Source organism: Nocardioides sp. NPDC127514 (assembly GCF_040302125.1).
Classification (GTDB): domain Bacteria; phylum Actinomycetota; class Actinomycetes; order Propionibacteriales; family Nocardioidaceae; genus Nocardioides.
Genome location: NZ_JBEORF010000022.1, coordinates 1 through 114,605 on the forward strand (window position 1 = coordinate 1; position 114,605 = coordinate 114,605).

General features: G+C 69.9%; 105 protein-coding genes, 1 tRNA gene and 1 pseudogene (1 of these 107 running past the window's edge). 75 read left to right on the forward strand and 32 right to left on the reverse strand.

Features of this window, described 5'->3' with window-relative positions; all coding sequences use genetic code 11:
• Positions 1–119: 119 nt before the first annotated feature.
• The 4 genes from ABTX24_RS17945 to pknB form a co-directional block, all read right to left on the reverse strand.
• Positions 120–587, reverse strand: coding sequence for a GNAT family N-acetyltransferase (locus ABTX24_RS17945; protein WP_350841450.1), 468 nt, complete (start codon positions 585–587; stop codon positions 120–122).
• An 8-nt stretch (positions 588–595) separates the two neighbouring features.
• Positions 596–1,540, reverse strand: coding sequence for a hypothetical protein (locus tag ABTX24_RS17950; protein ID WP_350841452.1), 945 nt, complete (start codon positions 1,538–1,540; stop codon positions 596–598).
• Positions 1,541–1,733: 193 nt separating this feature from the next.
• Entirely contained in the window at positions 1,734–2,633 is a 900-nt protein-coding gene (locus tag ABTX24_RS17955; RefSeq protein WP_350841454.1) for a deoxyribonuclease IV, read from the reverse strand.
• 2 nt (positions 2,634–2,635) lie between these two features.
• Positions 2,636–4,759: a Stk1 family PASTA domain-containing Ser/Thr kinase gene (gene pknB / locus ABTX24_RS17960; protein WP_160024353.1), complete on the reverse strand. Its 2,124-nt coding sequence runs from the start codon at positions 4,757–4,759 to the stop codon at positions 2,636–2,638.
• 113 nt (positions 4,760–4,872) lie between these two features.
• On the opposite strand from pknB, the gene ABTX24_RS17965 reads away from it, so the two are divergent.
• The 3 genes from ABTX24_RS17965 to ABTX24_RS17975 all read left to right on the forward strand — a co-directional run bounded on the left by ABTX24_RS17965 (position 4,873) and on the right by ABTX24_RS17975 (position 6,194).
• Positions 4,873–5,244, forward strand: coding sequence for an Rv2175c family DNA-binding protein (locus ABTX24_RS17965; RefSeq protein WP_350841455.1), 372 nt, complete (start codon positions 4,873–4,875; stop codon positions 5,242–5,244).
• A 35-nt stretch (positions 5,245–5,279) separates the two neighbouring features.
• Positions 5,280–5,684 (forward strand): guanyl-specific ribonuclease, encoded by a 405-nt coding sequence (locus ABTX24_RS17970; protein WP_201451061.1) that lies wholly within the window; start codon positions 5,280–5,282, stop codon positions 5,682–5,684.
• An 87-nt stretch (positions 5,685–5,771) separates the two neighbouring features.
• Complete coding sequence (locus tag ABTX24_RS17975; protein WP_350841457.1) at positions 5,772–6,194, forward strand: barstar family protein; 423 nt, start codon at positions 5,772–5,774, stop codon at positions 6,192–6,194.
• Here the strand turns inward: ABTX24_RS17975 and ABTX24_RS17980 are convergent, their stop codons facing one another.
• A complete protein-coding gene (locus ABTX24_RS17980; protein WP_350841459.1) occupies positions 6,195–7,757 on the reverse strand; it encodes a molybdopterin-dependent oxidoreductase in 1,563 nt (520 codons plus the stop codon).
• Positions 7,758–7,858: 101 nt separating this feature from the next.
• Here ABTX24_RS17980 and sigK point away from each other — a divergent pair, with 101 nt between their 5' ends.
• Together sigK and ABTX24_RS17990 are read left to right on the forward strand one after the other, a co-directional pair.
• Positions 7,859–8,461 (forward strand): ECF RNA polymerase sigma factor SigK, encoded by a 603-nt coding sequence (sigK, locus tag ABTX24_RS17985; protein WP_350841461.1) that lies wholly within the window; start codon positions 7,859–7,861, stop codon positions 8,459–8,461.
• The gene (locus tag ABTX24_RS17990) at positions 8,451–9,128 is read left to right on the forward strand and encodes an anti-sigma factor (RefSeq protein WP_350841463.1); all 678 of its coding nucleotides are present in this window, start codon (positions 8,451–8,453) and stop codon (positions 9,126–9,128) included. The genes sigK and ABTX24_RS17990 overlap by 11 nt, the downstream gene beginning before the upstream one ends.
• Positions 9,129–9,134: 6 nt before the next feature.
• Here the strand turns inward: ABTX24_RS17990 and ABTX24_RS17995 are convergent, their stop codons facing one another.
• Complete coding sequence (locus tag ABTX24_RS17995; RefSeq protein WP_350841465.1) at positions 9,135–10,220, reverse strand: polyprenyl synthetase family protein; 1,086 nt, start codon at positions 10,218–10,220, stop codon at positions 9,135–9,137.
• A 34-nt stretch (positions 10,221–10,254) separates the two neighbouring features.
• On the opposite strand from ABTX24_RS17995, the gene metF reads away from it, so the two are divergent.
• The gene (gene metF, locus ABTX24_RS18000) at positions 10,255–11,145 is read left to right on the forward strand and encodes a methylenetetrahydrofolate reductase [NAD(P)H] (RefSeq protein WP_160024347.1); all 891 of its coding nucleotides are present in this window, start codon (positions 10,255–10,257) and stop codon (positions 11,143–11,145) included.
• 7 nt (positions 11,146–11,152) lie between these two features.
• On the opposite strand, the gene ABTX24_RS18005 is transcribed toward metF, so the two are convergent.
• Positions 11,153–12,478, reverse strand: a complete 1,326-nt coding sequence (locus ABTX24_RS18005) for a phytoene desaturase family protein (protein WP_350841467.1) — start codon at positions 12,476–12,478, stop codon at positions 11,153–11,155.
• Positions 12,475–13,110, reverse strand: coding sequence for a DUF4126 domain-containing protein (locus tag ABTX24_RS18010; RefSeq protein WP_160024344.1), 636 nt, complete (start codon positions 13,108–13,110; stop codon positions 12,475–12,477). The genes ABTX24_RS18005 and ABTX24_RS18010 overlap by 4 nt, the downstream gene beginning before the upstream one ends.
• A 244-nt stretch (positions 13,111–13,354) precedes the next feature.
• Between ABTX24_RS18010 and ABTX24_RS18015 the strand changes: the two genes are divergently transcribed.
• The 5 genes from ABTX24_RS18015 to ABTX24_RS18035 all read left to right on the forward strand — a co-directional run bounded on the left by ABTX24_RS18015 (position 13,355) and on the right by ABTX24_RS18035 (position 17,075).
• Positions 13,355–13,948 carry a hypothetical protein gene (locus ABTX24_RS18015; protein ID WP_350718828.1) on the forward strand — a complete coding sequence of 198 codons (594 nt, stop codon included), beginning with the start codon at positions 13,355–13,357 and terminating at the stop codon, positions 13,946–13,948.
• Between the two features lie 170 nt (positions 13,949–14,118).
• Positions 14,119–14,580 carry an SAV_6107 family HEPN domain-containing protein gene (locus ABTX24_RS18020; RefSeq protein WP_350718826.1) on the forward strand — a complete coding sequence of 154 codons (462 nt, stop codon included), beginning with the start codon at positions 14,119–14,121 and terminating at the stop codon, positions 14,578–14,580.
• A gap of 49 nt (positions 14,581–14,629) precedes the next feature.
• Positions 14,630–15,355, forward strand: coding sequence for a methyltransferase domain-containing protein (locus tag ABTX24_RS18025; RefSeq protein WP_350841469.1), 726 nt, complete (start codon positions 14,630–14,632; stop codon positions 15,353–15,355).
• A gap of 21 nt (positions 15,356–15,376) precedes the next feature.
• Complete coding sequence (gene dinB, locus ABTX24_RS18030; RefSeq protein WP_350841471.1) at positions 15,377–16,561, forward strand: DNA polymerase IV; 1,185 nt, start codon at positions 15,377–15,379, stop codon at positions 16,559–16,561.
• Between the two features lie 145 nt (positions 16,562–16,706).
• A complete protein-coding gene (locus tag ABTX24_RS18035; protein WP_160024339.1) occupies positions 16,707–17,075 on the forward strand; it encodes an SCO2097 family morphological protein in 369 nt (122 codons plus the stop codon).
• 26 nt (positions 17,076–17,101) lie between these two features.
• Here the strand turns inward: ABTX24_RS18035 and ABTX24_RS18040 are convergent, their stop codons facing one another.
• The 3 genes from ABTX24_RS18040 to ABTX24_RS18050 are packed head-to-tail and all read right to left on the reverse strand — an operon-like array spanning position 17,102 to position 21,689.
• Positions 17,102–19,390: a transglutaminase TgpA family protein gene (locus tag ABTX24_RS18040; protein ID WP_350841473.1), complete on the reverse strand. Its 2,289-nt coding sequence runs from the start codon at positions 19,388–19,390 to the stop codon at positions 17,102–17,104.
• A complete protein-coding gene (locus tag ABTX24_RS18045) occupies positions 19,390–20,682 on the reverse strand; it encodes a DUF58 domain-containing protein (RefSeq protein WP_160024337.1) in 1,293 nt (430 codons plus the stop codon). Before ABTX24_RS18045 ends, ABTX24_RS18040 begins: the two co-directional genes overlap by 1 nt.
• Positions 20,683–20,711: 29 nt before the next feature.
• Positions 20,712–21,689 (reverse strand): AAA family ATPase, encoded by a 978-nt coding sequence (locus ABTX24_RS18050; RefSeq protein WP_350718818.1) that lies wholly within the window; start codon positions 21,687–21,689, stop codon positions 20,712–20,714.
• Positions 21,690–21,943: 254 nt separating this feature from the next.
• Here ABTX24_RS18050 and mraZ point away from each other — a divergent pair, with 254 nt between their 5' ends.
• From mraZ to ABTX24_RS18160, 22 genes are all read left to right on the forward strand, one after another.
• Positions 21,944–22,366: a division/cell wall cluster transcriptional repressor MraZ gene (gene mraZ / locus ABTX24_RS18055; protein ID WP_008363047.1), complete on the forward strand. Its 423-nt coding sequence runs from the start codon at positions 21,944–21,946 to the stop codon at positions 22,364–22,366.
• 248 nt (positions 22,367–22,614) lie between these two features.
• Positions 22,615–23,613 (forward strand): 16S rRNA (cytosine(1402)-N(4))-methyltransferase RsmH, encoded by a 999-nt coding sequence (gene rsmH, locus ABTX24_RS18060; RefSeq protein ID WP_160024336.1) that lies wholly within the window; start codon positions 22,615–22,617, stop codon positions 23,611–23,613.
• On the forward strand, positions 23,610–24,203 hold the full coding sequence (ftsL, locus tag ABTX24_RS18065) for a cell division protein FtsL (RefSeq protein WP_350841475.1): 594 nt from the start codon (positions 23,610–23,612) through the stop codon (positions 24,201–24,203). The genes rsmH and ftsL overlap by 4 nt, the downstream gene beginning before the upstream one ends.
• A 12-nt stretch (positions 24,204–24,215) precedes the next feature.
• A complete protein-coding gene (locus ABTX24_RS18070) occupies positions 24,216–26,039 on the forward strand; it encodes a peptidoglycan D,D-transpeptidase FtsI family protein (protein ID WP_350841477.1) in 1,824 nt (607 codons plus the stop codon).
• 154 nt (positions 26,040–26,193) lie between these two features.
• Entirely contained in the window at positions 26,194–26,628 is a 435-nt protein-coding gene (locus ABTX24_RS18075) for a MarR family winged helix-turn-helix transcriptional regulator (protein ID WP_160024333.1), read from the forward strand.
• Between the two features lie 56 nt (positions 26,629–26,684).
• Positions 26,685–28,400, forward strand: a complete 1,716-nt coding sequence (locus ABTX24_RS18080; protein ID WP_350841479.1) for an MFS transporter — start codon at positions 26,685–26,687, stop codon at positions 28,398–28,400.
• Positions 28,401–28,460: 60 nt separating this feature from the next.
• Positions 28,461–30,035, forward strand: a complete 1,575-nt coding sequence (locus ABTX24_RS18085) for a UDP-N-acetylmuramoyl-L-alanyl-D-glutamate--2,6-diaminopimelate ligase (protein ID WP_350841481.1) — start codon at positions 28,461–28,463, stop codon at positions 30,033–30,035.
• A 126-nt stretch (positions 30,036–30,161) separates the two neighbouring features.
• The gene (gene mraY / locus ABTX24_RS18090; RefSeq protein WP_160024331.1) at positions 30,162–31,280 is read left to right on the forward strand and encodes a phospho-N-acetylmuramoyl-pentapeptide-transferase; all 1,119 of its coding nucleotides are present in this window, start codon (positions 30,162–30,164) and stop codon (positions 31,278–31,280) included.
• Positions 31,280–32,728 (forward strand): UDP-N-acetylmuramoyl-L-alanine--D-glutamate ligase, encoded by a 1,449-nt coding sequence (gene murD / locus ABTX24_RS18095; protein ID WP_350841483.1) that lies wholly within the window; start codon positions 31,280–31,282, stop codon positions 32,726–32,728. The genes mraY and murD overlap by 1 nt, the downstream gene beginning before the upstream one ends.
• A gap of 193 nt (positions 32,729–32,921) precedes the next feature.
• Entirely contained in the window at positions 32,922–34,214 is a 1,293-nt protein-coding gene (gene ftsW / locus ABTX24_RS18100; protein WP_160024329.1) for a putative lipid II flippase FtsW, read from the forward strand.
• 13 nt (positions 34,215–34,227) lie between these two features.
• Entirely contained in the window at positions 34,228–35,307 is a 1,080-nt protein-coding gene (gene murG / locus ABTX24_RS18105) for an undecaprenyldiphospho-muramoylpentapeptide beta-N-acetylglucosaminyltransferase (protein WP_350841486.1), read from the forward strand.
• The gene (murC, locus tag ABTX24_RS18110; RefSeq protein ID WP_350841488.1) at positions 35,304–36,722 is read left to right on the forward strand and encodes a UDP-N-acetylmuramate--L-alanine ligase; all 1,419 of its coding nucleotides are present in this window, start codon (positions 35,304–35,306) and stop codon (positions 36,720–36,722) included. The genes murG and murC overlap by 4 nt, the downstream gene beginning before the upstream one ends.
• A 17-nt stretch (positions 36,723–36,739) precedes the next feature.
• On the forward strand, positions 36,740–37,654 hold the full coding sequence (locus tag ABTX24_RS18115; protein ID WP_350841490.1) for a cell division protein FtsQ/DivIB: 915 nt from the start codon (positions 36,740–36,742) through the stop codon (positions 37,652–37,654).
• 199 nt (positions 37,655–37,853) lie between these two features.
• Complete coding sequence (gene ftsZ / locus ABTX24_RS18120) at positions 37,854–39,089, forward strand: cell division protein FtsZ (protein WP_350841492.1); 1,236 nt, start codon at positions 37,854–37,856, stop codon at positions 39,087–39,089.
• A 9-nt stretch (positions 39,090–39,098) separates the two neighbouring features.
• Complete coding sequence (gene pgeF / locus ABTX24_RS18125) at positions 39,099–39,809, forward strand: peptidoglycan editing factor PgeF (protein WP_350841494.1); 711 nt, start codon at positions 39,099–39,101, stop codon at positions 39,807–39,809.
• Positions 39,809–40,513, forward strand: a complete 705-nt coding sequence (locus ABTX24_RS18130; RefSeq protein ID WP_350841496.1) for a YggS family pyridoxal phosphate-dependent enzyme — start codon at positions 39,809–39,811, stop codon at positions 40,511–40,513. Before pgeF ends, ABTX24_RS18130 begins: the two co-directional genes overlap by 1 nt.
• A 36-nt stretch (positions 40,514–40,549) precedes the next feature.
• On the forward strand, positions 40,550–41,035 hold the full coding sequence (locus tag ABTX24_RS18135; protein ID WP_160024322.1) for a cell division protein SepF: 486 nt from the start codon (positions 40,550–40,552) through the stop codon (positions 41,033–41,035).
• Positions 41,036–41,187: 152 nt separating this feature from the next.
• Positions 41,188–41,955 carry a DivIVA domain-containing protein gene (locus tag ABTX24_RS18140; protein WP_229788310.1) on the forward strand — a complete coding sequence of 256 codons (768 nt, stop codon included), beginning with the start codon at positions 41,188–41,190 and terminating at the stop codon, positions 41,953–41,955.
• Between the two features lie 471 nt (positions 41,956–42,426).
• On the forward strand, positions 42,427–42,855 hold the full coding sequence (locus tag ABTX24_RS18145) for a TraR/DksA family transcriptional regulator (RefSeq protein ID WP_160024321.1): 429 nt from the start codon (positions 42,427–42,429) through the stop codon (positions 42,853–42,855).
• A 29-nt stretch (positions 42,856–42,884) separates the two neighbouring features.
• A complete protein-coding gene (lspA, locus tag ABTX24_RS18150; protein ID WP_350841498.1) occupies positions 42,885–43,424 on the forward strand; it encodes a signal peptidase II in 540 nt (179 codons plus the stop codon).
• Positions 43,421–44,362 carry an RluA family pseudouridine synthase gene (locus tag ABTX24_RS18155; RefSeq protein ID WP_160024319.1) on the forward strand — a complete coding sequence of 314 codons (942 nt, stop codon included), beginning with the start codon at positions 43,421–43,423 and terminating at the stop codon, positions 44,360–44,362. Before lspA ends, ABTX24_RS18155 begins: the two co-directional genes overlap by 4 nt.
• Positions 44,340–44,807, forward strand: a complete 468-nt coding sequence (locus ABTX24_RS18160) for a GNAT family N-acetyltransferase (RefSeq protein WP_350841500.1) — start codon at positions 44,340–44,342, stop codon at positions 44,805–44,807. The genes ABTX24_RS18155 and ABTX24_RS18160 overlap by 23 nt, the downstream gene beginning before the upstream one ends.
• Positions 44,808–44,866: 59 nt before the next feature.
• Here ABTX24_RS18160 and ABTX24_RS18165 read toward each other — a convergent pair whose 3' ends face one another.
• Together ABTX24_RS18165 and mmuM are read right to left on the reverse strand one after the other, a co-directional pair.
• Entirely contained in the window at positions 44,867–45,280 is a 414-nt protein-coding gene (locus tag ABTX24_RS18165; RefSeq protein ID WP_350841502.1) for a hypothetical protein, read from the reverse strand.
• A gap of 85 nt (positions 45,281–45,365) precedes the next feature.
• Positions 45,366–46,247, reverse strand: a complete 882-nt coding sequence (mmuM, locus tag ABTX24_RS18170; RefSeq protein ID WP_350841504.1) for a homocysteine S-methyltransferase — start codon at positions 46,245–46,247, stop codon at positions 45,366–45,368.
• A gap of 143 nt (positions 46,248–46,390) precedes the next feature.
• On the opposite strand from mmuM, the gene dnaE reads away from it, so the two are divergent.
• The 3 genes from dnaE to ABTX24_RS18185 all read left to right on the forward strand — a co-directional run bounded on the left by dnaE (position 46,391) and on the right by ABTX24_RS18185 (position 52,198).
• Entirely contained in the window at positions 46,391–49,975 is a 3,585-nt protein-coding gene (gene dnaE, locus ABTX24_RS18175) for a DNA polymerase III subunit alpha (protein WP_350841506.1), read from the forward strand.
• Positions 49,960–50,589, forward strand: coding sequence for a hypothetical protein (locus ABTX24_RS18180; RefSeq protein ID WP_350841508.1), 630 nt, complete (start codon positions 49,960–49,962; stop codon positions 50,587–50,589). The genes dnaE and ABTX24_RS18180 overlap by 16 nt, the downstream gene beginning before the upstream one ends.
• An 88-nt stretch (positions 50,590–50,677) precedes the next feature.
• The gene (locus ABTX24_RS18185; protein WP_350841510.1) at positions 50,678–52,198 is read left to right on the forward strand and encodes a hypothetical protein; all 1,521 of its coding nucleotides are present in this window, start codon (positions 50,678–50,680) and stop codon (positions 52,196–52,198) included.
• A gap of 102 nt (positions 52,199–52,300) precedes the next feature.
• On the opposite strand, the gene ybaK is transcribed toward ABTX24_RS18185, so the two are convergent.
• The 3 genes from ybaK to ABTX24_RS18200 all read right to left on the reverse strand — a co-directional run bounded on the left by ybaK (position 52,301) and on the right by ABTX24_RS18200 (position 54,306).
• A complete protein-coding gene (gene ybaK, locus ABTX24_RS18190) occupies positions 52,301–52,813 on the reverse strand; it encodes a Cys-tRNA(Pro) deacylase (protein ID WP_160024312.1) in 513 nt (170 codons plus the stop codon).
• Positions 52,813–53,475 (reverse strand): LON peptidase substrate-binding domain-containing protein, encoded by a 663-nt coding sequence (locus tag ABTX24_RS18195; RefSeq protein ID WP_160024311.1) that lies wholly within the window; start codon positions 53,473–53,475, stop codon positions 52,813–52,815. The genes ybaK and ABTX24_RS18195 overlap by 1 nt, the downstream gene beginning before the upstream one ends.
• A 75-nt stretch (positions 53,476–53,550) precedes the next feature.
• Entirely contained in the window at positions 53,551–54,306 is a 756-nt protein-coding gene (locus ABTX24_RS18200) for a hypothetical protein (protein WP_350718782.1), read from the reverse strand.
• A 139-nt stretch (positions 54,307–54,445) separates the two neighbouring features.
• Between ABTX24_RS18200 and hisD the strand changes: the two genes are divergently transcribed.
• The 11 genes from hisD to hisF all read left to right on the forward strand — a co-directional run bounded on the left by hisD (position 54,446) and on the right by hisF (position 62,430).
• Complete coding sequence (gene hisD, locus ABTX24_RS18205; protein WP_350841512.1) at positions 54,446–55,753, forward strand: histidinol dehydrogenase; 1,308 nt, start codon at positions 54,446–54,448, stop codon at positions 55,751–55,753.
• The gene (locus ABTX24_RS18210) at positions 55,753–56,847 is read left to right on the forward strand and encodes a histidinol-phosphate transaminase (protein ID WP_350841514.1); all 1,095 of its coding nucleotides are present in this window, start codon (positions 55,753–55,755) and stop codon (positions 56,845–56,847) included. The genes hisD and ABTX24_RS18210 overlap by 1 nt, the downstream gene beginning before the upstream one ends.
• The gene (gene hisB / locus ABTX24_RS18215; protein WP_160024307.1) at positions 56,844–57,458 is read left to right on the forward strand and encodes an imidazoleglycerol-phosphate dehydratase HisB; all 615 of its coding nucleotides are present in this window, start codon (positions 56,844–56,846) and stop codon (positions 57,456–57,458) included. The genes ABTX24_RS18210 and hisB overlap by 4 nt, the downstream gene beginning before the upstream one ends.
• Before the next feature lie 79 nt (positions 57,459–57,537).
• Positions 57,538–58,182 (forward strand): imidazole glycerol phosphate synthase subunit HisH, encoded by a 645-nt coding sequence (gene hisH, locus ABTX24_RS18220; protein WP_160024306.1) that lies wholly within the window; start codon positions 57,538–57,540, stop codon positions 58,180–58,182.
• Positions 58,183–58,515 (forward strand): hypothetical protein, encoded by a 333-nt coding sequence (locus ABTX24_RS18225; protein WP_160024305.1) that lies wholly within the window; start codon positions 58,183–58,185, stop codon positions 58,513–58,515.
• 9 nt (positions 58,516–58,524) lie between these two features.
• Positions 58,525–58,956, forward strand: a complete 432-nt coding sequence (locus ABTX24_RS18230; RefSeq protein WP_160024304.1) for a DUF1801 domain-containing protein — start codon at positions 58,525–58,527, stop codon at positions 58,954–58,956.
• Positions 58,953–59,462 carry a DinB family protein gene (locus ABTX24_RS18235; protein WP_350841517.1) on the forward strand — a complete coding sequence of 170 codons (510 nt, stop codon included), beginning with the start codon at positions 58,953–58,955 and terminating at the stop codon, positions 59,460–59,462. Before ABTX24_RS18230 ends, ABTX24_RS18235 begins: the two co-directional genes overlap by 4 nt.
• 48 nt (positions 59,463–59,510) lie before the next feature.
• Positions 59,511–59,981 carry an SRPBCC family protein gene (locus ABTX24_RS18240; protein ID WP_350841518.1) on the forward strand — a complete coding sequence of 157 codons (471 nt, stop codon included), beginning with the start codon at positions 59,511–59,513 and terminating at the stop codon, positions 59,979–59,981.
• A gap of 64 nt (positions 59,982–60,045) precedes the next feature.
• Positions 60,046–60,765 (forward strand): VOC family protein, encoded by a 720-nt coding sequence (locus tag ABTX24_RS18245; RefSeq protein WP_350841520.1) that lies wholly within the window; start codon positions 60,046–60,048, stop codon positions 60,763–60,765.
• A 157-nt stretch (positions 60,766–60,922) separates the two neighbouring features.
• Positions 60,923–61,672, forward strand: coding sequence for a bifunctional 1-(5-phosphoribosyl)-5-((5-phosphoribosylamino)methylideneamino)imidazole-4-carboxamide isomerase/phosphoribosylanthranilate isomerase PriA (priA, locus tag ABTX24_RS18250; RefSeq protein WP_350841522.1), 750 nt, complete (start codon positions 60,923–60,925; stop codon positions 61,670–61,672).
• Positions 61,669–62,430 carry an imidazole glycerol phosphate synthase subunit HisF gene (gene hisF / locus ABTX24_RS18255; RefSeq protein WP_350841524.1) on the forward strand — a complete coding sequence of 254 codons (762 nt, stop codon included), beginning with the start codon at positions 61,669–61,671 and terminating at the stop codon, positions 62,428–62,430. Before priA ends, hisF begins: the two co-directional genes overlap by 4 nt.
• Positions 62,431–62,657: 227 nt before the next feature.
• Here hisF and ABTX24_RS18260 read toward each other — a convergent pair whose 3' ends face one another.
• From ABTX24_RS18260 to ABTX24_RS18270, 3 genes are all read right to left on the reverse strand, one after another.
• Positions 62,658–64,085 carry a YncE family protein gene (locus tag ABTX24_RS18260; protein WP_350841526.1) on the reverse strand — a complete coding sequence of 476 codons (1,428 nt, stop codon included), beginning with the start codon at positions 64,083–64,085 and terminating at the stop codon, positions 62,658–62,660.
• A 126-nt stretch (positions 64,086–64,211) separates the two neighbouring features.
• A complete protein-coding gene (locus tag ABTX24_RS18265; RefSeq protein WP_160024297.1) occupies positions 64,212–64,967 on the reverse strand; it encodes an SCO4651 family lipoprotein in 756 nt (251 codons plus the stop codon).
• A gap of 118 nt (positions 64,968–65,085) precedes the next feature.
• Positions 65,086–65,709, reverse strand: a complete 624-nt coding sequence (locus ABTX24_RS18270) for a TIGR03085 family metal-binding protein (RefSeq protein WP_160024296.1) — start codon at positions 65,707–65,709, stop codon at positions 65,086–65,088.
• Between the two features lie 88 nt (positions 65,710–65,797).
• Here ABTX24_RS18270 and ABTX24_RS18275 point away from each other — a divergent pair, with 88 nt between their 5' ends.
• The gene (locus tag ABTX24_RS18275) at positions 65,798–67,582 is read left to right on the forward strand and encodes an ABC transporter ATP-binding protein (RefSeq protein WP_160024295.1); all 1,785 of its coding nucleotides are present in this window, start codon (positions 65,798–65,800) and stop codon (positions 67,580–67,582) included.
• Entirely contained in the window at positions 67,579–69,396 is a 1,818-nt protein-coding gene (locus ABTX24_RS18280) for an ABC transporter ATP-binding protein (RefSeq protein ID WP_350841528.1), read from the forward strand. The genes ABTX24_RS18275 and ABTX24_RS18280 overlap by 4 nt, the downstream gene beginning before the upstream one ends.
• On the opposite strand, the gene ABTX24_RS18285 is transcribed toward ABTX24_RS18280, so the two are convergent.
• Together ABTX24_RS18285 and ABTX24_RS18290 are read right to left on the reverse strand one after the other, a co-directional pair.
• Entirely contained in the window at positions 69,397–69,813 is a 417-nt protein-coding gene (locus ABTX24_RS18285; protein ID WP_350841530.1) for a DUF2752 domain-containing protein, read from the reverse strand.
• On the reverse strand, positions 69,810–70,067 hold the full coding sequence (locus ABTX24_RS18290; RefSeq protein ID WP_350661348.1) for a CD225/dispanin family protein: 258 nt from the start codon (positions 70,065–70,067) through the stop codon (positions 69,810–69,812). Before ABTX24_RS18290 ends, ABTX24_RS18285 begins: the two co-directional genes overlap by 4 nt.
• 173 nt (positions 70,068–70,240) lie before the next feature.
• Here ABTX24_RS18290 and hisI point away from each other — a divergent pair, with 173 nt between their 5' ends.
• From hisI to ABTX24_RS18305, 3 genes are all read left to right on the forward strand, one after another.
• Complete coding sequence (gene hisI / locus ABTX24_RS18295; protein ID WP_160024291.1) at positions 70,241–70,594, forward strand: phosphoribosyl-AMP cyclohydrolase; 354 nt, start codon at positions 70,241–70,243, stop codon at positions 70,592–70,594.
• Positions 70,591–71,142 (forward strand): Trp biosynthesis-associated membrane protein, encoded by a 552-nt coding sequence (locus ABTX24_RS18300; protein ID WP_350841531.1) that lies wholly within the window; start codon positions 70,591–70,593, stop codon positions 71,140–71,142. Before hisI ends, ABTX24_RS18300 begins: the two co-directional genes overlap by 4 nt.
• 74 nt (positions 71,143–71,216) lie before the next feature.
• A complete protein-coding gene (locus ABTX24_RS18305) occupies positions 71,217–71,417 on the forward strand; it encodes an HGxxPAAW family protein (protein ID WP_160024289.1) in 201 nt (66 codons plus the stop codon).
• An 80-nt stretch (positions 71,418–71,497) separates the two neighbouring features.
• On the opposite strand, the gene ABTX24_RS18310 is transcribed toward ABTX24_RS18305, so the two are convergent.
• Complete coding sequence (locus tag ABTX24_RS18310) at positions 71,498–71,830, reverse strand: DUF4190 domain-containing protein (RefSeq protein ID WP_160024288.1); 333 nt, start codon at positions 71,828–71,830, stop codon at positions 71,498–71,500.
• Between the two features lie 149 nt (positions 71,831–71,979).
• Between ABTX24_RS18310 and trpC the strand changes: the two genes are divergently transcribed.
• The 8 genes from trpC (at position 71,980) to pyk (ending at position 84,472) form a co-directional block, all read left to right on the forward strand.
• Positions 71,980–72,762, forward strand: a complete 783-nt coding sequence (trpC, locus tag ABTX24_RS18315) for an indole-3-glycerol phosphate synthase TrpC (RefSeq protein ID WP_160024287.1) — start codon at positions 71,980–71,982, stop codon at positions 72,760–72,762.
• 8 nt (positions 72,763–72,770) lie between these two features.
• Complete coding sequence (gene trpB, locus ABTX24_RS18320) at positions 72,771–74,015, forward strand: tryptophan synthase subunit beta (RefSeq protein ID WP_160024286.1); 1,245 nt, start codon at positions 72,771–72,773, stop codon at positions 74,013–74,015.
• Positions 74,012–74,809 (forward strand): tryptophan synthase subunit alpha, encoded by a 798-nt coding sequence (gene trpA / locus ABTX24_RS18325; protein WP_350841534.1) that lies wholly within the window; start codon positions 74,012–74,014, stop codon positions 74,807–74,809. The genes trpB and trpA overlap by 4 nt, the downstream gene beginning before the upstream one ends.
• Positions 74,806–75,414 (forward strand): SCO family protein, encoded by a 609-nt coding sequence (locus ABTX24_RS18330; protein ID WP_350841536.1) that lies wholly within the window; start codon positions 74,806–74,808, stop codon positions 75,412–75,414. Before trpA ends, ABTX24_RS18330 begins: the two co-directional genes overlap by 4 nt.
• Before the next feature lie 28 nt (positions 75,415–75,442).
• The gene (gene lgt, locus ABTX24_RS18335; protein ID WP_350841538.1) at positions 75,443–76,393 is read left to right on the forward strand and encodes a prolipoprotein diacylglyceryl transferase; all 951 of its coding nucleotides are present in this window, start codon (positions 75,443–75,445) and stop codon (positions 76,391–76,393) included.
• A gap of 355 nt (positions 76,394–76,748) precedes the next feature.
• The gene (gltB, locus tag ABTX24_RS18340) at positions 76,749–81,227 is read left to right on the forward strand and encodes a glutamate synthase large subunit (RefSeq protein WP_457164823.1); all 4,479 of its coding nucleotides are present in this window, start codon (positions 76,749–76,751) and stop codon (positions 81,225–81,227) included.
• The gene (locus tag ABTX24_RS18345) at positions 81,220–82,686 is read left to right on the forward strand and encodes a glutamate synthase subunit beta (RefSeq protein ID WP_160024281.1); all 1,467 of its coding nucleotides are present in this window, start codon (positions 81,220–81,222) and stop codon (positions 82,684–82,686) included. The genes gltB and ABTX24_RS18345 overlap by 8 nt, the downstream gene beginning before the upstream one ends.
• A gap of 316 nt (positions 82,687–83,002) precedes the next feature.
• Positions 83,003–84,472: a pyruvate kinase gene (gene pyk, locus ABTX24_RS18350; protein WP_350841540.1), complete on the forward strand. Its 1,470-nt coding sequence runs from the start codon at positions 83,003–83,005 to the stop codon at positions 84,470–84,472.
• Here the strand turns inward: pyk and ABTX24_RS18355 are convergent.
• The gene (locus ABTX24_RS18355; protein WP_350841542.1) at positions 84,469–85,248 is read right to left on the reverse strand and encodes a transcriptional regulator; all 780 of its coding nucleotides are present in this window, start codon (positions 85,246–85,248) and stop codon (positions 84,469–84,471) included. The two genes, pyk and ABTX24_RS18355, sit on opposite strands and share 4 nt — an antisense overlap.
• Positions 85,249–85,280: 32 nt before the next feature.
• Positions 85,281–85,366 (reverse strand) — tRNA-Leu (locus ABTX24_RS18360).
• A gap of 72 nt (positions 85,367–85,438) precedes the next feature.
• Between ABTX24_RS18360 and ABTX24_RS18365 the strand changes: the two genes are divergently transcribed.
• From ABTX24_RS18365 to ABTX24_RS18385, 5 genes are all read left to right on the forward strand, one after another.
• On the forward strand, positions 85,439–86,068 hold the full coding sequence (locus ABTX24_RS18365) for an ANTAR domain-containing response regulator (protein ID WP_160024278.1): 630 nt from the start codon (positions 85,439–85,441) through the stop codon (positions 86,066–86,068).
• Between the two features lie 167 nt (positions 86,069–86,235).
• The gene (locus ABTX24_RS18370) at positions 86,236–87,576 is read left to right on the forward strand and encodes an ABC transporter permease subunit (RefSeq protein ID WP_160024277.1); all 1,341 of its coding nucleotides are present in this window, start codon (positions 86,236–86,238) and stop codon (positions 87,574–87,576) included.
• Positions 87,577–87,584: 8 nt separating this feature from the next.
• Positions 87,585–88,577, forward strand: a complete 993-nt coding sequence (locus tag ABTX24_RS18375; protein ID WP_160024276.1) for a branched-chain amino acid ABC transporter permease — start codon at positions 87,585–87,587, stop codon at positions 88,575–88,577.
• A gap of 1 nt (position 88,578) precedes the next feature.
• Complete coding sequence (locus ABTX24_RS18380; protein WP_350718195.1) at positions 88,579–89,529, forward strand: ABC transporter ATP-binding protein; 951 nt, start codon at positions 88,579–88,581, stop codon at positions 89,527–89,529.
• Complete coding sequence (locus ABTX24_RS18385; protein ID WP_160024274.1) at positions 89,526–90,305, forward strand: ABC transporter ATP-binding protein; 780 nt, start codon at positions 89,526–89,528, stop codon at positions 90,303–90,305. Before ABTX24_RS18380 ends, ABTX24_RS18385 begins: the two co-directional genes overlap by 4 nt.
• A gap of 143 nt (positions 90,306–90,448) precedes the next feature.
• On the opposite strand, the gene ABTX24_RS18390 is transcribed toward ABTX24_RS18385, so the two are convergent.
• Complete coding sequence (locus tag ABTX24_RS18390; RefSeq protein WP_350841544.1) at positions 90,449–91,021, reverse strand: GNAT family N-acetyltransferase; 573 nt, start codon at positions 91,019–91,021, stop codon at positions 90,449–90,451.
• A 327-nt stretch (positions 91,022–91,348) separates the two neighbouring features.
• On the opposite strand from ABTX24_RS18390, the gene ABTX24_RS18395 reads away from it, so the two are divergent.
• Positions 91,349–92,593, forward strand: coding sequence for an ABC transporter substrate-binding protein (locus ABTX24_RS18395; protein ID WP_350718194.1), 1,245 nt, complete (start codon positions 91,349–91,351; stop codon positions 92,591–92,593).
• Positions 92,594–92,649: 56 nt separating this feature from the next.
• Here ABTX24_RS18395 and ABTX24_RS18400 read toward each other — a convergent pair whose 3' ends face one another.
• On the reverse strand, positions 92,650–93,120 hold the full coding sequence (locus ABTX24_RS18400; protein ID WP_350841546.1) for a hotdog fold thioesterase: 471 nt from the start codon (positions 93,118–93,120) through the stop codon (positions 92,650–92,652).
• A gap of 102 nt (positions 93,121–93,222) precedes the next feature.
• On the opposite strand from ABTX24_RS18400, the gene polA reads away from it, so the two are divergent.
• Complete coding sequence (gene polA, locus ABTX24_RS18405) at positions 93,223–95,910, forward strand: DNA polymerase I (RefSeq protein WP_350841548.1); 2,688 nt, start codon at positions 93,223–93,225, stop codon at positions 95,908–95,910.
• A 301-nt stretch (positions 95,911–96,211) separates the two neighbouring features.
• Here the strand turns inward: polA and ABTX24_RS18410 are convergent, their stop codons facing one another.
• The gene (locus ABTX24_RS18410) at positions 96,212–97,453 is read right to left on the reverse strand and encodes a lipopolysaccharide biosynthesis protein (protein WP_350841578.1); all 1,242 of its coding nucleotides are present in this window, start codon (positions 97,451–97,453) and stop codon (positions 96,212–96,214) included.
• 179 nt (positions 97,454–97,632) lie between these two features.
• On the opposite strand from ABTX24_RS18410, the gene ABTX24_RS18415 reads away from it, so the two are divergent.
• Together ABTX24_RS18415 and ABTX24_RS18420 are read left to right on the forward strand one after the other, a co-directional pair.
• On the forward strand, positions 97,633–99,318 hold the full coding sequence (locus tag ABTX24_RS18415; protein ID WP_350841550.1) for an MmpA family trehalose lipid delivery protein: 1,686 nt from the start codon (positions 97,633–97,635) through the stop codon (positions 99,316–99,318).
• 20 nt (positions 99,319–99,338) lie between these two features.
• Entirely contained in the window at positions 99,339–99,494 is a 156-nt protein-coding gene (locus ABTX24_RS18420; RefSeq protein WP_160024268.1) for a hypothetical protein, read from the forward strand.
• A 73-nt stretch (positions 99,495–99,567) separates the two neighbouring features.
• Here the strand turns inward: ABTX24_RS18420 and ABTX24_RS18425 are convergent, their stop codons facing one another.
• Entirely contained in the window at positions 99,568–100,686 is a 1,119-nt protein-coding gene (locus tag ABTX24_RS18425) for a glycosyltransferase family 4 protein (protein ID WP_350841552.1), read from the reverse strand.
• Between the two features lie 173 nt (positions 100,687–100,859).
• Here ABTX24_RS18425 and ABTX24_RS18430 point away from each other — a divergent pair, with 173 nt between their 5' ends.
• Positions 100,860–101,657 (forward strand): class I SAM-dependent methyltransferase, encoded by a 798-nt coding sequence (locus tag ABTX24_RS18430; RefSeq protein WP_350841554.1) that lies wholly within the window; start codon positions 100,860–100,862, stop codon positions 101,655–101,657.
• A complete protein-coding gene (locus ABTX24_RS18435; protein WP_350841556.1) occupies positions 101,624–105,853 on the forward strand; it encodes an alpha-(1->3)-arabinofuranosyltransferase domain-containing protein in 4,230 nt (1,409 codons plus the stop codon). The genes ABTX24_RS18430 and ABTX24_RS18435 overlap by 34 nt, the downstream gene beginning before the upstream one ends.
• Before the next feature lie 11 nt (positions 105,854–105,864).
• Here the strand turns inward: ABTX24_RS18435 and ABTX24_RS18440 are convergent.
• Together ABTX24_RS18440 and ABTX24_RS18445 are read right to left on the reverse strand one after the other, a co-directional pair.
• Positions 105,865–106,908, reverse strand: a pseudogene (locus tag ABTX24_RS18440) (acyltransferase family protein); the annotation flags it as partial.
• A complete protein-coding gene (locus ABTX24_RS18445; RefSeq protein WP_350841557.1) occupies positions 106,908–108,830 on the reverse strand; it encodes a hypothetical protein in 1,923 nt (640 codons plus the stop codon). The gene ABTX24_RS18445 and the pseudogene ABTX24_RS18440, both read right to left, overlap by 1 nt.
• Positions 108,831–108,940: 110 nt before the next feature.
• Between ABTX24_RS18445 and pgfA the strand changes: the two genes are divergently transcribed.
• Complete coding sequence (pgfA, locus tag ABTX24_RS18450; protein ID WP_350841559.1) at positions 108,941–109,903, forward strand: cell envelope lipid trafficking protein PgfA; 963 nt, start codon at positions 108,941–108,943, stop codon at positions 109,901–109,903.
• Between the two features lie 82 nt (positions 109,904–109,985).
• Here pgfA and ABTX24_RS18455 read toward each other — a convergent pair whose 3' ends face one another.
• A complete protein-coding gene (locus ABTX24_RS18455) occupies positions 109,986–110,873 on the reverse strand; it encodes a class I SAM-dependent methyltransferase (RefSeq protein WP_350841561.1) in 888 nt (295 codons plus the stop codon).
• A 252-nt stretch (positions 110,874–111,125) separates the two neighbouring features.
• On the opposite strand from ABTX24_RS18455, the gene rpsA reads away from it, so the two are divergent.
• Complete coding sequence (gene rpsA / locus ABTX24_RS18460; protein WP_008361841.1) at positions 111,126–112,607, forward strand: 30S ribosomal protein S1; 1,482 nt, start codon at positions 111,126–111,128, stop codon at positions 112,605–112,607.
• A gap of 143 nt (positions 112,608–112,750) precedes the next feature.
• On the opposite strand, the gene ABTX24_RS18465 is transcribed toward rpsA, so the two are convergent.
• Positions 112,751–112,912 carry a hypothetical protein gene (locus ABTX24_RS18465; RefSeq protein WP_160024262.1) on the reverse strand — a complete coding sequence of 54 codons (162 nt, stop codon included), beginning with the start codon at positions 112,910–112,912 and terminating at the stop codon, positions 112,751–112,753.
• 89 nt (positions 112,913–113,001) lie between these two features.
• Between ABTX24_RS18465 and ABTX24_RS18470 the strand changes: the two genes are divergently transcribed.
• On the forward strand, positions 113,002–113,979 hold the full coding sequence (locus tag ABTX24_RS18470; protein WP_160024261.1) for a helix-turn-helix domain-containing protein: 978 nt from the start codon (positions 113,002–113,004) through the stop codon (positions 113,977–113,979).
• Positions 113,980–114,020: 41 nt separating this feature from the next.
• Positions 114,021–114,605, forward strand: partial view of a dephospho-CoA kinase gene (gene coaE / locus ABTX24_RS18475; protein WP_350841563.1) — the 5' portion only. Its footprint extends 3 nt past the window's final position; only the first 585 of its 588 coding nucleotides appear in the window; the start codon lies at positions 114,021–114,023; its stop codon lies off the right edge, out of view.

Below are 114,605 nucleotides of genomic sequence, written 5' to 3' on the forward strand. Positions count from 1 at the left end.
CCCGTACCTCGGGGTGCACTACCCCCGTCGGGCAGGAATACCCGGTTAACCGGGTATTCCTGCACTTCTCGGGCATTGCAACACCTGAGAAGTGCAGGTTTCACCGGTGAACCGGGTATTCATTCCCGCGCCCAGGCGAGCTGCATGATCTCGTCGCCGTCGTGGAGGATGCTGCAGTTGTTGGTGTCGGTGAAGCCGGTGCGCTCGTAGAGGCGCTGGGCGCGCCGGTTGTCGGTGCGGGTCCAGACGCTGAGGCCCTCCCAACCGCGTGACTGGAGGTCGCGGATCATCTCGGTGCCGACGTGGGAGCCCCAGACGGCAGGATCGACGAAGACCATCGAGATGTGGCCGTAGCCGGGGAGTGGTACGCCGTCGACGAGATAGGTCTCGGCCACCAGCATCCCCGCCGGGCGGGTGCCGTAGTGGGCGAGCAGCGCCAGCTCGGCGGAGTCCAGCTTCTCGCGGACGCGGCGGATCCTGGCCTCGGTGGCGGTGCGGCGGCGGGCGGCGTTGGCCGCCCGCCAGACGTCGAGCGCAAGGGCGCGCTGCTCGTCGCTGCTGATCTCGGCGACGATGATCCTCGGCATCTAGGCGGCTACAGAGTCATCAGCCAGATGCCGAGCACGAGCATCACGATCATGAAGATCGCGCCCACCCACAGCAGCACGATCCAGGTCGAGGGGTTGTCCTCGGGCTCGGCGGCCATCAGCGAGGAGACGTACTCCTGCTGGACGCCGTAGTCGCCGAAGTCCTGCTCGATCGGTTCCGGCTCGGCGACGTAGCCGTAGCCGGTCTGCCACTCGCCGGCCTCCTCGCCGGCGTAGGCATCTTCCGCGTAGCCGGTCGCGTAGGCGGGCTCGGTTTCGTAGACCTCGGCCGCGGTCTCCTGTTCCTCAGGCGGGGCCCAGTGGCGGACCTGACCGTTGCGCGACTCCTGGACGAGCATCCCGGAGGGCTGGACGAAGGGCTGGTACGCCGCCTCGACCGTGACCTCGGAGACCGGCTCGGGCTCGGGGACGGGCTCGGGTCCGGGAAGCGGACCAGGCTCCGGGGTCGGGTCGGGGACGGGCTCCGGATCGGGGACGGGCTCGGGCTCCGGGACCGGCGTCGGCTCCGGGAAGGGCGAGGGATCCGGGATCGGCGACGGCTCGGGCTCGGGGATCACGGCCTGCTCCGCGACGGCCGGCTCGTGTCCCGGCGGGGGAGTGGCCGGCGGCGGGGCGGTCGGCGGGGCGTACGCCGGGCGGACCGCGGTGGTCCCGTCGGGCTCGTCGTCGGTGTCGAGCTTCTCCTCGACGGACGGCGCCTGGCGCCTCGAGGTGCGCTCGGTGGGCTCGTCGTTGGAGGCCGAGGATGCCGGTCCCGGCACGTTGTCGTCGCCGTAGGCGCTGATCCGAGGCAGGCTGAGGGAGGTCTGCGCCGCGTCGGGCTCGTCCTCGACGGCCTCCGGGGCGGTCGACTGGACGGGTTTCCGGATCACGGTCGTCTCGTTGGGCTCGTCGAGCTCATCGGGCTCGGGCTTCGCTTCAGCAGCGGACACGGGCGGCGTCCTTTCCTCTACATCGGTGGAGTCAGCCTCGGCTGCTCGGTCGGGATCCGTGGCGACCGCGAGTCCACACATCGGGCACGCCGGCTCGTCGGACAGCCGGTGTCCACACTGTGCGCAGCTGGTCATGCCACCCCCATGGCGTCGAAGATCACTCCCGTGCGTTCCCAAGCCTAGGTCACCCGCCTTAACCTTGGGCCGATGCCCGCAGATCGCGGAGCAGGGGGATATCGGGGTTGTCCGCGTCGCGAGAACCGGGAGTCTCCAGGATGAAGGGGACTCCGTCGGTCGCCGGATGCGCGAAGAGCTCCTCGAAGGCCTTCGTGCCGATGTGGCCGCGGCCGATCTGCTCGTGGCGGTCGAGGTGCTTGCCGCGTACGTCCTTGGAGTCGTTGGCGTGGATCAGCCGGAGCCGCCCGGGGCCGCCGATCTCGACGATCCGGTCGACGCACGCGGTCGCGCCACCGGGCTCGTCCAGCGGGGCGCCGGCGGCGAAGACATGGCAGGTGTCCAGGCAGATCCCGGCCTTGGGGTGGAAGTCGACGGCCGCCAGGTAGGCCGGCAGGTCCTCGACGCCCGCGCACAGCGAGCGTCCCTGGCCGGCGGTCGGCTCCAGCAGCAGCCAGGGCGCGTCCTCGGCGGCGATCTCGTCGAGCACCGGCAGCAGCGCCTCGCGTACCTGCTTCATCGCGACGGCGTGCTTCTCGGTCGCATCCCCGTCGGGGGAGACGAAGGAGCCGGTGTGGATGACGACCCCTTCGGCGCCGATGTCGGCGGCGCGGCGGAGGTTGTGGGCGACCAGGGCGGCCGACTTCTCGTAGGTGGCTGGGGTCGGCGAGCCCAGGTTGACCAGGTAGGGGGCGTGGACGAAGGCACGCATACCGCGCCGTTCGATCTCTGCCCGGAACGCCTTGTCCTCGGCGGGCTTCCCGGCCGAGAGCGCCCAGCCGCGTGGGTTGCCGACGAAGATCTGCAGGGTCTCGCCGCCGACCGCGTCGGTGTTGGCGAGGGCCCCGGCGACGAGACCCTTGCCGACCTGTACGTGGGTGCCGATCGGGTTGCGAAGAGAGGTCCGAGAAGAGGTCAAGGTCAGTTCAGCCAGATCGTGATCTCGGAGCCGTAGGGCGCCTCGCCACCGGCGGGCTCCTGCCGGGTCACGAAGTTGAGGCCGAGCGCGAAGTCGTCCTTCTCCTCCTTGACCTTGAAACCGGCGGCCTCGAGGGTCTGCTTCGCGGTGTCCTTGCTGCTGCCGACGACGTTGGGGACGGCGACGGCGTCGGGGCCCTTGGCGACCACGAGGGTCACGGTCTCGCCCTTGGGGAGGGTGCCGGAGTTGGGGCTCTGGCTGAGCACGGTGCCGGGCTGGATCTCCTGGTTCTCCTCCTCCTGGATCTCGACCTTCAGACCGTCGGCCTCCAGCGACTTCTTGGCGCGCTCGGCGCTACGACCGGTCCAGTCGACGATGTCGACGGGTGCCGGGCCCTTGCTGATCACGAGCACGATCGCCTTGCCGGGTCGCACCAGGGTGCCGGCGCGCGGCTGGGAGTTGATGACGTAGCCCTCGGGGACGTTGTCGTTGAACTTCTCGATCGGGTCGCCGATGCCGAGGCCCTTGTCGCGGATCTCGTCCTGAGCGTCGTCGGCGAGCATGCCCTTGAGCTTGGGCACGGAGTATTCCTCGACGCCCTTGCTCACGCTGATCTCGACCGTCGATCCGGGCAGCGCCTTGTCGTCGCGGCCGGGGTCGGAGTCGATCACCACGCCCTCCTCGACGGTGTCGGAGAACTCGGTGTTGGCCGAGACCTCGAAGCCGGCGTCCTGCAGCTGCGTGGTCGCCGCCGCCTTGCTCAGACCGGCCACCGAGGGCACCCGCTCGTAGCGGCCGTCGATGAACCACCACAGGCCGCCCGCCACCAGCGCGACGGCCACCACGGCGGCGCCGATCGCGATCGGGCCCTTCCAGGTCGCCGGCATGCTCCAGCGCTGCTTCGGCTGCGTGGGGGTCGGGGCGATGCGTACGTTCTCCTCGGGCTCGCTCAGCGAGAGGCGGGCACCCGCGGGGAGCCCGACGCCCGGAGGCGGTCCCGGCGGACCCGGGGGACGACCCGGCGGCGGACCGGACGGCCCTGACGCTCCCAGGCCGAGAGCGGGCAGGACGGCGGTCGTCTCGGCGGCGGACTCTTCGCGAGCCCGGGCCGGGGAGTCGGTGCCACCAGCGCCCTGGGCGCCCTGATCGGGTGCGCCGGGCCGGGGGAGCGCCAGGTCGGCGGTGAGGTCGGGGTCGTCGAAGATGCCCGCGGACAGGGTGGCCATGACCCGGTTGACCATGCGCAGCAGCACCCCGGCGTCGGCCGGTCGCAGCTCGGGATCACGGGCGGTCGCCCGGGCGACTAGGGCGTCGACGTACCGCGGGATGCCGGGGGCGGCCTTCGAAGGCGGCGGGACGTCCTCGTGGACGTGCTTGTAGGCGATCTCGACCGGCGAGGGGCCGCTGTGCGGCTTGCGGCCGGTGAGCAGCTCGTAGAGCACGACGCCGGCGGCGTAGACATCGGAGCGTGGCCCGGACCTGGACTCGGTGACCAGCTCGGGCGCGAGATAGGAGACGGTGCCCACCAGGTTTCCGGTGGTGGCGTCGTTGGAGTTGTTGTTCATCACCCGGGCCAGACCGAAGTCGGCCACCTTGACCCGCTGCGAGATCGAGGCGGCACCGGTGGTGATGAGCACGTTCTCGGGCTTGATGTCGCGGTGCACGATCCCGATCGCGTGAGCCGCGGTCATCGCGCTCAGGATCGGCTCGATGTAGGCCAGCGCCTTCGCCGCACCCAGGGGAGCCTGTGAGGCGATGGTGTCGCGCAGGGTGTGTCCCTCGATGTACTCCATCGCGAGGAAGGCGACGCCGTCGTCCTCGTCCTGGTCGTAGACGGCGACCACGTTGGGGTGGGAGAGCTTCGCGGCAGACCTGCCCTCGCGTACGAACCGCTCGGCGAAGTTGCCCTCCTCGTCGAGGTCCTGGTGCATGACCTTGACGGCGACGATGCGGTCCAGCCGCATGTCGTGGGCCACGTAGACCGTCGCCATGCCGCCCTTCGCGACCTTCTCGACGATCCGGTAACGCATCCCCAAGACCTTGCCCAGAAGGGGGTCGGATGCGGTAGCCGAGCCTCCGCCGTGGCGCCCGATGACGTCGTCACGGGGGTCCGCCTCACTAGCCACGCGATCCTCCTGTCTCCGGTCGGAGAAGTATTCCGGACCGGGCAATGGTACGGACCAGCGGGTCCCACTCACGACTTTCCGGACCGGCTACCCGGGCCGGTAATGTGATTGTTATGAGTGAGTTGCGGTTGGCGGAGCAGGACCTGGGTGCCCTGGTTGACGAGTGGATCGACTGGGCTACGGCCGCGTCGCTGCTCGGAGTGACCGTGGGGAAGGTGCGCACCATGATCCGCGAGCACGAGCTCGCCGCGGCAGTGCCTCCGGGGATGAAGGGCCAGCACATCCCGGCCCTGTTCATCCAGGACGGTCTGCCGGTCAAGGGTCTGAGCGGGCTGCTGCACGTGCTCCACGACGGACGCTACGACGACCGCGAGATCATCGCCTGGCTCTTCCTCGACGACGACCTTCCCGGCCGCCCGATCGACGCGCTTCGGGAGAACCGCGGGTCGGAGGTCAAGCGCCGGGCCCAGGCCATGGCACTCTAGACGACCAACCGTTCCGTACGTCTCGGAGGAACCTCGTGAGGTCGAAGTCCGCCCTGATCGGCCTGCTGCTCGCCATCCTGATGGCGCTGGTCGCCGGTTGCGGCGGTGACTCCGGGGCGGACGGTGGCGCGAGAACAGGCACCGACCCCGAGAGCGGGCTCGCCTGGATCGCGGAGTCGGACCTGCCGCCCGAGGGCGTGGAGACGCTCGAGCTGATCGACGCCGGCGGCCCGTTCCCCTACCCGGGCAAGGACGGCAGCACCTTCGGCAACCGCGAGGGGATCCTGCCCGAGGAGGCGTCGGGCTACTACGCCGAATACACCGTGCCGACGCCTGGCTCCGATGACCGGGGCGCGCGGCGTATCGTCACAGGCGAGGGTGGGGAGTTCTACTTCACCGAGGACCACTACGAGTCGTTCTCACGGATCGACCGGGGGTGATGGGCACATGAGTGAGCGACAGCGAGCGACCATTGGCCTCAGGCCGCCGCGTCCGTATTCTTGCGCTTGCGCTACGGAGGTGGCGGCATGAGTGGACTGGCAGGACTACTGGCAGGGAAGGTCGATCCCGGCGTCTATCGCTGGCACACCGAGCTGGCCGCGGCCGACCTCTCCGAGTCGGTGACCGGCGCCGGCTGGTCGCTGGCGCAGATCGCAGACGTTGCCGAGACCAAGGACGAGGTGCTCGGTGCCATCGGCACCGCGCTGGGCTTCCCGGCCCACTTCGGCCGCAACCTCGACGCGCTCTGGGACTCGCTGCGTGACCTCTCCGCGCCCACGGTGCTGCTGTGGGAGACGTGGGGGTGCGCTGCGTACGCGGATCGTGCCGGCTTCGACAAGATCGTCCGGGTGCTCCAGGACCGGTCGGCGGAGATCTCCGAGGACCGTCCGGCGTTCACCGTGCTGCTGCGCGGGGACGGTCCGGAGACGGATCTGACCGACCTGGGCTGATCACCCGACGTTGACCGTACGAGTGGGGTAGCCCGTGGCTCCGTCGGGAGCGGGCGGTGCCTCGTCGGCGGTCTGCGGAGTGCCGGTGCGGTCGTAGGCCCGCGCCTGGATCTGGTGCTCGCCCTCGGTCGCGTCCCAGCGGTAGGTCCACTGGCGCCAGGTGTCGATGCTGTCCTCGGCGGCGAGCGTGGCGGGCTGCCAGGGGCCGTCGTCGATGCGTACCTCGACCTTGCTCACACCCCGGTGCTGCGCCCAGGCGACACCTGCGATGGTGCGTTCGCCGGGCATGACGTCGTCGCCGGGCAGGTCGATGCGGCACTCGGTCTTGATCGGGCCCTCGGCGGACCAGCCGCGGTCGGTCCAGTAGGCGCGGAAGTCGGCGAAGCGGGTCACCTCGAGGTCGGTGAGCCACTTGGTCGCCGAGACGTAGCCGTAGAGGCCGGGGACGACCATGCGGACCGGGAAGCCGTGGTCCCGGGTCAGCGGCTCGCCGTCCTGGGCGATCGCGAGCAGGGAGTCGCGGCCGTCGGTGAGCGCCTCGAGCGGGGTGCCGATGGTGATGCCGTCGGCACCGGTGGACTTCACCGCGTCCGCGTCGGGAGAGACGCCGGCGCGCTTGAGGACGTCGCGGATGCGTACGCCGGTCCAGGTCGCGTTGCCGATCAGGTCGCCGCCCACCTCGTTGGAGACGCAGCAGATCGTCACGCGGCGCTCGTAGAGCGGCATCGCGAGCAGGTCCTCGTAGGTCAGCTCGACCGGCTCGTCGACCAGGCCGTGGATCTTGAGCCGGTAGTCGGAGATGTCGACGCGTGGGGTGAGCAGGGCGATGTCGATGCGGTAGAAGTCGTCGACGGGGGTCAGGTGGGGCGTGAGCCCGTCGATCCGGAGCTCCGCGCCCGCCGGGAGGGGCGCGGCGGGAGAGACGGCCGCGGGGATCGCAACCCTCGTCGCGGGGAGCCGGCGTGCGGTGACCACCTTGGCGCCGACGCCGCCGGCCGCACCCACCGCGGTCACCGCCGCGGCGGCGACCAGGAACCTGCGACGGTCGAAGCCGTCGGGCGCCTCGGCCTCGGTAGTCGGGCTCTTGGCGTCGCGTAGGGGCCGGGTGAGGAGGATCAGTGCGGTGACCCCGACCGCGAGGCCGATCACGATCGCGACGATCCCGGTCGTCCCGTTGCCGGCCCGGTCCGCCAGGAGGGCGGCGATGTCGATGGCCCCGAGGAGTATCAGCATGCCCGCGCCGAGGGCGGGGCGGCGTACGGCCAGAGCGCCGGCGACCCCGAGCAGGGCCAGCGTGACGATCCCGACGCAGGCGAGCAGGATCGGCTTGTCGGCGGTGCCGAAGGTGGCGACCGCCGCCTCCTTGAGCCAGCGCGGGGTGAGGTCGATGACCCGGTCGCCGAGCGCGAGCAGGGGCGAGGCGCCGCCGGCCAGGGCGGCGATGAGCTCGGCGACGCCGAGACCGAGTACGCCGGCGGCGATGCCCGCGAGGGGGCCGTAGGGAAGACGCGGTGCCGAAGCGGAGCTCGAGGTCTTCTGCTCGGCGAGGTTGCCGGATGTCATGCTGTGGGTTCGTGGCCGATCGATGGGCGGATGGGACCAATCCTCCCACTCTTCGGCTGCGAACCCGGGATGAGATCTGTGATGTGTCGGAAGGGGTGGGCATGCGGCGAGCGCTGCGGGTCGTGGGCGACGAGTCGTTGCCCGGCCCCGATGACGACCTGGACCCGGCGGCGGTGCTCGCCGCGGTCGCCGGTGGCGACCTCGATGCCTTCGGCCGGCTCTACGACGAGCTGGCTCCGCTGGTCTTCGGCGTCGCCCGGCGGGTCGTGCGCGACCCCTCGCGGGCGGAGGAGGTGACCCAGGAGGTGTTCACCGAGCTGTGGCGCCAGGCCGCCCGGTTCGACCCGTCGCGCGGCTCCGTCCGGACCTGGGTGCTGACGATCGCGCACCGTCGCGCGGTCGACACCGTGCGCTCCACGCAGGCCTCGCGGGCGCGGGAGGAGCACGTCGCCCGGCGCGAGCCGGTGGACGTCGCCGGCCCGGAGGAGGCTGTGGTCACGGCGTCGGAGCACGAAGGCGTACGCCGCTGCCTGGACTCCCTCACGCCGCTGCAGTCCCAGGCCGTGCGGCTGGCCTACTACCAGGGCTTCACCTATCCCGAGGTCGCCGAGCTGCTCGGCCGGCCGCTGCCGACGGTGAAGTCGCGGATGCGCGACGGGCTGATCCGTCTCAGGGACTGCCTGGAGGTGCGCGATGGCGCCTGACGTACACGGTCTGGTCGGGGCCTACCTCCTCCACGCGCTGGAGCCCGGTGAGCGAGCAGAGGTCGAGGCGCATCTGGCTGCCTGCCCCGACTGCCGCGAGGAGGTCGACTCGCTGCGGTCGGCGACCGCGTCGCTCGCCGATGAGGTCGCCGAGACTCCGCCGGCGTCGCTGCGCGCGAGCGTGATGCGTACGGCCTCGGAGACTCCGCAGCTCCCGCCCGTGGTCGCCGCGGGCCGCGCTCGTCGTCGCTGGTTCGCGGGCGCGATCGCCGCGGTCGCGGCCCTGGTCATCGGTGTCGGCGTGACGGTCGGCGTCGTCTTACGAGATGACGACCCGCCCGCGATGACCGCCGCCCAGGTGATCGCGGCCCCGGACGCGCGGATGCACAAGGAGGAGACCTCCGACGGCGAGCTGATGGTTGCGATGTCCCACGAGATGCACATGGTCGCCGTCGACACCGCCCACCTCTCGCGCCCGGAAGGGATGACCTACCAGGTCTGGTGGCACACCGACGCCGGGATGGAGTCCGCCGGCGTCCTCGACGAGGAGATGGCCGTCGCCGTACCGGTCGAGGATGGCGACCTGATGGTCACCATGGAACCCGAGGGCGGCTCCGACCAGCCCTCGGAGAAGGTCCTCTTCCAGATGCCTGCCGAGCGTCTCTGACGCCGGTCAGACCGTGCGCTGGGTGGCGGCGGTGGCGAGGGCGCGGAGGACTTCGGCGGCGCCGGCGTCGAGGACCCCTGACGACTTGGCGTCGTCGAGGGCGGTGAGTCCCTGGTCGGCGAGCTCGGTGATGGTCTTCTCGACCTGCTGCTCGGCGCCGGAGGAGGCGATGATCGTACGCAGCGCCGCGACCTGGTCCGCGGTGAGCGGCTGACCGAGGGAGCGGTCGAGGAGGTCGGCGTCGGCGGGCGGTGACGCCTTCAGGGCGAGCGCGACCAGGACGGTGCGCTTGCCCTCGACGAGGTCGTCGCCGGCCGGCTTGCCGGTGACCGAAGGGTCGCCGAAGACGCCGAGGAGGTCGTCGCGGAGCTGGAAGGCCTCGCCGACGGGGAGGCCGTAGGCCGACAGCGCCTCGATCTGCTCCGGGGAGGCTCCGGCCAGGGCGGCGCCGACGTGGAGGGGGCGCTCGACGGAGTACTTGGCCGCCTTGTAGCGCACCACCTTCATCGCCGCCTCGACGTCGGCCGCGCCGCGGGCCTGGACGGTGATGTCGAGGAACTGCCCGGCGATCACCTCGCTGCGGGTGTGGTCGAACACCGAGAGCGCCGGGGAGGTCTCGGAGCCCCCGAACCCAGAGGTACGCAGGAGCTCGTCCGACCAGGTCAGCAGCAGGTCGCCGAGGAGCACGGCCGCGGCGTCGCCATAGGCACGGGACCGGCCCGGCCAGCCCGCGGCGGAGTGGTCGGCCTCGAACGCGCGGTGCGCGGACGGCGCTCCGCGCCGGGTGTCGGAGTCGTCGATGACGTCGTCGTGCACGAGCGCAGAGGCCTGGAGCAGCTCGAGCGCGGCGGCCGCCCGGACGAGCGACTCCTCCTCGGCCCGCGAGGGGGAGGGGTGGACCGCATGGAAGCCCCAATAGCAGAACGCGGCCCGTAGCCGCTTGCCGCCGGACATCGACTCGCGAGCCCGGCGCAGCAGCGGTTCGACCTCGTCACCGAGCGGAGCCAGCCGCTTGGACTGCGTCTCGAGAAAGGTGTCCAGTGCCCCCTGGACGCGACGGCGGAATTCATCGGCGTCCCACGTTTCATTCACTCTCCGAGCCTAGGGCACTCACTACGATGGCCCGATGGTGACTGGACGTGGACGCTCCCTGGCGGAGCTGATCAACCAAGGCGAGCGCTCGTTCTCCTTCGAGTTCTTCCCGCCGAAGGACGAGGCCGGCGAGGAGCAGCTGTGGAACGCCGTGCGCGCATTGGAGCCCTACCGCCCCACCTTCGTGAGCGTCACCTACGGCGCCGGCGGCTCGACCCGGGACAAGACGGTCGCCATCACCGGCCGGATCGCCGCGGAGACCGAGCTGCTCCCGGTCGCCCACCTGACCTGCGTCGGCCACACCCGCGACGAGGTCGCGGCGATCCTGGACGCCTACGCGGCGAAGGGAGTCGCGCACGTGATGGCACTGCGCGGCGACCCCGCCGAGGGGCCGCGCGCCGAGTGGACCCCGACCCCGGGCGGCCTCGACTACGCGGTCGACGTGGTGAAGCTGGCCCGCGAGCGCGGTGACTTCCGCATCGGCGTCGCCGCCTTCCCGGAGGGCCACCCGAGTGCCGAGTCGCTCGAGGCCGACGCCGACGTACTGGTCGCCAAGGCGAGGGCCGGAGCGGAGTTCGCGGTCACCCAGATGTTCTTCCGTGCCTCCGACTACTTCGGCCTCGTCGACCGGGTCCGTGCCCGCGGCGTCGACATCCCGATCCTGCCCGGGATCATGCCGATCCTGAACCTGGCCGCCATCCGTCGCCAGAGCGAGCTGATCGGCGCCGAGGTCCCCGAGGAGATCGTCGAGCGCCTCAGCGCCGCCGGCCCCGAGCCCGCCGACATCCGTGCCGAGGGCATCGCCGTGGCCGCCGAGCTCTGCCAGGAACTCCTCGACGGAGGTGCCCCGGGGCTGCACTTCTACACCCTGAACCGCTCCAAGGCGACGCTGGAGATCTTCGCCAAGCTCAACGTGACGGTCTAGCCTGCGCTCACCTCTCGGCAGGCCCGATCGACTGCGCGACCAGCGCGGACGAGAGACCGGCGTACGGCAGCCCGGAGCCGGGGGTGGCGTGGGCGCCGGCGGCGTAGACGTTGGGGAGCGGGGTGCGCGGCCCGAGGCGCTGGAACACCGTGCCGCGTCCCGCCCACTTCACGCCCAGCGGTGACCCGCGCCAGCGGCGTACGAGCTCGGCGGCGCCCAGGTCGACACGGTGCACGACGTGCTCCCGCAGATCGATCTTGTGGCGCGCCAGCGCCAGCAGGACGTCCTCCATCAGCTTGCCGTGGGAGTGGATCGTCCAGGCGTGCTGCCCCTCGGGGGCGAGCCCGCGGGTGCGTACGACCAGGGTGGGCTCGCCGTGGAGCACCAGCTCGTCGGGAAGGTCGACGAGGTGCTCGGGCAGCGAGGAGAGCCCGAGGTGGAACGTCATCGGCGGGATCGCCGGCAACGTACGTTCCACCAGCGGCCGCAGGGCCGGCACCGAGCGCGGGTCGAAGGCGACCACGACCGCTCCGTCGGCGCCGAGATCGATCTCCCCGGCGGTGGTGCTGACCGCGACCGCCCGTCCGTCGCGTACGACGATGTCCTCCACGCGGGTCGCGGTCTGCACCGAGACCCGGCGGGTGGCCATCCGGGCGGCGAGCACCTCGGCCACGACCCCCATCCCGCCCTCGACCCGCCAGGCGCCGAAGCGCTGCTCGAGATAGGCGGTGAGCCCCGCCCAGGCAGGTACGTCACGCAGCTCCTGCCCAGCCGCGACGAACGGGTGCGCCGCGACCAGCCGGAGCCGCTCGTCCTTGAACGTCTTGCGCAGCCGCTTGTGGAGGGTCTCGCGCGACCGGAACCGCTCCGCGACGGCCGAGGGCAGCGCCGTGGGCTCCCACGGCACCTCGAAGTAGTGCTGGCGCAGCACCTCCCAGTCGTCGTTGAACCGGGCGACGTAGTCGGTCCACTGCCGGCCCATGCCCGGGCCCAGCTCGTCGAAGGCCGTCAGCTGGGCGCCGCGGGTGCCGCCGGGCACCGAGACCGAGGTCTTGTCGGTGAACCGGTGCTCGCGGATGACGTCCATCGGCACCAGCTCCAGCTCACGCTCAGCCGGCCGCCCGGACTTGCGGAACAGGTCGCGCATCACCGCGGGCAGCAGGGTCGAGGTCGCCGAGGCGTCCCAGGTGAACCCCTCCTCACGCACCGGCACCAGGGCGCCGCCGAGCTGACCGGAGGCCTCGAGAAGGGTCACCGAGTGGCCGAGCTTGGCCAGCCTGGCGGCGCTGGCCATCCCGGCGTACCCGCCCCCGAGGACGACGACCGCGGTCACTGGACGGGGTAGGGCTTGGTCGTGCCGTCGGACGGACCCCCCGGAGGAGGGGCGCCACGTCGTCCGCGCCGGGTCAGCCTGCGCCAGCCCCCACGCACGGCGCGGAGGAGGAGATACACCAGCACCAGCCCGGCCACCAGCAGGATCGCGGCGATGCCGGCGGCGGCCAACGGGTGCTGGGTGGCGAACCAGACCACGCCGAGGACGAGACCGTCCTCGGCCAGGCTGACCACCGAGTTGGAGACCGGCTCGGGGGAGGAGTTGACCGCCAGCCGCTCGCTGGCCTTGACCACGTGGGACATGAACGCCGAGGTGCCGCCCACGACGCCGCCGACGGCCGCGTTGAGCGAGTCGGCCTCACCGGCGAGCAGGACGCCGATCACGGCGCCGATCGTGGGCCGGATCACCGTGGAGATCGAGTCCCACGTCGAGTCGACGTAGGGCACCTTGTCCGCGACGAACTCGATCGCGAACATCGCCCCGGCGGCCGCCAGCACCGGCCAGGTGCCGAGCACGTCAGGGATCTCCTCGGCCCCCGTCGTACGCTGCACGACGCCGAGCACCAGCACGACCAGATAGGCGTTGATGCCACTGGCCCACCCGCTGGAGAAGGTCAGCGCTAGAGATTCCATGGGGACATCTTGGCGTACGACACCGACATCCGAGCCTGCGACCGCGCGAGGAACGAGCGCGGCCGCAACGGGAGGAGGTCGAGCGAGCGCAGCGACTGAGCTTGCGAAGCCGCGAAGCGGGTCGAGACCGAGTCACGTCGGCCCGAGACCAGGCGCACGCGATCCCGTATTTACCTCCGTTGTGCCCCGTGCGGCAGAATGGGCTGATCAACGCAGAGTTCCCCCCACGTCGCAAGGAGACCGGATGACCATGACGACACCCGACGAGAACGAAGGTGTGGTCGTGAACGAGGACCTGGAGACTGCTGTCGAGGTGGCGGCCCTCGCTGCTGAGCCCGTGCCGCGGGAGATGACGTGGGCGGTCCGGCTGATCGTCGGTCTGATCGCGTTCAGCGCCGTCGTCGTCGTGGTCATGGTGCTGCGTTCCGATGACCTGGTGCGCGCGTGGGCGGAGGGCAACGCCTCGGCCAAGCGCATCCTGGAGACCGAGGGGCTCGAGGCCCTCATCAACCCGCCCACCGACAACCGGGTCAGCGCGCCGGCCTTCATCGCCCCGGCGATCACCCTGTTCGGTGTCATGGCCGGCATGCTCGGCGTGCTCGCGGTCTTCCTCCGCAACGGCTTCGAGTGGGCCCGCATCACGATCACCTTCCTGGTGTTCATCTCCGCGGTGGCCAGCGTCGGCGGCATCCTGACCGGCCCGCCGGTGATCATCAGCGTGCTCACCACGATCGCGATCGTCATCGCCGCGGGGCTGCTGGTGGTCATGTGGCTGCCGGCCAACACCCGCTACATCCACCCGCCGCACCTCATCCGCGGCGCCGTCGCCGACGACTGAGCGACCCGCAGCGCCGCTCGACACGCCCCGTCCTCGATTCGTCCTTGTGACTGTCGGTGGCGGGGTGTAGTTTGATCACGTGTTCGAACAGATGTTCGAACAACCAGGCTCTGGCGGGCGTCGTCCTCGACCCCCGACGCCCGCCGGAGCCGTCCACTGCGGGGTCGACCGTGAGCGAGAAGGACGACCCGATGCATCTGCTGCCGGCCACGACGCACAGCTACCTCTTCCGAGCCACCGAGACCCTCGCGGAGGCGATCGTGGCCGACGACGTGCCGAGCAGGTACGCCATCGCTCACGTCGCCGCACTCCAGGCCGCCGCCGCGCTGATCGCCGCCCGCACCGATCCCGTCGAGGCCGCGAGCCGCGCCGGTCGCCGTCGTCCGTGGAACGCCTGGGTCCGCCTCAAGAAGGTCGCACCCGAGCTCTCCGAGTGGGCCGACTACTTCGCCGCAGGCGCCGCCAAGCGCGCTGCCGCGGAGGCCGGCTCGATCCGTGCGGTCACCGCGGAGGAGGCCGACGAGCAGGTGCGTGACGCCGACCGATTCCTCGCCGTCGTCGAGGAGTCGCTCGGGCTGATGGCCCACACCTCGCCGGCCACCCTGTCCCGGCACGACCGCCTCGTGGGCTGATCCAGGTGTGGCGTACGCAGGGTGGGAGGCAGGGCCTACGCTTGGCCACATGTCAGCTGGCTCCGCTTCAACCAGTCGTCGGGCAGGCGCCCGGACCGTCGCCGTCTGGGACGCGCTCGACCCGGTCCTGGCCTCCGGCCCGCTCGACGTCCTCGACATCGGCGGCGGCACCGGCACCTCAGCCGTACGCATCGCCGGGCTCGGCCACCGGGTCACCGTCGTCGACCCCAGCCCCGATGCGCTGGCCGCGCTCGACCGCCGGGCCCGCGAGGCCGGCGTCTCCGTCGATGCGCGCCAGGGCGACCTCGCCGCGCTCTCCGACGTCGCCGACCCCAGCGGTGCCGACGTGGTGCTCTGTCACGGTGTCCTCGAGGTCGTCCCCGACCCCGCGGCGGCGCTGGCAGGGATCCGCGAGGTGCTCCGTCCCGGCGGCACGCTCAGCCTGCTGGTCGCCCAGCGCACCGCCGCCGTCCTCTCCCGCGCTCTGGCCGGCCACTTCGCGCAGGCCGCCGAGCTCCTCGACGACACCGCTCCGCAGGGGCGCTCCGGTCGCCGCTTCGCGCTCGACGAGGTCACCGGGCTGCTCGAGGCCGCGGGCTTCGAGGTCACCGACGTTCGTGGCGTACGTGTCTTCGTGGATCACGTTCCTGGGTCGCTGCTCGACGTCGACCCTGGTGCAACCAACGCTCTCGTCGAGCTCGAGCAGCGGGCCTCGACCCGCGCGGACTACCTGCCGCTGGCTTCGCAGGTGCATCTGCTCGCTTCGCTTCGCTAGGCACCGCCTCGGAGGTCCGGGGTGACCGGCACCCCGATCCTCCATGTCGACATGGACGCCTTCTTCGTTTCTGTGGCTATCAGGCACCAGCCCGAGCTCTGGGACCAGCCGGTCGTCGTCGGGGGTCACGCAAGGGGAGTGGTGACCTGCGCCAACTATCCGGCACGCGCCTACGGGGTCAAGGCCGCGATGCCGGGGTCGATGGCGAGACGGCTGTGCCCTCAGCTCGTCTCGGTCCGTCTCGACTTCGGCGAGGTCGCCGAGGTCTCCCATCAGGTCCGCGAGATCTTCCGTCGCGCCACCCCGCTGGTGGAGGTGGTCAGCGTCGACGAGGCGTTCCTCGACGTACGGGGAGCGACAAAGCTCTTCGGGAGCCCTGAGAGCATCGCCCACCGGATCCGCCGCCAGATCGCCGAGGAGCTGAGCATCACCTGCTCGGTCGGTGTCGCGCCGACCCCGAGCGTGGCCAAGGTCGGCAGCCGCAAGGCGAAGCCCGACGGCGTCGTGGTCGTCCGGCCGGAGGAGATCCCCGGCTTCCTCCACCCGCTCGACGTGGGTGAGCTCTATGGGGTCGGCCCGAGCACGAGGACCCGCTTGCGGCGGCTCGGCTTCGAGACGGTGGGCGACATCGCCCGCACCCCGGTGCCGACCCTCCACCAGATCCTCGGCCCGCGCCTCGGTGGCCACCTGCACCGGCTCGCCACCGGCACCGACCAGCGCGAGCTGACCGGGCGGCTGGGCCCGGACCTGCCCGACCGGTCCACCGGCGCCCAGGAGACCTTCGGACACGACCTGAGCGACCGCGAGGACATCGTCCGCGAGCTGCTGCGCCTCTCGGCCCGGGTCACCCGGCGGATGCGGCGGGCAGGCACGGTCGGCCGCACGGTCGCGCTGACGGTGCGGTTCACCGACTTCAAGACCATCTCGCGCTCGCGCACGCTGCCTGATCCCACCGACGTCACCCAGGAGGTGCACGCCACCGCGGTCCGCCTCTACGACGAGCTGAATCTCCGCGGCCGGGCGCTGCGCCTGGTCGGGGTCCGGGTCGAGCACCTGGTCGCCCGCGAGGGCACCGACCGGCAGCTGGTGCTCGGCGAGCGGGAGCGGGGCTGGTCCGAGGCCGACCGCGCCATCGACCAGGTCGCCGAACGCTTCGGATCCAGCCTCGTACGCCGCGCGAGCCTGCTCGATCAGGGCCGGGGTTGACGCACCCGCCACTTTGCTTGACACAATCGGTCCTGGTTGTGCCATGTGGCAGAACGTCAAGGGGCAAGAATTTTCTGGGCTCACTACCGCCTTCAGGGTGGCCAGCCTAGACTTGGAGATGCCCCAACAGGACATGGGAGGTACGGTGCCACTCTCGGAAGAGGAGCTTCGCCTGCTCGAGCAGATGGAGCGCGCGCTCTCGGCGGAGGACCCGAAGTTCGCCTCCGCCCTCCGAGGCACGGCCCTGCGCCGTGCCCAACGTCGACACGCGGTCATCGCGGGCATCGTGCTCGCCGGTGGTGTCGCGTTGCTGATGACCGGTGTGATCTCACGGATGTGGATCGTCGGGGTGGTCGGCTTCCTGGTGATGCTGGCCTCGACCTCCGTGCTGCTCACCGCTCTTCGTGGTGCTGCCGCGGTCGAGGAGGACGACGGGGACCACACGCCCCGCAGCTCGTTCTTCGACCGGGCCAGCGAGCGCTGGAAGCAGCGCCGCCGCGACAACGACCTCTGAGAGAACGACCTCTCAGAGGACCATCTCTAGGACGAGATCAGCTCCCGCTCGGACCGCGCAACCGGTCCGTCGGAGGCTGGTGCCGGCGGGCGGCGGAAGACCGACGCCGGCCACAGGCGTGCCCGGCGACGGGCACGCCGATCGGCGTGCTCCCTGAGCGCGGCCGAGACCAGGCGTACGTCATCCCCGATCGCCGCGGTGTCGCGGTGCTCCGCATAGCGGTTACGCTCGACGGCGGCCACGATCCGCTGCAGCGCGAGCATCGGCTCGCGATCCTGCAGATGCGGAGCCAGGCCGGTGGCCTCCTCTCGGGGTGAACGGGTCCCGGTCCAGGGGAGACCGAGGTCGATCGCGGTGTCGCCCAGCTCGCTCCAGCCGGCCTCTGCGTCGCCCGCCAGGCGAGTCGTACGCCGCCGACGCCGGATCACCGCCGGCGCCGCGAGCGCGACCAGGCCGACCAGGGCGACGATCCCCAGACCGGTCCAGACGGCGCCGGCGTTGGACTCCTCGGTGCCGGTGTCGGCGACCTCGGGCGTCTCGGGCGCCTCGCGCTGCGGACGGTTGGGCACGGGCGCGACGCTCGTGCCGGCGCTGGGAAGAGGCGCCTCCGGCTCGTTGCGGGCGTTGCCCAGCGCACCGGTGGTGTAACTGGGCTCGCTGGTGTCGGCGGCCGCCGGGGTCGGCTCGAAGCGGATCCAGCCGATGTCCTCGAACCACAGCTCGGGCCAGGCGTGCAGGTCTCGGCCGCGGAACTGCCACACGCCGTCTTCGTCCTGATCGCCGCCCAGGAAGCCGAAGGCGACCCGGGCCGGGATGCCGAGCTCGCGAGCCAGCACGGCCATGGCCGTGGCGTACTGCTGGCAGTAGCCGACCTTGTTGTCGGTCAGGAAGTCCAGCAGGGCCGCGCTGTCGGAGCCGACGTCACGCTCCAGGCTGTAGGTGAACTCGCCGCTGTGGCGGAACCAGTTCTGCAGGGCGACCGCCTTGGTGAACGGCCGGTCCTGGCCGGCGGTCCGCTCCAGGGCGATCTCCTCGATCTCATCGGGGAGCAGCGGTAGGTCGGTCATGCCCGGTGGGGCGCCGACGCCGGGGTCGCCGGCGGCCAGGAGGCGCTCCTGGGACGGCTCGACGGGGGCGGCGGTCATCCGCCAGCTCTGGCCGGCGACGGTCTGGTCCCTGCCCTCGGTGGACATGAAGTCGAGGGTGTCCTCGTCGTAGCGCCACGGCCCCCGGGCGGTGACCTCGAGGGGATGGGCGAAGATCGGCAGCCAGGTCGACTGGAACTTCGCGCTCGCCCGCAGCTGGTAGGTCGTGGGATCCCCGAGCAGGGTCGCGTCGGACATCGGCGGCTCGAAGGTGGCCACGCCGCTGTGGTCGGAGGGCACGTCGCGGTTGCCCGAGGTCCACTCCGTACCGGTGAACTTGGTCAGGGCTCCGACGCGGAGATAGGACGGGGGAGTCTCGGTGTCGCCGTAGACGGGGGTCACCGACACCATCACCTGGTCGCTCTGCCGGCGCAGGTCGTCGTAGAGCCCGACCGTCGGGTTGATCACCCGCAGGGGGCCGTTGCCGTCGCCCGGCCCCAGACCGGGAAGGGAGACGTTCGGGCTGGGCAGCCACGCCGGAGTGAGCAGCGCGATCACGACCGCGGAGACGCCGATGACCGCCGGCCCGGCGGCGGGCACCACCGGGAGGTCGTCGTCGAGGCGCCGGCCCCAGCGGCTCAGCTGCTGGGCTCGGTCGAGGCGCAGCATCACCAGGAACGAGATCGCGGTGAGCGCGAAGACCACCCAGGAGACCCCGCCCCAGCCGCCGGCACCGATGATGCTGAACGGCACCGTGAAGACGCCCAGCACCACGAGCCCCATCATCGGCGGCCGCCGCAGAGAGACGGCGAGGACGTCGGCCAGCAGCACCGCCGCGACACCGCCCGGGATGAGGTAGGGCGCCACCTCCGACCCGGACATCGGCAGGTCGAACGGATTGAACGCGACGTACGCCTCGGTCATCTCGGCCGTCACCCGGGCCCGGCCGCCGCCGGTGACGGGGAAGGGGTGCTGCACGACCAGCAGGCCGGTCGCGATCGTGCCGAGAAGCGCCTGCAGCAGGACCACGACCGCGTCGTGCACGCGCAGCAGCCGCGCGGAGATGCCGGTGCCGACCACGAGCAGGCCGGCGACCAGGATCGGGCCGAGGTAGGGGAACCGGGTGCTCGTGAACGAGCCCCACGACGACAGCGCGAACAGGACGGTCAGGAAGCACGTCAGCGGCACCGCCATGGCGGGCACGACGCCGCGTGCGTCTCGGGAGGTCATCATCGCGCCGCCCCCGCTCCGGCTGCCGCGCCCCGGGTGCCGAGCTCGCGCCAGCGGGTGGCGACCGAGTCGCCGACCCCGAGCTCGACCGCCTTCCAGCCGTGCTGGATGAGCAGAGGTACGCCGCTGGGCCGCCGTTGCTCCGGCGCCAGATGCACCGCGCTCCAGCCGTCGACGGCGAGCGAGAAGGCGAGCGCGGCCCCGGTGTGGTGTCGCACCCGGCGAAGCACGCCGGCGTCGTCCTCGTCGAGGGAGCCGAGGACCGCCACGGTGACTCCGCCCTGCCCGGCCTCGCCGATCCAGGAGGCGTCGATGCGGTGGTGCTGGACGGTCTCGACCACGGCGAGCGCCTCCAGCAGGGCGGCCGCGTCGGCCTGGCCCTCGCGGTCGTGCCAGCCGGCGTTGAGCTCCCCGCTGCCCGCGGCGCCGGGGGTGTTTCCGCCGGAGGTCACCAGCCGCACCGAGTAGCCGGCCTCGACCAAGTGCACGGCGACCGAGGCGGCGACCACGACGGCGTGCTCGAAGGAGGAGCCCGCACCCTGGCCGCGGTGGACCGAGCGACGGTTGTCGAGGAAGACGGTGGCACGGGCCTGCCAGGGCTGCTCCTCACGGCGCACCATCAGCTCGCCGAGGCGGGCCGAGCTGCGCCAGTGCACCCGTCGCAGCTCGTCGCCGCGGCGGTATTCACGCACCGTGACGTCCTCCGCGCTGCCACCGAGGAACGCCCTCGGCCGGGAGTCGCCCGACGAGGTCGCGTTGCCGGTCAGGGGAGTCGGCGGCAACGGGACCACTCTCGGTGTGACCGTGAACGGGACTGTGGACTGGAAGGCGCGGTTGAGCTCGACCAGGCCGAACGGGTCGGCCACGGTCACGCGCATCGGGCCGATGTCGAAGCGGCCCCGGATCTCGGAGCGGATCTGGTAGCCGAGCTTGTGGCGCCACCCGAAGCCGATCCGGTCGACCACGAAGCGCGGGCGGCCACCCAAGGCGTACGGCACCGTCTCCTCCAGCAGCAGGGTCCCGGTGGGGATCCGGCCCTCGTTGGCGATGGTGAGCTCGACCCTGGCCGGCTGACCGGCCTCGGTCAGGTGCGGCTCGATGTGGCGCACCAGCGCGAGCCGGTAGCGGCCCCAGGCGGCGACCACCGCTGTGACCAGCGGCAGTGCGACCAGCAGCATCCCGATCCGGGACAGTGTGGCCTGGTCCAGCAGGATCCCGCAGACGATGGCGGTGATTCCGGCGGCCAGGAAAGCCCGGCCCCGGATGGTCAGTCCGGACAGCGCCTCACGCATCGCGCCCCTCCTTGAAGTCGGCCCGAGGGTCAGGTCTGTGGCACCGGGACGGCGGACACGACGGACTCGAGGATGTCGGTGACCGACCGGCCGTGCATCGCCGCGGAGGCGCTGGGGAGGAGACGGTGGGCAAGGACCGGACCGGTCAGCCTGCGTACGTCATCGGGGAGGACGAACTCGCGTCCGTGCAGGGCGGCATGGGCCTTGGCGGCCCGGAGCAGGTGGAGGCTCGCCCGCGGCGAGGCGCCCAGGGCGAGCTCGTTGTTGGTGCGGGTCGCCGCGGTCAGCGCCACGGTGTAGCGGCGGACCGCCTCCGAGACGTAGACCTGGTTGACGACGCCGACGAGCTTGCGGATCTCCACGGCGTCGGTCACCGGGTCGAGGTCGTCGAGCGGGTTGGCCGCGCTGTGGCTGGCCAGCATCGCGATCTCGGAGCCGACCGGCGGATAGCCGACCGAGACCCGCGCCATGAACCGGTCGCGCTGCGCCTCCGGGAGGGCGTACGTCCCCTCCATCTCGATCGGGTTCTGGGTCGCGATCACCATGAAGGGCGACTCCAGCTGGTAGGTCACGTTGTCGACGGTGACCTGATGCTCCTCCATGCACTCCAGCAGCGCCGACTGGGTCTTGGGGGAGGCACGGTTGATCTCGTCGCCGACCACGATGTTGGCGAAGATGCCACCCGGGCGGAACTCGAACTCCCGGGTGTTCTGGTTGAAGATCGACACCCCGGTGACATCGCTCGGGAGCAGGTCGGGCGTGAACTGGATGCGACGCACCGAACAGTCGATCGAGCGCGCCAGTGCCTTGGCGAGCTGGGTCTTGCCGACCCCGGGCACATCCTCGATCAGGAGGTGTCCCTCGGCGAGCAACACGGTCAGCGTGGAGTCGACGACGTCGGTCTTTCCTTCGATCACCTTCTCGATGCTGTCGCGAATGCGGCCCGCGACCCGCACCAATGTCTCGATCTCTGCCCCATTCGATGAGGCCTCCAACGGCGTCGTCACGTCGCGTCCTTCCGACTCACCCTGCTTATGGGAACACCGTACGGGGTAGCGCCTACGGGCGTCTGCGTCATTCACCCGACTGTGACCTGTAGGCGGTACGCCGCCGGCCTCCGCGGCACGCGGGCCGGGGGAGCGGGTGGTGGTGGGAAATCGCCTCGTGGGGGAGGAAGGTGGTTTGAATGTGGGGGATTGTGGGGTACGGTGGGGCAAAGTGGAGGAACGATCCACGTTGAGCTGACCGCGGGGGCGAGCACATGTTCTTCATGGGCACGTACACGCCGAAGCTCGATGAGAAGGGCCGGATCTTCCTCCCGGCAAAGTTCCGAGATCGACTGGCGGAGGGGGTTGTCGTGACGCAAGGTCAGGAGAACTGCCTCGTGGTGTGGCCCGAGGACGTCTTCATGCAGGAGGCGCAGCGGGCCCAGCAGACGCCGCTCACCTCTCGGGACGCACGTGACTACGCCCGTGTCCTCTTTGCGGGGGCCGAGCAGACGACACCCGACAAGCAGGGCCGGATCGGCATTCCGCCGCTCCTGCGCGACTACGCCGGGATCGTCAAGGACGTGGTCGTGATCGGTGTGATGGACCGGATCGAGATCTGGGACCCGGCCAAGTGGGCGGAGTACTCCGCGGGTGCACAGGCCAAGTTCGCAGACCTCGACGAGTCGACGGACTGACAAAGGGACAGATCGACAAAGCGACAAGCAGCAGAGCTGATCAGAAACGAAACAAGTCAACAGCGGATCCGCAGGACGAGGTCTCAGTCCCGCTCCACTCATCCAGCCATCCGGGGCACCTTCCCCGGCTCCGGACGGCACCTGGTGGTGACGGAGCGGGCATGAGACCTGGCTCTGCGGATCCGTGGCGTTGTCAGCCCGTGGCTCTACCGAAGAGCCGGGGAGAACACACCAGACGAAGCCGTGCGATGGGGGTCGAGGCGGTGACGAACCAGAAGCACGTGCCGGTGATGCTCGACCGCATCGTCGACCTGCTCGCACCGGCGCTCGCCGATGGCGGCGTGCTCGTCGACTGCACGACCGGTCACGGTGGTCACACCGAGGCCGTCCTCGAGCGCATTCCCGGGTCGCGGGTGATCGGCATCGACCGAGACACCTACGCCCTCGGCATCGCGGGGGAGCGGCTGGCCCGTTTCGGTGACCGGTGGACAGGCGTCCACGCGGTCTACGACGAGATCCTCGACGTCGTCGCCGGGCAGGGCCTGGCCGAGGTCCAGGGGGTCCTCTTCGACCTCGGTGTCTCCTCGATGCAGCTCGACCAGCGCGAGCGTGGCTTCGCCTACGCGGAGGACGCGCCGCTGGACATGCGCATGGATGCCACCCGGGGTCAGACCGCGGCGGACGTGCTCAACAACTACTCCGCGGCGGACCTGACCCGGATCCTGCGGGACTACGGCGAGGAGAAGTTCGCCAAGAAGATCGCCTACGCCATCGTCAAGCGTCGCGAGACGGTGCCGTTCACGACGAGCGGGCCGCTGGTGGAGCTTCTCTACGCGGAGATCCCGGCACCTGCCCGTCGCACCGGCGGACACCCGGCCAAGCGCACCTTCCAGGCGCTGCGGATGGAGGTCAACGACGAGCTCGGGGCGCTGCGTACGGCACTGCCGGACTCTCTCGAGGCCGTCGGCGTCGGTGGCCGGGTGGTGGTCGAGTCCTACCACTCGCTCGAAGACCGGCTCACCAAGCGGGCCTTCGCCGAGGCGACGAAGCTGGACGTACCTCCCGACATGCCCATCGTGCCGCCCGAGGCCGAGCCGTCGTTCCGTCTGCTCACCCGTGGTGCCGAGCAGGCCAACGAGGCAGAGATCGAGGAGAACCCGCGCGCCGCCTCGGTGCGACTGCGCGCCGTGGAGCGCACCAAGCCCCGAACCAACCTTCCCAAGTCGAACCCTGGAGCAGCCAGATGAGCATCTCCGCCGCGCCGCAGGCGCCCGTACGCAGCCCGGACCGGGCCACCGAGACGACCCAGGCACGGCTCACCGCCGTGCCTGCGCCGCTGCCTGCCCCGATGGCGCCGCGGCTGCCGTTCGTCGTGCTCGTCTCGATGCTGCTCATCGGTGGCGTCGTGGGTCTGCTCGTCTTCAACACCTCCATGCAGCAGTCGGCCTTCCAGGAGCAGCGTCTCCAGGAGCAGGCGACCACGCTGGCCGCCCGGGAGCAGGCGCTCGACGGTGAGCTGAAGAAGATGGAGGACCCGCACAAGATCGCCGCCAAGGCGAAGGATCTCGGCATGGTCGTCCCGCAGAACGCGGCCATGCTCCGGGTCCCCGAGGCGAAGATCGAGGGGGAGGCGGCCGCGGCCGACCGGTCCGCGACGCCGCCGCTGCACCCGAAGGTCGCCAAGCCCTACAGCGTGCTGCTCGCCGAGCAGAAGGCTGCCGAGGCGGCCGCCGCGAAGAAGAAGGCGGCCGAGCTCGCCGAGAAGAAGCGCGACCAGGAGGCGGCGGAGAAGCAGGCGGCCGAGGAGCAGCGTACGTCTTCGGGCGAGGCACGGTAGGAGAGCGGAGCGATGGCCCAGCGACAGGTCAAGCGGAAGATCCGCCGGCCGGCGCGCCGCCCTGCCCCGAAGTCCACGCCGAAGGCGACGCAGCGACGCGGGCCGGTGCACATCCGGCTCCGCGTCGGCTTCATCCTGGTGGCGATGGTGCTCTCGGTCTTCGGGGGCCGGCTGGTGCAGCTGCAGGGCATCGACCCGCACTCGTACGCCGCGATGGCGGCCGCCGAGAACGTCGTCGATGTCGTGCTGCCGGCCGAGCGCGGCGAGATCCTCGACCGTGACGGCGAGGCGCTGGCTGACTCCTCCGACGGGCTGATGGTCCTGGCCGACCCGAAGCAGACGAAGAAGGACGCCCCGGCGATCGCCGCGTTCCTGGCCAAGGAGCTCGGCGTCGACTACGCCTCGGCGTTGGCCAAGCTCCGCAAGGACGGGAGCCGGTTCCAGTACATCGACCGTCAGGTCGTCGCGACCAAGGCCACCGACGTGGTGGAGCGCGCCAAGGCCAAGGGCTACCAGGGGCTGTGGACCAGCCGTGACCCGCTGCGCAACTACCCCAACGGCGACGTCGCGGCCAACCTGGTCGGCTTCATGGGCAACGACGGCCCCCTCGCCGGCCTCGAGGCCGCCTTCGATAAGCACCTGGCCGGCAAGGACGGGCACGCCGAGTACGACGCGACCAGCCCGGTCAGCGGCACCCGGATGCCGCTGGGCACCAACAACCGCGTCGACCCGGTCGACGGCAACGACCTGACCCTGACCATCGACCGCGACCTGCAGTACTACGTCCAGCAGACCCTGATGGACGCCGTGCAGAAGTCGCGCGCGGAGTCGGGGATGGCGGTCGTGATGGACACCCAGACCGGCGAGATCCTGAGCCTGGCCGACTACCCGACCTTCGATGCCCGCGACCCGGCCGCCTCGCCCAAGTCGCTGCGCGGTAGCAACGCCCTCTCCAACGTCTACGAGCCCGGCTCGGTGCAGAAGGTGCTCACCGTCGCCGGCCTGCTCGACCAGGGGCTCGTCTCGCCCTCGACCCGGCTCAAGGTGCCGGGGTCCTACCGCTCGGGCGACGCCGACATCCACGACTGGTACGAGCACGGCATGGAGAAGCTCACCCTGGCCGGGGTGATCGCGAAGTCCTCCAACATCGGCACGGTGATGGCGGCCGACAAGTACGAGGACGGCCAGCTGCGCGATTACCTGGCCGCCTTCGGACAGGGCCGGCGCACCGGCCTCGGCCTCGACACCGAGTCGGCCGGCCTGCTCGCCTCGCCCGAGACCTGGAACCCGGCCGACGAGGACCGCATCGACTTCGGCCAGTCGATCTCGGTCAACGCCGTGCAGATGACCGCCGCTCTCAACACGATCGCCAACGACGGCGTACGCATCGACCCCAGCCTGATCGCCGGGAGCGCCACCAACAACTCCGGCGCCGAGGTCGGCACCGACACCGCCCAGCGCACCCGCGTGGTCTCCGAGGAGGCCGCCTCCCAGACCGCGGAGATGATGGAGCGGGTCATCAACGACCCCGTCAACGGCACCGCCAAGCAGGCCGCCGTCCCCGGCTACCGCGTCTCCGGCAAGACCGGAACCGCGCAGCGGGTCAACTCCGAGTGCAAGTGCTACGACGGCACCACCACGGTCTCCTTCGGCGGCTTCGCCCCCACCGACGACCCGCGGTTCACGGTCTACGTGGCCATCCACAACCCCGGCAACGGCGGCGGCGGTGGCACCGTCACCGGCCCGGTCTTCTCCCAGATCATGTCCTTCGTCCTGCGCCGCTACGGTGTCCCGCCGACCGGCACCGAGCCGTCGAAGATGCCTACTGGTTGGTGAGCTGCGCGGTTGCAGGAGTACCCGGTTAACCGGGTATGCCTGCACTTCTCTGGCAATGCAACACCAGAGAAGTGCAGGCATTGCCTGGGCGCTGTGACGGAAGAGACAGATGGTTCACGCCGTATGCATAACATAGGTATGTTATGTTTCTTGGGTGAGCACGACTTCTGCCTCCGGACGTGACCTCTCGCTCGCCCTCGAGAAGGTGGTGCGACTGGTGCGGGAGGTGTCGACGGCGGGGGACGTGTCGCCGACGGCGGCCACGGTGCTGGCCGGACTGGCGAGGACCGGGCCGCAGCGGGTGACCGACCTCGCGCGGGTCGCCGGGGTCTCCCAGCCCGCGATGACGCAGCTGGTCAACCGGCTCACCCAGCAGGGGATGCTCGCCCGGGTCGCCGATGACGCCGACCGGAGAGCGGTCCTCGTCGAGGTCACCGACTCCGGACGAGAGGTCCTCGAGACCAGGCGCGGGCAGCGAGCCGGTGTGCTCGACGCAGCCCTGGCCAGAGTCTCCGCCGAGGACCGTGCCGCCATCGCGGCGGCGCTGCCGGCCCTCGACCGGCTCGTCGACGCCGTGCTCGACTCCTGACGCGCCGGCGGCCCGGCGACGCGTACGAAACCAACGTCTGAGAAGAGGCAAGAACAATGAGCTCCCACCAAGGGGCAGCTGCCGCAAGTCCGTTCAAGCAACCACGCGCCGTGTGGGCGGTCGCGTTCGCGTGCGTGGTGTCGTTCATGGGCATCGGGCTCGTCGACCCGATCCTCCCGGTGCTCGCCGAGGAGCTGGCCGCGACGCCCGCGCAGGTGTCGCTGCTGTTCACCAGCTATCTCGTGGTGACCGCCGTGGCGATGATCGGCGTCGGCTGGGTCTCCAGCCGGATCGGTGCCAAGTGGACGCTGATCCTCGGCCTGGTGCTGATCGTCGTGTTCGCCGGTCTGGCCGGGACCGTCGACGGTGTCGACGGCATCGTCGGCTTCCGGGCCGGCTGGGGTCTGGGCAACGCGCTGTTCATCTCCACCAGCCTCGCCGTCATCGTCGGCTCCGCGACGGGAGGGTTCGCGGGGGCGATCATCCTCTACGAGACCGCGCTCGGCCTCGGCATCGCGGTCGGTCCGCTCCTCGGCGGCGTCCTCGGTGGCATCTCCTGGCGCGGCCCGTTCTTCGGTGTCTCCGCGCTGATGGCGATCGCGCTGGTCGCCACGCTGGTCTTCCTGCCGCCGACGCCCAAGCCGGAGAAGAAGGTCACCCTGCTCGCGCCGCTCGCCGCGCTGCGCCACCGCGGGCTGCTGACGATGGGCATCATGGCGCTGCTCTACAACTGGGGCTTCTTCACCCTGCTCGGCTACGCGCCCTACCCGATGGGCCTGCACGACCCGCTCCAGCTCGGCTGGGTCTTCTTCGCCTGGGGCATCCTGGTCGCCGTCTTCGCCGTGTGGGGTGCGCCGTGGGCGCAGCGCCGCTTCGGCACCGCGCCGACCCTCTACGTCAACCTGCTCGGTCTCGGTGCCCTGCTCGCCGTCATCGGCCTGGGCGTCTCCTCGCCGACCGTGGTCATCGTGGCCGTGATCCTGTCCGGCATCTTCGTCGGCCTCAACAACACGCTGACCACCCAGGCGGTCATGCTGGTCTCGCCGGTGGAGCGGCCGATCGCGTCGTCGGCCTACGGTTTCGTACGCTTCATCGGCGGCGGTCTGGCACCCTTCGCCGCGGGCAAGATCGCCGAGGCGACCGACCAGTCGGTGGCCTTCTACGTCGGCGCCGCCGCGTTCCTGCTCGCGATCCCCGTCCTGGCCAGCGGCCACCGGCTGATCACGGCCGCAGAGTCGGCCGAGACCGCCGAGCCGGTCGCGCCGACGCTCGAGCCCGTCGGACCGGTCCGCGGTGAGGGCCGTCCCGTGCTGGTCGCCGTCGGCGCCACCCTCGACGCCGACGCGGTCGTCGACCGGGCCGCCGAGATGGCCGCCGCCGAGGGCGCGCCGCTCGAGGTGGTCCACGTCCGCGAGACGGAGGTGGTCGAGGAGCTGGCGATCGACGCCGAGGAGCCGGAGATGGCCGCCGCGACCGTACGCGCCCACCTGGACCGCCTCGCCGCCCACGGCGTGACCGCGACCGGCCTGGTGCTGCACAGCGTCGGCGACCACGCCAGCGCCGGAATGGTGCTGGCCAGGTACGCCACCGAGGCCCGGGTCCGCACGATCGCGCTCGGCTCCTCGCCCCGCGGTCGTGCCGCCCAGCTCGCCGACGGCTCGATCACCTCCGCGGTCGTGCGGAACGCCGGCGTACCTGTCGTGCTCGTCGTTCCCGGCCAAGAGCCGCACGAGCTCAGCGCCGCAGCATTGACCCAGCTACGCCACGCCTGAACGCCACGCCAGGGTCGGCCCGGCGGGACCTGGTCCCGCCGGGCGGATAACCTTCGCCTGGTGAGCAGTGCGTACGAGACGGCGGATCCCAAGAGCCCGACCCGCCCGCGAGTGACCGAGCCGGTGACGCTGGCCGAGCTGGCCGAGCTGGCCGAGCTGGCCGAGCTGGCCGAGCTGGCCGGCGAGTTCGGCCTGGAGGTGCGCGGCGAGGCCCGTGTCACCGGAGTCTCGCTGAGCTCCCAACGGGTGCTGCCCGGTGATCTCTACGCCGCCCTCCCCGGGAGCCGGGCGCACGGCGCCAGCTACGCCGCCGGTGCCGTCGAGGCCGGAGCGGTCGCGGTGCTCACCGACGCCGCCGGCGCCGCCGAGCTGGAGGCCCAGGGCCTCGGTGAGGTGCCCGTACTGCTCGTCGAGAGACCGCGCACGGTGCTCGGCGCTCTCTCGGCCCGCGTCTACGGCAACCCCTCCGGCAGGCTGCGGCTGATCGGGGTCACCGGCACCCAGGGCAAGACGACGACCACCCGGCTGGCGGAGAGCGCGCTGCTCGACGCCGGCCACCGCGCCGGCGTCATCGGCACCGTCGGCACCCGGATCGGCGGGCGCGACGTGAAGACGCCGCTGACCACGCCCGAGGCTCCCGACCTGCACGGTCTCTTCGCCCGGATGGTCGAGGAGGGCACCGAGGCGTGCGCCATGGAGGTCTCCTCCCACGCGCTGGTGATGGGTCGCGTCGACGGGGTCGTCTTCGATGTCGCCGTCTTCCTCAACCTGGGACGCGACCACCTCGACTTCCACGAGACGGTCGAGGACTACTACGCGGCGAAGGCCGACCTGTTCACCCCGGAGCGAGCGATGTTGGGCATCGTCAACATCGACGACGAGCACGGCCGACGCCTGGCCGCCGAGGCGACCATCCCGATCCTCACCTACGCCCTGCACGACGACACCGCAGACTGGCGCGCCACCGACGTCGAGCTGCGCCCCGACGGCTCCACCTTCACCGTCCACGGCCCCGACGGCCTGGAGTTCCCGGGCGCCAGTCCGCTGGCCGGCGACTACAACGTCAGCAACACCCTGGCCGCCCTGGCGAGCATCCACCACGCGTACGGCGACGAGACGGTGGTGCGCGACGTCGCCACCGCCCTCGCGAAGGGCTCCGGCGTCCCGGGCCGGCTCGAGCGGATCGACGAGGGCCAGCCGTTCACCGTCGTGGTCGACTACGCGCACAAGCCGGACGCGGTCGAGGCCGCGCTCGGCACCCTCCGCCCGCTGACCGAGTCCCGGCTGATCGTGGTGATCGGTGCCGGGGGAGACCGCGACACCGGCAAACGGCCGATCATGGGGGAGATCAGCGCGCGGCTGGCCGACCACGTGATCGTCACCGACGACAACCCGCGCACCGAGGACCCGGCGAGCATCCGGCGACAGGTGCTGGAGGGCACGACCGGCGGCAGCGCGAGCGTCGAGGAGATCGGCGACAGGCGGGCCGCGATCGAGCGTGCGATCGGCCTCGCCGAGCCCGGCGACATCGTCGTCGTCGCAGGTAAGGGGCACGAGACGGGCCAGGAGATCAACGGCGTCACGCACCCGTTCGACGACCGCGACGTCGTCCGTGAGGCGCTCGCGAGACGCTGAATCGGCGGGGCGCCGCCGAGGCTGTCGAGACGTAGGGAAGAATGCCCGGGGCCGGTGTCTTCGCTATGCACACCGGCCCGGGGGCAAGGACCAGGAACGGCATGGCAAGGAAGGCACCCGGCTGACATGAGAGCGATCTTGCTGAGCGGAGCGATTGCGCTTCTGTTCTCGCTGCTCGGCACCCGATTTGCGATCGTACAGTTCACGAAGTTGGGCTACGGCCAGGAGATCCGCGAGGACGGCCCGACGACCCACCGCACCAAGCGCGGCACCCCGACCATGGGTGGCGTCGCGATCGTGATCTCGGTCGTCGTGGGCTACTTCGCGGCCAAGCTGTTGACCGGGGACGCCCCGAGCGCGACGGCCTATCTGCTGCTCTTCCTCCTGGTGGGCATGGCCGCGGTCGGCTTCGTCGACGACTTCATCAAGGTCTTCATGCAGCGCAACCTCGGTCTGCGCGCGTGGTCCAAGATGGTCGGGCAGACGCTGGTCGCGGTGGGCTTCGGCGCGGTGGCGATCCATCCCGGCCTGGCCAACGCCGACGGCATCACGCCGGCGGCGGACCAGCTCTCCTTCATCCGTGACTTCGGTCCACACTTCCTCGGCGGCGACGGGATCCTCTACTGGCTCGGTGGCGCCCTGCTGCTGGTCATCTTCTGGATCATGGTCACCGGCACGTCCAACGCCACCAACCTCACCGACGGCCTGGACGGGCTGCTGGCGGCGTCCTCGGCGATCGTCTTCGCCGCCTACACGATCATCTCGATCTGGCAGAACAACCAGCGCTGCGGCCGCCCGAGCGTCGAGATCGGCACCTGCTACGAGGTCCGCGACCCGCTCGACATGGCGATCCTCGGCGCCGCGATCAGCGGCGCCTGCATCGGCTTCCTGTGGTGGAACGCCAGCCCGGCGCGGATCTTCATGGGCGACACCGGCTCGCTCGCGCTCGGCTCCGTGCTGGCCGGCTTCGCGATCCTGTCGCACACCGAGTTCCTGCTGATCATCCTCGGTGGCCTCTTCGTCACCGAGACGGTCTCGGTGATCCTGCAGACGGGCTGGTTCAAGATCACCCGCAAGGTGACCGGGACCCCCAAGCGCATCTTCCGGATGACACCGATCCATCACCACTTCGAGATGCTCGGCTGGGAACAGGTGACCGTGGTGATCCGTTTCTGGATCATCACCGGCCTCTGCGTCGCGGCCGGCCTGGGAATCTTCTACGCCGAATGGGTGGCGACCATCTGATGGACCTCACAGAACTCGACAAGCTCGGCCGCAACGGCTCCTGGGAGGGCGTGAAGGCGGTCGTGGCCGGCTTCGGTGTCTCCGGTTTCGCCGCCGCCGACAACCTCACCCACCTGGGTGCCTCGGTGATCGCGCTCGACGAGTCGCCGGGCGACGAGGAGCGCCAGGAGAAGGCCAAGCTCCTCGGCATCCTGGGTGCCGACGTACGCCTCGGAGAAGGCGCCACCCACGTGCTGCCCGACGACGTCGACGTCGTGGTCACCTCTCCCGGCTGGAGGCCGACGGCTCCGCTGCTCGCCCAGGCGCGCGAGCGCGGGGTCCCGATCTGGGGAGAGGTCGAGCTCGCGTGGCGGCTGCGCGACCCCGACAACGCCGCCCCCTGGCTGGCGGTCACCGGCACCAACGGCAAGACCACGACCGTGCAGATGCTCGACAACATCCTGCGTACCGCCGGGCTCCGGTCCGTCGCCGTCGGCAACGTCGGCCTGCCGATCGTCGAGGCCGTGATGGACCCCGAGCCCTACGACGTCTTCGCCGTGGAGCTCTCCTCCTTCCAGCTCCACTACACCTCCTCGATGGGCGCCGAGGCCGCCGTCGTCCTCAACGTCGCCGAGGACCACCTCGACTGGTACCCCTCGATGAAGGAGTACGCCGCCGACAAGGGCCGCGTCTACGAGGGCGTCGAGCGGGCCTGCGTCTACAACGTCGCCGACGAGGCGACGCTGCACCTGGTCGAGGAGGCCGACGTCGTCGAGGGCGCTCGCGCGATCGGCTTCACCCTCGGCACCCCGGCGGTGGGCCAGCTCGGGATCGTCGAGGACATCCTGGTCGATCGGGCCTTCATCGAGGAGCGTCAGACCTCCGCCGCGGAGCTGTGCCAGATCTCCGACCTCGCCTCCGCCGCGCCCCACTACGTCCAGAACGCGCTGGCCGCGGCCGCGCTCGCCCGGGCGCACGGGGTCTCCCAGGCCGCCGTACGCGACGGGCTGAAGTCGTTCCGTCCGGACGGCCACCGCATCGAGGTCGTCGCCGAGGCCGGCGGCGTCACCTGGGTCGACGACTCCAAGGCGACCAACCCGCACGCCGCCCAGGCCTCGCTGCAGGCCTACGACCCGGTGATCTGGATCGCCGGCGGGCTGGCCAAGGGCGCCCGCTTCGAGGACCTGGTCGCCTCCATCCACGACCGGCTGCGGGCCGTCATCCTGATCGGCCAGGACCGCGACGTGATCGCCTCCGCCCTCGCCGCCCACGCCGGCGACCTGGAGATCGTCGAGCTCGACGACCCCGACGGCGCGGCCGCTCTCGCGGAGGCCGTCGAGATCGCCGCCGCGCTGGCCAAGCCCGGCGACACCGTGCTCCTGGCCCCCGGCTGCGCCAGCCAGGACCAGTTCCGCGACTACAAGGCCCGCGGCGACGCCTTCGCCGACGCCGTACGCCGCCAGCTCTGACCCCACCCGCCGAGACGTCACTCCGGTCGGCCGAGTTGGCACCGCGCTGCCCACTCGGCCGACGCAGGTGACGCCTCGGCCGACGTGGCTGACGCCTCGGCAGGGGCGACACGCGGGGGAGATGCGCGGCGAACGCGGAGACGGCGGCGAGAATGTAATGGACGTACGTCGCACCGCAACTGGGAGGTAGGCCGTGACGACCACCAGCCCCGACCAGACCGGTTCCGGCTCGGCCGAGCAGGCCAAGGCGTACCCGAAGTCGGTCCTCGGCTACCTCAAGGCCTGGTTCCACGCGCTGAGGGTGGCGCTGAACCGGCCGCTGGCCGCCTACTACCTGCTGCTCACCAGCACCGCGCTGCTGCTGACCATCGGGCTGATCATGGTGCTGAGCGCCTCGAGCGTGTGGGCCTACACCCAGATGGGCAACTCCTACGCGATCGTCGGGCGGCAGGTGCTGTGGGTGATCATCGGCATCCCGTGTGCGTTCATCGCCTCCCGGATCCGGCCGAAGCATCTGCGACGGCTGGCCTGGCCGGGGTACGTCATCGCCTGCGTGCTGCTCTTCCTGACCATCTTCTTGGGCCACGACGTCAACGGGCAGCAGAACTGGATCGGGGCCGGCCCGGTCAAGATCCAGCCGAGCGAGATCGCCAAGCTGGGGATCGTGCTGTGGGCTGCCCACGTCTACGCGCTCAAGGAGCGCCGGCTCGACAGCCTCCACGAGGTGCTGATGCCGGTCCTGCCGGGCATCGCGCTGGCCACCGGGCTCGTCCTCGCCGGCCGTGACCTCGGCACGGCGCTGGTCTTCTTCGCGATCGTGCTCGGGATGCTGTGGGTCGTCGGGGCGCCCGGTCGGCTCTTCGGGATGGCGATCTCGATCATCGGCGTCTCGGTGCTGTTCCTGATCAGCACCGACACCGAGCGGCTCGCCCGGCTGACCAGCTTCGCGGACCCGTTCAAGGACTACCACGGACAGGGCTGGCAGCCGTCCCACGGCCTCTACGCACTCAGCTCGGGCGGCATCCTGGGCCAGGGGATCGGGGCCTCGCAGCAGAAGTGGGGCGACCTGCCCGAGGCCCACACCGACTACATCTTCGCGGTGCTGGGCGAGGAGCTCGGCCTGGTCGGCACCCTGCTCGTCGTCGGCCTCTTCCTGACCCTCGCGTTCGCGCTGGTCAAGGTCGCGCGCCAGACCGACCGGCCGTTCGTACGCTACTTCAGCTTCGGCGTGCTGGTCTGGCTGCTGGGCCAGATGATCATCAACGTCGGCATGGTCCTCGCGCTGCTGCCGGTCATCGGCATCCCGCTGCCGCTGGTCTCCTACGGCGGCTCCGCGCTGATCCCGTCGATGGTGGCGCTGGGCGTCGTGATCGGCTTCGCCCGTCGTGAACCGGCGGCAGCCGCGGCGCTGAAGCAGCGTAAAGCCTTGGCAAAGGATCGGGCCCGCCAGGCAGCCGCTTACCGGTCCGCTCAACGCAACCGCTAAGTTCGGACGCATCATGAAGGCCCTCCTCGCCGGTGGTGGCACCGCCGGACACACATCCCCCCTGCTCGCCACGGCTGATGCCCTGCGCCGTCTGGACCCCAGCGTGGAGGTGACCTGCCTCGGTACGCCTCGCGGCCTGGAGAACCAGGTCGTCCCCGCCGCGGGCTACCCGCTCGAGCTGATCCCCCCGGTCCCGATGCCGCGCCAGCTCAGCAGCGACCTGCTGAAGGTGCCGGTCAACCTCAAGGGCGCGGTCGACGCGACCTACGAGGTGCTCGACCGAATCCGGCCCGACGTGGTCGTCGGCTACGGCGGCTACGTCTCGGTGCCGGCCTACATCGCTGCCAAGCGGCGCCACATCCCGGTGATCGTCCATGAGGGCAACTCGATGCCCGGCTACGCCAACAAGGTCGGTGCACGCCTCGCCGACCGGGTCGCGGTGAGCTTCCCGGACACCAAGCTGCCCAAGGCCGAGTACATCGGGCTGCCGATCCGCCGGATGATCTCGACGATGGACCGCTGGGCGCTGCGCGCCGAGGCACGCAGCTTCTTCGGGCTCGACCAGCACCGCCCCACGATCGTGGTCACCGGTGGCTCCCAGGGGGCCCGGACGATCAACGAGTCGGTCTCCGGCGCCTACCCGGCCCTGGCCAGCAACGGGATCCAGGTGCTCCACGTGATCGGCCCGAAGAACGAGCTGGCCTCGCCCGGCCCCGGCTACCACGTGCTCAACTACGTCGACCGGATGGACCTCGCGCTGGCCGCCGCCGACCTGATGATCTGCCGCTCCGGCGCCAACTCGGTGATCGAGGCGAGCGCCGTCGGGGTCCCGGCCGTCTACGTCCCCCTCCCGATCGGCAACGGCGAGCAGGCCCTCAACGCCCGCGCCGTCGTCGACGCCGGTGGCGCCGTGCTCGTCTCCGACGCCGACATGAGCGCGGCCTGGGTCACCAGCCACGTACCCCCGATCGTCACCGACCGCGCTCGCCTCGAGGCGATGTCGAAGGCGGCCAGCGACCTGGTCCCGCGCGACGCGGACGAGCGGCTGGCACGGATCGTCCTGGAGACCGCACAGCGTGGAGGTTCCCGATGAGAGTTCCCGTTCCTGAGCACATCCTGCCCGCCGAACAGCTGGGCAGGGTCCACTTCATCGGCATCGGCGGTGCGGGCCTGTCCGCGATCGCCCGGGTCATGCTGGCCCGCGGGATCGAGGTCTCCGGCAGCGACGGCGCCGACTCGTCGATGGTCGCGGCGCTGCGCGAGGAGGGCGCGACCGTCTACGTCGGCCACGCGGCCGAGCAGGTCGATGGCGTCGACACGCTGATCGTCTCCACCGCGATCCGCGAGGACAACCCCGAGTACGTCGCGGCAGTCGAGAAGGGCCTGCGGATCTACCCGCGCTCGGCCGGTCTGGCCTCGGTGATGGAAGGCCGCCGCGTCCTCGCCGTCGCCGGCACCCACGGCAAGACCACCACCACCTCGCTGCTGACCGTCTCCCTGCAGGCCGCGGGCGCCGCGCCGACCTACACCGTCGGTGGCGAGCTGGCCGCCTCGGGCACCAACGCCGCCGAGGGCTCGGGTGACCTGTTCGTCGCCGAGGCGGACGAGTCCGACGGCGCCTTCCTGGTCTACAAGCCGTACGCCGCGGTCGTCACCAACGTCGAGGCCGACCACCTCGACCAGTGGGGGACCGAGGAGGCCTACCGCGAGGGTTTCGCCCAGTTCGTGGGGCGGCTGGCTCCCGACGGGTTCCTGGTCGCGGTCATCGACGACCCCGGCGCCGCCGACCTGCGTCACGTCGCCCACTCGCTCGGCCGCCGCTTCATCGGCGTCGGTGAGTCGGAGCTGGCCGACGTACGCGCCGTCGACATCGTCCTGGAGGGCACCACCTCCTCCTTCACCGTCGTCGATGGGCTCGACGAGCTGGGCCGGATCACGCTGCAGATCCCCGGGCGCCACTACGTCGCCGACGCGTTGGCCGCGCTCACCGTCGGCCTGCGTCTCGGTCACTCCTTCGACCTGCTCAAGGCGGGGCTGGAGTCCTTCACCGGCACCCGGCGGCGGATGGAGCGCAAGGGAGAGGCCGCAGGCGTACGCGTCTACGACTCCTACGCCCACCACCCCTCCGAGATCGCCGGCGACCTCGTCTCCGGCCGGTCCGTGGCCGGGCAGGGGCGGCTCATCGTCGCGTTCCAGCCGCACATGGTCTCCCGCACCCGGATCTTCGGCGAGGAGATGGGCCGCGTGCTCGGCGCCGCCGACGAGGTGGTCGTCCTCGACGTCTATCTCGCCCGCGAGGACTACGACCCCGAGGTCACCGGCAAGCTCGTCGCCGACGCGGTGCCGCTGCCGCCCGACCGCGTCGTCAGCGTCGCCGGGCTCGAGGAGGCCGCCGCCGAGCTGGCCCGCCGCGCCCGACCGGGTGACCTCGTTCTGACGCTCGGGGCAGGTACCGTGACCGAGGTGGGCCCGATGGTGCTCGCCAGGCTACGTACGGCAGCGCAGTAACGCTGGGGGAGGCGAGCATGGGGGACAAGGGGTCCGACGCCGAGATCGCCGAGGCCTTGGAGATCGCCCGATCGGCGTCCGGCGAGCGCGAGATCGACCTCGCCTCGGAGGAGGCCAAGGCCGGCGCTGAGCCGAGCACCGAGCCGGGGCTGGAGACGGACGAGTCCGAGGACGAGCGTGCGGCGGTCGACCCGGCGACCCTGAAGAGCCGCAAGGCCTTCGCCCGCCGCCAGTGGCGCCGCCGTTGGCTGGCGTGGCGCTATCTGATCGTCGGCACCCTGGTCATCGCGCTCCTGCTCGGCGGCATCTGGGCGGTCTACTTCTCCACCTGGCTGCAGGTCAAGGGCACCTCGGTGCACGGCACGATGAAGATGACCAGCGCGAAGCAGGTCGTCGAGTTCGCGGCCGTCCCGGTCGGCGAGCCGTTGGCCACCGCCGACCTCGAGGCGGTGCAGGTGCGGGTGCTCAACGGGCTGCCGATGGTGCGCTCGGTCAACGTCTCGCGCGAGTGGCCCGACAAGATCCGGGTCGACGTCACCGAACGTACGCCGGTGGCCGTCGTCTCGATCGGCGGCCGGCTCCGTGCCCTCGACGAGACCGGCACCGTCTTCTGGGACTACAAGAAGGCGCCGCGAGGTCTGCCGATGGTGAACACCGTGACCGGCACCAACTCCGACGCCCTCCGCGAGGCCGCCGCGGTGGCCTCAGCCCTCCCGGCAGACCTCGCCAAGACGGTCGACCACGTCGAGGTGACCACCGTCGACTCGATCTCCCTGGAGCTGCGCAACGACAAGCGGGTGGTGTGGGGGAGCAGCGCCCAGTCCGACACCAAGGCCGACGTGCTGGTCGCGCTGATGAAGGCGGAGCCCGACGTGGCCCGCTACGACGTCTCCGTGCCCGGTCAGCCGGTCACCAGCAAGAGCGTCGGCTGATCCGGCGTAGGGATCTTCCCTACCGGACGGCAACGGATGGGCACAACTGATCCGCGTCCGCGTGTCGCGCCAGTTTGAGGACGTACGTCTGCCTACTGTTCTGAGAACGGCGAGGTTGACATAACTATAACCCTCAGGTTGAGGGTAAGGGTTGAGAACCCGCCGTAAGTACCAACCAGCGATCGAAGGGGCGACCACCGTGGGAGCTGCACAGAACTATCTGGCGATCATCAAGGTCGTCGGCATCGGTGGCGGCGGCGTCAACGCTGTCAACCGGATGATCGAGGTCGGCCTCAAGGGGGTCGAGTTCATCGCCATCAACACCGACGCCCAGGCGCTGCTGATGAGCGACGCCGACGTCAAGCTCGACATCGGTCGCGAGCTGACCCGCGGTCTCGGTGCCGGCGCCAACCCGAGCGTGGGGGAGAGCGCCGCCGAGGACCACGCCGACGAGATCGAAGAGGTCATCAAGGGCGCCGACATGGTCTTCGTGACCGCCGGCGAGGGTGGCGGCACCGGCACCGGTGGCGCCCCGGTCGTGGCCCGCATCGCCCGCTCGCTCGGTGCCCTGACCATCGGTGTGGTGACCCGCCCGTTCGCCTTCGAGGGCCGTCGTCGTGCCAACTCCGCCGAGGAGGGGATCAGCAAGCTCCGCGAGGAGGTCGACACCCTCATCGTCATCCCCAACGACCGGCTGCTGTCGATCTCGGACCGCAACGTCTCGGTGATGGACGCCTTCCGCCAGGCCGACCAGGTGCTGCTGCAGGGTGTCTCCGGCATCACCGACCTGATCACCACGCCCGGCCTGATCAACCTCGACTTCGCCGACGTCAAGTCGGTCATGTCCAACGCCGGCTCGGCGCTGATGGGCATCGGCTCCGCGCGCGGTGACAACCGCAGCGTCGAGGCCGCCGAGATGGCCGTCTCCTCGCCGCTGCTGGAGGCATCGATCGACGGCGCCCACGGAGTCCTGCTCTCGATCGCGGGCGGCTCCGACCTCGGCCTCTTCGAGATCAACGAGGCCGCCGCGCTGGTCGCCGACGCGGTCCACCAGGAGGCCAACATCATCTTCGGTGCGACCATCGACGACGCTCTCGGCGACGAGGTCCGGGTCACGGTGATCGCCGCCGGCTTCGACGGCGGCATGCCCAAGCGCCGTGAGGGCCAGTCGGCGCTCGGCAGCGTGCAGGGCCGCTCCACCGGCTCCCAGCCGGCCAACAACGGCGAGACCGCCGCGGTGGCCACCGCGGTCGCGACCCGCCGCGAGGAGGCCGAGGAGACCCCGGAGCCCGCTCCCGCCAAGCCTGCCAAGCCGGCTCCGGCCACGCCTCCGCCCGCGGCTCCGCCGGCCGAGCCCGCTCCGGTCGCCAAGAAGCCCGCTCCGAGCGTCCAGTACAGCGATGACGAGCTCGACGTTCCCGATTTCTTGAAGTAGGTCCCGCGCTTGTATTCGTTCCGAGCCTCAGCAGGCCTCGTCGACCTGGCATTCACCGACAGGTACGGCGGGGTCAGTCTCGCTCCGTACGCCGAGCTCAACCTGGCGGTCAACGGCTCGGACTCGCCGGAGGCGAAGGCCGAGAACCATCGGCTGCTGCTGGCCGACTTCGCCGACGGCGCGCCCTACGCCGACCTCTACCAGGTCCACGGCAACACGGTCGTCGACGCGGAGTGCGGCACCCGCCCCGAGGCGGACGGGATCGTCACCACCGAGCGTGACCTGGTCCTGCTGGTCCGCACCGCCGACTGCGTACCCGTGCTGTTCGCGGACGAGGCGGCCGGGGTCATCGGTGCGGCGCACGCCGGACGCAAGGGGATGGCGGCCGGGGTCGTGCCCGAGACCATCGCCCGGATGCGCGCGCTCGGCGCGACACGGATCCGCGCCTGGGTGGGGCCGCACGTGTGCGGCAAGTGCTACGAGGTCCCTGCCGAGATGCAGGAGGAGATCGCCACGGTCGAGCCGGCCGCGCGCGCCACCACGAGCTGGGGCACACCGAGCCTCGACGTCGGCGCCGGAGTGCTCGCCCAGCTGGCCCGCGAGGGCGTCGAGACGGTCGACGCCGGTCGCTGCACGCGCGAGTCCGACGACCTCTACTCCTACCGCCGCGACGGCGCCGGCATGTCGCTGGGCGCCCTGATCCGGCTGCGAGGTGCCTGATGGCGACCGATCGCGCCGATGAGATCGCCGCGGGGCTCGCCGAGACCCGGGAGCGGATCGCGGTGGCCGCCAAGGCCGCCGGTCGCCCCGCCGACGACGTCCACCTGGTCGTTGTCACCAAGTTCTTCCCCGCCTCCGACGTACGCATCCTGGCCGGCCTCGGTGTCACCGACGTCGGCGAGAACCGCCACCAGGAGGCGGCGGCCAAGGCGGCCGAGTGCGCCGACCTCGGTCTGCGCTGGCACTACATCGGCGGGCTCCAGTCCAACAAGGCGGCCGCCGTGGCCGGCTACGCCGACGTGGTCGAGTCCGTCGACCGGCCCTCGCTGCTGCCCCGGCTCAGCCGTGGCGCGGGCGAGCGCGGCCAGATCCTCGACGTGCTCCTGCAGGTGTCCCTCGACCCGCCCGGACGCGAGGGTCGTGCCGGGGCGGACCCCGGTGACGTACGCGACCTGGCTGCTGAGGTCGAGACGACCGACGGGCTCCGGCTGCGGGGCCTGATGGCGGTAGCGCCTCTCGGTGAGGAACCGGAGCCGGCATTCGTCCGGCTCGCGCGGATCCGGGAGGACTTCCTGGTCGAATATCCCGAGGCGACGGTGCTGTCGGCGGGGATGAGCGGCGACCTGGAGCAGGCGATTGCCCATGGCGCGACACACGTACGTGTCGGGTCTGCGGTCCTCGGAGAGAGGCCAACTGTCAAGTAATGTCTCGGACAGCAATACTTTGGGGAAGGTGGGAACATGAGCGGCGCGATGCGCAGGTTCGGTGAATACCTCGGCCTGCTCGAGGACACCGGTTACGACGACGATGTCTACGAGGGCGACGACGACGAGACCCGCTCCCACGAAGCCGTCAAGGCGCCGGTGCGGTCCAAGCAGTCCCGTCCGGCTCCGGTGGCTGACCTTTCCGAGCGGCGACGAGCAACGGTGGTGCCCGCGGTGACCGAGCTTTCCAAGATCATCACGCTGACCCCGACGTCCTACAACGAAGCGCGTCAGATCGGCGAGAACTACCGCGACGGCACGCCGGTGATCATGAACCTCACCGAGATGAGCGATCCGGACGCAAAACGGCTCGTCGACTTTGCGGCCGGCTTGATCTTTGCTACCTATGGGAACATCGAGAGGGTCACCAACAAGGTGTTTCTTATCTCACCTGCGAACGTTTCGGTCACGGCTGAGGCCAAGCAGAGGATCGTTGAGGGCGGCTTCTTCAACCAGAGCTGAGGCCTTCGACACCTGCTCGTAGGTGGCTGGATGCGGTCCGCATCTGGCATGTCTACGGACAGGCGCTAGAGTTTCGACAGCATTACCTGATGCCGCCCCCCGGCGGTGCAGTCCGTACGTCTGAGTCAACCGAGTAATGAATGGGTGAGGTCATGCCGCTGACGCCAGAGGACGTGAGCAACAAGCGCTTTACTCCCGTCCGGCTCCGCGAGGGCTACGACATGGGCGAGGTGGACCAGTTCCTCGACGAGGTCGAGGCCGAACTGGCACGTCTCACCCGGGAGAACGACGACCTTCGCGGGAAGTTGGCATCTGCGCAGTCGGGTGGGGGTCCGTCCTTCCCGATGGCTCCCGAGCCGCCTGCTCCTGAGCCGATGCCGGCTCCTGAGCCGGTCTCGCACCAGATGCCGATGTATCAGGAGGCACCGCAGACCGGCGGCATCGAGACGATCCGGGTCGAGACCGTGCCGGAGGCGTCCAACGCCGCCGCGCGCCTGCTCGAGCTGGCCACGCGCAACCACGACGCGCTCATCGACACCGCCAAGAACGACGCCGACAAGATCGTCGGCGAGGCGCGGACCAAGGCCGAGCGTCTCGAGGCCGAGTCGAAGTCGAAGGCCGACCGCATGGAGGCCGACGCGCGCACCCGTGCGCAGATGCTCGACAGCGAGACCGCCGAGCGTCGCCAGCAGCTCTTCGGTGAGCTCGAGCGCGAGAAGGACAACCTGACCACCGAGGTCGACACCCTGCGCAACTTCGAGCGTGAGTACCGCTCCCGCTTGAAGAGCTACTTCACGCAGCAGCTCGACGCGCTCAACAACTCGGCTGAGTCACAGGCGCCCGTGATGGCCGCCGCCGTCAACGAGTCGGGCCCGGCGCCCAAGCGTCTGCGCTCCATCCTGGGGGAGGACGAGGGCTGAGGTCCTCGTAGTCAGGCTTCCATCGGCCGGTCCCGCTTCGCGGGGCCGGCCGATGCGTACGTCCGCTGCGTTCCTTCCGGAGCCCCGCCGGCTGCGACAGGAACGCGTTGTAGCAGGTGAGGCGGGTCCTGTAAGTCGATTTCGGAGTTTTTCCACGCTGCGGACCAATATGCGTGGAGTTTCGGTGTGTTAGTTGAGTGGAGCCGAATCCCGGGCTACATTCCGGGCACGCACTCCGCACCGACTCGGCGGCGCGAAGTGACGGCAGGAGAAAGGGGACTCCATGTCTGTACCGATGAGGTGTCGCGCCAGCGCGGCAGTCGGGTGCGTCCAGGTGGCGACGCCCGAGCTTTCTGGGAATACCAGCTCCTACGTCACGGCTTCCACGTCGGTGGCCGCGGCGAGCGCCTAAGCCAAACCTGACCACCGTGCGGCCCGGGGGGCCGTGTCTCACACCAGAAAGCGAGTGCCGTGCCTAAGAAAGCAACCAAGACCGTCGTCTCTCCTGACCAGCTGAAGGTCAAGGACGGCGAGGACCCGTGGACGAAGGATGAGCTCAATGAGGTCATCGACGAGCTTCACGAGATGAGGGCTCACAGCCTCGAGGTGCTCACCGCTCTCGAAGCCGAGCTCTCCGGCCTGATGAAGGACTCCGGCGACGGCGCCGGCCAGGACCAGGCCGACATGGGCGCGACCAGCTTCGAGCGTGACCACGAGCTGACCGTGGTCAACAGCGAGAAGGACAAGCTGGCCCAGATCGAGCGTGTCCTGGGATACCTCGAGGACGGCTCGTACGGCATCTGTGAGTCGTGTGGGGAGCCGATCGGCAAGATGCGGCTCATGGCGTTCCCGCGTGCCACACTGTGCATGACATGCAAGCAGCGCGAGGAGCGTCGCTGAGCGACGCACATACCGGTCCTGAGTCCGACGTGCGCCCTGTTCGGTGGGCCGAGTTCGCGACCGTCGCAGTGTTTCTGCTGGTCATCGACCAGATCACGAAGCTCTGGGCGGTCGCGACGCTCGTTCCCGGGCAGCCGCAGGAGCTGATCGGCTCGGTGCTCCAGCTCAACATCATCCGCAACCCGGGCGCGGCTTTCTCGACCGGGACCGGCTACACCTGGGTGTTCACGACGCTCTCGATCGCGGCCACGATCGGTGTGCTCTGGTTCGCGCGCCGGGTGCGCCACCGGGGCTGGGCCATCGCGCTCGGCATCCTGGTCGCCGGCATCAGCGGCAACCTGGTCGACCGGCTGATGCGTGAGCCGGGCTTCTACGTCGGGCACGTGGTCGACTTCCTGCAGCTGCCCAACTGGCCGATCTTCAACGTCGCCGACATGTGCATCAACGTCGCCGCGGTGCTGATCGTGATCTTCTCGTTCAAGGGGATCGGGCTGGACGGGTCGATCGACGGCGGTGCCGCGGACACGTCCGATGACACCTCGGACGAGCCCGAGGGCGAGAAGAAGTGAACTTCGGTCACGCCGACCAGCGCACGCTGCACGTCCCGGACGGTCTGGAGGGGGAGCGGGTCGATGCCGCCATGGCGCGACTGTTCGGCCTCTCCCGCACCCGCGCGGCGGAGCTGATCGCCGAGGGGCTGGTGACCGTCGACGGCTCGGTCGTGGCCAAGAGCGATCGGGTCAGTGCCGGGTCGATGCTCGACGCGACGATCCCGTCGCAGGCAGACCCGCTGGAGATCAAGCCCGAGATCGTCGAGGGCATCAAGATCATCTACGACGACGACGCCTTCGTGGTGATCGACAAGCCCGTCGGCGTAGCCGTCCACCCTTCGCCGGGCTGGCAGGGGAAGACCGTCGTCGGTCACCTCGTCGCCGCCGGCTTCCGGATCTCCACCTCGGGGGCCAAGGAGCGCGAGGGCATCGTCCAGCGCCTCGACGTCGGCACCTCGGGCGTGATGGTGATCGCCAAGTCCGAGCACGCCTACTCCGTCCTCAAGAACGCGTTCCGGCAGCGTACGGTCGACAAGACCTACCACGCGCTGGTCCAGGGCCACCCCGACCCGCTCGAGGGCACGATCGACGCACCGATCGGGCGCAACCCGAAGTACGACTACAAGTTCGCGGTCCGCGCGGACGGGCGTCACTCGGTGACCCACTACGAGACGCTCGAGGCGCACCGGTTCGCCTCGCTGCTCCAGATCCACCTCGAGACCGGGCGCACCCACCAGATCCGCGTCCACATGTCGGCGCTGAAGCACCCCTGCGTCGGCGACCTCACCTACGGCGCCGACCCGGCCCTGGCGCGGCGCGTCGGCGTCGAGCGGCAGTGGCTGCACGCGGTGAAGCTCGGCTTCGAGCACCCGGAGACCGGTGAGTACGTCACCTTCGAGTCGACCTACCCCGACGACCTCCAGCACGCGCTCGATGTCATCCGCGACTCCCACTGAGGCGGTCCTCCGCCCGGCGGAGTCCGAGGACATCGCCGAGATCGTCCGCACCTACGTCGAGGCCCGTGCCGCCGCGCCGATGCCGGCGCCGATCTACCCCGAGTCGGACATCCGGGAGTGGCTCGCGGTCAAGGTCCTGGCGCCTCAGAAGGGGTCGCAGGTCTGGGTCGCGGAGGTCGACGGCGTCGTCTCGGCCTTCGTCGCCTTCACCCCGACCTGGCTCGACGACCTCTTCGTCCACCCCCGCGCCCAGGGCACCGGCCTCGGCACCATGCTGCTCGACCTGGTGAAGTCGCTGACCCCCGACGGCTTCGGCCTGTGGGTCTTCGAGATGAACACCCCGGCGCGAGCCTTCTACGCCCAACACGGACTGCGCGAGGTCGAGCGCACCGACGGCTCCGCCAACCAGGAGAAGACCCCCGACGTACGGATGGCCTGGCCCTGACCCGCCGAGAAGTCGCTTCCGTCGGCCGAGAAGTCACTTCTGGCGGCCGAGGCGTCAGTTCATGTGGCCGGATCGTCTTGTGTGGCGACTGAGTCGGCCCCGATCCGAGGCCTACCCCGCAGCCACCGGTCGACGAGGATCATGCCGACCATCGGCCCGATGAGCATGAAGATGCTGCGGAATGCGTCGGGAGGTTCGGCGAGCTCGGCGCCGGGAATCAGTCCGATCAGAACTGTCGCGAGCACGAGCAGGCTGAAACCGAGGAGCCGATCGGAGGGGTCGTTGGCGCGTACGACCTGCCACAGGGCGCCGATGGCGATCGTGCCCAGCCCCGCGAGCGAGACGGACTGCGACTCCGAGAGCCACTGCGGGTCGGCGAGATGGAGCCCGAAGGTGACCAGGATGACCACGACCAGCACCCAGCGGGCCCGAGTCGTGTCCGGCTTCGAAGTGGACTCAGGTGACGGCGGCACGGCGAGAGTGTGGCATGCGGAGGACCGGCGCGCCGGCAGAACGGTCGAGGCGTCACTTACGTCGGTCGAGATGGCACGCCGATGCCTACTCGGCCGACGTACCTGACGCCTCGGCCTGCAGATGTGACATCTCGGCGGCGATGAGGGCGATCTCGCGCGGGCCGACGCGGCAGCAGCCGCCGACGTACGCAGCCCCGGATCGTGCCCAGGAGAGGGCCTCTCCCGGCCGGAAGTGAGGGGTGCCGGTCCAGGCGCCGTCGGCGTAGGTCTCCCCGGTGTTGGGGTAGACGACGGCGGGCTCGCCGGTGGCGGTGGCGAGCTGGACGGCGGCGGGTACGTCGGCGGGGTCGCAGCAGTTGACGCCGACGGCGACCACCGAGCGGATGCCCGCGGCCAGGGCGAGCGCGTCGGCCAGGGGCTGGTCGGCGCGGGTGCGGGTGCCGGCGCAGGAGTAGGAGAACCACACCGGGAGGCCGATGTCGTCGAGGAGGTCGACGAGCACCTCGGCCTCCTCGATGTCGGGGATGGTCTCGACCGCGATGAGGTCGGGGTCCTCGGTCTCGAGCAGGGCCAGCCGGGGCGCGTGGAAGTCACGTAGCACGGACGCCGAGACGCCGTAGCGGCCGCGGTACTCGGACCCGTCGGCCAGGTAGGCCCCATAGGGTCCGACCGAGGCGGCGACCAGGCGTCCGGGAGCCTCCTCGGCGACCTCGCGCGCGACCCGGACGCTGCGGCGCAGCAGCTCGGTGGCGTACGTCTGGCTCATCCCGGCCTCCACGAAACCGGGCACGCTGGCCTGGTAGCTGGCGGTGGTGGCGACGTCGGCGCCGGCGGCGAAGTAGGCGCGGTGGACCGCCGCGATCTCCGCGGGTGACTCGTCCAGCAGCCGGGCCGTCCACAGCGCCCCGGAGACATCGTGACCGCGTGCTTCCAGCGCGTTGGACAGGCCGCCATCGAGGATCGTCACCACAACTCAAGACTGTACGGCCAGCCGCCCGAAAAACTGTCGGTGGCGCCAGATAGTCTGTAGTCCTTCCCCCAGGTCGTCCGTTTGAGCACGGGCTCCTGCGCCCGCTCCATCCGTTCGACCTCGAGGAGGGCTCCACGCCAATGGCGGCCGGCTCCAAGGACTCTTTCGTCCACCTGCACGTCCACACCGAATACTCGATGCTGGATGGTGCCTCGCTCCTCGATGGTCTCTTCAAGCGGACCAGCGAGCTCGAGATGCCGGCGATCGCGATGACCGACCACGGCAACATGCACGGGGCCTACGACTTCTGGAAGAAGGCGAAGGCCCACGACGTCAAGCCGATCATCGGCATCGAGGCCTACATCACGCCGAACACTCCGCGAGGCGAGCGAAAGCGGGTGCGGTGGGGCAAGGGCGACCAGGCGCAGGAGGGCGGCGACGACGTCTCGGGTGGTGGCGCCTACACCCACATGACGATGTGGGCCGAGTCCACCGAGGGGATGCACAACCTCTTCCGGCTCTCGAGCCGCTCCAGCCTCGAGGGCTACTACTTCAAGCCCCGGATGGACAAGGAGATCCTCGCCGAGCACTCCAAGGGGATCATCGTCTCCACCGGCTGCCCCTCGGGCGCGATCCAGACCCGGCTGCGGCTGGGTCAGTGGGACGAGGCGCTCAAGGAGGCCGGCGAGCTGCAGGACATCTTCGGGAAGGACAACGTCTTCCTCGAGCTGATGGACCACGGCATCTCCATCGAGAAGCGGGTCCGCGACGACCTGCTCAAGCTCGGCAAGGCGATGAACATCCGCCCGGTCGCGACCAACGACTCCCACTACAACAACCCCGAGGACGCCGCCGCCCACGAGGCGCTGCTGTGCGTCCAGTCGGGCAGCCGGATGACCGAGCCGCCCTACTCCAAGGGCGGCAAGCGGTTCGCGTTCGAGGGCAGCGGCTACTACATCAAGACCGCCGCCGAGATGCGCGAGCTGTGGGGCCAGCAGGACCTGATCGAGGCCTGCGACAACACCCTGCTGATCGCCGAGCGCTGCGACGTCCAGTTCACCGAGTCGACCGGTGGCTACATGGCGCTCGCCGACATCCCCGAGGGCGAGACCGAGGAGTCGTGGCTGCGCAAGGAGACCTGGCGCGGCATCGAGCTGCGCTACCCGGGCGAGAAGACGACCCAGGAGGTCCGCGACCGCGTCGAGTTCGAGATCGACGTCATCCTGCAGAAGGGCTACCCGGGCTACTTCCTGGTGGTCGCCGACTTCATCCAGTGGTCCAAGGACAACGGCATCCGGATCGGACCGGGCCGTGGTTCCGGTGCCGGCTCGATCGTGGCGTACGCACTGCGGATCACCGATCTCGATCCGCTCGAGCACGGACTCTTCTTCGAGCGGTTCCTCAACCCCGAGCGCCCCTCGATGCCCGACTTCGACATCGACTTCGACGACCACCGCCGCGGCGAGACGATCAAGTACGTCACGGAGAAGTACGGCGCGGAGAAGGTCGCCCAGATCGCCACCTTCGGCCGGATCAAGGCCAAGCAGGCGATCAAGGACGCCGCCCGCATCCTCGACCACGGCTTCGCGATCGGCGATCGGATCACCAAGGCGCTGCCGCCCGACGTGATGGGCAAGGGCGTCCCGCTCAAGGAGCTGTTCAACCCCGACCACAAGCGCTACGGCGAGGGCGGCGACTTCCGGGCCCTGCACGACACCGACCCCGACGTCCGCAAGATCTACGAGACCGCGCTCGGCCTCGAGGGCCAGATCCGGCAGACCGGCATCCACGCCGCGGGCGTGATCATGGCCTCCGAGCCGATCATCGACATCGTCCCGCTGATGGAGCCCAAGCAGGACGGCCAGGTCGTCACGCAGTTCGAGTATCCGACCTGCGAGGCGCTCGGCCTGGTCAAGATGGACTTCCTGGGCCTCTCCAACCTCCACACCCTCGAGGACGCGCTCGGCAACATCCGCGCCAACCGCGGCATCGACCTGGTGCTCGAGGACGTCCCCTTCGACGACAAGCCCACCTACGAGCTGATGCAGCGCGGCGACACGCTCGGCGTCTTCCAGCTCGATGGTGGTGGCATGCGCGCGCTGCTGCGCTCGATGCTTCCCGACCGGTTCGCCGACATCACCGCGGTCTCCGCGCTCTACCGGCCGGGCCCGATGGGCGCCGACTCCCACAACAAGTACGCCCACCGCAAGAACGGCCGCGAGCCGATCGTGCCGATCCACCCCGAGCTCGAGAAGCCGCTCGAGGAGGTGCTGGGGGAGACCTACGGCCTGATCGTCTATCAGGAGCAGGTGATGTCGATCGCCCAGGTCCTGGCGGGGTTCTCGCTCGGACAGGCCGACAACCTGCGCCGCGCGATGGGCAAGAAGAAGAAGGCCGAGCTCGACAAGCAGTACGCCGGCTTCCAGGCCGGCATGCTCGAGCGCGGCTACTCCCAGAAGGCGATCGACACGATCTGGGAGATCCTGCTGCCGTTCTCCGACTACGCCTTCAACAAGTCGCACTCGGCGGCCTACGGCGTGGTCACCTACTGGACCGCCTACCTCAAGGCCAACTACCCGACCGAATACATGGCTGCGCTCTTGACCTCGGTCAAGAACGACAAGGACAAGATGGCGATCTACCTCAACGAGTGTCGCCGGATGAAGATCGCGGTGCTGCCGCCCGACGTCAACGAGTCGGCCCACGACTTCACCGCGGTCGGCAGCGACATCCGCTTCGGCCTCACCGCGGTCCGCAACGTCGGCGCCCAGGTGGTCGACGGCATCGTCGAGGCCCGCACGTCCAAGGGCCGGTTCGAGGACTTCAACGACTATCTCTCCAAGGTGCCCGAGCGGGCCTGCAACAAGCGCGTGATCGAGTCGCTGATCAAGGCCGGTGCCTTCGACGACATGAAGCACCGCCGCCGCGCGCTGGTCGCGATCCACGAGACCGCCGTGGACCAGTACATCGACATCAAGCGCAACGAGGCGATCGGCCAGGACTCGCTCTTCGGCGGCCTCGACGAGGACGGCGGCGACGGCTTCGGCGTCTCGGTGGCCATCCCCGACATGGACGAGTGGGACAAGATGACCCTGCTCGGCCATGAGCGGGAGATGCTGGGCCTCTACGTCTCCGACCACCCGCTGATGGGCTTGGAGCACGTCCTCGCCAACGGCACCGACTGCACCATCGGTCAGCTGATGACCGACGAGACGCGGCCCCACAACACCACCGTCACGGTCTCCGGGCTGGTCACCAACGTCAACCGGCGGATCACCAAGAAGGGCGACGCCTGGGCGACGGTGACCCTGGAGGACCTCGAGGGTTCGGTCGAGGTGCTGCTCTTCCCGTCGTCCTACCAGCTGGCCGCCCCGCATCTGGTCGAGGACTCGATCATCCGGGTCAAGGGCCAGCTCTCCCGCGACAAGGACCAGCCCGAGCTGCGTGGCCAGGAGGTCACCGTCCCCGACCTGACCGGCGGCCCGGGTGCCGCCGGGGGACCGGTGGTGATCTCGCTGCCGTCGACGCGGTGCACGCCGCAGGTGATCGCGTCGCTGCGTGACGTACTGACCACCTATCCCGGAGTAGCCGAGGTCAGGCTACGGTTGATGACACGGGACGCGACCCGGGTCATGAAGCTCGATGACCGGCTGCGGGTGGCACCGACTCCCGAGCTGTTCGCCGACCTCAAACAACTCCTCGGACCAGGATGCCTGACAATCTGATCGTGCCGCCGCCGCCCAGTCTCTACGCGACCGGCCACCGCTCCGCCCGCCCCGACCTGTCCCGCCCGGTGCTGGTCCAGGTGGCCATCATCGTGGCCGCCTTCATCGTCGGCGGCCTGGTGGCCGGGCTCGCGGCGGCGACGTTGTGGACCCCGCCGACCGGGATGGTGCTCGAGGACAAGTGGTACCGCGGGCTCATCTCGATCGACCCGCCCGCCATCGGGCAGAACATCGATCAGGGCGTCTTCGCCGCGACCGCCTGGTTCTCGGTCTGTGCGATCGTGCTCGGCCTGCTGGTCGGCATCGCGGCCGCGGTCTGGCTCAACCGCTCCGAGCTGGTCACCTTGGGCGCGCTGATCGTCGGCGGTTCGATCGGTGGCGGCCTGATGCTGCTGGTCACGTCGCTGCTCTCGCCCGAGGACCCCCATGGTCTCGCCAAGGGTGCCGCCGACGGCACCGTGCTCGAGGACAGCTTCCAGCTGGCCTCGCCGTGGCTGATCCTGCTCGTCCCGGGCTCGGCGATGCTGGCGCTGATGGTCATCTTCCTGATGTGGGCGCCGCACCCTCCCGCGGATCACGAGCTCGACGTGCAGCAGGCCGCGACCGAAAGGTAAATTCGGCGGACAGCCGCCGTCGGGCGGCGTAGATTCAACAGGTTGGACGGTTGGCACAATGCCGACCGACAGAACCTGAAAGTCACTGATGTCAGAGAACACGCCTGGTCGGAACCCGTCCGGACCGGAGGCGACAGAGATCCTCGATCTCGGCGGGGATCGTGCCGGAAAGAGCAGGAAGCCGCTGATCATCGGAGCGGCAGCCGTCGTCGGCGTCGCTGCGGTGGCGACCGCCGGCACCCTCACCGCGGTCGCACTGAGCAACGCCGGTGGCTCCCCGGCAGAGGCGTTCCCCGCCTCGACCGTGGCCTACGCCGAGATCGACCTGACCGAGGCCAAGAACGCCCTGCCGACGCTGCGCAAGCTGCCTTCGCTCGAGAAGGAGCTCGGCCTCGACAAGGGCGAGGACCCGCGCGAGTCGCTGTTCACCAACGCCTGTGACGACCTCGACTTCGCCAAGGACGTCGAGCCGTGGATCGGCTACCAGGCAGCGGTCGGCGCAGTCCCGACGGACGCGGAGCCGGTGGTCGCGTTCGCACTCCAGGTCACCGACGAGTCCGACGCCGAGGCCGGCCTCCCCAAGCTCGTCGACTGCGGCGGCTCGGAGGCGGCCTGGTCGGTCGGCGACGGGTGGGCGCTCATCGCGGAGACCGACGACGACCTCGCCGCGATCGAGAAGGCGGTGGAGGCCGGCACCCTGGCCGAGGACGCCGGCTTCGAGAAGTGGACCGGTGACGTCGGCGGCACCGGGTTCATCACTGCGTACGCTGCCAAGGAGCTGCCGGACGCCATCGCCGACGCGGCCGAGAACGGCGCGTTCGACGAGGCCGAGGGTGAGCTCGCCGAGAACCCGATGGGTGGGATCGCGCCGTGGCCCGACCCGGCTGCCCTGGCCGACTCGATTCGGTCGGCGATGAAGGACTTCGGCGGCGCCGCCTTCACCGTACGTGCCGAGGAGAACGCCTTCGAGCTCGAGGCCGCCTCGTCGTTGGGCGCGCAGGCCGAGTCCGTGGAGGCCGGCACCATCGCCGGCACGCTGCCGAAGGACACCACCGCGGTGATCGCGGCCAACCCGGCCGACGGCTGGCTCACGACCGGCCTGGCCGAGAGCGGCGCCGAGGACCAGTTCACGCAGATGCTCGGGATGGCGCCCGGTGATCTCGAGAAGCTCCTCGGTGACAGCTTCGCGATCGCCGCCGGCGAGATCGACCTGAGCGCTCCGGACTCCCTGGACATCGGGATCAAGCTCGACGGTGCCGACCCTGCCGACGTCGAGAAGTTCGTCGGCGACCTCACCGCGGGCTTCGGCGCCGACGGCATCGTCAGCGTCGACAGCGAGGGCGAGGTGACCTCCGTCGGGACCGGGGACTACAGCAAGGACCTGCTGGCCGACGGCGGCCTGGCAGAGACCGACAAGTTCAAGAACGCGGTCCCCAACGCCGAGGACTCCTCCGGCGTGGTCTACGTCGACTTCGACGGCCTCGACGAGCTGGTGACGGCCGAGGCTCCCGAGGTCGCCGACGACATCGAGGCGCTCGGCCAGCTCGGCTTCAGCGCATACCTGGACGGCGACACCTCGCGAGCTCTGGCTCGCATCACCGTCGACTGATCTGCCGAACGACTCGGCGCGAACAAACCCATCGCCGAGTCGGCTCGTCATGACGAGCCGACTCGGCGGGGATTTCGGTCAGTTCGCGCCGACTCGGCAGGGTCATCTGGCGATGGGCGCTGTGATGGCTTCCGTGATCTTGATCAGGTCGGCGGGGGAGAGCTCGATGTCCAGACCGCGGCGGCCGCCGGAGACGTAGATCGAGTCGTACGTCGTCGCGGACTCGTCCAGGACGGTCGGGTGAAGACGCTTCTGGCCGACGGGTGAGATCCCGCCCGCGACGTAGCCGGTCGCACGCTCGGCCGCGGTCACCTCGGCCATCTGCGCCTTCGAGCCACCCAGCGCGCGGGCGAGCGCCTTGAGGTCGAGCTGGCCGGTGACGGGGACGATGCCGACGACGAGCTTTCCGTCCAGCGAGGCCATCAGCGTCTTGAAGACCTGCTTCGGCTCGACGCCGAGGGCCTCGGCGGCCTCCAGGCCGTAGGACTCGGCGCGCGGATCGTGCTCGTAGGGGTGCAGGGTGTAGTCGATGCCGGCTTGGGTGAGGGCCACGGTCGCGGGGGTGCCTCCGCCGGCCCGCTTCCCGGCCTGTTTCCCGGTCTGCTTCTTCGGCATCAGTTGGGGGACCACTTCGTGCGGGCGACCTCGGTCGCGGGCAGCGAGGGGATGACGTTCATCGCCTTGAGCTCGGACCGGAGCAGGTCGGTGGCCATGCCGAGGCGTACGCCGGCATCGGGTGCCTCCAGGAGTGCCTGCCGGTCGGGCATGGGCAGGGGAGTGGTGGCCGAGATGGTCCAGGAGAGGAACTCCGGGTCCTTCGGGAGCGCGCCGGAGAACGGGTCATCGCGGAACTCCAGCAGCGCGGCCCGGTAGGCGGTGAAGGTGGCTCGTGCGGTGTCGACGATCGTGCTCGGGACCGCGACGTGGTCCTCGGGGAGGTCCTCCACGTCGGCGACGGGGAAGTCGCCCGAGCTGACCAGGCTGTCCATCCGGATCCGGTCGACCGCGAGCACCTCGAGGTCGAAGGAACCGTCCTCGTGCCGCTCCACCTCGGTGATCAGCAGCTTCACCCCGACACGGTAGAGCGACTGGGCGCCGGTCTCGCCGACCTCGTAGCCCTCGCGGATCGCGACCGAGCCGAAGTGGCGGTCCTCCTCCTCCTGACGGAGCAGGTGGTGCACCATCGCGCGGTAGCGGTCCTCGAAGACGCGCAGCGGCAGCGTCACGCCCGGAAACAGGACCGCGTTGAGCGGAAACATCGGTAGTCGGTCGGTCACGGAAACCAACCTATGGGGGCCGCGGGCGCATGCGCCCGCGAACCCCCGTGTTCTGTTCGCTGTCGACCCGAGCCGTCAGTCGTCGTAGACCGCCCGGTCGATCTTGGTGTGGTAGCGCTGGCCGCCGGCAGCGCCGAGGACGGCCCCGACGAGCATCACGACCAAGAGGGCGACGCCGGTGATCACGGCGCCCCAGCTGAGCTGGTCGGTGCTCAGCCCCACGCTGGGCAGGTCGACCTGCCGCATGATGTCGTAGCTGGCGCCGAACAGCGTCCCGGCGACGGCAGCGATGATCATCGCCACGATCGCCACGATCCACACGCCCAGGCCTTGTCGGCGGGCGTCGAAGCGGGACATCCGGGCGGCGACGTACCCGCCGGCGTAGTAGCCGACGAACATCACCACGGCGAGCGTGATGGCCGCTGCGATACCGACCGAACCGGACATCTCCTGCAGGTCGGTCTGGGTCCAGTTCTGGTTGGTGCCGATCGCCGAGGCGACGGCGCTGATGATGGCTCCGAGAAGGACGGTGACTCCGACGGCTACCAGCCAGCCGAAGAAGCAGGCGCCCCAGTTCATGCCTCCGTAGGTGTCGTGGAGGGCGGCACGTCGGCCCTCCTCGGCGTGGCGGTGGTGCTCGACGGCGTCTCCCGCGCGCAGGTGGCCGGCCTCGCCTTCTGCGCTGTGCGGGCGCTCCACGCGGTCGTCGTGGCCGACGACCGCCGGACCACCGGGTTGGTAGTCGCGGGTCGAGGCGTGGTTCTCGTCGACGCCGGGCTGGTTCTCGTCTGCTTGCTGGTGTTGTCGGTGGAACGGTCGTGTCAGTGCCATGACGATCCTCCTTTGGTGGGTCAGATTTCCCGAGTACCCGGATCGGGGCGCCGTATGCGTCTCTCCACCGCGTGTCGCGCAGCGTCCACGTGGCGTCGGCAGATCGGTTCCGGAGGCCGCCCACTCGTAGACTTGAGGCATGATCCGCCGCATCGACCTGAGGGGTGCCGACAGAGGCGCCGCTTCGACCATCGACTACCGCGCCGCCGTTCCGCGTGCCGAGTTCGACATCGAGGCGGCCACTCATGCTGTGCAGCCGATCATCGACGCCGTCCGGGTGCGCGGCCAGGAGGCGATCGCCGAGTTCTCCGAGCAGTTCGACGGTGTACGCGTCGAGGACATCCGGGTGCCGGCCGCGGCGCTGACCAAGGCGCTCGACGAGCTCGACCCGGCGATCCGGGCCGGGCTCGAGGAGTCGATCGCGCGGCTGCGTACGACCTGTGCCGCCGAGCTCGAGAAGGACGCGGTCACCGACCTGGCGCCCGGCGCCCGGGTGACGCACCGCAAGGTGCCGGTGGGGCGCGTGGGGCTCTATGTGCCCGGTGGTCTGGCTCCGCTGGTCTCCTCGGTCCTGATGAACGTCGTTCCGGCGCAGGTCGCCGGCGTGCCGTCGATCGCCTTGGCCTCGCCGCCGCAGAAGGAGTTCGGTGGGCTGCCGCAGCCCACCATCCTGGCCGCGTGCGCGCTGCTGGGCGTCGATGAGGTCTACGCCGTCGGCGGTGCCCAGGCGATCGCGATGTTCGCCTACGGGGTCGAGCCGTGCGAGCGCGTCGACATGGTCACCGGCCCCGGCAACATCTACGTCGTCACCGCGAAGCGCCTGCTCAAGGGGCAGGTCGGGATCGACTCCGAGGCGGGCCCGACCGAGATCGCGATCCTCGCCGACGAGACCGCCGAGGCCGCCTACGTCGCCGCCGACCTGATCTCCCAGGCCGAACACGACCCGCTGGCCGCATCGGTGCTGGTCACCGACTCCGAGACGCTCGCCGCCGACGTCGAGGCCGAGCTCGACAAGCAGGTCGCCGCGACCAAGCACGTCGAGAGGATCCGTACGTCGCTGACCGGCGCGCAGTCGGGCATCGTGCTCGTCGATGACATCGACCAGGGCGTCGACGTCGTGAACGCGTACGCCGCCGAGCACCTCGAGATCCACACCGCCGATGCCGCCCGGGTCGCCGGCCGGATCCGCAACGCCGGCGCGATCTTCGTCGGCTCCTACGCTCCGGTGTCGCTGGGCGACTACTGCGCCGGGTCCAACCACGTGCTGCCCACCGGCGGCTGCGCCTGCCACTCCTCGGGGCTCTCGGTGCGGGCCTTCACCAAGTCGATCCACGTCGTCGACTACTCCCGCGAGGGGCTGGCCGCGGTCAAGGACCACGTCGTCACGCTCGCCGAGGCCGAGGACCTGCCGGGTCACGGCGCGGCGGTGTCGGTGAGGTTCTCGTGATGAGCTGGCCGCCGATCCGTGCCGAGCTCGCCGGGATCGAGCCCTACGGCGCTCCGCAGCTGGACGTCCCGGTCCAGCTCAACGTCAACGAGAACCCCTACCAGCCCTCCGCCGAGACGGTCGCCGACATCGCGGCCAGCGTCGGCGAGGCGGCGCGCACGCTCAACCGCTACCCGGACCGCGAGTTCGTCGCGCTGCGGGAGGGGCTGGCTGCGTACCTCTCCTCCGACGTGGAGGCGCAGATCACGCCTGAGCAGGTGTGGGCGGCCAACGGGTCCAACGAGGTGATGCTGCAGCTGCTGCAGGCCTTCGGAGGTCCGGGGCGCACCGCGATCAGCTTTGCGCCGACGTACTCGATGTATCCGGAGTACGCCCGCGACACCAACACCGAGTGGGTCGTCGGGCACCGCGAGAGCGACTTCGCGATCGATCTGGAGAAGGCACGGGCGCTGGTCGAGGAGACGCGGCCCCATGTCGTACTGCTGCCGAGCCCCAACAACCCCACCGGCACCGCGCTGCCGCCGGAGGCGGTCACCGTGCTGTGCGAGGCGGTCGGAGACAGCGGCATCGTCGTGGTCGACGAGGCCTACGGCGAGTTCCGGCGGACCGGAGTGCCCTCGGCGCTCGAGCTGCTCTCCGCGCACCGCAACCTGGTGGTCACCCGCACGATGTCGAAGGCGTTCGCCGGGGCGGGGCTGCGGCTCGGCTACCTGGCGGCCGACCCGGCGATCTGTGACGCTATCCGCGTCGTACGCCTGCCCTACCACCTCTCCGCGGTGACCCAGGCTGCGGCGAGCGCGGCCCTGCGGCACGCGCCGGAGCTGCTGGGCTACGTGGCCTCGCTTCGTGAGGAGCGGGACTCGCTGGTGGAATGGCTGCGTGAGCAGGGGCTCGAGGTCGCCGACTCGGATGCCAACTTCGTCCTCTTCGGGCGCTACGCCGACCGGCACGCGGTCTGGCAGGGGCTGCTCGACCGTGGAGTGCTGATCCGCGAGACCGGGCCCGACGGATGGCTGCGGGTCTCGGTCGGGACGCCCGACGAGATGACCGCTTTCAAGCAAGCTTTGACCGATGTGAACGGAGCACGCGCATGAGTTCGGCAAGGACTGCCCGCATCGAGCGGGAGACCTCGGAGTCGAAGGTCGTCGTCGAGGTCGACCTCGACGGCACCGGACGGGTCGACGTCTCGACCGGGGTCGGCTTCTACGACCACATGCTGACCGCCTTCGGACGGCACTCTCTCGTCGACCTGACCGTGCACTCCGAGGGCGACGTGCACATCGACGCCCACCACACCGTCGAGGACACCGCGATCGTCCTCGGCCAGGCGCTGCGCCAGGCGCTCGGTGACAAGAAGGGCATCCGCCGCTACGGCGACGCAACCGTCCCGCTCGACGAGGCGCTCGTACGCTGCGTCGTGGACGTCTCCGGCCGGCCCTACTCGGTCCACACCGGCGAGCCGGAGGGCCAGCAGTACGTGCTGCTCGGCGGCTCGGGTGTGCCCTACCTCGGCTCGCTGACCCAGCACATCTTCGACTCGATCGCCCACCACGCCCACCTGACGATGCACGTCAACGTGCTCGCCGGGCGCGAGCCGCACCACATCGTGGAGACGCAGTTCAAGGCGTTCGCACGGGCGTTCCGCGACGCGATCGCCTACGACCCGCGCGAGACCGGGATCCCGTCGACGAAGGGTGCACTGTGAACGAGCGTCAGCGAGTGAACGATCGAGTCGTTACAGCGCCTCGTTCGTATTCTGGTGCTTGCGCTACGGACGTGGCGCTGTGAGTGCTCCGTCGGTGGTCGTGCTCGACTACGGGTCGGGCAACCTTCGGTCCGCCGTCCGCGCCGTCGAGCGCGCCGGCGCCCGGGTCGAGTTGACCAGTGACATGGACGCCGCGATGGCGGCCGACGGTCTGCTGGTGCCCGGTGTGGGGGCTTTCGAGGCCTGCATGAAGGGCCTGCGCGCGATCCGCGGCGAGCGGATCATCGCCCGGCGTCTCGCCGGCGGCCGCCCGGTCATGGGGATCTGCGTCGGCATGCAGATCCTCTTCGAGACCGGCATCGAGCACGGAGTCGAGACCGAGGGCTGCGGCGAGTGGCCCGGCGTCGTCGAGCGTCTCCAGGCGCCGATCGTGCCCCACATGGGCTGGAACACCGTGGACGCCCCCTCGGGGACCTCGCTGTTCGCCGGGGTCGAGAAGGAGCGGTTCTACTTCGTGCACTCCTACGGCGTGCGTGACTGGACCCTGGTCACCAACGACCGCACCGTCGCGCCGCTGGTCACCTGGGCCGAGCACGGTGGCGACCGGTTCGTCGCCGCCGTCGAGAACGGCCCGCTGAGCGCTACCCAATTCCACCCGGAGAAGTCGGGCGACGCCGGCGCCGCGGTCCTGCGCAACTGGGTCTCCTCCTTGAAGGCGGCGTAGGTGGCCCAGACCGGAGCCCGGGCGAAGGCCCGTGCCGAGCGCGAGCGGCAGGCTGCCAAGGCCGCCGAGGAGCGTGCCGCCCGGGCGGCCAGGTCGGCGGAACGCCGAGCCCGTCGTGAGCGCCTGACCGGGTGGGTTCCGGCTCGCCGGTCCCGGCCGAGCAGTGCGCTCGCGGAGCGCCGGCGGCGCAACGTACGGATCCTGGTCGTCGTCCTGCTTCTCCTCAACGCGCTCGTCTACCTGGTCACCGAGGACGTCGGCACGACCGCCTTCGCGGCCGTCGCGTCGGTGCTGGTCGCGCCCGTGGTCTACACGATGCTGTTCCGCCGCTAGAGTGGCCGGATGGCCAAGACGACCTGGACCGACGCCGATCCGGAGGGTTTCGTCGAGGCCGTCGAGCCTCCGGGTCGTCGTCGGGACGCCGCCACGCTGCTGGCGCTGATGCGGCGCGCCACCGGGGTGGAGCCTCGGATGTTCGGGTCCGCGATCGTGGGTTTCGGCGAGTACCACTACAAGTACGCCAGCGGCACCGAGGGCGATGCCCCGGCCGCGGGCTTCTCGCCCCGCAAGGCCGCCTCGGTCGTCTACCTGAACGACGGCATCTCGGCCCACGAAGACCTCCTCGCCCGCCTCGGCCCACACACCCACGGCGTCGGCTGCCTCTATCTCAAGGACGTCGCAGCGGTCGATCTGAGCGTTCTCGAGGAGATCGTCCGACGCTCGTTCGCCACGCTCACCAGCGGCACCTACGGCAAGCGCGCCGCGGAGGGATGAGCGTCGTGATCGACGACTTCGCGAAGGCTCATCTGCACGACAAGCTCTGTGGCGTCCGGGAGGCGCTGGTGTGGAAGCTCGAGGGGCTCTCCGAACATGACGTCCGCCGTCCGATGACGCCGACAGGCACCAATCTGCTCGGCCTGGTCAAGCACAACGCCCTCTCGGACGCTCGCTACTTCGGCGAGGTCTTCGGCCGTACGCCGCCGCTCGACCTCCCGCCGTGGGACACCGCCGGATGGTGGGACGCCACTCACCGGGCGGCGGAGCACGAGAGCCGGGACGATGTCCTCGACCTCTCTCGCCGCGTCTGGGCGCACGTGGACGCCACCATCGAGTCGCTCCCGATCGACGCGCCCGGATACGTACCGTGGTGCGACGAGGACGTCATGCTCTTCAACATCATGGCCGCCCGCCTCTGCGACGCCACCCGTCACGCCGGCCACGCCGACATCCTCCGCGAGACCATCGACAGCTCAGTCGGCGTCAACCGCGAGAGCGCCTGATCGCCTAGGACGTTCTCGAACCGGTCGCCGCAGGCGTACTGTCGTGACATGACCGACTACGAGGTCTCCAGGTCCGCGGTCCTTCCCGGCGACATCGGGCGCGTGCACGCGCTGCTCGACGACTTCCACCAGTGGCCGTCGTGGTCGCCGTGGGAGGAGCTCGATCCGGACATGTCACGCACCTACTCGGGTGCCGAGTCCGGGGTCGGCGCGCGTTATGCCTGGTCGGGCAACAAGCGCGCCGGGGCCGGGGCGATGGAGATCACCGAGTCGAGGCCCGAGCACATCGAGGTCGCGCTGGAGTTCCAGAAGCCCTTCAAGAGCCGGAGCACGGTGAGCTTCGACCTCGCCACCGTCGCCGGCGGCACGCAGCTGAGGTGGACCCACACCGGGTCGGTGAGCGGTGTGATGGGGCTGATGACCAGGTTCTACTCGATGGAGAAGGCGATCGCGCCTGACATGGAGAAGGGGCTGGCCAAGCTGGCGACCGTGGCTGCGCGCCCGGCAAGCACGGACTGATTCGGTCGGCGAGGCTCCGAAACCCGATTGCGTACGTCTTCCGGGGCGGCCTAGGTTGCCGGTCATGACACCTCGGCGGTTCGGGATCTGCATCGATGCCAACGACCCGGAGAAGGTCGCGGGATTCTGGGCAGCGGTGCTGGGCCGAGAGACCGAGACGAGTGGCGACGAGATCCGGCTGCTGCCACGCGCGGAGGACGATCTTCGGATCCGCTTCCTGCCCACGGATGCGCCGAAGACGCTGGCGAACCCGCACCATCTCCATCTGACCAGCAGCCTCCCCGATGACCAGCAGCGGACCGTCGACCGGCTGATCGGTCTCGGCGCGTCCCATATCGATGTGGGTCAGCGGCCGGACGAGGACCACATCGTGCTCGGCGACCCGGAGGGCAACGAGCTGTGCGTGATCCCGGCCGGCAACCGGTGGCTGGAGGGGACGGGCTTTCTCGGCGAGGTCGCGGCTGACGGGTCGCGGGAGAACGGGATCTTCTGGAGTACGGCACTCGGCTGGCCGCTGGTCTGGGACCAGGACGGCGAGACCGCGGTCACGACGCCGTCGGGCAGCGCCAAGGTCGCCTGGGGCGGGCCGCCACCGGTGACGCGGGGGCCGCGGGACCGGTTCCGCTTCGACCTGATCGCGCCCGAGGACACCGGTCCTGCCGACGAGATACGCCGCCTCGTCGGGCTCGGCGCCAGGCTGATCGCCGAGACCCACGATGGCGGGCGATGGGCCACGATGAGGGATCCAGACGGCTACGAGTTCGAGGTGCTGGCGCCTCGCTGAGCCTGTTCCTCCGTCAAGGTATGCAGCCGGGAGCTCGCTTCCCGTGCGGAGTTCCGCGCGGGATGTGTTCCTCGGCCTGCATACCTTGACGGAGGAACCGTCTCGCAGCAGGACGGCGGAGCGAAGGTGGCCGCGTACAGAACATAGGATCGTCCCCATGGGTGACTACCTCGAGCTCCTGCCGGCCGTCGATGTGAAGGGCGGGCAGGCGGTGCAGCTGGTCCAGGGCGTGGACGGGTCGGAGAAGCGTTTCGGCGATCCCTACGAGGCTGCCCTGAGGTGGCAGGAGACCGGGGCCGAGTGGATCCATCTGGTCGACCTCGACGCCGCGTTCGGCCACGGCAACAACCGCGAGATCCTCGCCGGGATCGTCGGCAAGCTCGACATCAAGGTCGAGATGAGCGGCGGGATCCGTGACGACGAGTCGCTCGAGGCGGCGATGGCGACCGGCTGCCGCCGCGTCAACATCGGCACCGCCGCGCTGGAGAACCCGGAGTGGACCCGGCGGGCGATCGCCACCTACGGCGACCGCGTCGCGGTGGGTCTGGACGTACGCGGCCGCACCCTCGCGGCGCGCGGCTGGACCAAGGACGGCGGCGACCTCTACGAGACGCTCACCCGCCTCGACTCCGAGGGCTGCGCGCGCTACGTCGTCACCGACGTCAACAAGGACGGCATGCTCCAGGGCCCCAACCTCGACCTGCTGCGCGCGGTCTGCGATGCCACCGACCGCCCGATCGTGGCGAGTGGGGGAGTGACCACCATCGACGACATCGAGGCGCTCATGGGTCTGGTCGAGGTCGGCGTGGAAGGTGCGATCGCCGGCACCGCGCTGTACACCGGTTCCCTGGACCTCGCCGACGCGCTCGACCTCACCCTCGGCCGGCCGCGCGGGGATCAGTCATGAGCCTTGCTGTACGCGTCATCCCGTGCCTCGATGTCGACGCGGGTCGCGTCGTCAAGGGGATCAACTTCAAGGAGCTGCGCGACGCCGGCGACCCGGTCGAGCTGGCTGCGACGTACGACAAGGAAGGCGCAGACGAGCTCACCTTCCTCGACATCTCCGCCTCCCACGAGGGGCGTGCGACGACGCTCGAGATCGTCACCCGGACCGCTGAGCAGGTCTTCATCCCGCTCACGGTCGGCGGCGGGATCCGCAGCGTCGCCGACGTCGACCGGATGCTTCGTGCCGGCGCGGACAAGATCGCGGTCAACACCGCGGCCATCGTTCGTCCGGAGCTGATCGCCGAGATCGCCGACCGCTTCGGCAACCAGGTGCTCGTGCTCTCGGTCGACGCTCGGCGGGCGCCGGCGACCGACTCGGGCTTCGAGGTCACCACGCACGGCGGCCGCAAGTCTGCTGGGATCGACGCGATCGAGTGGGCCGCGAAGGCCGTGGAGCTCGGCGCCGGCGAGATCCTGCTCAACGCGATGGACGCCGACGGGACCGAGGACGGCTTCGACATCGACCTGATCAAGGCCGTACGCAGCGAGGTGACCGTCCCGGTCATCGCCTCCGGTGGCGCCGGCAAGGCGGAGCACTTCCCGCCCGCGGTGGATGCCGGCGCGGATGCGGTGCTCGCGGCGACGATCTTCCACTTCGGCAAGGTGCGGATCGGCGAGGTCAAGCAGGCGCTCTCCGGCGCGGGCACGCCCGTTCGCTGACGCCCGCGCGCACTTTCCCGCCATGGCGGGAAAGTGCTGGGTCCGCTGGGCGGTCTTCCCGGCAGAATCCCGCCATGGCGGGATTCTGCTTCCCCTCCAGCAGATAGCCCGCGGCGCTATCGCACACCTGGGTCGCCCGCGCCGCTACCGCACAGCCCATCGCCAGGACACGCGGGCCCGGAGCATTTCCCCGCCATGGCGGGAAAATGCACCCCGACGCCTCCCGGCTAGCTCAGCAGCGAGCTCGGGATCTGCCCGTGGCGTACGCGCTGGGGGTGGTTGCCGACGTCGAGGTAGGCGAGCTCCTCGCCGGTGCGGAAGTCGATGACGGCGACCGCGTCGGCGTCGGACAGCGATGCCCAGCAGGTGTTGCCGAGACCCTCGGTGGTCCAGTAGGGCTTGCCGTAGTAGTGGCCGGTGGTGTCCTCGTCGAGGATGGTGTGCTCGCCGCTGGAGCGGTCGACCATCGCGACGTAGTCGTCCATCGTCCCCGCCGCACACAGGGTCTGGCCCTTGGAGTCGATCGAGAGGCCGTGATGGGCGGAGTCGTTGACGTAGAGCTCGCGCGGCAGCTGGGTGCGCTTGGGGAGCTGGATGACTCGGGTGACGGCGCCCGTGCGGGGCTCCTCGACGGAACCGGTGGAGTAGCCGACCTTCCCGTCGATGTCGGCCGCCTGGGTGTCGAACTCGACCAGGCCGTGCAGGAACGACATCTGGAAGTAGATGAACCGCTCACCGGGGGCGACCGCCATGGGGCGTACGGCTGAGGAGATCGAGGGGTAGCCCGCCTCCTCCAGCTCCTTGCCCATCTCCCAGCGCTGGGCGACCTCGAAGGTGGACTCGTCGACGATCTCGAACCAGCGGTCGCCCTTGATTGCGTCGTGGATCGGGCCGATCTTGATCGGCGGGAGCAGGTCGGTGCCGGGGATGGTGCCGAGGCCGAGCTGGTCGAGGTTGATCAGCGGCAGCGAGTCGAGGGAGATCTCCTTCTGGTCGCCGGGCAGGTAGACGCGGCCGATGGAGGCGTGGAAGATGCGCGAGCCGTCCTTGGAGTAGTTGTTCTCGTGGGGCGTCTCGCCGGACTCGAACGTACGCAGCCGCTCACCCGTCCGCGGGTCGCCCGCGCCGCCCATCCAGTACTCGTGCACCGAGCGCGAGGTCGAGTCCGAGACGAGCAGCTTGGTGCCGTCGGGGGAGAGGCCCATGTGGTCGGTGCGGTGACCGTCCATCTGCTGCTCGATCACGACGGAGTCCGGCGAGCCCGCCAGCGCCTTCTCGATGTCGATCCAGACCACGTCGGCGAGGCTGGGGCGCGAGACCGCCAGCAGCTTGCCGTCCCGGGTCGTGAACATGTCGTCCACGAGCTGGTCGTTGCCTTCGCCGGGGCCATAGCGGACCAGGTAGTACATGGCCAGCCGCTCGGGATCCTGGTGGATCGCGGCGATCTCCTCGTCCTTGTCCGGCACCAGGTCGATGTCCTTGCGCAGCACCTCGAAGCTGCGGGCATCGACGATCGAAGCCGTGCCGTCCCAGTTGTTTCCCACGACCATCACGTCCCGCAGCTCTGGAGTCGCGCTCGCGCTCATTGCCGGAGCCGCTGCGGTGAGTGAGAAGACGAAGAGCATGGCGACGGTGACTGCTGCCGCACGACGCATCGTGGGACCTCCTGGGGGATTCGGTTATCTGAGACACAACGTCTCGGACCGCCGGGAGGTTACGGGCGTCCGCGGGAACGGGTCGTCGCGCGGACGGATCCGAAGAAAGACGTACGCCGATGCGGATCAGACTGGCGCCTGCATCAGCTCGGCGAAGGTCACTGCGTTCTTCGGCGCCTCGATCTCGTACGTCTCGCCCCAGCCCGTCATGATCGTCTCGACGCTCTGACCGGCGATATCGAAGCTCACCTTCTGCATCAGGTCATCTGCGTCGAGCCAGTAGTCGAAGACCAGGCCGTCTTCGAGGCCGACCTTCTCGAGGATCTCAGTGTCGAAGCCGGCGTCCTCGGGAACCTTCTCCGGGTCGACAGTCACCTCGTAATGGGTGGTGTCGACGCCCCCGAGATTCTCCTCGCCGATCTTCTCCACGTCAGTGACCGCGGGTTTGATGTCCTCGACGTGGGCCGCCGGGTTCATCGAGCCCATCTCCGAGATCGCTTCGCCGAACGGGTCGTTGGGGTCGTCGGGGTCACTGATGATCCACTGATCGCCGAGGTCGGCACTGTGGATGTACCACTTCTCCTCGACCAGCACGATCTTCGTCTCATCGCCCTCGAGATCAGCAGTCATGTCCATGGCCATGTCCGCGTCGTCGTCTCCGAGGACCATGTCGGCCTCCAAGCCGCCTGCGGCGCCCATGTCCATCACGACGTGGACACTGCCCTCTTCGAGGCTCGCAGCGACGATCCGGTCCATGAACTCCGCCGGCGTCGGTGACTCGGCTGACCCGCCACTCGTCCCCGCCGATCCGCAGGCCGCCAGGACCAACATGGCTGTTCCGGCCACGGCAGTGACATGGAGCGGATTGGTGTGCTGACGCATGGGCTCTTCTCGCCTGAGGTCCCGACAGAGGACAGTCAACGCAACCAGATCTGCGGGTGCCGAGCCATAGTCCGTTCGGGCTCGTGGGGATAGTTCGAACGGTCATGCCTCGGCGTATTCAGAACCCGAGACTGGCGTTCTCCAACTGCGTGATCCGCTCCGCCGGGCCGTCGAACGTCAGGTCTCGCACCTCATGACGCCCGAAGCAGAAGAGCATGAGCTCGCCGACCGGGCCGGTGATGGTGACGGGCTCGTCGCCGGCGCGGAGGGTGGCGGTCTCGGTGCCGTTGCTCACCACGAGCGGGGTCTGCGCGGAACGGACCAGACCCTTGCCGAGCAGCTTCAGGGTGCGCCAGAGGTCCCGCTCGGCAGCGGCGGGGAGCGTACGCGGCTCCCAGCCCGGCTGGGCGCGGCGGAGGTCCTCGTGGTGGACGAAGAACTCGACGGTGTTGACGGCCCTGTCGACGGGACCAAGAGCGAACGGCGTGCCCTTCGGGTCGCGGAGACGGGAGGCGAGGGCCTCGAGCGGCTGAGCGGCGTACGCAGCCTCCGCCTTCCGGAGCACTGGCGCGAGCGGTGGCAGGAGGATGCCCGCCGCGGCCCACGGGCGGCGCTCCCGCACGAGCAGGTGCACCAGCAGGTCCTTGACCTCCCAGCCTTCGCAGAGGGTGGGGGCCGTCGGTCCGAGGGAGACGGCGGTGTCGCACAGGGCGATGCGCTCGGAGCGCGCGAAGGAAGCCACGGCCTGCACCTTATCGAGCCACTCCAGCGCTGGGCGGTCTCAAAAAAATTCGTCGCAGTCACGGTGCTGACCTAGGCTTTACCTCGAGATGAGCGACGAGGAACAAATACCCCAGCGGGCCACGACGACCGACGGGTTCAAGGTTCTCGGAGTCGCCATCCGGCGCGAGTGGGCGGTCTTCACACTCTCGACCCTCGGCTCCGCGCTCTTCGGTGCGCTGACCGTCGCCGACGCCTGGGTGCTGGGCTGGTCCACCGACCATGTGCTGGTGCCGGCGCTGCGCGACGGTGAGATCGGTGCCGGCTGGCTGTGGGCCGTGGTCGGACTCTTCGTCGGTGTCGCGATCCTGCGGGCCGTCGGGGTGGTGGCGCGGCGGCTGGGCGCCGGGGTGATGCAGTACCGCATGCAGGCCCATTCGCGTCGCGCGGTGACCCGCCAGTACCTCGCGCTTCCGCTCGCCTGGCACCACCGGCACCCGACCGGCGAGCTGCTCTCCAACGCCAACTCCGACGTCGAGGCGTCCTGGGCGCCGATCGCGCCGCTGCCGATGGCGGTCGGAACGGTCGCGATGATGGTGATCGCGATCGGGCAGATGTTCTGGACCGACGTCGTCCTGGCCTCGGTGGCGATCCTGGTGTTCCCGGCGGTCGTCGTCGCCAACCTGGTCTTCCAGCGCTTCTCCTCGCCTCTGATGACCCGCGCCCAGCAGCTGCGCGCGGAGCTCTCCGGGATCGCCCACGAGTCCTTCGACGGCGCCCTCGTCGTCAAGACCCTGGGCCGGGAGGCGGAGGAGACCACCCGCTTCCAGGACAAGGCCCAGGAGCTGCGCGACGTCAACATCCACGCCGGCCGGATCCGCGCCGCCTTCGACCCGATCCTGGCCGCGCTGCCCAACGTCGGGGTCCTCGCCGTCCTGGCCGTCGGCGTCGGCCGCGTCTCCAGCGGTGCCGCGGCACCCGGTGACGTCGTCCAGATCGGCTTCCTGCTCACCATCGTCGCCTTCCCGATCCGCTCCTTCGGCTGGCTGCTGGGTGAGTTCCCGCGCAGCGTGGTCGGCTACCGGCGGGTCCAGCGGGTGCTGGAAGCGACCGGACGCCTGGCCTACGGCACCGCGAGGACCAGCCGCGAGCCGACCGGCGCCCGCGTCCGCGTCGACGGCATCTCCTACGCGTACGCCGACGGCCCGAGGCTCCTCGACGGGGTCGACTTCGAGGTCGAGCCGGGGCGTACGGTCGCGATCGTCGGGGAGACGGCCGCCGGCAAGAGCACCCTGACCATGCTGCTCGCGCGGCTGGTCGACCCCGAGGCGGGCCGGATCACCCTGGACGGCACCGACCTGCGCGACCTGGGCGCGGGGGAGTGGGCCCGGGTCGCGGCGCTGGTGCCGCAGACGGCCTTCGTCTTCGACGACTCCGTACGCGGCAACGTCACCCTCGGCGCCGACCTCACCGACGACGAGGTCTGGTCCGCGCTCAAGGCCGCCCAGGCCGACGGCTTCGTCACCGCGCTTCCGAACGGCCTCGACACCACCCTCGGCGAGCGCGGGGCGAGCCTCTCCGGCGGGCAGCGCCAGCGCCTCGCCCTGGCCCGAGCACTCGTACGCCGCCCACGACTCCTGATCCTCGACGACGCCACCTCGGCGGTCGACCCCGAGGTCGAGCAGCGGATCCTGGCCGCCTTGCGGGACGGGGCCGGCGACACCAGCCTGGTCGTGGTCGCCTACCGCAAGGCCACCATCGCGCTGGCCGACGAGGTCGTGCACCTCGAGGACGGCCGCATCCGCGACCGCGGCACCCACACCGAGCTGCTCGCCCGCGACGAGTCGTACGCCCGCCTGGTCAACGCCTACGAGACCCCGGAGACCATCCAATGACCGCGACCCTCGAGCCCGAGACCCGGGTCGGCAGCGGCGAGGAGCTCGGCGCGATCGAGACCATCCGCCGGGGCATCAAGCACTCCCCGGAGCTGGTCGAGGGCATCCGCGGCACCTTCGCGCTGGCCGTGATCGCGAGCATCGGGCAGGTCGTCGTGCCTGTCGTCGTCCAGCAGACCCTCGACAACGGCCTGAGCGGTCCGGACGGCCCCGACCTCGGCTACGTCCTGCGCGCCGGCCTCGTCGCGGTGGTCGCCATCGCGGTCACCGGGTGGGCGTCGTTCAAGATGACCAGCCGGCTCTTCACCGCCGCCGAGCGGGGCCTGGCGACGCTGCGTACCAAGGCCTTCCGGCACGTCCACGACCTGCCGATGCTCACCCAGTCGACCGAGCACCGTGGGGCGCTGGTCTCGCGGGTGACCAGCGACGTCGACCAGGTCAGCCAGTTCATCGTCTTCGGTGGTCTGCTCTTCATCGTCAGCATCGGGCAGATGCTGATCGCCACCGTCGTGATGATGATCTACTCCTGGCAGCTCGCGATCCTGGTGTGGCTCTGCTTCGGCCCGCTCTTCCTGAGCCTGCGGTTCTTCCAGCGCAAGCTGTCCGCGGCCTACACGCTCTCCCGCCGCCAGGTCGCCAAGATGCTCTCCGCGGTCTCCGAGCCGGTCGTCGGCGCGGCCGTGGTGAAGGCGTACGCCGTCGAGGACCGCACCCAGGAGCGCATCGACCGCGAGATCGATGCCACCAGCGCCGCCCAGATCAAGGCGCAGGCCTACACCTCGATCTTCTTCAGCCTCGGCGGCCTCTCCGGCGGCCTCGCCAACGCCGGCGTGATCGTCGGCGGCGTGCTGCTGGCGCTCGCCTACCAGGGCACCGGCGGCGCGCTGACCGTCGGCGAGATCCTGGCCTTCGCGTTCCTGGTGACGCTGTTCGTGGGCCCGGTGCAGATGGGCACGCAGATCCTCACCGACGCGCAGAACGCGATCGCGTCCTGGCGGCGCACGATCGGCATCCTGGACACGCCCGCCGACCTCGTCGACCCGGGCCCGGCCGGGACCGTCCTGCCCCGCGGCCCGCTCTCGATCGAGTTCGACGCGGTCACCTTCGCCTACCCCGGCGGCCGTCCGGTGCTGCACGACATCTCCTTCGAGATCGCGCCCGGCAGCCGCGTCGCCGTGGTCGGCGAGACCGGGTCGGGGAAGTCGACGATCGCGAAGCTGCTCACCCGGGTGATGGACGTGACCGACGGCCGGGTCCGGCTCGACGGCGTCGACGTACGCGAGATCGGCAACGCCTCGCTGCGCACCAGCGTCGTGCTCGTCCCGCAGGAGGGCTTCCTCTTCGACTCCACCCTGGCCGAGAACGTCCGATACGGGCGGCTCGAAGCCACCGACGAGGAGATCGAGGGGGCCGCCCGGATCCTCGGCCTGGGGGACTGGCTGGCCGGTCTCCCCGCCGGCGTCCGCACCCGTGTCGGGCAGCGCGGCGAGTCGCTCTCGGCCGGCGAGCGCCAGCTCGTGGCACTCCTACGCGCCCAGCTGGCCGATCCCGACCTGCTCGTCCTCGACGAGGCCACCTCCGCGGTCGACCCGCGGCTGGAGATGCGGATCAACCGGGCCCTGGAGCGCCTGATGAGCGGCCGTACGTCAGTCACCATCGCCCACCGGCTCTCCACCGCCGAGGCGGCCGACGAGGTGATCGTCGTCGATGCCGGACACCTCGCTCAGCGCGGCCCGCACAGCGACCTGGTGGCGCAGGCCGGCTCGACGTACGCCCGCCTGCACGCCTCCTGGGTCGCCCAGCAGGGCAGCTGATCAGGCCGCCAGCACGGTGAACGGAGCCCAGGGGAGGTTGCGGACGACCGTGAAGACGACGGTCAGCGCCAGCCAGGTGTAGACCGCGGTGCGCGACCGGGCCCAGCCGGGCGCGGGAGGGCCGCCGACGCGGCCGCGGAGCCAGAAGAACCAGAGCAGCGCGAGCAGCGGCAGCCCGAGCAGGAACATCAGTGCGTTGTGGCCGATCGCGCCGGATACGTCACCCGACAGCAGCGACATCGTGCCGCGCGTCATCCCGCAGCCGGGGCAGTCGATGCCGGTCAGAGCGTGGATCGGGCACGGGGGGACATAGGCGACGAGCCCGGGAGAGGTGGCGAAGACGGCCGCGAGGCCCGCCCCGCCGGCCACGACGGCCAGTGGGACGAGCCCCGCGCGCACCCGTGAGGGTGTGGTCACATGGTCCCCGACTGGGCGGCCATGCCGACGCCGAGGACGACCGAGGCGATGATGTAGAGGACGATCACGACGACGCCGGTGATGGCACCGATGATGCCCCACTTCTTGGCGCCCTCGGCGTCACCCTGGACGGCCTTGACGATCGAGACGATGCCGAAGGGCAGGCAGCAGAAGAGCGTGACCAGGATGCCGATCACGAGGGCGCTGGTGTCGGTCTGCTTCGCCGGTGCCGGCTGCGGGGTGGGGTTAGCCATGGTGCGGTGTTCTCCAGTTTGAATAGTCGACTCGTGGAGTCGGCTGACAGGGCCGTACCGAGACCGGCCCAGATGACCGGGAGAGTCTGGCAGCCCGGCGCTTCAGGAGCGCCCGATGACGGCCGCGACATGCCGGTTGTGTCCGTACTGTTGCCCAGCGGGATACTGGAGGCGTGACTGGACCCACGAGCGAGGGGCTGGACCCCGCCATCGCCGACCGCCTCAAGCGCAACCCCGACGGGCTGGTGCCCGCGGTGGCACAGCAGCATGACACCGGCGAGGTGCTGATGCTCGGCTACATGGACGACGAGGCCCTGGCGCGCACGCTCGCGACCGGCCGGGCGACCTACTGGTCCCGCAGCCGGCAGGAGTACTGGGTCAAGGGGGAGACCTCCGGCCACCGGCAGTACGTCAAGGAGGTCCGCCTGGACTGCGACGGCGACACGATCCTGCTCAAGGTCGACCAGGAGGGCCCCGCCTGCCACACCGGCGACCACACCTGCTTCGACGCCGGCCTGATCTCATGAAGGGCGCCTTCGGCCCCACCGTCACCGCCGGACTCGCCGGTGCGGCCCTGGCCGCGTGGGCGGGCTCCAACGAGTGGGTGAAGGTGACCGCCCCGGCCCAGATGCCGGCCGACCTCAACGACTCCCCGGCCACCACCGGCCTGGCCCTGGTCGCCCTCGCGGCCTGGGGCGTGGTCCTGGTCACCCGGGGTCTCGTACGCCGCCTGGTGGCCGCCCTCGCCGGCCTGGCCGGGATCGGCGTGATCGTCACGTTCTTCGGCCATGCCGGGATCGACGCGCTCGGCCGGGCGATCGACTCCGAGGTGGTCTGGGGTGAGACCGAGCACACCACCACCCCCTGGCCCTACCTCGCGCTCCTCGGCGCGGTCGTGACCGTCGCGGCGGCCGTCGCGGCCGTACGGCTGGCTCCTTCGTGGCCCGAGATGGGCCGCAGGTACGACGCGCCGGCCGCCGCCACACCGGAGCAGAAGCCGTTGGAGGAGCAGTCCACGATCGATGTCTGGAAGTCGTTGGACGAGGGTCGGGACCCGACAACCGGGGATCAATGAATACACTGCAGCCAAGCCCACCTGGATCGCTTCGGGCTTCGCTTCAGCAAGAGAACTCGTAGAGGAGTCATCGCATGTCCGCCAGCCACGGCAACACCCCGGCAGCCTGGATCGCAGTCGCGGTCGGCCTCCTCGGCTTCCTCATCGGAAGCGTCGCCATGATGCTCGACCCGATCAGCTGGCTCGTCTTCTGGGTCGGCGTCGCCGTCACCGTCGCGGGCGGCCTGCTCTTCATCGTGCTCTCCAAGCTCGGCTTCAACGTCGAGTCACACTGAGCCTGTGAGACAGCGAGGCCCCCGGCGGATCCGCCGGGGGCCTCGCTGATTCCAAAGAGCCGAGCTCACATGGGGTGAGCTCAGTACGTGGTGGTGGTGCTGAAGTCGAGAGCACCGGACAGGTTCAGGATGAGCCCGATGACGAACAGAACGATGGCGACGATGCCGAGGATGAAGCCGGCGGTGGCCATGCCACGCCCGCCCTGCGCGCCACCGGAGGCGTCGATCTCGTTCTGGGCCATCTTGCCGAGGATGATCGCCGGGATACCGGTGAAGATTCCGCAGCAGATGCAGCCGAGGATGCCGAGGACAAGTGCCCAGATCGCCTTCTTGTTGTTGCCCGCAGGCTGACCGGGCTGCCCGGGTGCCGGCGAACCGTACGGGGGCGGCGGCGGAGGAGTTCCGTAGCTCATGTGTGTCTGACCTCCAAAGTCAGGCGAGTTGGGTAGAGATGGAAGAAACTTAACGTTTCCCGCCCGCACTGTGGCGCCAAATCGGGCGTGTCACGGTTCGGGTGAGAGGCTTTGCACGTGGGTCATACCCGGAAACGAGAGGTTTAAACATGTCGGTGCTCGAAAAGATCATCGACGGCGTACGTCTGGACCTGGCGCAGCGCCAGGCGACGGTGTCCGAGGCGGATCTGCGGGCCCGGCTGGCCGACGTCGACGCGCCCCGCGACCCGATGCCGCACTTCCGTGCGGCGGGCAGCAGCGTGATCGCCGAGGTGAAGCGGAAGAGCCCCTCCAAGGGCGCCCTGGCCGACATCCCGGACCCGGCCGAGCTGGCCCAGAAGTACGCCGCCGGAGGTGCCGCCGCGATCTCGGTGCTCACCGAGGAACGCCGCTTCGGCGGGTCCCTCGCCGACCTGCTCGCGGTCCGCGCGGCCGTCGACACCCCGATCCTGCGCAAGGACTTCATCGTCGAGCCCTACCAGCTGCTGGAGGCCCGGGCAGCCGGAGCCGACCTCGCGCTGCTGATCGTGGCGGCGCTGGACGACGACACGCTGCGCAGCCTCTACGACCAGGCGCGTGAGCTGGGTCTGACCGTGCTGGTCGAGACCCACGACGAGGCCGAGGTCGCCCGGGCGGTCGACCTCGGCGCCGAGCTCATCGGCGTCAACGCCCGCAACCTGAAGACCCTGGAGATCGACCAGGACGTCTTCGGCCGGCTCGCGCCGCTCATCCCCGAGGACCGGGTGAAGGTCGCCGAGTCGGGCATCTTCACCGCCACCGACGTCAAGCGCCACGTCTCCGAAGGGGCCCGCGCGGTCCTGGTCGGCGAGGCGCTGGTCAAGCATGGCGACCCGCAAGGCACGGTCGCCGAGTTCACCGGAATCCAAGGCTAGGACCAGCCATGACAACTCACATCCACGAAACGACGAGCTACGACGCCGACGAGTTCGGCTGGTTCGGTGGCGAGGCCGAGGGATTCGGCGGCCGCTTCATGCCCGAGGCGCTGATGAAGGCGCTCATCGAGCTCGACGACGCCTGGCAGAAGGCGAAGGCCGACCCGGCGTTCGTGGCCGAGTTCGACGCGATCCTGCGCGACTACGCCAACCTGCCGAGCCCGCTCTACCACGCGACCCGGCTCTCCGAGCAGCTCGGCGTACGCGTCCTCCTCAAGCGCGAGGACCTCAACCACACCGGCGCCCACAAGATCCGCAACGTGCTCGGCCAGGCGCTGCTGACCAAGCGGATGGGCAAGACCCGGGTCATCGCCGAGACCGGCGCCGGCCAGCACGGGGTGGCCTCCGCGACCGCCGCCGCCTACTTCGGTCTCGACTGCACCGTCTACATGGGCAAGGTCGACACCGACCGCCAGGCGCTCAACGTGGCCCGGATGCGGCTGCTCGGCGCCGAGGTCGTCCCGGTGCCCTCCGGCAGCGGCACCCTCAAGGACGCGATCAACGAGGCGCTGCGCGACTGGGTCGCCAGCGTCGACCACACCGCCTACCTGTTCGGCACCGCCGCCGGGCCCCACCCGTTCCCCACGCTGGTCAGGGACATCGTGCGCGGCATCGGCGACGAGGCCCGGGCCCAGTCCCTCGAGCAGTTCGGCGGCCTCCCGAACGCCGTCGTGGCCGCGGTCGGCGGTGGCTCCAACGCCATCGGCCTCTTCACCGCGTTCCTGGATGACGAGGACGTCGAGATCCACGGCTTCGAGGCCGGGGGAGACGGCTTCGAGACCGGCCGCCACGCCGCCACCATCCAGGCCAACGACCCCGGCGTGCTCCACGGCGCCCGCACCTACGTGCTCCAGGACGAGGACGGCCAGACCATCGAGTCCCACTCGATCTCCGCCGGTCTCGACTACCCCGGCGTCGGGCCGCAGCACGCCTGGCTGGCCAAGTCCGGCCGGGCGAGCTACACGAGCATCACCGACAAGGAGGCGATGGACGCCTTCGCGCTGCTCTCGCGCTCCGAGGGCATCATCCCCGCGATCGAGTCGGCCCACGCGATCGCGGGCGCCATCAAGATCGCCCCGGAGATCAAGGAGCGCCACGGTGAGGGCGCCACGATCCTGATCAACCTGTCCGGTCGCGGCGACAAGGACATGGGCACGGCCATCGAATACTTCGGACTTGGAGAAGCACAGTGAGTACGTCGGCAGCGTTCGAGAAGGCGAAGGCCGAGAACCGCGCCGCCCTGGTCGGCTACCTTCCGGCGGGCTTCCCCACGGTCGACGGCTCGATCGAGGCGCTGACCACGATGGTCGAGGCCGGCTGCGACATCATCGAGATCGGCCTGCCCTACTCCGACCCGGTCATGGACGGCCCCACCATCCAGGACGCCGTGCAGCAGGCCCTCGACGGCGGCGTACGCGTCGACGACGTGTTCCGCGTCGTCGAGGCCGTGGCGGCGACCGGGGTGCCGACCCTGGTGATGACCAGCTGGAACCCGATCGAGCGCCGTGGCGTGGACCGCTTCGCCCAGCAGCTGCAGGACGCTGGCGGCGCGGGCCTGATCACGCCTGACATCACCCCGGACTTCGCGCCGGAGTGGATCGAGGCCGCCGACGCCCGTGACCTCGACAAGGTCTTCCTGGTCGCGCCGAGCAGCACCGACGAGCGGATCGCGATGACGACGGCCCAGTGCCGAGGCTTCGTCTACGCCACCGCGGTCATGGGCGTCACCGGCGCCCGCGCCAAGACCTCCGACCTGGCCGCCCCGCTGGTCGCCCGCACCAAGAAGACCACCGATCTGCCGGTCGGCGTCGGTCTCGGGGTCAGCAACGGCGCCCAGGCGGCCGAGATGGCTGCGTACGCCGACGGGGTCATCGTCGGCTCCGCCTTCGTGCGTACGCTGCTGGACAACCGCTCCGACGAGCAGGCGGCGCTCAAGGCGCTGGCGAGCCTGACCGAGGACCTGGCCGCGGGAGTCCGCGCGCGTTGAGGTTCCTCGCTCTTCCCGTCCTGCTCGTCCTCATCGGCGTGCTCACCGGTTGCGGCGCTCCCGGCACCGGCCAGGCGCCTGCCTCGGCGATGACCGGGCAGGAGCACACGCCCTACCAGCTCTCCGACACCGCGCTGACCGACACCGAGGGCGAGCCGTTCTCGCTGGCCACCGATGCCGACAAGCCGCTGACCCTGGTCTTCTACGGCTACACCAGCTGCCCCGACGAGTGCCCGCTGGTGATGTCGAGCCTGACCGCGGCACTGACCCGCCTCGACGACGCGGATCGCGAGAAGGTCGAGGTCGTGTTCGTGACCACCGACCCCGCACGCGACTCCGAGCAGGTCCTGCGCAAGTACCTGGACCGCTACGACAAGGACTTCATCGGCCTCACCGGCGACCTGAAGGACATCGTCACCCTGGCCGAGTCGATGCGGCTCTACATAGGGGAGGCCGACCGGCTACCCAGTGGGGGCTACGATCTCGGGGTCCACGACACCCACGTCTCGGCCGTCTCCCAGGGGCAGGCCAGCGTGGTGTGGTCGATGAACACCTCTCCCAAGCAGTTCGCCGACGACATCCACCGCCTTCTCACTCAGAAGTAGCCAAGAAGGGCCCCGCATGATCCTCCCGATGTCCATCCCCAGCCCCGCCGAAGGCGTGCTCTGGCTCGGGCCGGTCCCGTTGCGCGGCTACGCCTTCGCGATCATCCTCGGCATCATCGTCGCCGTCTGGGTCTCCGAGCGGCGCTGGCAGGCCCGCGGCGGCCGGGCCGGCGACATCCAGGACATCGCGCTGTGGGCGGTCCCGTTCGGTCTGGTCGGCGGCCGGATCTACCACGTCATGACCGACTGGCAGCTCTACTTCGGTGACGGGGCCAACCCGATCGAGGCGCTCTACATCTGGCGCGGCGGGCTCGGTGTGTGGGGCGCGATCGCGCTCGGCGCGGTGGGCGCGATCATCGGCGCCAAGCAGAAGGGCATCAAGATCGTCCCGCTGCTGGACACGATCGCCCCGACCTGCCTGCTGGCGATGGGCATCGGCCGCTGGGGCAACTGGTTCAACCAGGAGCTCTTCGGCAGGCCCACCGACCTGCCCTGGGGCCTGGAGATCGACCCGTCGCGCTACCCCGACGGACCCAGCCAGTTCCCGGTCGGCACCACGTTCCACCCGACGTTCCTCTACGAGTTCTGCTGGGACATCCTCGCCTTCTTCGTGATCGTCTACCTGCAGAAGAAGCTGCGTCTGGGCGGCGGCCGTGTGGTCGCCCTCTACGTGATGGCCTACTGCCTCGGCCGCGGCATGATCGAGACCCTGCGCATCGACAACGTGCAGCTGGTCAACGTGCTCGGCCTGCGCTGGAGCGAGTGGATGTCGATCATCCTGTTCGTGCTCGCGGCCGCATGGTGGGCGTACGCCACCTTCACCGGCCGGGGTACCCTCGAGGAGGAGGTCTACAGCGATCCTGCCAAGGCCCCGGCGAACGACGTCGACGACGACACCGAGAACGAACCCGCGAGCGACACTGACGGCAACGCCGCCGACAACGGGACCGACGACGAGGAATCCTCGACAAAGGCCTGATCAGACGCAGATATTAGGCGCAAGGTAGCGCCTCGCGGGAGGGTGTCCGCCGATGGACCCTCGTTCGCAACCTACGCGTGACACAGTGGTAACCTAGCCGCACTCGCGCGGGCCAACGCTGTCCCCTGCAGATTGCCAGTTTCATCCCCGCAAGGGCGCGCGCACCTGTCGCAGACATCCCCCGCTCCGGACTCGACTCGAAGCAGAGTCAGAGAACCGGGGCTATTGGGCTGCGTCGGTCGGTGCGTGCCTGAGCCCGGACAGACGGGAGATCCCGGTGCCGTACGAGCACTCGTATCCATCCCCCCAGGGCCTCTACGACCCTCGGTTCGAGAAGGACGCCTGCGGCGTCGCCATGGTTGCGACGCTGACCGGCGTGGCCAGCCACGACATCGTGAAGCAGGGCATCCGTGCCCTGGTGAATCTCGACCACCGCGGCGCCGCCGGCGCCGAGACCAACTCTGGCGACGGCGCCGGGATCCTGCTGCAGGTCCCCGACGCCTTCCTGCGTGAGGTCGTCGACTTCGACCTTCCGGCCGAGCGTGCCTACGCCGTCGGCACCGCCTTCATCCCAGGCGACGCCGACCAGGTCGAGCGCACCGTGAAGATGGTCGAGGAGATCGCGACCGAGGAGGGCCTCGAGGTCCTCGGGTGGCGCGACGTACCGGTCAACCCCGACTCGCTCGGCGCCACCGCCCTCGCGGTCATGCCGACCTTCCGCCAGCTCTTCGTGGCCGGTGCCAAGCAGCGCGTCACGGGCCTGGCCCTGGAGCGGCTCTCCTTCTGCCTGCGCAAGCGTGCGGAGAAGGAGACCGACGTCTACTTCCCGTCGCTGTCGAGCCGCACCATCGTCTACAAGGGCATGCTCACCACGCCCCAGCTGGCCGAGGTGTTCCCCGACCTGGTCGACGAGCGCGTCGCCTCGGCGATCGCCGTCGTGCACAGCCGGTTCTCGACCAACACCTTCCCGAGCTGGCCGCTGAGCCACCCGTTCCGGTTCATCGCCCACAACGGCGAGATCAACACCGTCATGGGCAACCGCAACTGGATGAAGGCGCGCGAGTCGCTGCTCGAGTCCGAGCTGATCCCCGGCGACCTCGAGCGGCTCTTCCCGATCTGCACCGAGGGCGCCTCCGACTCGGCCTCCTTCGACGAGGTCCTCGAGCTGCTCCACCTGGCCGGCCGCAGCCTGCCGCACGCCATGCTGATGATGATCCCGGAGGCGTGGGAGAAGCACGAGGAGATGGACCCCGCCCGCAAGGCGTTCTACGAGTTCCACTCCTCGCTGATGGAGCCCTGGGACGGGCCCGCGTCGGTGGTCTTCACCGACGGCACCCAGATCGGCGCGGTCCTCGACCGCAACGGCCTGCGTCCCTCCCGCTACTGGGTCACCGAGGACGGACTCGTCGTGCTCGGCTCCGAGGCCGGTGTGCTCGACGACATCGACCCCGCCACCGTCGTCCGCAAGGGCCGCGTGCAGCCGGGCAAGATGTTCCTCGTCGACACCGCGGAGCACCGCATCATCGAGGACGACGAGATCAAGTCCGAGCTCGCCGCCGAGCACCCCTACGACGAGTGGCTCCACGCCGGTCTCGTACGCCTCGACGACATCCCCGAGCGCGAGCACATCGTCCACACCCACGCGAGCGTCACCCGCCGTCAGCAGGTCTTCGGCTACACCGAGGAGGAGCTTCGGATCCTGCTCGCGCCGATGGCCAACACCGGCGCCGAGCCGATCGGCTCGATGGGCACCGACAGCCCGATCGCGGCGCTGAGCGACAAGCCGCGGATGCTGTTCGACTACTTCGCCCAGCTCTTCGCGCAGGTCACCAACCCGCCGCTGGACGCGATCCGCGAGGAGCTCGTCACCAGCCTCAACGGCACCATCGGCGCCGAGTCCAACCTGCTCAACCCGGGTCCGGCCTCGTGTCGTCAGATCGTGCTGCCGTTCCCGGTCATCTCCAACGACGACCTGGCCAAGATCCGTCACATCAACCGTGACGGCGACATGCCGGGCTTCGCGGTCCACATCGTCCGCGGCCTCTACGAGGTCGACGGCGGCGCGGAGGCGCTCCGTTCCCGCCTGGACGAGATCGCAGCCGAGGTGTCCCAGGCGATCGAGGACGGCGCGCGGATCATCGTCCTCTCCGACCGCCACTCCACCCAGGAGATGGCGCCGATCCCGTCGCTGCTCCTGACCGGGGCCGTCCACCACCACCTGGTCCGCGAGCGCACCCGCTCGCAGGTCGGCCTGCTGATCGAGGCCGGAGACGTACGCGAGGTCCACCACGTGGCCCTGCTGATCGGCTACGGCGCGGCTGCGGTCAACCCCTACCTGGCGGTCGAGTCCGTCGAGGACCTCGCCTACGAGGGCTACTACGTGAAGGCCGACGCCGAGAAGGCGATGGCCAACACGATCAAGGCGCTCGGCAAGGGTGTCCTCAAGGTGATGTCGAAGATCGGCGTCTCCACCGTCGCCTCCTACACCGGCGCGCAGATCTTCGAGGCCGTCGGCCTGTCGAAGGAGGTCGTGGACCGCTACTTCACCGGCACCACCTCCAAGCTCGGCGGCATCGGCCTCGACGTGATCGCCGAGGAGGTCGCGAAGCGGCACGCCACCGCCTACCCGCGCGACGGCGTCGCCAACGCCCACCGCGCGCTGCCCATCGGTGGCGAGTACCAGTGGCGCCGCGAGGGCGAGCCGCACCTGTTCGACCCGGAGACCGTCTTCCGGCTCCAGCACGCCACCCGCAGCGGCCGCTACGACGTCTTCAAGCAGTACACCGACCGCGTCAACGAGCAGTCCGAGCGGCTGATGACGCTGCGCGGGCTCTTCAAGCTCAAGAGCGCCGAGGAGCTGGGTCGCCAGAAGATCTCGATCGACGAGGTCGAGCCCGTCGAGGCGATCGTCAAGCGCTTCTCGACCGGCGCGATGTCGTACGGATCGATCTCCCAGGAGGCTCACGAGACGCTCGCCGTCGCGATGAACATCCTCGGCGGCAAGTCCAACACCGGCGAGGGCGGCGAGGACCCGGATCGTCTCTACGACCCCAAGCGCCGCTCGTCGATCAAGCAGGTCGCCTCGGGACGCTTCGGTGTCACCAGCGAATACCTGACCAACGCCGACGACATCCAGATCAAGATGGCCCAGGGCGCCAAGCCCGGTGAGGGCGGCCAGCTGCCCGGCCACAAGGTCTACCCGTGGGTGGCCAAGACGCGTCACTCGACGCCGGGCGTGGGCCTCATCTCCCCGCCGCCGCACCACGACATCTACTCCATCGAGGACCTGGCTCAGCTGATCCACGACCTCAAGAACGCCAACCCGAGCGCTCGTGTCCACGTGAAGCTCGTGGCCGAGGTCGGTGTCGGCACCGTCGCCGCGGGTGTCTCCAAGGCCCACGCCGACGTCGTGCTGATCTCCGGTCACGACGGCGGCACCGGCGCGTCCCCGCTGACGAGCCTCAAGCACGCCGGCGGTCCCTGGGAGCTCGGCCTCGCCGAGGCGCAGCAGACGCTGCTCCTCAACGGCCTGCGCGACCGGATCGTGGTGCAGACCGACGGTCAGCTCAAGACCGGCCGCGACGTGGTCATCGCCGCGCTGCTCGGTGCCGAGGAGTTCGGCTTCGCCACCGCGCCGCTGGTCGTCTCCGGCTGCGTGATGATGCGGGTCTGCCACCTCGACACCTGCCCGGTCGGCGTCGCCACCCAGAACCCGGTCCTGCGGGAGCGGTTCACCGGCAAGGCGGAGTACGTCGTCAACTTCATGCGCTACATCGCCGAGGAGGTCCGTGAGCTCCTCGCCGAGCTCGGCTTCCGGAGCATCGACGAGGCCGTCGGCCACGCCGAGGCGCTCGACGCCCGCGACGCGATCGACCACTGGAAGGCCTCCGGACTCGACCTGTCGCCGATCTTCACCCGCGTGGAGTCGCCGCAGCAGTTCTCCGACCAGGCCCTCTACAACACCAAGGGCCAGGACCACGGTCTGGAGAAGTCGCTCGACGTCAACGAGCTGCTGCCGCTCGCGGCACCGGCACTCGAGCGCGGCGAGCCCGTACGCGCCCAGCTGCCGATCCGCAACGTCAACCGCACCGTCGGCACGATCCTCGGTCACGAGATCACCAAGCGCTACCGCGGTGAGGGCCTGCCCGAGGGCACGATCGACATCACCTTCACCGGCTCCGCGGGCCAGTCCTTCGGCGCGTTCATCCCCAAGGGGCTGACGCTGCGCCTGGAGGGCGACGCCAACGACTACGTCGGCAAGGGCCTCTCCGGCGGCCGGGTGGTCATCCGCCCGGAGCGTACGGCCGGGTTCCGCGCCGAGGAGCACATCATCGCCGGCAACACCCTGGCCTACGGCGCCACCAGCGGGCGGATCCACATCCGCGGGGGCGTGGGGGAGCGGGCCGCGGTCCGCAACTCGGGTGCCAGCATCGTCACCGAGGGCGTCGGCGACCACGGCTGCGAATACATGACCGGTGGTCGTGTCGTCGTGCTCGGCCCGACCGGGCGCAACTTCGCGGCCGGCATGTCCGGCGGCATCGCCTGGGTCCTCGACTTCCAGCAGCAGCGGCTCAACGGCGAGCTGGTCGAGGCCACCGGCGTGGAGGAGAAGTACGCCGCCGAGCTCGAGCAGCTGGTCCGCGACCACCTCGAGGAGACCGGCTCGGCCGTGGCCGAGGCGCTCCTGGCCGACTGGCCGAACTCATCGACCCGCTTCACGCAGGTCATGCCCAGTGACTACAAGCGCGTGCTCGAAGCCCAGGAGGAGGCCCTCGAGGAGGGTCTCGACGAGGACGAGGCAGCGCAGCGGATTATGGAGGTCCTCCATGGCTGACCCGAAGGGTTTTCTGAAGAACGGTCGTGAGGTCGCGACCCGGCGTCCTGTCGAGGAGCGGGTCAAGGACTGGCACGAGGTCTACCCGGGCAAGATCGGCAAGACCCTGCTGCCGATCATCAACACCCAGGCCTCGCGCTGCATGGACTGCGGCATCCCGTTCTGCCACCAGGGCTGCCCGCTCGGCAACATCATCCCCGAGTGGAACGACCTGGTCTGGCGCAACGACTGGGAGGGCGCCTCGGAGCGCCTGCACGCGACCAACAACTTCCCCGAGTTCACCGGTCGTCTCTGCCCGGCTCCGTGCGAGGCCGCCTGCGTGCTGGGCATCAACCAGCCCGCGGTGACCATCAAGAACATCGAGGTCGCGATCATCGACAAGGCCTGGGACGCGGGCCACGTCAAGCCGCAGCCGCCCGAGTGGCTCTCCGGCAAGGCGGTCGCCGTCATCGGCTCCGGTCCTGCGGGCCTGGCCGCCGCCCAGCAGCTCACCCGCTCGGGCCACACCGTGGCCGTCTACGAGCGGGCCGACAAGATCGGCGGGCTGCTGCGCTACGGCATCCCCGAGTTCAAGATGGAGAAGTCGCAGGTCGACCAGCGCCTGGCGCAGATGCGTCGCGAGGGCACGGTCTTCCGTCCGGGCGTCGACGTCGGCACCGACATCACCGGTGCGCAGCTCCGGGACCGCTACGACGCCATCGTGCTGGCCAACGGCTCGACCGTCGGTCGCGACCTGCCGGTCCCCGGGCGTGAGCTCGACGGGATCCACCAGGCGATGGAGTACCTGCCTCAGTCCAACCGGGCCTCGCTCGGTGAGGCGGTCCCCGACCAGATCCTGGCCGAGGGCAAGCACGTGGTCATCATCGGTGGCGGTGACACCGGCGCCGACTGCCTCGGCACCGCGATCCGCCAGGGCGCGGAGTCGATCACCCAGCTGGAGATCATGCCGCGTCCGCCGGAGGAGCGCCCCGAGGGCCAGCCGTGGCCGACCTACCCGATGACCTACCGGGTCGCGTCCGCGCACGAGGAGGGCGGCGAGCGGGTCTACGCCGTCTCCACCAAGGAGTTCCTCGGCACCGAGGACGGCCGCGTACGCGCTCTGAAGCTCGTCGAGGTCGAGTTCATCGACGGCAAGCTCACCGAGAAGGAGGGGACCGAGAAGGAGATCCCCGCCGACCTGGTGCTGCTGGCCATGGGCTTCACCGGCCCGGAGAAGGACGGCCTCCTCACCCAGCTGGGTGTGGAGTACGACGCTCGCGGCAACGTCGCCCGCGACGACTCCTTCGCCACCTCGGTCCCCGGCGTGTACGTCGCCGGCGACGCGGGTCGCGGGCAGTCGCTGATCGTGTGGGCGATCGCCGAGGGCCGCGCCGCCGCGGCCGCCGTCGACACCTACCTCACCGGCTCGACCAACCTGCCCGCGCCGATCCGTCCGACGGACCGGCAGCTGATGGTCTGAGACCCCAGCCTGAGGCACAACGGAGTGCCGACCACTGGCCCGGCACCTCCATCTCGGAGGTGTCGGGCCAGTCGGGTCTCAGCCATCGGATCGGAGGATCCGACAGCGTTCGTACACACTTGTGGCGCTGAGTTTGTGGCACACCTCCATTGCCCGCGCCTGCGGGGAGGGGCTAGCCGGCGGTGACCTCACGCCGGGCCCAGCGTGGAGCGACCACGTCTGACCCGGGCCACGGCGTAAACCTTGGATGAACGGCCTGATCAGGACGAGGTCCGGGTGCTGGTTTGAACGTTCCAGAGGGGTAGTCTGGGCTCCCGTGAGAAGAGCGAAGATCGTCTGCACCCTGGGACCCGCCGTCGGGACGGAGCGTCGCATCCGCGAGCTCGTCTACGCAGGCATGGACGTCGCCCGGATGAACATGAGCCACGGGTCCCACGACGACCACTCCAGCAACTACGCGCTGGTGCGGGAGGCGGCCGCCGCGAGCGGGCACAGCGTCGGCATCTTCGCCGACCTGCAGGGGCCCAAGATCCGGCTGGAGCGGTTCAAGGAGGGCTCCGCGACGCTGCGCCGCGGCCAGGCCTGGACGATCACCACGCGCGACGTGCAGGGTGACGACGAGATCTGCGGGACGACGTACAAGGGCCTTCCCGGTGACGTGAAGGTCGGCGACCCGATCCTGATCGACGACGGCAAGCTGCGCCTGCGGGTCACCGCGGTCGACGACACCGAGGTCCACACCGAGGTGCTGGTCGGCGGGCCGGTCTCGAACAACAAGGGCATCAACCTGCCCGGCGTCGCCGTCTCCGTGCCGGCTCTGTCCGAGAAGGACGAGGAGGACCTCCGGTTCGCGCTCAAGCTCGGCGTCGACATGGTCGCGCTCAGCTTCGTCCGCAACGCCAGGGACTACGAGGACGTCCGCAAGATCATGGACGAGGAGGGGCGCGTCGTCCCGGTCATCGCCAAGATCGAGAAGCCGCAGGCGATCGACAACCTCGACGAGGTCATCGCCGCCTTCGACATGTTCATGGTGGCCCGTGGTGACCTCGGCGTGGAGTGCCCGCTCGAGGAGGTCCCGTTCCTGCAGAAGCGGATCATCGAGCTGGCCCGTCTCAACGCCAAGCCGGTCATCGTCGCTACCCAGATGCTCGACTCGATGATCTCCAACCCGGCGCCCACCCGCGCGGAGGCCAACGACGTCGCCAACGCCGTCCTCGACGGCGCCGACGCGGTGATGCTCTCGGCCGAGACGAGCGTGGGCGACTATCCGATCCACACCGTGGAGACGATGGCGCGCATCATCGCGGCCACCGAGCGCCACGCGTTCTCCTCCGAGAGCAGCCGCGCCGCCGAGCTCAGCCCCATCGACTGGGACCCGCACACCCGCTCCGGAGTCATCGCCAAGGCCGCCGCGGAGGTCGCCGACCGGGTCGGCGCGAAATACCTCGTCGCTTTCACCACCTCCGGTGACTCCGCCCGCCGCCTCTCCCGGCTGCGCGGTGTGATCCCGCTGCTCGCCTTCACCCCCTCCGATGCCGTACGCAGCCAGCTCGCGCTCAGCTGGGGCACCGAGACCTTCCGCACCGACGAGGTCGAGCACACCGACGAGATGGTCCGCCAGGTCGACGAGAACCTGCTCAAGCTCGGCCGTGTCGAGGAGGGCGAGCTCGTCGTCATCATCGCCGGCTCGCCTCCCGGCATCCCCGGCTCCACCAACGCGCTGCGCATCCACCGCATCGGCGACGCGATCAACGAGGTCGCGCCCGCCTACGAGCGCAAGGGCTAGGACTTCGGGCCGATGAGGCGGTCGAGCTCGGCGACTGCCTCGCGGCGCGAGACGCTGATCGTCTTCCAGGACGACCGGCGCCACGGGATGCCGACCAGATCGAGCGCCCATGTGCAGAGGTCGCGGATGTCGTCGGAATGGTTGACGAATTGCCACCGACCGTACGCGTAGCGCTTCTTCTCGCCCGCGACGACACGAGTCGCCCAGTTGTTCACCCGGCATCCGTCAGAGTGGAACAGCCCGCGTAGGAACGGTCCGGGATGAGCCGTCACGATCTCCTTCTGCCAGTCCTCCAGGGCGATGGGGCGCTCGTGTTTGCGGCCGGGGCCGAGTTGAGGAAACAGGCAGGGGAGGTGTTTCCACGAGATCGTGGTGATCACAGCTCCGACCACGAGGCGAGTATGCGGACGACCGCCGGGTTTGAGACGAGCCATCAGCACCGCGAGGCGCTCGTTGATGTCGGGGTACTTCCGGTCGTTGATGATGTGAAGATTGAACACACCGCGCCGGCCTTCGCTGATGTGTCCGTCCCCGAGATACCAGCCAAGAAGCTCGGAGTACGCCTCGTCATCAAGGTCGCCCCCGTCGCATCGTGGACATGGCGGAGCGAGATGGGTCTGGCCGCGGACGATCCCGCGACGTTGGTAGAGCCGGCGCCATCGACGGATCGTCTTGATCGCAACGCCGTGCTTGGCCGCATTGTCCGCGTCGCGCATCCCCTCGTCGGAGCAGCGCAGTGCGCTGTCGACGACGGACTGGGGACGTACGTGGGGCATACGAGCATCATGAGCGTGGCCACCGACAATTTTGGTGCCGGATGTGGGATTCGAACCCACAAGCCCTTTCGGGCAACGGTGTTTGAGACCGCAGCGTATGCCGTTCCGCCAATCCGGCTGGATCGAGAAGAAATCTACCGGACCGTGGGCGGAATCACTGCACCGGGACGTGCCTCCGATGGCCTAGTCTGTGCTCGTGACGCAGAGCAACCCCAGCAGCACCCCGGAGAGCCAGGCGCGGCGTACGGTCGTCATCGCGGAGGACGAGGTCTTGATCAGGATGGACCTCAAGGAGATGCTCACCGAGGAGGGTTACGACGTCGTCGGTGAGGCGGGCGACGGCAAGGCCGCGATCGAGCTCGCCACCGAGCACAGACCCGACCTGGTGATCCTCGACGTCAAGATGCCGGTGCTCGACGGGATCGCGGCGGCGGAGGCGATCGCGCGCGACCGGATCGCGCCGGTCGTCATGCTGACCGCGTTCTCCCAGCGCGACCTGGTGGAGCGGGCCCGCGACGCGGGCGCGATGGCGTACCTCGTCAAGCCGTTCAACATCACCGACCTGGTGCCGGCGATCGAGCTGGCGGTGAGCCGTTTCCAGGAGCTTGCCCAGCTCGAGCGGGAGGTCGCCGGTCTGACCGACCGGCTGGAGACCCGCAAGGCGGTCGACCGGGCGAAGGGGATCCTGCAGGAGGGTCTGACGCTGAGCGAGCCCGACGCTTTCCGGTGGATCCAGAAGACCGCGATGGACCTGCGGCTGTCGATGCGCCAGGTCGCAGAGGGCGTCATCGAGCACGGCGTGAGTGGCCCACGTACCTGAATCCGTGTAAACGGCACGTCACAGATCGGTTGCGGTCTCCAATGAGGGTCAACCTGTGGCTTGTTCGTGGGTGATCTCGGCCTAGACTGCCCGCGCGGATCCGGCCGACCAGCGTATTCAGCTGGTGTCAGGGTCCGTCTTTAGGACACACAGGCAGGAGTACCCACGTGCGCAAGCGGCTCTACAGAGTCCTCGTCGCGCTCATCGGTGCGCTGATGGTGCTGTTGGTTGGGAGCCCGGGTGCCGCACAGGCAACCGAGACCCCACCGCCGGACGCCACCGCGATCCAGGTGACGCTTCAGGACGAGGCCAACAAGGATGCCCAAGGCAATCCGAAACCGATCCCGGGAGTGACCCTCGAGGTCAGCAAGGACGGCGAGAAGGCCGGTGAGGGCGTCACCGACGACAAGGGTGTGGCGATCATCGTCGTCGATGAGCTCGGGAAATACACCGTGACCCTCGACGAGAAGACCCTCCCGGAAGGCACGGTCCTCGACGAGGACACCAAGGGCGAGGCCACCGTCCAGGTACGTTTCCAGGGGCCCAACAACCGGGCCATCTTCCCGATCGGGGTCACCGCCGGTGAGGAGTCGAACTTCGGCAAGGACCTCGCCCAGAACCTGCGCGCGGGCATCGTGTTCGCCCTGGTCCTGTGCTTGGCCGCCCTCGGGTTCTCGCTGATCTTCGGCACGACCGGCCTGTCCAACTTCGCCCACGGTGAGATGCTCACCTTCGGTGCGTTGATGGCCTGGACCTTCGACCAGGTCTTCAAGACCGGCGCCCTGGCCTCGGTCTCGGTGCTCCTCGCCGGCATCATCGCGGTCCTCCTCGGTGGCCTGGGCGGCTTCGCACAGGAGAAGATCCTGTGGGGTCCGCTGCGCCGGCGCGGCACCGGCCTGATCGCGATGATGATCGTCTCGATCGGCCTGGCGATCTTCCTGCGCTACCTGTTCCAGTACTTCTACGGCTCCTCGACCCGGTCGCTGTCGCAGTACAACGGCCAGCAGCGTGAGCAGCACTGGTACTACCTCGGTCTCTCGCTCGCCGACCGCGAGGTGGTCATCGTGCTCGTCGCGATCATCACGATCACCGCGGTCTGCCTGTGGCTGGCCAAGAGCCGGATGGGCAAGGCGATGCGCGCGGTCTCGGACAACCCGGCACTGGCCGCGTCCTCCGGCCTGCGGGTCGACGGCGTCATCACCAACGCGTGGGTGATCGGTGGCGCGTTGACCGCGCTGTCCGGTGTGCTCTACGCGATGCAGCTGCAGGTGAACAGCTTCATGGGCATGCGGATCCTGCTGGTCATCCTCGCCGCGGTCACCCTCGGTGGTCTCGGCACGATCTGGGGCGCTCTCGTCGGCTCGCTGGTGATCGGGCTCGTCTACGAGCTCGGACCGCTGTTCGGCGTACCCGCCTCGATCAAGGAGATCGGCCCGCTGCTGATCATGATCGTGATCCTGCTGGTGCGGCCCCAGGGCATCCTGGGTCGTAAAGAGCGGCTCGGGTAGGAGAGACAATGGATATTCTCGACATTCTCCGGGCAGCGTTGCAGCAGGCACTCGGCCCGCAGGCAATCGTCTTCGCCCTGGCCGCCATCGGCCTCAACATCCACTTCGGCTACACCGGGCTGCTCAACTTCGGCCAGGCCGGGTTCGTCGCGGTGGGCGCCTATGGTCTGGCCGTCTCCGTGGTCACCTACGGGGCGCCGTTCTGGCTCGGTATCGTCATGGCGATCGTGGCCCCGCTGCTGCTCGCCGTGGTCCTGGGTGTGCCGACGCTGCGTCTGCGCGCCGACTATCTGGCGATCGTGACCATCGCCGCAGCCGAGGTGCTGCGGTTCGTCTTCGGCTCGGTGGAGATGAAGGACACCTTCGGAGGCTCCAACGGGCTCAACGGATACGCCAGGCCGTTCCAGGAGGCCAACCCCTACAGCAGCGGCCTCGACCTGGGGTTCATCTCCTTCGGGCGCAACGACCTGTGGTCGCTGACCGTCGGCTGGATCCTGGTCGCGCTGTGCTGCCTGCTGGTGTGGGCGCTGATGCGCAGCCCGTGGGGCCGTGTGCTCCGCTCGATCCGTGAGGACGAGGACGCGGTCCGCTCGCTGGGCAAGAACGTGTTCGCGTACAAGATGCAGGCCCTCGCCCTCGGTGGTGTCATCGGTGGTCTGGGCGGCATGTTCCTGGCTCTCAAGCAGGCCTCGGTCGTGCCGAGCGACTACTCCACGCTGCTCACCTTCTACGCCTTCGCCGCGCTGCTCCTCGGCGGCGCGGGCCGAGTGATGGGCCCGGTCATCGGCTCCGTCCTGTTCTGGTTCCTGATCGCGGGGCTAGGCTCGTTCTTCAGCCAGTCGGCAGGTAAGGGCGGATGGATCCCGACGGTGATCATGACCGACACCCAGGCCAGTGTGATCCGCTACATCATGCTGGGGCTGGCCATCATGCTGCTGATGATCTTCCGTCCCCAGGGGATCATCGGCGACCGTAGGGAGATCGCGATCGATGGACGCTGACATGACTGACCAGACGAGCACCGAGACGAGCGACGTGGCGAGCAAGACCGGGCCTGCGGGCCTGGTCGGGGCGAGCACGGAGCCGGGCAGCAAGAAGTCCGACCCGATCATCGTCGCCGACAACATCACGCGTACGTTCGGAGGACTCACCGCCGTCGACGTCGACCACGTCGAGATCCAGCGCGGTGCGATCACCGCGCTGATCGGCCCCAACGGAGCCGGGAAGACGACGTTCTTCAACCTGCTGACCGGCTTCGACCAGCCCAACACCGGCTCGTGGAGCCTGGAGGGCAAGTCGCTCAAGGGCGTGGCTCCCTACAAGGTCGCCCGCCTCGGGATGGTGCGCACCTTCCAGCTCACCAAGGTGCTGGCCAAGCTCACCGTGATCGAGAACATGCGCCTGGGCGCCACGGGGCAGAAGGGTGAGCGGTTCTGGGCCGCGCCGTTCAAGTTCCTGTGGGGCAAGCAGGAGGACGCCGTCACCGCGAAGGCCGACGACCTGCTGGCCCGGTTCCTGCTGGACAAGAAGCGCGAGGACTTCGCCGGGTCGCTCTCCGGCGGTCAGCGCAAGCTGCTCGAGATGGCCCGCGCGCTCATGGTCGACCCCGAGGTCGTCATGCTCGACGAGCCGATGGCGGGTGTGAACCCGGCCCTGAAGCAGTCGCTGCTCGGCCACGTGAAGTCGCTGCGCGACGAGGGCCGCACGGTCCTCTTCGTGGAGCACGACATGGACATGGTCCGCGACATCTCCGACTGGGTCATCGTGATGGCCCAGGGCAAGATCGTCGCTGAAGGCACTCCTGAGTCGGTCATGGCCGACCAGCGTGTCATCGACGCCTATCTCGGGGCCCACCACGACACCGACCTGAGCGAGCTCGACGAAGAGGTCCTCGAGGCCGAGGTCGAGGCAGAGCTCGAGGGCGACATCGCCCAAGAGGAGGACTCGAAGTGACTTCCACCGAAGCGGAGGAGTTCCGCGAGAAGCATCTGAGCGAGGCCGAGGGTGCGGTGCTCCGCGCCGACGGGCTCATCGCCGGCTACCTTCCCGGGGTCAACATCCTCAACGACACCGACCTCTACTGCCAGCCCGGTGAGCTGGTCGGCATCATCGGCCCCAACGGCGCCGGCAAGTCGACTCTGCTCAAGGCGCTGTTCGGCCTGGTGAAGATCCATGAGGGCACGGTCAAGCTGAACGGTGAGGACATCACCGGAAAGCGTGCTGACGAGCTGGTCTCGCGGGGTATCGGGTTCGTCCCGCAGAACAACAACGTCTTCCCGAGCCTGACCATCGAGGAGAACCTCGAGATGGGCTGCTACCAGGCCCCGAAGAAGTTCGCGGAGCGGTTCGAGTTCGTCACCGGGATCTTCCCGGCCCTCGGTGAGCGCCGCAAGCAGCGCGCCGGTGGCCTCTCCGGTGGTGAGCGTCAGATGGTCGCGATGGGCCGGGCGCTGATGATGGAGCCGTCGGTCCTGCTGCTCGACGAGCCCTCCGCGGGGCTCTCGCCGGTCATGCAGGACGAGGTCTTCGTGCAGACCCGCAAGATCAACCAGGCGGGTGTCTCGGTCGTGATGGTCGAGCAGAACGCTCGCCGCTGCCTGCAGATCTGCGACCGTGGCTACGTGCTCGACCAGGGCCGCAACGCCTACACGGGGGCGGGGCGCGAGCTCGCCGACGACCCGAAGGTGATCGAGCTCTACCTCGGCACTCTGGGTGCCAAGGAGGACTGACGAGCGAGGCCGAACGGCGAGCTTGCTCGTCCGTTCGTGCCGAGCGAGGAAGTTCCGCCGCCGAAGGCGGCCGGACTGAGGGCGTATGTCCTGAAACGGCCGGGCCCCGGAGCAGCATGCTCCGGGGCCCGGCCGTTTCGTGCTCAGGCGACGGTGTGCGAGCGTCGCTGGGAGCGCCGGGCGGCGAGCAGCTCGCCGACGGCGCTGGACTGCTTCGGGCCGCGCTGCAGGCGGGCGTGGTGGGGCAGGGCCCGGCCCAGGACGGTGAGCCGGGAGCGTACGACCGCGGTCGGGGCCACCCGCATCACGGCCTGGGCGCCGAGGCCGATCCGGGCGAGGAACCGGTTGCCGTCACGGCCACCTGCGGAGGCCGCGGCCGCGATCGTCCTGATCCCGCGTTCCTCCGCGAAGGAGACGGCCGACTCCATCAGCATCCGGCCCACGCCACGGCGGCGGAAGCTGGGGACGACGTGGGGTGCGAAGATCTGCACCGTCGGCTCCAGGTTGAGCGGGCCGAAGGTGGTCGCACGCACGTAGACCGCCCCGACGGGCTCGCTGCCGCACTCGGCGACCAGGAGGCGCTGGTCGGGGGAGGCGTCGGCGTCACGGATGATCGTCTCCAGGTCGCTCAGCTGCTCTTGGGCGTCCGCCATCCGCAGCGAGTCCTGCCAGATGCCGAGAAGGAAGAGCGCGTCGTCGGCTCGTGCCTCTCGCATCGTCACCGGCACCCTCATCGAGTCCGTCCTCCGAGAGTGCCGTGCGTACAGATGATCACAATTCCTCCACGATCGTGGCTGTTCCTGGGCGGAATCGGGTTTCCCGAGTGATTATGGGTCACCACGGCGCCGATAGTACGGAGCCGATGATGGCGGCAACCCAGGCAATGATGCCATGGGGGAGATGTAACGGATTGGTGAAAAGACAGGTCCCTCGGGTGATTCGCCCTCCGTGCGTCTCTAATGTGTCTCCGCAAGGTCCGACGTGAGCCGGGCCAGCCCATACGAAAGAGGGACTAAGCAGTGAACTCATCATCCTCTACCTGGATGAAGCTGACCGCAGGCGCCGGCGCCTTGGCGCTCAGCTTCACCCTCGCCGCCTGCGGCGGCGAGACCGCTTCCGAGGAGCCGGAGAAGAAGGCCGCCGCCAAGGGCGACGGCACTCTCACCATCGGGCAGCTTCTCCCGCAGACCGGTAGCCTCGCGTTCCTCGGCCCGCCCGAGTTCGCCGGTTCCGACCTGGCGATCCAGGACATCAACGCCGCCGGTGGTGTGCTCGGCAAGGACGTCGTCCCTGTCGTAGCGGACTCCGGTGACACCACCTCCGCGATCGCCCCCACCGAGGCCGACAAGCTCATCGACGCCAAGTCCGACGTCATCGTCGGCACCGCGTCCTCGGGCGTGTCGATGACCGTGATCGACAAGATCATGTCGTCGGGCACCGTGATGTTCTCCCCGGCGAACACCTCGACCGAGTTCGACGAGGGCGACTTCGCCAAGCCGGACCTCTACTTCCGCACGGCTCCGTCCGACATCCTGCAGGGCGCCGTCATGGCCAACCTGCTGCTCGAGGACAAGCGCACCAACGTGGCGATCCTGGCCCGCCAGGACGCGTACGGCGAGACGCTTGCCGAGGAGATCAAGGCCAACCTCGAGGGTGCCGGCTCCAAGGTCGCCACCACGGCGTTCTACTCCGAGGACGCCACCTCGTTCGACGCCCAGATCAACGAGGTCGCGGGCTCGGGTGCCGACGCGGTCGTCGTGGTCGCCTTCGAGGAGACCAAGAAGCTCATCCCGCAGCTCATCGCCGCGGGTGCCGGTCCGGCCAAGCTGCCGACGTACTTCGTCGACGGCAACCTGTCGGACTACTCCAAGGACTTCACCAAGGGCGAGCTCAAGGGTGTCAAGGGCACCCTCCCGGGCGCCGAGACCACTGGTGACTTCAAGGAGCAGCTGCTGAAGGTCGACCCGAAGCTGGCCGACTACTCCTACGCCGCCGAGTCCTACGACGCCACCATCGTCTCCGCGCTGGCGGCTGTGAAGGCCGACAGCGACGCCGGCGAGGCCATCGCCGAGGAGATCGTCGACATCACCACCGGTGGCGAGAAGTGCGAGACGTACGCCGACTGCGTCAAGCTCATCGAGGACGGCAAGGACATCGACTACGACGGCAAGTCCGGTCCGATCGAGCTCGGCGAGACCGGTAGCCCGACGGCCGCGTCCATCGGTATCTACCAGTACAACGACAAGGCGACCTACGCCCCCGTCAAGTACATCGCTGGGGAAGTCTGATCCACCCAGTGAAGGGCCCCGGAGCGACGCGCTCCGGGGCCCTTCTACGTACGTTCCTACATCGAGATCCGGTCGGCGTCGATGAGCGAGCAGGTGATCCGTGAGGTGCAGACCCGCTTGCCGCGCTCGTCGGTGATCACGACCTCGTAGGCCGCCGAGCTGCGGCCGAGGTGGATGGCGGTCGCGGTGCCGGTGACGATGCCGGAGGTCGCCGACCGGTGGTGGGTGGCGTTGATGTCGACGCCGACGGCGATCTTGCCGAGGGACGCGGCGTGCATGCCGGAGCCGGTGGACCCGAGCGTCTCGGCGAGCGCGACCGAGGCGCCGCCGTGCAGCAGCCCGTACGGCTGGGTGTTGCCCTCGACCGGCATGGTGCCGACGACCTTCTCGGCCGAGATCTCCAGGATCTTGACGCCCATCTTGTCGTTGAGGCCGCCCATGCCGTGGGGGAGCGAGGCGAAGAACGTCTCGCCCGCGGTCTTGTCGGTCGGCGAGACGGTCGGGTCGGTGGTCGATGCATCGGTCATGGATGCATCGTCGCATGTGCCGCACGGGGTCTGGGAGCGGGGGACGCGCGGGTCTCGACCCGCGGTCGCGCCGTTGTCGGTGGTCGTGGATAGAGTCGGACCGTGGCTGACGTGACGCGTGACCGACTGCTCCTTCTCGATGGGCACTCGCTGGCCTACCGGGCCTTCTTCGCCCTGCCGGTGGAGAACTTCTCGACCGTCACGGGGCAGAACACCAATGCCGTCTACGGCTTCACCTCGATGCTGGTCAACGTGCTGCGCGACGAGACCCCGACTCATGTCGCGGTCGCCTTCGACCTGTCGCGCCAGACGTTCCGGCTGGAGGAATACTCCGAATACAAGGCGAAGCGCAACAAGACCCCCGACGAGTTCAAGTCGCAGCTGCCGCTGATCCAGCGACTGCTCGACGCGCTGCACATCCGCCACCTGTCCCTCGCGGGCTATGAGGCCGACGACATCATCGCGACCCTGGTGACCCAGGGGCTGGAGGCCGGGATGGAGGTGCTCATCCTGACCGGCGACCGCGATTCGTTGCAGCTGGTCACCGAGTCCTCCACCGTGCTCTACCCGATGCGTGGTGTCTCCGACCTGGCGCGGATGACGCCGGAGGCGGTCGAGGCGAAGTACGGGGTCCCGCCGCACCGCTATCCCGAGATCGCCGCGCTGGTGGGGGAGGACTCCGACAACCTGCCCGGCATCCCCGGTGTCGGCCCGAAGACCGCCGCGAAGTGGATCAACACCTACGACGGCCTCGACAACCTGATCACCCACGCCGACCAGATCAAGGGCAAGGCCGGCGACAACCTGCGCGCCCACCTCGGCGACGTGATGCGCAACCGACGGCTCAACGCGCTGGTGCGAGACCTGTCCCTGGAGGTCGGCCCGGCCGACCTCGGGCGGGTCGAGTGGGACCGGGCAGCGGCGCTGGAGCTCCTCGACGAGCTCGAGTTCCGCGGCGAGATCCGCACCCGGATCACCGACGTGCTCGCCCCCGAGGACGACGTCCCGGTCGACGAGAGCGGGTTCGCGCTCGAGGGCGAGACCCTGGCTCCCGGCGCCGTCGCGACCTTCCTCGAGGAGCTCGGAGCCACTCCGGTCGGCGTGCATGTGCGCGGCACCTGGGGTTCCGGCACCGGCCGCGTGGACGGGTTCGGCTTCGCGACGCAGGAGCGGGCTGCGTACGTGGGGGTGGAGGAGCTCACCCCTGAGGACGAGGCCGCGCTGGCGGGCTGGCTCGCGGACGCCTCGAAGCCGAAGATCATGCACGACGCCAAGGGGCCCGAGCTGGCGATCGATGCCCACGGCTGGTCCTTGGGCGGGCTGGTCACCGACACGGCGCTGTCGGCTTACATCGTGGCGCCCGACCAGCGCTCCTACGACCTCGCCGACCTGACGCTGCGCTACCTCAAGCGTGAGCTCAAGCAGGAGGACGACGGCGGCCAGGAGTCGCTCTTCGGCGACGACGAGGTCGGCGGCGACGGCGTGGCCAGGACCTCGATGCTCTACGCCCGGGCAGTGATCGACCTCGCCGTCGAGCTCGACTCGGCGGTCGAGGCCGCCGGCGGACACCGGCTCCTGTCCGAGGTGGAGCTTCCGCTGCTGCATCTGCTGGCGCGGATGGAGAAGACCGGCATCGCGGTCGACACCGAGCACCTCGACGCCCTGGAGCGACACTTCGCCGGCCAGATGAAGCAGGCGGCCGACGAGGCCTACGGCGTGATCGGGAAGGAGATCAACCTCGGCTCGCCCAAGCAGCTGCAGGTGGTGCTCTTCGACGAGCTCGACATGCCGAAGACGAAGCGCACCAAGACCGGCTGGACCACCGACGCCGACGCGCTGCAGCAGCTCTACGTGAAGACCGAGCACCCCTTCCTCCTCGCGCTGCTGCGCCACCGCGACGTCACCCGGCTGCGGGTCACCATCGAGGGCCTGCTGAAGACCGTGCAGGACGACGGCCGCATCCACACCACCTTCAACCAGACCATCGCGGCCACCGGGCGGCTCTCCTCGACCGAGCCCAACCTGCAGAACATCCCGGTGCGCACCGAGGAGGGTCGCGGGATCCGTAAGGGCTTCGTGGTCGGCGACGGCTTCGAGTCGCTGATGACCGCCGACTACAGCCAGATCGAGATGCGGATCATGGCGCATCTGTCCGAGGACGAGCTGCTCATCGAGGCGTTCCGGTCCGGACGCGACTTCCACTCGATCACCGCCGCTCGGGTCTTCGGTGTCGACCCCGACGCGGTCTCCAGCGAGCAGCGGGCCAAGATCAAGGCGATGAACTACGGCCTCGCCTACGGCCTGTCCGCCTTCGGTCTCTCCCAGCAGCTCGGGATCGAGCCGAGCGAGGCGCGAGGGCTGATGGAGGAATACTTCGAGACCTTCGGTGGCATCCGCGACTACCTGCGCAGCCTGGTCGAGGAGGCGCGGCGCACCGGCTACACCGAGACCATCATGGGCCGCCGCCGCTACCTTCCCGACCTGCTCTCGGACAACCGTCAGCGGCGCGAGACCGCCGAGCGGATGGCGCTCAACGCACCCATCCAGGGCTCGGCCGCCGACCTGATCAAGGTCGCCATGCTGCGGGTCCAAGCCGCCATCGACGAGGCCGGCCTCTCCTCCCGGATGCTCCTCCAGGTCCACGACGAGCTCGTCTTCGAGGTCGCGTCCGGGGAGCGGGAGGCGTTGGAGTCGCTCGTACGCGAGCAGATGGGCTCCGCCGCCGACCTCAACGTCCCCCTCGACGTCTCCGTCGGCACCGGCCTGTCCTGGCACGAAGCCGCCCACTGACCGCCGAGGCGTCGCCCCGGTCGGCCGAGACGTCACCCGCGTCGGCCGAGACGTCACCCGCGTCGGCCGAGACGTCACCCGCGTCGGCCGAGACGTCAGTTGTGACGTACGAGATGGCAGTCGTGGCGAGCCGAATCGGTCGTCATGGCCGACGAAACTCGATCTTCGTCGGTCCTAGCTGCACTTTCGGCCGGCATAACTGACGTCTCGGTACGCCAGAAGTGCCGTTTCGGCCGACGCAAGTGACGTCTCGGTACGCCAGAAGTGCCGTCTCGGCCGACGCAGCTGACGTCTCGGCGGGTCAGGGGCGGTGAGGGGTCTGGCTGAGGCGCCAGAAGGTGGTCGCCAGGAGGACGGCGGCGAGAACGGCGTCGACGCTGAGGACGGCCCAGACGAGGCCTTCGACGGTGGTCTGCATCGCGCCGAGGGCGAGGGCGGCGGCGACGGCCATCCAGAGGAGGTACGCCGACAGCCGGCTGCGCCGGGCCAGGACCGAGTAGACGAGCAGCTGGAGCACGGACAGCACCATGCCGAGGATCGCGAAGACCCAGAGCAGGCCCTCGATCTCGGCGTAGTCGGGGCCGCCGATGAAGATCATCGCGAGCCACGACAGCAGCCACGAGCCGGCGATCGCGCACGCGCCGAGACCGCCGACGAGCGCGAGCGACTTGATCAGTGCGGAGCGGCGGCTGGCCTCGGCCGACATCGATGGAAAGGCGATGATCACCACGAACTGCGGTAGGAACAGCACCGCCTTGGTGAGGATCAGGCCACCCGCGTACAGGCCGGAGACGTGGTCGGTGAGCACGTTGCGCGCGATCAGGATGTCGACGTTGGAGAGCGCGAAGAAGCCCAGCAGCGCGAACGAGCCATGGAGCATCTCGACGACGACGGGCTTCACCGGCCCGGGCCTCCCGTGGGTGTCGGCGCGACGTCGCAGCACCCACCATCCGACGATCGCCGGTGCGAACTGGGCCAGCGCTACGCCGGCCATGGCGGCGCCCTCGGTGGGGCGGATCCACATCGCGGCGGTGGTGACGATGACGCGGGGGATACCGAGCGCCAGGTAGACCATCGCCAGGGCGAGCCAACGGCGCTCGCCCTGGAGCACCCCTGCCTGACCACCCATGATGGTCAGCGGTACGGCACACACCGCGACCAGCATCGCGGGATAGATTGAGTCGAGCCGCAGCACCCGCCACACCACCGGTGAGGCGGCGAGCATGACGATCCCGACGACGATGGCCGCGCGGTAGGTCGCGCGAAGCACCGTCTGCTCGATCACCCGCTCCTGACCGGGCGTCTCGGTCACCCGTCGCGACGCCGTCGCCTGCATGCCGAGCTGGACCACGCCGACCACGAGGAGCAGGGACATCATCGATGCGACGCCGCCGTACTGTCCGGGGCCGAGGATCCGGGCGGCGATGATCTGGAAACCGTAGGTCGCGACGTTGGTGACCATGATGCAGATGGCGAGGAAGCCGCTGCTGCGGATGAGCGCGGACAGCCTGCGCCGGCGGGCGCTGGTCGGGCTGTCGGTCATCGTGGGCACTTGGAAAGCCTATGGTGCCGTACGCCACATGCCGGCACCGGCATCCGCCCAGGACCGGAACTCGATCGCCACAACTGACGTCTCGCCCGACATAACTGACGTCTCGCCCGGCGTAGTTGACGTGTCGCGCGACCGGGGTGACTTCTCGGCGTGGGGCTTAGGGTGGCCGCGTGATCGAACGGGCGGCCCCGACCGTGTGGGCGGGTGTGCTGGCGGTGCTGATGCTGGGGCCGGCGCTGGGGGCGGGGTTCGTGCTCAGCTACGACATGGTGTGGGTGCCGGATCTCGCGCTGACCCGGGATGTGCTCGGCCTGGGGTCGGGGCTGCCGCGGGCGGTGCCCTCGGACGCCGTGGTCGCGGTGCTGGACGAGGTCGTGCCGGGTCTCGTGCTGCAGAAGCTCGTGCTGATCGGAGCGCTCGTGCTCGCCGGGGCGGGTGCCGCCGAGCTGGTGCGGGAGCGCTCGCTCGCCGCGCGGCTGGCGGTGGTGAGCCTGACCGTGTGGAGCCCGTACGTCGCCGAGCGGCTGTGGATGGGTCACTGGCCGATGCTGCTGGCCTATGCCGCGGTGCCCTGGCTGGTGCTGGCCGGCCGCCGTTGGGCTGCGGCCGAGCGTGGCCCGGTGTGGCTGCTCCCGGTCCTGCTTGTCGGGAGCCTGAGCGCCAGCGCGGGGATCGTGTCGGCCGCCGTACTGCTCGCGACCGGTCTGCACCGGGGCCGGCGACCGGCGCTGCTGCTCGCGATGGTGGCCGCGGTCAACGCGCCCTGGGTGATCGCCGGTCTGACCCACGCGGGGGAGGCGGCGTCGGCGACCGGGTTCGAGGTCTTCGCGCTGCGCGGCGACGCCCTGCCCGCCCCGCTGGCAGCCCTGACCCTCGGCGGGATCTGGAACACCTCGGTCGTCCCCTCGAGCCGCGAGAGCTGGCCGGCCTGGGTGGCCCTGGCGCTCCTGGTGGCGCTGATCGGTGCCGGACTGCGGCGGTGGTGGGCCGCCGACAGCCAACGGACCGCGATCCTGGGGCTGTGGGTGGCCGGGATGGCGATCGCCGTCGCCGGCTGGGCGGCGCCCGAGGCTCTCGACGACCTCGCCCAGGTGATCCCCGGCCTCGCGCTGATGCGGGACAGCAGCCGCCTGCTTCCGCTGTGCCTGCCGCTGATCGTCCTGACCGCCGCGGCCGGGGTCGACGCGCTGCGCGATCGGCTTCGCGGGACCGCACCCCGATGGGCCGCCGCCGTGGCCCTGGCCCTCGCCCCGATCGCCGTGCTTCCCGCCGCCTGGGGTCTCGCCGGCGGCATCGGCACGGCCGACTACCCGACGTCGTGGCAGCGGGCCGGCGCGACGCTCGCCGAGGAGACGGCACCTGGTGACGTACTCGTCCTGCCCTGGTCCGCCTACCGGGCGCCGGCGTGGAACGAGCATCGTCCCGTCCTCGACCCGCTGCCGAGGATGCTGCCCAGGGCGAGCGTGACCGACGGCGACCTCGTCATCGGCAGGACCGAGATCGCGGGGGAGGACCCGCGCGCGACGGCCGCCGCCGAGGCCCTCGCCGCACCGGACCCCGAGGCACGGGCGAGCGAGCTGAGCCGCCTCGGGATCGGGTACGTCATCACCGACCGCACCGCGGGCGAGGCGCCCCAGGTGGCCGGCGAGACCGTCCACGACAGCGGCGACCTGCTCCTGCAGCGGCTGCCGGGGGAGGCGACCCGGCCGGCCGCCTACACCATCGGCCCGGCGGCCCTGACGGCGGTGATCGTCGCGTGGGTGGCGTACGGCCTGGCCTGGCTCGGAGCCACAACATCAACAGTTCTGCTACTGATCAGTATTGTTCGCCGGCCGGCTGCTAAAGTTCGCCGCTAGGAGAGGGAGGTCACATATCCATGGGCAACATCATTGCCATCGTCGCCAGCATTCTTGTCGGCGGCGGAGTCGCCGCAGCGACCATCGTCGGAGTCGTCACCAGCAGCACGGACAACACCGTCGAGAATCCTCCGAGCGTCTCTGAGTCGACGGTTCAGTACGGCACCAACGACTGAGCTCGACGTAGCGAAAGAGGCCCGGCGGTGATCCGCCGGGCCTCTTCTCAGTCTCTACGACAGTCCAGAGCAGTCAGTCCGCGCTGACCACGTGCCCCTGGAGCGCGGAGGCGAGCACGGCGTTGAAGTTGAGCTGGCTCTGCTCCCAGGTGTGCTTGCGCGCGTGCCACCGGGCCCCCTCGGCCAGCTCCTTGCGGCGGATCTCGTCACCGAGCAGGTGGTCGAGCGCGGCCACGAAGCCGGCCTGGTCGTCGACCAGCACCCCGGACTCGCCGTCGTCGATCGACTCGGTCGTCCCGCCCGCGTCGCGGAAGGCGACGGTCGGGGTGCCGTGCTGGGCCGCCTCGGTGACGACCAGACCCCAGCCCTCCTTCAGCGACGGCAGCGCCATCAGCCAGGACCGCTCGTAGACCGCCTCCTTGGTCTCCTCGTCGACATGCCCCAGCATCTCGACGAAGTCACCGGCCCCCACCCGGGAGACGTACGCAGCCAGCTCGTCGGCCCACCAGCCGCCGCCCACGATGCTCAGCCTCAGGTCCGGGTAGGACGCCCGCAGCGCCACCGCCGCGTCGACGGCGAGCTCGACCCGCTTGTGCGGCACCAGCCGCCCGACGACACAGATGGAGGGATGCTCGGTCTTCGACGGCCGGTCGCTCAGCGCCGGCGCGGCGCCGTTGTGCACGACCGCGACCCGGGCGGGGTCGACGCCGAGCGTGGCCAGCTCGGCCCGCGTGGCGCGGGAGACCGCGACGTACTGCTTGTGGCGGTAGAGCCGCGGCGCCAGCCACGACTCGACCCACCAGCCGATCCGTCCGGACAGGCCGGGATAGACCACCGGCCACTGCTCGCGGTGGACGTGGTGGACGAGCACCGTGACCGGCGCCCGGGTGCCGAGCGGGCAGAAGAACGGCAGGCCGTTCTGCACGTCGACGACCGCGTCGACGCGGCCGATCGGGCCCAGCCGGCCCAGCGCGAGCAGCAGCACGCCCCACAGGTAGATGCTGAGCTTGCCGCCGCGGCGTACGTAGCGGATACCGTCGCGCTCCTCCCGGGCACGCGCGCCTGGATAGGTGGCGGTGAACACGGTGACCCGTGCTCCCGCGCCCACCAGTCCGGCGGTGATCTGGTGGAGGTAGTGCTCGGCTCCACCGGCTTCGGGATTGTCCGTGTCGCGCCAGCTGAAGACCGCCACATGGCGACCATCCAGCTGCGCTCCCTCGTTGGCGCGCAAAACTCAGTTCTCCCCTGACTCGCAGTTTCCCCGCACTGAGCGCTCCCTCCCCAGGGGTCACGCAGTTACCGGAGAGTAGGACACTTCGTGACCAAATGCACACCCGTTGGGGTAATTCGGTTAGGGTTCCCGCCGTGCCGAACCTCCTCGACCCCCGGAGCGGGGACCAGATGGACGCCCCGGTCGGCAACGACTGGCGGGCGACGCTGCGGCGCTCCGTACGCCTCTTCAGCGACTTCCGCGTGGAGCAGACCGATCCCGCGCGCTTCTACACCGCGCTGGCGGCGGACTCGGTCGGCCAGCTCGCGCACTACACCGACGGAGAGACCCTTCAGGGCACCGTCCTGCTCGACGTCGGCGGCGGCCCGGGCTACTTCCGCGACGCCTTCATGAACGCCGGCGCGACCTACCTCGCGCTCGACGCCGACGCCGGTGAGATGCAGGGCGCCGGGATCGTCGCCGAGGGCAGCATGCTCGGCGACGGGATGCGGCTTCCCGTCCGCACCGGAAGCGTCGACGCCTGCTACTCCTCCAACGTGCTCGAGCACGTCCCGACCCCGACCGCCATGCTCGACGAGATGCTCCGGGTCACCAGGCCCGGCGGCGTCCTCTTCTGCTCCTACACCCTGTGGTGGGGCCCCTGGGGCGGCCACGAGACCAGCCCGTGGCACCTGCTCGGCGGCCGCTTCGCGCGCCGGCGCTACCTGCGCAAGCACGGCCACGAGCCCAAGAACAAGTTCGGCGAGTCGATGTACGCAGCGACCGCCTCCGCCGGGCTGCGCTGGGCGCGCGCCCAGCGCCGGGCGGGCAACGCCGAGATCCTGGCCGCGGTTCCGCGCTACCACCCGGCGTGGGCGGCGTGGCTGATGCGGGTCCCGGTGGTGAGGGAGGTGCTCTCGTGGAACCTCCTGCTCGTGCTGCGCAAGACGTGACCCCGGACCCGCCGAGCCCTACTTCACGACTGAGGATCGCGGCGTACGTCGCGATCCTGACCGCGATCACCTTCACCCAGGCCCCGGGCCGGATCGTCGCGGACACCAAGTTCGATCTGAGCGCCGACCCGTGGGCCTTCCTGGCCCGGGCGCTGAACATGTGGGATGCCCAGGGCGCCTTCGGCCAGGTGCAGAACCAGGCGATCGGCTACCTGTGGCCGATGGGTCCCTTCTACGGTCTGGGCCAGCTGGCCCAGCTGCCGGAGTGGGTGATCCAGCGGCTGTGGTGGGCGCTGTTGCTCAACCTGGCGTTCCTGGGAGTCCTGATGGTCGCCCGGGAGCTGCAGCTGGGGAGGCCGTGGGCGCAGGTCGCGGGTGCCGCGGCGTACGTCCTGACGCCACGCGTGATGACCATCCTCGGTGCCAACTCGGCCGAGCTGTGGCCGACCGCGGTCGCGCCCTGGGTGCTGCTCGCGGTCATCCGCGCCAGCGGCACCACCACGACGAAGGACCTGGTGCGCTGGTGCGCGGTGGCGGCGCTCGCGGTCGCCTGCGCGGGCGGGGTCAACGCGACCGCCGTCTCGGCGGTGATCGTCCCGGGAGTGGTCTTCCTGCTGACCAGGACAGGTGCCCGGCGGTTCGCCGCACTGGCGCTGTGGGGCGTGTTCACCATCCTCGCCACCCTGTGGTGGACGATCCCGCTGGTGCTCCAGGGCCGCTACATCCCGCCCTTCCTCGACTACATCGAGACCGCCGCGGTCACCTCCTCGACCACCGGCCTGCTGCCGACGCTGCTCGGCACCTCCGACTGGGTGGCGTACGCCGACCCGCTCTACTACCCGGCCGGGCAGAGCCTGCACGCCACGCCCTTCCTGGTTCTCGATGCGGCCGCCGTCGTCGCCATCGGGCTCGCCGGGCTGGCCGGGGTCGGCCGCGCGCGTCGTCACCCCGAGACCCGGTTCCTGATCGGCTGCGTGCTGGCCGGCGCCGTCCTGGTCGGCATCGGCTACACCGGTGCGCTGGCCGGCTGGGGAGCCGAGGCCCGTCAGGACCTCGTCGACGGCGCCCTGGCCGCGGTGCGCAACAGCCACAAGTTCGACGCGGTGCTCCGCCTCGGGCTCGCCGCCGGGGTCGTGCTCACCGTCGAGACCATCCTCTTCCGCGCCGAGCTGGCGCGAGCCTCCGGGACGGCCACGAAGGCCGCGCAGTGGCTCCGGACGGTGTTCGTCATCGCCGTGGTGGCCGCGCTGGCCGGCCTGGCGGTGCCCTGGGTGCGCGGCCAGGTCCCGCCACCCGGGTCGATCGAGAACGTCCCGACCTTCTGGACCGACGCCGCCGACTACCTCTCCGAGAACGACGACGGCGGCGTGACGCTCGTGGTCCCGGCCGCCCGGTTCGGCGACTACCTGTGGGGCAGCACCCACGACGAGGTCCTGCAGCCCTACGCCGACTCCCGCTGGGCCGTACGCGGCGTGGTGCCGCTGGCCGAGCCCGGAAACGTCGTCTGGCTCGACCGGGTCACCGAGGAGATCGAGCGCGGCATCCCCAGCGCGGATCTCGCGCCGATGCTGGCCAAGGCCGGGGTGACCCGGCTGCTGGTACGCAACGACCTGCACTGGGGCACCACTGGTGCCCCGCCGCCCTCGCTGATGCACGCCACCCTCGCCCAGTCGCCCGGGCTGACCCGAGAGGCGAGCTTCGGCACCGAGTTCGGCAACACCACCTACCACCGCGAGAAGGGCACCCGCGTCCTCGTCGACGGGGGCCTGGCGGGGGAGTACCCGCCGATCGAGATCTACGAGGTCGACGACGCCACCTCCGACGGGACCCTCATCCCGGCGAAGACGACCGTGATGGGCGACCCGGGCGAGCCCGCCAGCGGGGCACCGGCGGTGCTGACCGCCGACGACACCCGGTCGGCCGCCGACGGCTCCGGGGAGAGGGCCGATGTCATCCTGACCGACGGGCAGCGGCGGCGTACGACCCTCTTCGCCGGTGTCCGAGCCAACTCCTCCGCGACCCGGACGGCCGAGGAGGGCGTCGACTCCGACCAGCCCGAGAGCTTCCACCGCTACCTGGAGAACCAGGAGCGGTGGCAGAGCACGATGGTCTGGCGCGGGGTCGAGGCCGTGGAGGCCTCCAGCTCGGCGGCGACCCCGGAGGAGGTCCCGGTCGACCGCGGCCGGGCACCCTCGGCGGCCCTGGACGGCGACCCCGACACCGCGTGGCGCACCGAGACCGGATGGGACCACGATCCCGAGGGCTCCTGGCTCCGGGTGCGGTTCGAGGACGAGACCGACCTCGGCAAGGTCACCATCACGATCCCGGCGAACGTCGTCGGGGTGGAACGGCTCGAGCTCGTCGCCGGCGCCCAGATGCGCAAGGTCTACGCCCCGCAGCCGGGGGAGGAGGCGACGTACGACCTCACCGGGTTCAGCGCGCGCAACCTCACCATCACCGCCCGCGGAGCCACCGCCTACGGCCCCTGGGGGATCAGCGAGCTCGACATCGAGGGCGTCGACGCCCAGCGCCTGGTCGCGCTCCCCGAGCCGCCGGAGGACACCACGATCCGCAAGATCCGGCTCGGTCGCGACGCCGACCGCAGCGGCTGCATCGACCAGGGTGGCGTGCTCTACTGCGAGCCGTTCCTGGCCGCCACCGGCGATGACGGCGACGATCTGGACCGGCTGATCACCCTCACCCGCGGGCAGTCGTTCGACGTCACCGGGACCGTGTCGCTGCGCCGCGACCACGCCTACGCCGCGGCAGCCGCCGCCCTCGCCGGCGTGGACATCACCGCACCGAGCCGCGGAGACATCGCCCAGTCGGCGCTCGCGATGGCCGACGGCGACGACGGCACCTCCTGGCGGGCGCCGTCGACCGGCCCGGCCACGGTGACCGTCGGGCTGCCTGAGCGGCAGCGGATCAGGGCGTTGCGGCTCATGGTCAACAAGGCGGCCCCGGTCAGCATCCCCACCGAGGTCGAGATCACCGACCTGCGCCGACCCAAGCGCACGGTCACCCGCGAGGTCGACTCCGACGGTGACATCGAGGTGCCGAGCGGCTGGCGCACCGACCGGCTCCGGATCCGGATCACCGAGACCGACGCCGCCTACGACCAGCCCTCCAGCATGACCGACGCGTCCGAGCTGCCCGCCGGCATCTCGGAGGTGGAGGTCAACGGCCGTCCGCTCGGCGACGGCACGCTCCGGGCGGGCTGCGCCGACGGTCCTCGCATCCGCGTGGGCGAGCGGGTGCTGCGTACGGCCGTCACCGGGTCGCTCTCCGCGCTGCTGCGTGGTGGCGAGCTGCCGCTGAGGGTCTGCGGTACGGCCCCGATCAACCTGGCCGCCGGCGAGAACACCCTGCTCGCCGACCCGGTGGACGCGCTCCGTGTCGACAGCCTCGAGCTCAGCGCGGAGGTGATCGCGGACGCGGAGTCCCCGGAGGCTGTCGAGGTGGAGCGCGACGAGCGCGACGCCGCGGTCTCGGCGACCGTCTCCGCCGAGGCGTACGACCGGGTCCTCGTGCTCCCGCAGAACATCAACACCGGCGCCACCGCGACCCTGGACGGCAAGGTCCTGCGCGCCCAGCGGGTCGACGGCTGGCAGCAGGGCTGGATCGTGCCTGCCGGCGCCGGGGGAGAGGTACGTTTCGGCTTCGCGCCCGAGGGCACCTACCGTGCCGGGCTGATCGCCGGTGCGGGCGGCGCGGCGCTGGTCCTGGCGCTGGCACTGGTGACCTCATGGCGCCGCCGCGGCACCCCGCCGAGCCTGGAGCTGTTCCCCGTGGCCGCGCCGTGGCGGTGGTACGACGCCGGGCTGCTGGTCCTCGTGGCCGGTCTGCTCGCCGGCTGGTGGGGCGCCCTGGCCGCCGTGGTCGCCTGGCTGCTGCCGCGCCTGACCGGCCGCCGGCCGGCCCTCGTACGTCTCCTGGCCGCCGGGTCGGGGGCGGCGCTGCTCGCCGGCGCCCTGGCCGTCGAGATCCTCCCGACCGCCTGGGACCTGCCCTGGGACCCGCCCGCCTGGACGGCTCAGGCGCTCTCGCTGGTCGCGATCGTGCTGGTCGCCGCGGCCGCCTCGGTCTCACCGGGCTCTGACGCGGCCTCCGGCTCGGGCTCGGAGCGCCGCTTCGGCCGGCGCCCGGAGGGACGCCAGCCGCGCAGCCGCATCACCCTGCGCTCGAAGAGGACGTAGGACAGCGCCGCGACGGGAATGGTGACGGCGAGCGTCATCCCCAGAACGGTCCAGAAGCGGTCGTTGAAGGTGCCGAACCCGAGCAGCTCCATGCCCATCAGCAGCACGAACATGTGGATCGAGAAGATGCCGTAGGAGATCTCGCCCAGCGCGCTGGGCACCGGACCGGCCAGCCAGCGGCGTACCGGCCCGTCGAGCTCGGGCCCGAAGACCAGCGGGAAGATGACGCACACCGCGACCGCGCCGTAGAGCACGCACTTGAGCGCGGACTCGGCCGGCGTCGGCGCATCCACCAGCCCGATCGGGCCGGTGATGGGCGTGCAGGCCGCGACGAAGAGCCCCAGGGCCAGCAGCCACCATCCGGTCAGGTCGCGCGCGGCGGCGTCCAGCCGCGCGCGCATGCCCGGGTCGACCGAGCAGGCCGCGAGCGCGGTGCCGGCCAGGAACCACGGCAGGTACGCCGGCAGCCACTCGGCAGCGAACGGCTGGTCGAACCAGGTCCGGGCGCCGGCGGCGAAGGCCACGCCGCCGATCGAGAGCAGCAGGCAGACGACCAGCACACGGCGTACGTCCAGGCGGTCTCGCGGCGTCAGCAGCCGCACCACCAGCGGCAGCGCGAGGTAGAAGGCGACCTCGGTGCACAGGCTCCACATGTGCGCCAGGCCGTAGGCGTGCGTGTCCTGGGTGTAGATCTGGGTCAGGGTCAGGTTGGCGATCCAGCCGCCGACGCCGACGTCGGAGTTCGCCGGCGCGGCGATCAGGCAGACGGCCACGACGACCCAGTAGAGCGGCAGGATCCGCAGCGCGCGCTTCCACAGGTAGCGTCCGGTGCTCGGCGGCGGCGCTCCGGCGGCGCTGGCCGCGAACCACGGCCGGGCCAGCAGGAACCCGGAGACCACGAAGAAGAGCGCGACGCCGAGGTCGAAATGGGCGAGCATCGCCCCGGTCCAGCCCTGCGGGTAGCGGCCCGTGTGGAACCCGACGTGGGTCAGCACCACCATCAGCGCGCCGACGGCGCGCAGCGCGTCGAGCGTGAGGAACCGGCGATCCATCATCAGCCGTCCTCCTCGGGCCCTGAGATCGGGTCGCCGAACGGCACCACGCTGCCGACCTCGATGCCACCCAGGCAGGGCTTCGATCCCGGAGTCAGACTCTGGAGGCTGATGGTGTCGAAGCGTCCCTCGCCCGTACGCAGGTAGAGGCTGCGGAACCCGGGCGCGACATCCACGTCGTAGGAGTGGTCGCCTGCGGTCACGCGCATCCGGCCGGCGTCCTTTTCGGCAGCCACGTAGGCGACCCGGATCCACCATCCGGCGCCGTCGACGCCACCGTCCAGGCCCACCTCGAGCGGCGTCTGCCGCACCCGCAGCTTGCACTTGTCCAGGCTCGGTGTCGGGTCGACGGCGCCGACCGAGCGTCGCTCGGGCTCGACCAGCGCCGGCCGGATGTGACCGTCCTTGTCGACCAGGTAGAGATTGTCGGTGCTGGCCCGGGGGAACGCCATCTTGTCCGACAGCGGCCGGAGCACGCGGCTCACCTGGTTGTAGGGGTACGACGCGCCCCAGACCATCCACTCGGGCACTGGCCCGTCCGCCATCGGCAGCGGCTCCTCGACCTCGGCCAGGTCGGCGCGGACGGTGTCGACGTAGCGCCGGGTGTTGTCGTCGTCGTGCCAGCCCTGGACGTAGGAGTAGGACGAGAAGAGCCCCAGCGCGGCGACGACCGCGGTCGCCACCGCGACCCGTCGTGGGTTGTCGAGGAACGGTGACGTACGCGTCGGGGCGAGCGTCTCCACCGCCCCGCGCAACGGCAGCGTGGCCAGCGCGAGCGCCATCGCCGTGACCGCGATGGTGTCGGTGAGGTAGCGGTAGGCGAGCGCGATGTCGGCGCCGACCCCGCCGGCCCGGATGGCGGTGATCAGGGCGATGTCGATGACGAGGATGCCGCCGACCAGCCACCAGGCCCGCAGCGCGATCGAGCGGGTGCGGGCGAGCTCGAAGGTCAGCAGCGCCAGCACGCCGACGGCGAGCACCGAGACCACCGCGCCGGGCTCGGCCCAGCCGGCGGAGTTGCCCTCGATCCACTTCCACCGCAGCGGCCCACCGACCGCGCCGGGCGCCCACGACTCCAGCAGGAACCGCTGTGCGACCAGCGCGAACCCGTTGGCGTCGGAGCTGCCCGACGCCTTCGACGATCCCGCGCCCAGGGTGAGGTAGGCGATCACGGAGCCTATCGAGACGAACCCGTAGAGGAGCACACCGGGCAGGTAGCGGCCCAGGATCGTCCGCAGCCGGGTCAGGATGTCACCGGTCGCGAACCAGCCCAGCGCCAGCACGGCGTACGGCCAGAACAGGAGCATCGCCTTCTCGCCGAAGGCGATGGCCGCCAGGGTGATGAGGATCGTCAGCAGGGCCCAGCGGAACCGCCGCGTACGCAGGTAGTTGAGGTGTGCCCAGGATCCCCAGAAGATCGCGGCGAGGAACGGCAGCTGGGTGATCCCGGGGCCCCAGGACAGGAACGCCGGCAGGCTGATCGAGCTGAACAGGAACAGCGCCAACGGCGGCAGGATCCCGCGCCGCTTCCCGAACGCGGAGTAGAGGAAGACCAGCGCGCCCAGGTTCGCGATCGCCTGCAGCACGAGGAGCTCGACGGCGGGATAGGCCCAGGCGTACGGGTCGAGACCGAAGTTGTAGGCCGTCAGCGCGAACGCGCCCGGCATCAGGTGCCCGGCGAACCCGTGGAAGAGCAGGTCGGCCGAGAGGCCGTCGGACATCAGCTTCGACATGAAGTTGGCGTCGTCGAAGCGGTACCACGAGCCGCTCAGCGCCCAGGCGCGGAAGGCGAGCTGGGCCACGATCAGGGCGAGCGCGGTCGCCACGACATTCCGGGGAGTCGCGAGCAGGCCGTCGGCAGCGGGCGCGTCAGTAGGCCCGCCGGTGTGCCCGGCAGCGGTGGTGGTGGAGTGGGGGGAGGACACGAAGAGGAAGTGTCGCACAGCGGTTTGTGACCCGTTGCACACCGGACCGGGTATTGCTGCTACGGTTCGCGGATCGAGGGGGGAACTGAGGCCTTGGGAGGGGCAAAAACATGCGAAGAGTGATTGGTTACATCTTCTTGCTGGTCGGCGCGTTCGCGCTGGTCGCTGCCGCGGTAGCGGGCTTCTGGGGCCGGGACGCCGCGGCGACCGTGCCGCTCAACGTCAACACCACGACGGTCCTGGACGGCACCGCCAGCGGCGCGCTGGCCAAGTCGGATACCCCAGTTCCGGTGAAGTACACCCGGACCACCGAGGCGGCGCCGAAGGAGTCGACCGACGACGTCGTCGTCTTCGTCGAGGCCGGCTGCATCATGATCCAGGAGGGCGACACGCCTCCGTGCGCCCGCGCCGAGGACGACGACCGCGTGGTGACCACCACCGAACGCGCCTACGCCATGGACCGCAAGAGCTCCGAGGTCGTCGAGGACCAGGCCAAGTACGTCGGTGAGGACCGGGCCGTCGACGGCATGACCGGCCTGGCCGGCAAGTTCCCGTTCGAGACCGAGCGCCACGACTACGAGTACTGGGACGACACGCTCGGCACGACCGTCATCGCCACCTACGTCGACGACGTCGACGTCGAGGGCGTGAAGACCTACCAGTTCGAGGTCTCCGCCTCCGAGGACGACGCGTCGCTCTCGGCAGGAGAGGACGGGGTGAAGGACACCGAGGACGACATCCGGGGCACCTACGAGGCGACCCAGACGATCTTCGTCGAGCCGACCACCGGTTCCTACATCGACCAGAGCGCGACCCAGAAGATGGTCACCAGCACCGGCATGGTGCTGATCGACGCCGACATGAGCTACTCCGACGAGACCGTCTCCAACAACGCCGAGGACGCCAAGGACAACATCGCCCAGCTCAACCTGATCGGCACCTGGATCCCCGTCGGCGGCGTCGTCGCCGGCCTGGTCTTCCTGCTGATCGGCCTGTGGCTGGCGCTGCGCGGTCGCAAGCCCAACGGTGGCGCCCACGCCGCCGCGGACGACCGCACCCTGGTCGACGCCTGAGGCTCAGCACACGCCAGCATCGACGTTCGCGGGCCCGGGAGCTACCAGCTCCCGGGCCCGCGCTCGGCTTTTGTGAGCGGGTCTAGCCGCCCGCCAGGTCGGCGCCGAAGATCGCGGTCCCGGGGGTCAGCAGGCCGCGGGTGCGCGACCAGCCGCCCCAGACCCGCTCGTGGTCCTCGGGCCACTCGGGCTCGACCAGGTCGGTGATCCGGAACCCGGCACCGGCCAGCAACGAGACCCAGTCCCCGAGCGTGCGGTGGTGCTCGACGTACGACACCTTGCCGGTCTCGTCGTCGACCTCGACGTAGGGGGTGCGGTCCCAGTAGGACTGCGCCGCGATCAGGCCCTCGGGGCCGGGGTCGTCGGGGAACATCCACCGCGTCGGGTGAGTGATCGAGAACGCGAAGCGGCCGCCGGGCCGCAGGACGCGGGAGGTCTCCGCGAGCGCGTGGGCGATGTCGCTCACGAACTGCAGCGCGCCGAAGGAGCAGAAGACCACGTCGAAGGCGTCGCGCGCGAAGGGCAGGTCGGTCGCGGTGGCCTGCACGGCAGGCACGACCACGCCGGTCTGCTCGTCGAGGCGCCGGGAGTGCTGGAGCTGGCGGCCCGATAGGTCCAGGCCGATCGCGCGCCCGCCCTGGGTGTTCACCCACCGGGAGCACTGGCAGGCGCCGGAGCCGAGCTCGAGCACGTCCTTGCCGCTGATGTCGCCGAGGATGCCGAGATCGGCCTCGGTCAGGCCCTCCGGACCCCAGACGAACCCGGCCTCACCGAGGAACGGTCCGTGCGTGGCCTGGTACTCGTCGGCGTAGCGGTCCCAGTCGGGGCCGTTCGCGCGGCGCGACTCGGCTTCCCCGACCGTACGCCGCTCGGCTCTGACCACAGGGCCGGTCGTTCCGATGGTTTCGATCGCGCCGAAGGGATCGATGGGCGCCTCCGGTCGAACGACCGGGCTGATGGCTTGGTCCACGGCTACAGGGTATGCCCAGCGCGGTGACGTCGACAGTTGGACGGGGCCTGTGGCTGGAGCGTAGGCTAAGAAACTGCGTCTGAAGTCTGCCCGGGTCCCAGACCTAGTGGACCTTGGCTTGCTACCTCGACCGCCGGTTCACGCCGGGCGACGAAGCCTGTTTGTGCTGGTGCCGGCGAGGGGTGGCCGACCCGAGACTTGAGCCGTGTGTGACCCGACGATATCTGTCCACCCAAGGAAACCACCTCCCTTATGACGAGCACGCTCAACATTCCTCTTCCCGACTACGACGCGCCTCAGGTCGCGATCAACGACATCGGGTCGGAAGAGGACTTCCTCGCCGCGATCGACGAGACCATCAAGTACTTCAACGACGGCGACATCGTGGACGGTGTCATCGTCAAGGTCGACCGGGACGAGGTCCTGCTCGACATCGGTTACAAGACCGAAGGTGTCATCCCGTCGCGCGAGCTCTCGATCAAGCACGACGTCGACCCGTCCGAGGTTGTCGAGGTCGGCGACAAGGTCGAGGCCCTGGTGCTCCAGAAGGAGGACAAGGAAGGCCGCCTGATCCTGTCCAAGAAGCGCGCGCAGTACGAGCGCGCCTGGGGCACGATCGAGCAGGTCAAGGAGGAGGACGGCGTCGTCGAGGGCGCGGTCATCGAGGTCGTCAAGGGTGGTCTCATCCTGGACATCGGCCTGCGTGGCTTCCTCCCGGCCTCCCTCGTCGAGATGCGTCGCGTCCGCGACCTGCAGCCGTACGTGGGTCAGACCCTCGAGGCCAAGATCATCGAGCTCGACAAGAACCGCAACAACGTGGTCCTGTCGCGCCGTGCCTGGCTCGAGCAGACCCAGTCCGAGGTACGCCACGGCTTCCTGACCCAGCTCCAGAAGGGTCAGATCCGCAAGGGTGTCGTCTCCTCGATCGTCAACTTCGGTGCGTTCGTGGACCTCGGCGGCGTCGACGGTCTCGTCCACGTCTCGGAGCTGTCCTGGAAGCACATCGACCACCCGTCCGAGGTCGTCACCGTCGGTGACGAGGTCACCGTCGAGGTTCTCGACGTGGACATGGACCGCGAGCGTGTCTCCCTGTCGCTGAAGGCGACCCAGGAGGACCCGTGGCAGCACTTCGCCCGCACCCACCAGATCGGCCAGATCGTCCCGGGCAAGGTCACCAAGCTGGTGCCGTTCGGTTCGTTCGTCCGCGTCGAGGAGGGCATCGAGGGCCTGGTGCACATCTCCGAGCTGGCCGAGCGCCACGTGGAGATCCCCGAGCAGGTCGTCCAGGTCAACGACGACGTCATGGTCAAGATCATCGACATCGACCTCGAGCGTCGTCGCATCTCGCTCTCGCTCAAGCAGGCCAACGAGACGGTCACCTCGACCGACGTCGAGGAGTTCGACCCGACGCTCTACGGCATGCCGGCGACCTACGACGACCAGGGCAACTACATCTACCCCGAGGGCTTCGACCCGGAGACGGGCGAGTGGCTCGAGGGCTACGACGAGCAGCGCGCGAAGTGGGAGGAGCAGTACGCTCAGGCCCACGCTCGCTGGGAGGCCCACATCAAGCAGCAGCAGGAGGCCGCCGAGAAGGCTGCCGAGGCCGGCGAGGCCACCTCCTACTCCTCGGGTGGCTCGGTCGACGAGACCGTCTCCGAGGACGAGGGCGGCTCCCTCGCCTCCGACGAGGCGCTGCAGGCTCTCCGCGAGAAGCTGACCGGCGGTCAGTGAACGCGTGAGCTGAGACGACTGGAGCGAGGTCGAGCGGCGAGCTTGCTCGTCCGCTCGTGCCGAGCGAAGGAGTAACCGCGCGAAGCGCGGATGCTCTGAAAACGCACGAATGCCCGGCCCCTGTGGGGCCGGGCATTCGGGTTTTAGGGCCACCTGACGCCTGGCAGGCTGCTCTGCGGCTCGAAGGCCGGGTCGGTGGCGTGCGACCGGGGTGCGGTCTTGGGGCGGTCGCTGCGGACGGAGGCGAAGGTGGCGTACGCGGCGACGGCGAGCAGGGCGATGAGGACGATGAGTGCTGTGTTCATGGCAGTAATTCTTCGCTACCAGGTATTCCTGCCACATTGGCAGAAATGCCTAAGTTGCGCGATTTCCTGCCAACTGGCACCCTTCTGAGGTGCTTAGGAACGTCGCTGCGGTGATCTGGGACGGTGTCGCCCCCTTCGAGTTCGGTGCGGTCTGCGAGGCCTTCGCCATCGACCGGCGCGATGACGGGGTGCCGTTCCTCGAGTTCGGAGTGTGTGCGCCTACGGCGGGCATGGTGCGCACCAACCTCGGCTTCATGCTCGAGGCGCCGCACGGTCTGGAGCGGCTCGAGGAGGCAGACCTGATCGCGATCCCCGCCTTCGGTGGTCCCGACGGGTCGCTGCCTGAGGAGGTGCGGCAGGCCCTGTTGCGCGCTCACGCGCGCGGTGCCCGATTCCTCACCGCCTGCTCGGGCGCCTTCGCCCTGGGCGAGGCCGGCCTTCTCGACGGGATCGAGTGCACCACCCACTGGAAGTACGCCACCGAGCTCCAGCGCAGGTTCCCGGAGTCGAGGGTCGTCCCCGAGGTCCTCTACGTCGACACCGGCCAGATCGTCACCAGCGCCGGCACCGCCTCCGTGCTCGACGCCGCGCTGCACATCTGGCGCCAGGAGTACGGCGCCGCGGTCGCCTCGGCCGTCGCCCGGCGCATGGTCGTCCCGCCGCAGCGCGACGGGGGACAGGCACAGTTCATCTCCCACCCTGTGCCCGAGCCCGACGCGGAGACCCTGGGCCCGCTGCTGGCCTGGATCACGGCCCATCTCCACGAGGAGCTCGACGTGGACTCGCTGGCCCGGCAGGTGCTGATGTCGCCGCGTACGTTCGCCCGCAGGTTCCGTGCCGAGACCGGGGCGACGCCGTATGCCTGGATCACCGCCCAGCGGGTCCGCCGGGCCGAGGAGCTGCTGGAGCGTACCGACCGGTCGGTGGAGTGGATCGCGGGCGAGGTCGGCTTCGGCAACGCCGCGGCACTGCGACACCACTTCACGCGCGTGCGAGGGCTCTCCCCGCAGGCCTACCGGCGCCGGTTCGCCTGCAGCGACAGCCTCGACTCGGCCATGCCGGCCTAGGCGGCGTGAGGCGCCGACGGCGGTCCCATTAGGTTGGGGCCATGCGCGTAGGACTCACCGGCGGGATCGCCTCGGGGAAGAGCACGGTGTCGGAGCTGCTGGCCGGGTTCGGGGCGGTGATCGTGGACTCGGACAAGATCGCCCGGGAGGTCGTCGAGCCGGGCACACCGGGGCTCGCCCAGGTCGTGGCGGAGTTCGGGCCGTCGGTGCTGACCGAGTCCGGTGCGCTCGACCGGGCCAAGGTGGGGGAGATCGTCTTCGCCGACCAGGGTGCCCGCGAGCGGCTCAACGCGATCGTGCACCCGTTGGTCGGGGCGCGCTCCGCGGAGCTCGAGGGGGCGGGGCGGACGGCCGGCAAGCTGGTCGTCAACGACATCCCGCTGCTGGTCGAGGTCGGCTACGCCCCCTTCTTCGACGAGGTGATCGTCGTCGACGTACCGGTCGAGACCCAGGTCGAGCGGGCGATCGCGCGTGGGATGACCGAGATCGACGCCCGGGCCCGGATCGCCGCGCAGGCCAGTCGCGAGGATCGGCTCGCCGCGGCGACGTACGTCATCGACAACACCGGCACCCTCGACGACCTGCGGAAGCGGGTGCAGGAGATCTACGACGCACTCGCCGGTTCG

What these genes read in the sequence shown, in the direction of transcription:
- ABTX24_RS18300 (WP_350841531.1), top strand. Translation starts at nt 70,591, where the DNA reads ATGAAGGGCGCCTTCGGCCCCACCGTCACCGCCGGACTCGCCGGTGCG.
- ABTX24_RS18025 (WP_350841469.1), top strand. Translation starts at nt 14,630, where the DNA reads ATGTCAGCTGGCTCCGCTTCAACCAGTCGTCGGGCAGGCGCCCGGACC.
- ABTX24_RS18380 (WP_350718195.1), top strand. Translation starts at nt 88,579, where the DNA reads ATGACTGACCAGACGAGCACCGAGACGAGCGACGTGGCGAGCAAGACC.
- ABTX24_RS18230 (WP_160024304.1), top strand. Translation starts at nt 58,525, where the DNA reads ATGGCCAAGACGACCTGGACCGACGCCGATCCGGAGGGTTTCGTCGAG.
- mraZ (WP_008363047.1), top strand. Translation starts at nt 21,944, where the DNA reads ATGTTCTTCATGGGCACGTACACGCCGAAGCTCGATGAGAAGGGCCGG.
- ABTX24_RS18265 (WP_160024297.1), bottom strand. Translation starts at nt 64,967, where the DNA reads ATGCGTCAGCACACCAATCCGCTCCATGTCACTGCCGTGGCCGGAACA.
- gltB (WP_457164823.1), top strand. Translation starts at nt 76,749, where the DNA reads ATGGTTGCGACGCTGACCGGCGTGGCCAGCCACGACATCGTGAAGCAG.
- ABTX24_RS18015 (WP_350718828.1), top strand. Translation starts at nt 13,355, where the DNA reads ATGACCATGACGACACCCGACGAGAACGAAGGTGTGGTCGTGAACGAG.
- ABTX24_RS18180 (WP_350841508.1), top strand. Translation starts at nt 49,960, where the DNA reads ATGCCTGACAATCTGATCGTGCCGCCGCCGCCCAGTCTCTACGCGACC.
- ABTX24_RS17945 (WP_350841450.1), bottom strand. Translation starts at nt 587, where the DNA reads ATGCCGAGGATCATCGTCGCCGAGATCAGCAGCGACGAGCAGCGCGCC.
- priA (WP_350841522.1), top strand. Translation starts at nt 60,923, where the DNA reads ATGGGTGACTACCTCGAGCTCCTGCCGGCCGTCGATGTGAAGGGCGGG.
- ABTX24_RS18310 (WP_160024288.1), bottom strand. Translation starts at nt 71,830, where the DNA reads ATGAGCTACGGAACTCCTCCGCCGCCGCCCCCGTACGGTTCGCCGGCA.
- hisD (WP_350841512.1), top strand. Translation starts at nt 54,446, where the DNA reads ATGATCCGCCGCATCGACCTGAGGGGTGCCGACAGAGGCGCCGCTTCG.
- ABTX24_RS18080 (WP_350841479.1), top strand. Translation starts at nt 26,685, where the DNA reads ATGAGCTCCCACCAAGGGGCAGCTGCCGCAAGTCCGTTCAAGCAACCA.
- ABTX24_RS17980 (WP_350841459.1), bottom strand. Translation starts at nt 7,757, where the DNA reads ATGACATCCGGCAACCTCGCCGAGCAGAAGACCTCGAGCTCCGCTTCG.
- ABTX24_RS18045 (WP_160024337.1), bottom strand. Translation starts at nt 20,682, where the DNA reads ATGCGTGAGGCGCTGTCCGGACTGACCATCCGGGGCCGGGCTTTCCTG.
- ABTX24_RS18210 (WP_350841514.1), top strand. Translation starts at nt 55,753, where the DNA reads ATGAGCTGGCCGCCGATCCGTGCCGAGCTCGCCGGGATCGAGCCCTAC.
- hisB (WP_160024307.1), top strand. Translation starts at nt 56,844, where the DNA reads ATGAGTTCGGCAAGGACTGCCCGCATCGAGCGGGAGACCTCGGAGTCG.
- ABTX24_RS18355 (WP_350841542.1), bottom strand. Translation starts at nt 85,248, where the DNA reads ATGCCCCACGTACGTCCCCAGTCCGTCGTCGACAGCGCACTGCGCTGC.
- ABTX24_RS18345 (WP_160024281.1), top strand. Translation starts at nt 81,220, where the DNA reads ATGGCTGACCCGAAGGGTTTTCTGAAGAACGGTCGTGAGGTCGCGACC.
- ABTX24_RS18305 (WP_160024289.1), top strand. Translation starts at nt 71,217, where the DNA reads ATGTCCGCCAGCCACGGCAACACCCCGGCAGCCTGGATCGCAGTCGCG.
- ABTX24_RS18130 (WP_350841496.1), top strand. Translation starts at nt 39,809, where the DNA reads ATGGCGACCGATCGCGCCGATGAGATCGCCGCGGGGCTCGCCGAGACC.
- lgt (WP_350841538.1), top strand. Translation starts at nt 75,443, where the DNA reads ATGTCCATCCCCAGCCCCGCCGAAGGCGTGCTCTGGCTCGGGCCGGTC.
- ABTX24_RS18240 (WP_350841518.1), top strand. Translation starts at nt 59,511, where the DNA reads ATGACCGACTACGAGGTCTCCAGGTCCGCGGTCCTTCCCGGCGACATC.
- metF (WP_160024347.1), top strand. Translation starts at nt 10,255, where the DNA reads ATGGTGACTGGACGTGGACGCTCCCTGGCGGAGCTGATCAACCAAGGC.
- ABTX24_RS18135 (WP_160024322.1), top strand. Translation starts at nt 40,550, where the DNA reads ATGAGCGGCGCGATGCGCAGGTTCGGTGAATACCTCGGCCTGCTCGAG.
- ABTX24_RS17975 (WP_350841457.1), top strand. Translation starts at nt 5,772, where the DNA reads ATGAGTGGACTGGCAGGACTACTGGCAGGGAAGGTCGATCCCGGCGTC.
- ABTX24_RS18465 (WP_160024262.1), bottom strand. Translation starts at nt 112,912, where the DNA reads ATGAACACAGCACTCATCGTCCTCATCGCCCTGCTCGCCGTCGCCGCG.
- ABTX24_RS18070 (WP_350841477.1), top strand. Translation starts at nt 24,216, where the DNA reads ATGGCCCAGCGACAGGTCAAGCGGAAGATCCGCCGGCCGGCGCGCCGC.
- ABTX24_RS18395 (WP_350718194.1), top strand. Translation starts at nt 91,349, where the DNA reads ATGAAGCTGACCGCAGGCGCCGGCGCCTTGGCGCTCAGCTTCACCCTC.
- ABTX24_RS18420 (WP_160024268.1), top strand. Translation starts at nt 99,339, where the DNA reads ATGGGCAACATCATTGCCATCGTCGCCAGCATTCTTGTCGGCGGCGGA.
- ABTX24_RS18185 (WP_350841510.1), top strand. Translation starts at nt 50,678, where the DNA reads ATGTCAGAGAACACGCCTGGTCGGAACCCGTCCGGACCGGAGGCGACA.
- ABTX24_RS18235 (WP_350841517.1), top strand. Translation starts at nt 58,953, where the DNA reads ATGAGCGTCGTGATCGACGACTTCGCGAAGGCTCATCTGCACGACAAG.
- ABTX24_RS18200 (WP_350718782.1), bottom strand. Translation starts at nt 54,306, where the DNA reads ATGGCACTGACACGACCGTTCCACCGACAACACCAGCAAGCAGACGAG.
- trpC (WP_160024287.1), top strand. Translation starts at nt 71,980, where the DNA reads ATGTCGGTGCTCGAAAAGATCATCGACGGCGTACGTCTGGACCTGGCG.
- pgfA (WP_350841559.1), top strand. Translation starts at nt 108,941, where the DNA reads ATGCGAAGAGTGATTGGTTACATCTTCTTGCTGGTCGGCGCGTTCGCG.
- hisF (WP_350841524.1), top strand. Translation starts at nt 61,669, where the DNA reads ATGAGCCTTGCTGTACGCGTCATCCCGTGCCTCGATGTCGACGCGGGT.
- ABTX24_RS18290 (WP_350661348.1), bottom strand. Translation starts at nt 70,067, where the DNA reads ATGGCTAACCCCACCCCGCAGCCGGCACCGGCGAAGCAGACCGACACC.
- ABTX24_RS18040 (WP_350841473.1), bottom strand. Translation starts at nt 19,390, where the DNA reads ATGACCTCCCGAGACGCACGCGGCGTCGTGCCCGCCATGGCGGTGCCG.
- ABTX24_RS18160 (WP_350841500.1), top strand. Translation starts at nt 44,340, where the DNA reads ATGTCATCCGCGACTCCCACTGAGGCGGTCCTCCGCCCGGCGGAGTCC.
- ABTX24_RS18400 (WP_350841546.1), bottom strand. Translation starts at nt 93,120, where the DNA reads ATGACCGATGCATCGACCACCGACCCGACCGTCTCGCCGACCGACAAG.
- ABTX24_RS18375 (WP_160024276.1), top strand. Translation starts at nt 87,585, where the DNA reads ATGGATATTCTCGACATTCTCCGGGCAGCGTTGCAGCAGGCACTCGGC.
- ABTX24_RS18115 (WP_350841490.1), top strand. Translation starts at nt 36,740, where the DNA reads ATGGGGGACAAGGGGTCCGACGCCGAGATCGCCGAGGCCTTGGAGATC.
- ABTX24_RS17965 (WP_350841455.1), top strand. Translation starts at nt 4,873, where the DNA reads ATGAGTGAGTTGCGGTTGGCGGAGCAGGACCTGGGTGCCCTGGTTGAC.
- murC (WP_350841488.1), top strand. Translation starts at nt 35,304, where the DNA reads ATGAGAGTTCCCGTTCCTGAGCACATCCTGCCCGCCGAACAGCTGGGC.
- ABTX24_RS18275 (WP_160024295.1), top strand. Translation starts at nt 65,798, where the DNA reads ATGAGCGACGAGGAACAAATACCCCAGCGGGCCACGACGACCGACGGG.
- ftsL (WP_350841475.1), top strand. Translation starts at nt 23,610, where the DNA reads ATGAGCATCTCCGCCGCGCCGCAGGCGCCCGTACGCAGCCCGGACCGG.
- ybaK (WP_160024312.1), bottom strand. Translation starts at nt 52,813, where the DNA reads ATGCCGAAGAAGCAGACCGGGAAACAGGCCGGGAAGCGGGCCGGCGGA.
- ABTX24_RS18280 (WP_350841528.1), top strand. Translation starts at nt 67,579, where the DNA reads ATGACCGCGACCCTCGAGCCCGAGACCCGGGTCGGCAGCGGCGAGGAG.
- ABTX24_RS18140 (WP_229788310.1), top strand. Translation starts at nt 41,188, where the DNA reads ATGCCGCTGACGCCAGAGGACGTGAGCAACAAGCGCTTTACTCCCGTC.
- rpsA (WP_008361841.1), top strand. Translation starts at nt 111,126, where the DNA reads ATGACGAGCACGCTCAACATTCCTCTTCCCGACTACGACGCGCCTCAG.
- murG (WP_350841486.1), top strand. Translation starts at nt 34,228, where the DNA reads ATGAAGGCCCTCCTCGCCGGTGGTGGCACCGCCGGACACACATCCCCC.
- trpB (WP_160024286.1), top strand. Translation starts at nt 72,771, where the DNA reads ATGACAACTCACATCCACGAAACGACGAGCTACGACGCCGACGAGTTC.
- ABTX24_RS18245 (WP_350841520.1), top strand. Translation starts at nt 60,046, where the DNA reads ATGACACCTCGGCGGTTCGGGATCTGCATCGATGCCAACGACCCGGAG.
- ABTX24_RS18390 (WP_350841544.1), bottom strand. Translation starts at nt 91,021, where the DNA reads ATGCGAGAGGCACGAGCCGACGACGCGCTCTTCCTTCTCGGCATCTGG.
- murD (WP_350841483.1), top strand. Translation starts at nt 31,280, where the DNA reads ATGGACCTCACAGAACTCGACAAGCTCGGCCGCAACGGCTCCTGGGAG.
- ABTX24_RS18010 (WP_160024344.1), bottom strand. Translation starts at nt 13,110, where the DNA reads ATGGAATCTCTAGCGCTGACCTTCTCCAGCGGGTGGGCCAGTGGCATC.
- mraY (WP_160024331.1), top strand. Translation starts at nt 30,162, where the DNA reads ATGAGAGCGATCTTGCTGAGCGGAGCGATTGCGCTTCTGTTCTCGCTG.
- sigK (WP_350841461.1), top strand. Translation starts at nt 7,859, where the DNA reads ATGCGGCGAGCGCTGCGGGTCGTGGGCGACGAGTCGTTGCCCGGCCCC.
- dnaE (WP_350841506.1), top strand. Translation starts at nt 46,391, where the DNA reads ATGGCGGCCGGCTCCAAGGACTCTTTCGTCCACCTGCACGTCCACACC.
- rsmH (WP_160024336.1), top strand. Translation starts at nt 22,615, where the DNA reads ATGGGGGTCGAGGCGGTGACGAACCAGAAGCACGTGCCGGTGATGCTC.
- ABTX24_RS18260 (WP_350841526.1), bottom strand. Translation starts at nt 64,085, where the DNA reads ATGCGTCGTGCGGCAGCAGTCACCGTCGCCATGCTCTTCGTCTTCTCA.
- ABTX24_RS18410 (WP_350841578.1), bottom strand. Translation starts at nt 97,453, where the DNA reads ATGACCGACAGCCCGACCAGCGCCCGCCGGCGCAGGCTGTCCGCGCTC.
- ABTX24_RS17990 (WP_350841463.1), top strand. Translation starts at nt 8,451, where the DNA reads ATGGCGCCTGACGTACACGGTCTGGTCGGGGCCTACCTCCTCCACGCG.